Origin of the sequence: Brotonthovivens ammoniilytica, from assembly GCF_025566885.1 — a bacterium.
In the GTDB taxonomy this organism is placed as follows: Bacteria; Bacillota; Clostridia; order Lachnospirales; family Lachnospiraceae; genus Brotonthovivens; species Brotonthovivens ammoniilytica.
Genome location: NZ_JAOQJQ010000004.1, coordinates 140,680 through 256,022, shown reverse-complemented (window position 1 = coordinate 256,022; position 115,343 = coordinate 140,680). Strand labels below are relative to the sequence as shown.

107 protein-coding genes (2 of these 107 only partly in view) are annotated in these 115,343 nt (G+C 45.4%); 87 read left to right on the top strand and 20 right to left on the bottom strand.

What is annotated here, in order from left to right; genetic code table 11:
• From OCV88_RS16150 to OCV88_RS10960, 30 genes are all read left to right on the top strand, one after another.
• On the top strand, window positions 1–3,747 hold the 3' portion of the coding sequence (locus OCV88_RS16150; RefSeq protein WP_416795187.1) for an LPD11 domain-containing protein. 1,671 nt of this gene lie to the left of the window's left edge; only the last 3,747 of its 5,418 coding nucleotides appear in the window; its start codon lies off the left edge, out of view; its stop codon occupies window positions 3,745–3,747.
• 11 nt (window positions 3,748–3,758) lie between these two features.
• Window positions 3,759–4,094, top strand: a complete 336-nt coding sequence (locus OCV88_RS11100) for a DUF3848 domain-containing protein (RefSeq protein ID WP_015535525.1) — start codon at window positions 3,759–3,761, stop codon at window positions 4,092–4,094.
• Between the two features lie 83 nt (window positions 4,095–4,177).
• Window positions 4,178–4,510: a DUF6664 family protein gene (locus tag OCV88_RS11095; RefSeq protein ID WP_015535524.1), complete on the top strand. Its 333-nt coding sequence runs from the start codon at window positions 4,178–4,180 to the stop codon at window positions 4,508–4,510.
• A 335-nt stretch (window positions 4,511–4,845) separates the two neighbouring features.
• Window positions 4,846–5,817 (top strand): DUF3991 and TOPRIM domain-containing protein, encoded by a 972-nt coding sequence (locus OCV88_RS11090; protein WP_015535523.1) that lies wholly within the window; start codon window positions 4,846–4,848, stop codon window positions 5,815–5,817.
• Window positions 5,818–5,901: 84 nt separating this feature from the next.
• A complete protein-coding gene (locus OCV88_RS11085; RefSeq protein ID WP_015535522.1) occupies window positions 5,902–7,296 on the top strand; it encodes a helix-turn-helix domain-containing protein in 1,395 nt (464 codons plus the stop codon).
• 79 nt (window positions 7,297–7,375) lie between these two features.
• Window positions 7,376–7,567: a DpnD/PcfM family protein gene (locus OCV88_RS11080; protein WP_015535521.1), complete on the top strand. Its 192-nt coding sequence runs from the start codon at window positions 7,376–7,378 to the stop codon at window positions 7,565–7,567.
• Between the two features lie 141 nt (window positions 7,568–7,708).
• Window positions 7,709–7,822: a DUF3789 domain-containing protein gene (locus tag OCV88_RS11075; RefSeq protein WP_015535520.1), complete on the top strand. Its 114-nt coding sequence runs from the start codon at window positions 7,709–7,711 to the stop codon at window positions 7,820–7,822.
• A complete protein-coding gene (locus OCV88_RS11070) occupies window positions 7,819–8,250 on the top strand; it encodes a plasmid mobilization protein (RefSeq protein WP_015535519.1) in 432 nt (143 codons plus the stop codon). Before OCV88_RS11075 ends, OCV88_RS11070 begins: the two co-directional genes overlap by 4 nt.
• The gene (locus tag OCV88_RS11065; RefSeq protein ID WP_207741655.1) at window positions 8,210–9,688 is read left to right on the top strand and encodes a relaxase/mobilization nuclease domain-containing protein; all 1,479 of its coding nucleotides are present in this window, start codon (window positions 8,210–8,212) and stop codon (window positions 9,686–9,688) included. The genes OCV88_RS11070 and OCV88_RS11065 overlap by 41 nt, the downstream gene beginning before the upstream one ends.
• 6 nt (window positions 9,689–9,694) lie before the next feature.
• Entirely contained in the window at window positions 9,695–10,507 is an 813-nt protein-coding gene (locus tag OCV88_RS11060) for a PcfB family protein (protein ID WP_015535518.1), read from the top strand.
• Between the two features lie 6 nt (window positions 10,508–10,513).
• Complete coding sequence (locus OCV88_RS11055) at window positions 10,514–11,437, top strand: hypothetical protein (protein WP_015535517.1); 924 nt, start codon at window positions 10,514–10,516, stop codon at window positions 11,435–11,437.
• 15 nt (window positions 11,438–11,452) lie between these two features.
• The gene (locus OCV88_RS11050) at window positions 11,453–11,650 is read left to right on the top strand and encodes a hypothetical protein (protein WP_015535516.1); all 198 of its coding nucleotides are present in this window, start codon (window positions 11,453–11,455) and stop codon (window positions 11,648–11,650) included.
• Entirely contained in the window at window positions 11,637–13,460 is a 1,824-nt protein-coding gene (locus OCV88_RS11045) for a VirD4-like conjugal transfer protein, CD1115 family (protein ID WP_015535515.1), read from the top strand. Before OCV88_RS11050 ends, OCV88_RS11045 begins: the two co-directional genes overlap by 14 nt.
• Window positions 13,444–13,797, top strand: coding sequence for a hypothetical protein (locus OCV88_RS11040; protein ID WP_015535514.1), 354 nt, complete (start codon window positions 13,444–13,446; stop codon window positions 13,795–13,797). The genes OCV88_RS11045 and OCV88_RS11040 overlap by 17 nt, the downstream gene beginning before the upstream one ends.
• 73 nt (window positions 13,798–13,870) lie before the next feature.
• On the top strand, window positions 13,871–14,707 hold the full coding sequence (locus OCV88_RS11035; protein WP_015535513.1) for a VirB6/TrbL-like conjugal transfer protein, CD1112 family: 837 nt from the start codon (window positions 13,871–13,873) through the stop codon (window positions 14,705–14,707).
• 16 nt (window positions 14,708–14,723) lie between these two features.
• Entirely contained in the window at window positions 14,724–14,927 is a 204-nt protein-coding gene (locus OCV88_RS11030; RefSeq protein WP_055271107.1) for a hypothetical protein, read from the top strand.
• A 15-nt stretch (window positions 14,928–14,942) separates the two neighbouring features.
• On the top strand, window positions 14,943–15,356 hold the full coding sequence (locus OCV88_RS11025; RefSeq protein WP_055271109.1) for a PrgI family protein: 414 nt from the start codon (window positions 14,943–14,945) through the stop codon (window positions 15,354–15,356).
• Window positions 15,349–17,706 carry a VirB4-like conjugal transfer ATPase, CD1110 family gene (locus tag OCV88_RS11020; protein ID WP_081459203.1) on the top strand — a complete coding sequence of 786 codons (2,358 nt, stop codon included), beginning with the start codon at window positions 15,349–15,351 and terminating at the stop codon, window positions 17,704–17,706. Before OCV88_RS11025 ends, OCV88_RS11020 begins: the two co-directional genes overlap by 8 nt.
• On the top strand, window positions 17,703–18,107 hold the full coding sequence (locus OCV88_RS11015; protein WP_081459202.1) for a DUF6075 family protein: 405 nt from the start codon (window positions 17,703–17,705) through the stop codon (window positions 18,105–18,107). Before OCV88_RS11020 ends, OCV88_RS11015 begins: the two co-directional genes overlap by 4 nt.
• Before the next feature lie 26 nt (window positions 18,108–18,133).
• Window positions 18,134–18,886 (top strand): DUF6674 family protein, encoded by a 753-nt coding sequence (locus tag OCV88_RS11010; RefSeq protein WP_105205004.1) that lies wholly within the window; start codon window positions 18,134–18,136, stop codon window positions 18,884–18,886.
• Window positions 18,887–18,903: 17 nt separating this feature from the next.
• Window positions 18,904–19,692, top strand: a complete 789-nt coding sequence (gene srtB, locus OCV88_RS11005) for a class B sortase (protein ID WP_015535510.1) — start codon at window positions 18,904–18,906, stop codon at window positions 19,690–19,692.
• Window positions 19,693–19,725: 33 nt separating this feature from the next.
• Entirely contained in the window at window positions 19,726–21,537 is a 1,812-nt protein-coding gene (locus tag OCV88_RS11000) for a CHAP domain-containing protein (protein ID WP_164998203.1), read from the top strand.
• A gap of 202 nt (window positions 21,538–21,739) precedes the next feature.
• Entirely contained in the window at window positions 21,740–22,330 is a 591-nt protein-coding gene (locus OCV88_RS10995; RefSeq protein ID WP_015535507.1) for a TetR/AcrR family transcriptional regulator, read from the top strand.
• Window positions 22,331–22,397: 67 nt separating this feature from the next.
• A complete protein-coding gene (locus OCV88_RS10990; RefSeq protein WP_015535506.1) occupies window positions 22,398–24,155 on the top strand; it encodes an ABC transporter ATP-binding protein in 1,758 nt (585 codons plus the stop codon).
• A gap of 1 nt (window position 24,156) precedes the next feature.
• Window positions 24,157–25,881: an ABC transporter ATP-binding protein gene (locus OCV88_RS10985; RefSeq protein WP_015535505.1), complete on the top strand. Its 1,725-nt coding sequence runs from the start codon at window positions 24,157–24,159 to the stop codon at window positions 25,879–25,881.
• An 11-nt stretch (window positions 25,882–25,892) separates the two neighbouring features.
• Window positions 25,893–27,392, top strand: coding sequence for an ABC transporter ATP-binding protein (locus OCV88_RS10980; protein WP_044932501.1), 1,500 nt, complete (start codon window positions 25,893–25,895; stop codon window positions 27,390–27,392).
• Window positions 27,385–28,089 carry an energy-coupling factor transporter transmembrane component T family protein gene (locus tag OCV88_RS10975; RefSeq protein ID WP_044932499.1) on the top strand — a complete coding sequence of 235 codons (705 nt, stop codon included), beginning with the start codon at window positions 27,385–27,387 and terminating at the stop codon, window positions 28,087–28,089. The genes OCV88_RS10980 and OCV88_RS10975 overlap by 8 nt, the downstream gene beginning before the upstream one ends.
• 14 nt (window positions 28,090–28,103) lie before the next feature.
• Complete coding sequence (locus tag OCV88_RS10970; RefSeq protein ID WP_015535504.1) at window positions 28,104–28,691, top strand: MptD family putative ECF transporter S component; 588 nt, start codon at window positions 28,104–28,106, stop codon at window positions 28,689–28,691.
• Between the two features lie 38 nt (window positions 28,692–28,729).
• Complete coding sequence (locus OCV88_RS10965) at window positions 28,730–29,101, top strand: metal-dependent transcriptional regulator (protein WP_015535503.1); 372 nt, start codon at window positions 28,730–28,732, stop codon at window positions 29,099–29,101.
• A gap of 131 nt (window positions 29,102–29,232) precedes the next feature.
• On the top strand, window positions 29,233–29,400 hold the full coding sequence (locus OCV88_RS10960) for a cysteine-rich KTR domain-containing protein (RefSeq protein ID WP_158425547.1): 168 nt from the start codon (window positions 29,233–29,235) through the stop codon (window positions 29,398–29,400).
• 50 nt (window positions 29,401–29,450) lie between these two features.
• Here OCV88_RS10960 and OCV88_RS10955 read toward each other — a convergent pair whose 3' ends face one another.
• Complete coding sequence (locus tag OCV88_RS10955) at window positions 29,451–29,783, bottom strand: helix-turn-helix domain-containing protein (protein WP_049940538.1); 333 nt, start codon at window positions 29,781–29,783, stop codon at window positions 29,451–29,453.
• Between the two features lie 514 nt (window positions 29,784–30,297).
• Here OCV88_RS10955 and OCV88_RS10950 point away from each other — a divergent pair.
• The 10 genes from OCV88_RS10950 to OCV88_RS10905 all read left to right on the top strand — a co-directional run bounded on the left by OCV88_RS10950 (window position 30,298) and on the right by OCV88_RS10905 (window position 41,421).
• Entirely contained in the window at window positions 30,298–30,750 is a 453-nt protein-coding gene (locus OCV88_RS10950; RefSeq protein ID WP_044932497.1) for an RNA polymerase sigma factor, read from the top strand.
• A gap of 620 nt (window positions 30,751–31,370) precedes the next feature.
• A complete protein-coding gene (locus OCV88_RS10945; RefSeq protein ID WP_015535501.1) occupies window positions 31,371–31,901 on the top strand; it encodes a type II toxin-antitoxin system PemK/MazF family toxin in 531 nt (176 codons plus the stop codon).
• A 9-nt stretch (window positions 31,902–31,910) separates the two neighbouring features.
• Complete coding sequence (locus tag OCV88_RS10940; protein ID WP_044933357.1) at window positions 31,911–32,147, top strand: helix-turn-helix domain-containing protein; 237 nt, start codon at window positions 31,911–31,913, stop codon at window positions 32,145–32,147.
• 61 nt (window positions 32,148–32,208) lie between these two features.
• Complete coding sequence (locus OCV88_RS10935) at window positions 32,209–33,441, top strand: tyrosine-type recombinase/integrase (protein ID WP_015535500.1); 1,233 nt, start codon at window positions 32,209–32,211, stop codon at window positions 33,439–33,441.
• 143 nt (window positions 33,442–33,584) lie between these two features.
• Window positions 33,585–34,796, top strand: a complete 1,212-nt coding sequence (locus OCV88_RS10930; protein WP_015535499.1) for a tyrosine-type recombinase/integrase — start codon at window positions 33,585–33,587, stop codon at window positions 34,794–34,796.
• 328 nt (window positions 34,797–35,124) lie between these two features.
• Window positions 35,125–35,382 carry a YhdT family protein gene (locus tag OCV88_RS10925; RefSeq protein WP_158425546.1) on the top strand — a complete coding sequence of 86 codons (258 nt, stop codon included), beginning with the start codon at window positions 35,125–35,127 and terminating at the stop codon, window positions 35,380–35,382.
• Window positions 35,375–36,862, top strand: coding sequence for a sodium/pantothenate symporter (gene panF, locus OCV88_RS10920; RefSeq protein WP_158425545.1), 1,488 nt, complete (start codon window positions 35,375–35,377; stop codon window positions 36,860–36,862). The genes OCV88_RS10925 and panF overlap by 8 nt, the downstream gene beginning before the upstream one ends.
• Before the next feature lie 151 nt (window positions 36,863–37,013).
• A complete protein-coding gene (locus tag OCV88_RS10915) occupies window positions 37,014–37,775 on the top strand; it encodes a prolipoprotein diacylglyceryl transferase (RefSeq protein ID WP_158425544.1) in 762 nt (253 codons plus the stop codon).
• Window positions 37,776–37,937: 162 nt separating this feature from the next.
• Window positions 37,938–40,646, top strand: coding sequence for a translation factor GTPase family protein (locus OCV88_RS10910; RefSeq protein WP_158425543.1), 2,709 nt, complete (start codon window positions 37,938–37,940; stop codon window positions 40,644–40,646).
• Between the two features lie 97 nt (window positions 40,647–40,743).
• Window positions 40,744–41,421 carry an HD domain-containing protein gene (locus OCV88_RS10905; RefSeq protein WP_158425630.1) on the top strand — a complete coding sequence of 226 codons (678 nt, stop codon included), beginning with the start codon at window positions 40,744–40,746 and terminating at the stop codon, window positions 41,419–41,421.
• A gap of 90 nt (window positions 41,422–41,511) precedes the next feature.
• Here the strand turns inward: OCV88_RS10905 and OCV88_RS10900 are convergent, their stop codons facing one another.
• Window positions 41,512–43,362: a flavin reductase gene (locus tag OCV88_RS10900; protein ID WP_158425542.1), complete on the bottom strand. Its 1,851-nt coding sequence runs from the start codon at window positions 43,360–43,362 to the stop codon at window positions 41,512–41,514.
• Between the two features lie 279 nt (window positions 43,363–43,641).
• On the opposite strand from OCV88_RS10900, the gene OCV88_RS10895 reads away from it, so the two are divergent.
• The 6 genes from OCV88_RS10895 (at window position 43,642) to OCV88_RS10870 (ending at window position 50,579) form a co-directional block, all read left to right on the top strand.
• Window positions 43,642–43,800, top strand: coding sequence for a rubredoxin (locus OCV88_RS10895; RefSeq protein WP_158425541.1), 159 nt, complete (start codon window positions 43,642–43,644; stop codon window positions 43,798–43,800).
• Between the two features lie 289 nt (window positions 43,801–44,089).
• On the top strand, window positions 44,090–46,708 hold the full coding sequence (locus OCV88_RS10890; RefSeq protein WP_158425540.1) for a cation-translocating P-type ATPase: 2,619 nt from the start codon (window positions 44,090–44,092) through the stop codon (window positions 46,706–46,708).
• Between the two features lie 133 nt (window positions 46,709–46,841).
• The gene (locus tag OCV88_RS10885) at window positions 46,842–47,501 is read left to right on the top strand and encodes a response regulator transcription factor (protein ID WP_158425539.1); all 660 of its coding nucleotides are present in this window, start codon (window positions 46,842–46,844) and stop codon (window positions 47,499–47,501) included.
• 1 nt (window position 47,502) lies between these two features.
• A complete protein-coding gene (locus tag OCV88_RS10880) occupies window positions 47,503–48,906 on the top strand; it encodes a sensor histidine kinase (protein WP_262591205.1) in 1,404 nt (467 codons plus the stop codon).
• A complete protein-coding gene (locus OCV88_RS10875) occupies window positions 48,903–49,634 on the top strand; it encodes a hypothetical protein (protein WP_158425537.1) in 732 nt (243 codons plus the stop codon). The genes OCV88_RS10880 and OCV88_RS10875 overlap by 4 nt, the downstream gene beginning before the upstream one ends.
• 93 nt (window positions 49,635–49,727) lie before the next feature.
• A complete protein-coding gene (locus OCV88_RS10870) occupies window positions 49,728–50,579 on the top strand; it encodes a M15 family metallopeptidase (RefSeq protein ID WP_158425536.1) in 852 nt (283 codons plus the stop codon).
• A gap of 102 nt (window positions 50,580–50,681) precedes the next feature.
• On the opposite strand, the gene OCV88_RS10865 is transcribed toward OCV88_RS10870, so the two are convergent.
• Complete coding sequence (locus OCV88_RS10865) at window positions 50,682–53,108, bottom strand: transglycosylase domain-containing protein (RefSeq protein WP_158425535.1); 2,427 nt, start codon at window positions 53,106–53,108, stop codon at window positions 50,682–50,684.
• A 203-nt stretch (window positions 53,109–53,311) separates the two neighbouring features.
• Between OCV88_RS10865 and OCV88_RS10860 the strand changes: the two genes are divergently transcribed.
• From OCV88_RS10860 to OCV88_RS10835, 6 genes are all read left to right on the top strand, one after another.
• Window positions 53,312–54,697 (top strand): MATE family efflux transporter, encoded by a 1,386-nt coding sequence (locus tag OCV88_RS10860; RefSeq protein ID WP_158425534.1) that lies wholly within the window; start codon window positions 53,312–53,314, stop codon window positions 54,695–54,697.
• A gap of 121 nt (window positions 54,698–54,818) precedes the next feature.
• A complete protein-coding gene (locus OCV88_RS10855) occupies window positions 54,819–55,682 on the top strand; it encodes an undecaprenyl-diphosphate phosphatase (RefSeq protein WP_158425533.1) in 864 nt (287 codons plus the stop codon).
• Between the two features lie 103 nt (window positions 55,683–55,785).
• The gene (locus tag OCV88_RS10850; RefSeq protein WP_158425532.1) at window positions 55,786–56,640 is read left to right on the top strand and encodes a nitroreductase family protein; all 855 of its coding nucleotides are present in this window, start codon (window positions 55,786–55,788) and stop codon (window positions 56,638–56,640) included.
• A gap of 26 nt (window positions 56,641–56,666) precedes the next feature.
• Window positions 56,667–57,686: a UDP-glucose 4-epimerase GalE gene (galE, locus tag OCV88_RS10845; protein ID WP_158425531.1), complete on the top strand. Its 1,020-nt coding sequence runs from the start codon at window positions 56,667–56,669 to the stop codon at window positions 57,684–57,686.
• A 96-nt stretch (window positions 57,687–57,782) separates the two neighbouring features.
• Complete coding sequence (gene metA / locus OCV88_RS10840) at window positions 57,783–58,703, top strand: homoserine O-acetyltransferase MetA (protein ID WP_158425530.1); 921 nt, start codon at window positions 57,783–57,785, stop codon at window positions 58,701–58,703.
• 170 nt (window positions 58,704–58,873) lie between these two features.
• Window positions 58,874–59,758 (top strand): LysR family transcriptional regulator, encoded by an 885-nt coding sequence (locus OCV88_RS10835; RefSeq protein ID WP_158425529.1) that lies wholly within the window; start codon window positions 58,874–58,876, stop codon window positions 59,756–59,758.
• A gap of 91 nt (window positions 59,759–59,849) precedes the next feature.
• Here the strand turns inward: OCV88_RS10835 and OCV88_RS10830 are convergent, their stop codons facing one another.
• Entirely contained in the window at window positions 59,850–61,004 is a 1,155-nt protein-coding gene (locus OCV88_RS10830; protein WP_158425528.1) for a DUF4317 domain-containing protein, read from the bottom strand.
• Window positions 61,005–61,133: 129 nt separating this feature from the next.
• On the opposite strand from OCV88_RS10830, the gene OCV88_RS10825 reads away from it, so the two are divergent.
• Window positions 61,134–61,925 carry a ZIP family metal transporter gene (locus OCV88_RS10825; protein ID WP_158425527.1) on the top strand — a complete coding sequence of 264 codons (792 nt, stop codon included), beginning with the start codon at window positions 61,134–61,136 and terminating at the stop codon, window positions 61,923–61,925.
• A gap of 175 nt (window positions 61,926–62,100) precedes the next feature.
• Window positions 62,101–62,595: a phosphatase PAP2 family protein gene (locus OCV88_RS10820; protein ID WP_158425526.1), complete on the top strand. Its 495-nt coding sequence runs from the start codon at window positions 62,101–62,103 to the stop codon at window positions 62,593–62,595.
• Here the strand turns inward: OCV88_RS10820 and ymfI are convergent.
• Entirely contained in the window at window positions 62,592–63,323 is a 732-nt protein-coding gene (gene ymfI, locus OCV88_RS10815; protein ID WP_158425525.1) for an elongation factor P 5-aminopentanone reductase, read from the bottom strand. The genes OCV88_RS10820 and ymfI overlap by 4 nt on opposite strands.
• A gap of 233 nt (window positions 63,324–63,556) precedes the next feature.
• On the opposite strand from ymfI, the gene OCV88_RS10810 reads away from it, so the two are divergent.
• From OCV88_RS10810 to OCV88_RS10795, 4 genes are all read left to right on the top strand, one after another.
• Window positions 63,557–64,609 (top strand): D-alanine--D-alanine ligase family protein, encoded by a 1,053-nt coding sequence (locus OCV88_RS10810; RefSeq protein WP_158425524.1) that lies wholly within the window; start codon window positions 63,557–63,559, stop codon window positions 64,607–64,609.
• An 8-nt stretch (window positions 64,610–64,617) separates the two neighbouring features.
• Entirely contained in the window at window positions 64,618–66,051 is a 1,434-nt protein-coding gene (locus OCV88_RS10805) for a UDP-N-acetylmuramoyl-tripeptide--D-alanyl-D-alanine ligase (protein ID WP_158425523.1), read from the top strand.
• Between the two features lie 318 nt (window positions 66,052–66,369).
• Window positions 66,370–66,822: a hypothetical protein gene (locus OCV88_RS10800; RefSeq protein WP_158425522.1), complete on the top strand. Its 453-nt coding sequence runs from the start codon at window positions 66,370–66,372 to the stop codon at window positions 66,820–66,822.
• A 31-nt stretch (window positions 66,823–66,853) separates the two neighbouring features.
• Window positions 66,854–67,585 carry a GDSL-type esterase/lipase family protein gene (locus OCV88_RS10795; RefSeq protein ID WP_158425521.1) on the top strand — a complete coding sequence of 244 codons (732 nt, stop codon included), beginning with the start codon at window positions 66,854–66,856 and terminating at the stop codon, window positions 67,583–67,585.
• Between the two features lie 140 nt (window positions 67,586–67,725).
• Here OCV88_RS10795 and OCV88_RS10790 read toward each other — a convergent pair whose 3' ends face one another.
• The 3 genes from OCV88_RS10790 to OCV88_RS10780 are packed head-to-tail and all read right to left on the bottom strand — an operon-like array spanning window position 67,726 to window position 69,998.
• The gene (locus OCV88_RS10790) at window positions 67,726–68,238 is read right to left on the bottom strand and encodes a nitroreductase family protein (protein ID WP_158425520.1); all 513 of its coding nucleotides are present in this window, start codon (window positions 68,236–68,238) and stop codon (window positions 67,726–67,728) included.
• A 34-nt stretch (window positions 68,239–68,272) separates the two neighbouring features.
• Window positions 68,273–69,247: a Gfo/Idh/MocA family protein gene (locus OCV88_RS10785; RefSeq protein ID WP_158425519.1), complete on the bottom strand. Its 975-nt coding sequence runs from the start codon at window positions 69,245–69,247 to the stop codon at window positions 68,273–68,275.
• Between the two features lie 13 nt (window positions 69,248–69,260).
• A complete protein-coding gene (locus OCV88_RS10780) occupies window positions 69,261–69,998 on the bottom strand; it encodes a lysophospholipid acyltransferase family protein (RefSeq protein ID WP_158425518.1) in 738 nt (245 codons plus the stop codon).
• A gap of 109 nt (window positions 69,999–70,107) precedes the next feature.
• Here OCV88_RS10780 and OCV88_RS10775 point away from each other — a divergent pair, with 109 nt between their 5' ends.
• The 3 genes from OCV88_RS10775 (at window position 70,108) to OCV88_RS10765 (ending at window position 73,607) form a co-directional block, all read left to right on the top strand.
• Entirely contained in the window at window positions 70,108–70,533 is a 426-nt protein-coding gene (locus OCV88_RS10775; protein ID WP_158425517.1) for a protease complex subunit PrcB family protein, read from the top strand.
• Between the two features lie 26 nt (window positions 70,534–70,559).
• Window positions 70,560–72,116: a DUF3794 and LysM peptidoglycan-binding domain-containing protein gene (locus OCV88_RS10770; RefSeq protein WP_158425516.1), complete on the top strand. Its 1,557-nt coding sequence runs from the start codon at window positions 70,560–70,562 to the stop codon at window positions 72,114–72,116.
• A 318-nt stretch (window positions 72,117–72,434) separates the two neighbouring features.
• The gene (locus OCV88_RS10765; RefSeq protein WP_158425515.1) at window positions 72,435–73,607 is read left to right on the top strand and encodes a C40 family peptidase; all 1,173 of its coding nucleotides are present in this window, start codon (window positions 72,435–72,437) and stop codon (window positions 73,605–73,607) included.
• A 120-nt stretch (window positions 73,608–73,727) separates the two neighbouring features.
• On the opposite strand, the gene OCV88_RS10760 is transcribed toward OCV88_RS10765, so the two are convergent.
• Together OCV88_RS10760 and OCV88_RS10755 are read right to left on the bottom strand one after the other, a co-directional pair.
• On the bottom strand, window positions 73,728–74,162 hold the full coding sequence (locus OCV88_RS10760; RefSeq protein WP_158425514.1) for a GatB/YqeY domain-containing protein: 435 nt from the start codon (window positions 74,160–74,162) through the stop codon (window positions 73,728–73,730).
• A gap of 14 nt (window positions 74,163–74,176) precedes the next feature.
• Window positions 74,177–74,863, bottom strand: coding sequence for a GntR family transcriptional regulator (locus OCV88_RS10755; RefSeq protein ID WP_262591199.1), 687 nt, complete (start codon window positions 74,861–74,863; stop codon window positions 74,177–74,179).
• 183 nt (window positions 74,864–75,046) lie between these two features.
• Between OCV88_RS10755 and OCV88_RS10750 the strand changes: the two genes are divergently transcribed.
• The 6 genes from OCV88_RS10750 to OCV88_RS10725 all read left to right on the top strand — a co-directional run bounded on the left by OCV88_RS10750 (window position 75,047) and on the right by OCV88_RS10725 (window position 80,925).
• Window positions 75,047–75,241: a hypothetical protein gene (locus OCV88_RS10750; RefSeq protein WP_158425512.1), complete on the top strand. Its 195-nt coding sequence runs from the start codon at window positions 75,047–75,049 to the stop codon at window positions 75,239–75,241.
• 152 nt (window positions 75,242–75,393) lie between these two features.
• Window positions 75,394–76,173, top strand: a complete 780-nt coding sequence (locus OCV88_RS10745; protein WP_158425511.1) for an ABC transporter ATP-binding protein — start codon at window positions 75,394–75,396, stop codon at window positions 76,171–76,173.
• Window positions 76,164–76,913: an ABC transporter permease gene (locus tag OCV88_RS10740; protein WP_158425510.1), complete on the top strand. Its 750-nt coding sequence runs from the start codon at window positions 76,164–76,166 to the stop codon at window positions 76,911–76,913. Before OCV88_RS10745 ends, OCV88_RS10740 begins: the two co-directional genes overlap by 10 nt.
• A gap of 116 nt (window positions 76,914–77,029) precedes the next feature.
• Window positions 77,030–78,214, top strand: coding sequence for a pyridoxal phosphate-dependent aminotransferase (locus tag OCV88_RS10735; protein ID WP_158425509.1), 1,185 nt, complete (start codon window positions 77,030–77,032; stop codon window positions 78,212–78,214).
• A gap of 287 nt (window positions 78,215–78,501) precedes the next feature.
• Window positions 78,502–80,328, top strand: a complete 1,827-nt coding sequence (gene glmS, locus OCV88_RS10730; protein WP_158425508.1) for a glutamine--fructose-6-phosphate transaminase (isomerizing) — start codon at window positions 78,502–78,504, stop codon at window positions 80,326–80,328.
• Window positions 80,329–80,925, top strand: coding sequence for a 4'-phosphopantetheinyl transferase family protein (locus OCV88_RS10725; RefSeq protein WP_158425507.1), 597 nt, complete (start codon window positions 80,329–80,331; stop codon window positions 80,923–80,925).
• Window positions 80,926–81,082: 157 nt separating this feature from the next.
• On the opposite strand, the gene OCV88_RS10720 is transcribed toward OCV88_RS10725, so the two are convergent.
• The 4 genes from OCV88_RS10720 to OCV88_RS10705 form a co-directional block, all read right to left on the bottom strand.
• Window positions 81,083–82,522 (bottom strand): trimethylamine methyltransferase family protein, encoded by a 1,440-nt coding sequence (locus OCV88_RS10720; RefSeq protein WP_158425506.1) that lies wholly within the window; start codon window positions 82,520–82,522, stop codon window positions 81,083–81,085.
• A 265-nt stretch (window positions 82,523–82,787) separates the two neighbouring features.
• Window positions 82,788–83,402: a manganese catalase family protein gene (locus tag OCV88_RS10715; protein WP_158425505.1), complete on the bottom strand. Its 615-nt coding sequence runs from the start codon at window positions 83,400–83,402 to the stop codon at window positions 82,788–82,790.
• Complete coding sequence (locus tag OCV88_RS10710) at window positions 83,402–83,830, bottom strand: spore coat protein CotJB (RefSeq protein ID WP_158425504.1); 429 nt, start codon at window positions 83,828–83,830, stop codon at window positions 83,402–83,404. The genes OCV88_RS10715 and OCV88_RS10710 overlap by 1 nt, the downstream gene beginning before the upstream one ends.
• A gap of 211 nt (window positions 83,831–84,041) precedes the next feature.
• Entirely contained in the window at window positions 84,042–85,019 is a 978-nt protein-coding gene (locus OCV88_RS10705; RefSeq protein WP_158425503.1) for a sugar phosphate isomerase/epimerase family protein, read from the bottom strand.
• 196 nt (window positions 85,020–85,215) lie between these two features.
• Here OCV88_RS10705 and OCV88_RS10700 point away from each other — a divergent pair, with 196 nt between their 5' ends.
• From OCV88_RS10700 to OCV88_RS10670, 7 genes are all read left to right on the top strand, one after another.
• Entirely contained in the window at window positions 85,216–87,444 is a 2,229-nt protein-coding gene (locus OCV88_RS10700) for an extracellular solute-binding protein (protein ID WP_158425502.1), read from the top strand.
• 470 nt (window positions 87,445–87,914) lie between these two features.
• Entirely contained in the window at window positions 87,915–88,901 is a 987-nt protein-coding gene (locus OCV88_RS10695) for a sugar phosphate isomerase/epimerase family protein (RefSeq protein WP_158425501.1), read from the top strand.
• Window positions 88,902–88,912: 11 nt separating this feature from the next.
• Window positions 88,913–89,974: a zinc-dependent alcohol dehydrogenase gene (locus tag OCV88_RS10690; RefSeq protein WP_158425500.1), complete on the top strand. Its 1,062-nt coding sequence runs from the start codon at window positions 88,913–88,915 to the stop codon at window positions 89,972–89,974.
• A 29-nt stretch (window positions 89,975–90,003) separates the two neighbouring features.
• Window positions 90,004–91,008 carry a substrate-binding domain-containing protein gene (locus OCV88_RS10685; RefSeq protein ID WP_158425499.1) on the top strand — a complete coding sequence of 335 codons (1,005 nt, stop codon included), beginning with the start codon at window positions 90,004–90,006 and terminating at the stop codon, window positions 91,006–91,008.
• A 114-nt stretch (window positions 91,009–91,122) separates the two neighbouring features.
• On the top strand, window positions 91,123–92,646 hold the full coding sequence (locus tag OCV88_RS10680) for a sugar ABC transporter ATP-binding protein (protein ID WP_158425498.1): 1,524 nt from the start codon (window positions 91,123–91,125) through the stop codon (window positions 92,644–92,646).
• A gap of 2 nt (window positions 92,647–92,648) precedes the next feature.
• Window positions 92,649–93,629: an ABC transporter permease gene (locus OCV88_RS10675; RefSeq protein WP_158425497.1), complete on the top strand. Its 981-nt coding sequence runs from the start codon at window positions 92,649–92,651 to the stop codon at window positions 93,627–93,629.
• A 225-nt stretch (window positions 93,630–93,854) separates the two neighbouring features.
• The gene (locus OCV88_RS10670; protein ID WP_158425496.1) at window positions 93,855–95,093 is read left to right on the top strand and encodes an oxidoreductase; all 1,239 of its coding nucleotides are present in this window, start codon (window positions 93,855–93,857) and stop codon (window positions 95,091–95,093) included.
• A 117-nt stretch (window positions 95,094–95,210) separates the two neighbouring features.
• Here OCV88_RS10670 and OCV88_RS10665 read toward each other — a convergent pair whose 3' ends face one another.
• The 5 genes from OCV88_RS10665 to OCV88_RS10645 all read right to left on the bottom strand — a co-directional run bounded on the left by OCV88_RS10665 (window position 95,211) and on the right by OCV88_RS10645 (window position 100,393).
• Window positions 95,211–96,365: a Gfo/Idh/MocA family protein gene (locus tag OCV88_RS10665; RefSeq protein ID WP_158425495.1), complete on the bottom strand. Its 1,155-nt coding sequence runs from the start codon at window positions 96,363–96,365 to the stop codon at window positions 95,211–95,213.
• 21 nt (window positions 96,366–96,386) lie between these two features.
• A complete protein-coding gene (locus tag OCV88_RS10660; RefSeq protein ID WP_158425494.1) occupies window positions 96,387–97,856 on the bottom strand; it encodes a rhamnulokinase in 1,470 nt (489 codons plus the stop codon).
• A 38-nt stretch (window positions 97,857–97,894) separates the two neighbouring features.
• Complete coding sequence (locus OCV88_RS10655; RefSeq protein ID WP_262591195.1) at window positions 97,895–98,533, bottom strand: class II aldolase/adducin family protein; 639 nt, start codon at window positions 98,531–98,533, stop codon at window positions 97,895–97,897.
• Window positions 98,534–98,551: 18 nt separating this feature from the next.
• Window positions 98,552–99,490, bottom strand: coding sequence for a 1-phosphofructokinase family hexose kinase (locus OCV88_RS10650; protein ID WP_158425493.1), 939 nt, complete (start codon window positions 99,488–99,490; stop codon window positions 98,552–98,554).
• A 111-nt stretch (window positions 99,491–99,601) separates the two neighbouring features.
• Entirely contained in the window at window positions 99,602–100,393 is a 792-nt protein-coding gene (locus tag OCV88_RS10645; protein WP_158425492.1) for a DeoR/GlpR family DNA-binding transcription regulator, read from the bottom strand.
• A 264-nt stretch (window positions 100,394–100,657) separates the two neighbouring features.
• On the opposite strand from OCV88_RS10645, the gene deoC reads away from it, so the two are divergent.
• The 13 genes from deoC to OCV88_RS10580 all read left to right on the top strand — a co-directional run bounded on the left by deoC (window position 100,658) and on the right by OCV88_RS10580 (window position 114,406).
• Window positions 100,658–101,329 carry a deoxyribose-phosphate aldolase gene (deoC, locus tag OCV88_RS10640; protein WP_158425491.1) on the top strand — a complete coding sequence of 224 codons (672 nt, stop codon included), beginning with the start codon at window positions 100,658–100,660 and terminating at the stop codon, window positions 101,327–101,329.
• Window positions 101,330–101,358: 29 nt separating this feature from the next.
• Window positions 101,359–102,933, top strand: coding sequence for a xylulokinase (locus OCV88_RS10635; RefSeq protein WP_158425490.1), 1,575 nt, complete (start codon window positions 101,359–101,361; stop codon window positions 102,931–102,933).
• A gap of 104 nt (window positions 102,934–103,037) precedes the next feature.
• Window positions 103,038–103,988, top strand: coding sequence for a shikimate dehydrogenase family protein (locus OCV88_RS10630; protein WP_158425489.1), 951 nt, complete (start codon window positions 103,038–103,040; stop codon window positions 103,986–103,988).
• Window positions 103,989–104,004: 16 nt separating this feature from the next.
• Complete coding sequence (locus OCV88_RS10625; RefSeq protein WP_158425488.1) at window positions 104,005–104,583, top strand: glucose-6-phosphate isomerase family protein; 579 nt, start codon at window positions 104,005–104,007, stop codon at window positions 104,581–104,583.
• 2 nt (window positions 104,584–104,585) lie between these two features.
• Window positions 104,586–105,539: a phosphotriesterase family protein gene (locus OCV88_RS10620; RefSeq protein WP_158425487.1), complete on the top strand. Its 954-nt coding sequence runs from the start codon at window positions 104,586–104,588 to the stop codon at window positions 105,537–105,539.
• Between the two features lie 53 nt (window positions 105,540–105,592).
• Window positions 105,593–106,225: a bifunctional 4-hydroxy-2-oxoglutarate aldolase/2-dehydro-3-deoxy-phosphogluconate aldolase gene (locus tag OCV88_RS10615; RefSeq protein WP_158425486.1), complete on the top strand. Its 633-nt coding sequence runs from the start codon at window positions 105,593–105,595 to the stop codon at window positions 106,223–106,225.
• Between the two features lie 12 nt (window positions 106,226–106,237).
• On the top strand, window positions 106,238–107,191 hold the full coding sequence (locus tag OCV88_RS10610) for a phosphoglycerate dehydrogenase (protein WP_158425485.1): 954 nt from the start codon (window positions 106,238–106,240) through the stop codon (window positions 107,189–107,191).
• 155 nt (window positions 107,192–107,346) lie between these two features.
• Window positions 107,347–108,369 (top strand): Gfo/Idh/MocA family oxidoreductase, encoded by a 1,023-nt coding sequence (locus tag OCV88_RS10605; protein ID WP_158425484.1) that lies wholly within the window; start codon window positions 107,347–107,349, stop codon window positions 108,367–108,369.
• A 12-nt stretch (window positions 108,370–108,381) separates the two neighbouring features.
• Complete coding sequence (locus OCV88_RS10600; protein ID WP_158425483.1) at window positions 108,382–109,422, top strand: zinc-dependent dehydrogenase; 1,041 nt, start codon at window positions 108,382–108,384, stop codon at window positions 109,420–109,422.
• Between the two features lie 16 nt (window positions 109,423–109,438).
• Window positions 109,439–110,986: a xylulokinase gene (locus OCV88_RS10595; RefSeq protein WP_158425482.1), complete on the top strand. Its 1,548-nt coding sequence runs from the start codon at window positions 109,439–109,441 to the stop codon at window positions 110,984–110,986.
• Window positions 110,987–111,009: 23 nt separating this feature from the next.
• On the top strand, window positions 111,010–111,867 hold the full coding sequence (locus tag OCV88_RS10590; RefSeq protein WP_262591191.1) for a sugar phosphate isomerase/epimerase family protein: 858 nt from the start codon (window positions 111,010–111,012) through the stop codon (window positions 111,865–111,867).
• 17 nt (window positions 111,868–111,884) lie between these two features.
• A complete protein-coding gene (locus OCV88_RS10585) occupies window positions 111,885–113,057 on the top strand; it encodes a Gfo/Idh/MocA family protein (protein WP_158425480.1) in 1,173 nt (390 codons plus the stop codon).
• Window positions 113,058–113,068: 11 nt separating this feature from the next.
• Entirely contained in the window at window positions 113,069–114,406 is a 1,338-nt protein-coding gene (locus OCV88_RS10580; RefSeq protein WP_158425479.1) for a hypothetical protein, read from the top strand.
• 201 nt (window positions 114,407–114,607) lie between these two features.
• Here the strand turns inward: OCV88_RS10580 and OCV88_RS10575 are convergent, their stop codons facing one another.
• Window positions 114,608–115,343, bottom strand: the 3' portion of a protein-coding gene (locus OCV88_RS10575) for a DeoR/GlpR family DNA-binding transcription regulator (protein WP_158425478.1). Its footprint extends 53 nt past the window's final position; 736 of the gene's 789 nt are visible here — the last part of the coding sequence; the start codon falls outside the window, past its right edge; it ends in the stop codon at window positions 114,608–114,610.

The window sequence follows — 115,343 nt, the reverse complement described above, 5'->3', positions numbered from 1 at the left end:
GACGAGGAGGAAGATCGCTCCATCCCTGCCGACCCCACAGTGAAGAATTTCAGCTACACGATTGCAGATGGGCAAGTATACTACCGAGAAAACAGTCTCATGCACCCGGTGGAAGTCTCCGTCACGGCGGAAAACCGTATCCGTGGCATGATCGAGCTGCGGGAATGTACCCGCAGGCTTATTGAGTACCAGACCGAAGGCTACCCGGATGAGGATATTGCAGCCGAGCAGCAAAAGCTCAACGCCCTTTACGACAGCTTCACCGCCAAGTATGGGCTGCTGAACAGTCGCGGCAACAAGCTGGCCTTTTCGGAGGACTCCAGCTACTGCCTCTTGTGCTCTCTGGAGGTGCTGGATGAGCAGGGCAACCTAAAAAGAAAAGCCGATATGTTCACCCGGCGCACCATCCGGCCCCATGTGGCTGTCACCAGTGTGGATACAGCCAGTGAAGCGTTGGCGGTGTCCATTTCGGAAAAAGCCCGTGTGGATATGGACTATATGGCAGAGCTGTCGGGTAAATCCCCGGAGGAACTGGAAAAAGAGCTTGCCGGGGTGATCTACCGGGATATTCGCTGTGCGGAGAACCCGGAGGACATCCTGCCTTCTTTGGCGGATTTGAGCCGCTATCCTCTTGTCACGGCGGATGAGTACCTTTCCGGGAAAGTGCGCCAAAAGCTGCGGATGGCAAAAGCATTCCTGGAAGTGGCCCCTGACAATCAGAAGGAAACCGCCCGCAGAAATGTGGAGGCCCTGGAAGCCGTTCAGCCCCAGGATTTGGGCGCTGGAGAAATTGGCGTGCGCATTGGCGCGAACTGGGTGCCCATCGAGGTGTACCAGCAATTCATGGTGGAGCTGCTCACCCCCAATTACTATGTGCGGGATCGTATTAAAATCCTGCGCTCCGAAGCCACCGGCCAATGGAGCATCCGGGAGAAAAACGCCGACCGCAGCAATGTGAAAGCCATTACCACCTACGGCACCAAGCGGATGAGCGCCTACCACATCTTGGAGCAGACCCTAAATCAAAGGGATGTGCGGGTATTTGACTATATTGAGGACGAGAACGGCAAGAAAAAGCCTGTCCTCAACAAAAAAGAAACCGCGATTGCCCAGGACCGGCAGGAACTCATCAAGCAGAAGTTTGCCGAGTGGATCTGGAAAGACATCGACCGCCGGGAACTGCTGTGCCGTGTTTACAACGAAACCTTCAACGGCGTCCGCCCCCGTGAGTATGATGGGCGGCACATCCGGTTTGAGGGCATGAACCCGGAAATTTCCCTACGGCCTCATCAGATCAACGCGATTGCCCATATCCTTTACGGCGGGAATACCCTGCTGGCCCACGAGGTGGGGGCGGGCAAGACCTACGAGATGGTGGCCGCTGCCATGGAGATGAAGCGTTTGGGCCTTTGCACCAAGTCGCTGATCGTGGTGCCAAACCACATCACCGAGCAGTGGGCGGCGGAATGGCTCCAGCTCTATCCCAGCGCCAACATTTTAGTTGCCACGAAGAAAGATTTTGAAACCCAGAACCGCAAGAAGTTTTGCAGCCGCATTGCCACCGGGGACTACGACGCCATCATCATCGGCCACAGCCAGTTTGAAAAAATCCCCATGAGCCTGGAGCGCCAGCAGGCCATTTTGGAGCGCCAGATTGAAGAAATCCTGGAAGGAATCGAGCAGGCCAAGGCACAGAAGGCGGAACGCTACACGGTCAAGCAGATGGAGCGTACCCGGAAATCGCTGGAGACAAGGCTGGCCAAGCTCAACGACCAGAGCCGCAAGGATGACACCGTCACCTTTGAGCAGCTCGGCGTGGACAGGCTCTTTATTGATGAGAGCCATTATTTTAAGAACTTGTTTTTGGCGACAAAAATGCGAAACGTGGGCGGCATTGCCCAGACCGAAGCCCAGAAATCCAGCGACCTGTTCATGAAAACGCAGTATCTGGACGAGTTGACCGGCGGGCGCGGCGTGATTTTTGCCACCGGCACCCCTATCTCCAACTCCATGGTAGAGCTTTACACCATCCAGAGGTATTTGCAGTACAGGCTCCTGCAGGAGATGGGCCTTGTCCATTTCGATGACTGGGCGGGGAGCTTCGGAGAAACGGTTACAGCCATCGAGTTATCGCCGGAGGGCACCGGCTACCGAGCCAAAACCCGGTTTGCCAAGTTTTATAACCTGCCGGAGCTGATGGCTGCTTTCAAGGAGGTTGCCGACATCCAAACAGCGGATATGCTTTGTCTGCCTGTTCCCAAGGCAAACTTCCACACGGAAGTGATCCAGCCCTCGGAGCTTCAGAAAGAGATGATAAGGGGGCTGGCGGAACGGGCAGAGAAAATCCGTGCCGGTGGGGTTGACCCCCATGTGGACAATATGCTCCGCATTACCAATGACGGGCGGAAATTGGCGCTGGATATGCGGCTCATCAACCCTCTCGCTGCCGACGACCCCAATGGCAAGGTGGCTGTCTGCGCCCGGAATGTGTTCCGCATCTGGGAACAGACTAAAGAAAAACGCTCTGCCCAGCTTGTATTCTGCGACCTGTCCACACCTACTACCGATGGCTCTTTCAGTGTTTATGACGACCTAAAAAAGAAACTGATGGACGCCGGTATCCCGGAAGAAGAAATCGCCTTTATCCACACGGCAGACAGCGAAGCCAAAAAGAAGGAGCTGTTTTCCAAGGTGCGCGCCGGGCAGGTGCGGGTGCTGCTGGGTTCCACGGCCAAAATGGGCGCAGGCACTAACGTCCAGGATAAGCTCATTGCCCTGCATGACCTGGACTGCCCCTGGCGGCCTTCCGACCTTCAGCAGCGGCTGGGGCGTATCGTCCGCCAGGGCAATGAAAATGAGGAGGTGGAAATCTATCGGTATGTAACGGAAGGCACTTTTGACGCTTACCTCTACCAGCTTGTGGAGAACAAGCAGAAGTTCATCGCCCAGATCATGACCAGCAAGGCCCCCGTCCGTGTGGCGGATGATGTAGATGAAACTGCCCTCAGCTATTCGGAAATCAAGGCATTGGCCACCGGCAACCCACTTATTATCGAGAAGTGCAACCTGGATATGGAGGTGGCGCGGCTCAATATGCTGAAAGCCAGCCACTTGAACCAGGTGTACGCTCTGGAGGAACTGGTGTATCGGAAATACCCGGAGGAAATCACCCGGCTCACGGAACGGATCGCGGGCTATGAGCAGGATGTGGCGCTGGCGGCGGCCCACCCCAAGGCCCAGGAGGGCTTCTGCGGCATGGAGGTGGATGGCAGGCACTACACCGAAAAAGAGGGCGCCGGCAAGGCTATCATTGATGTTTGCACCCGTATGACAGGTTCCGACGCTGTTCTTTTGGGGCAGTACCGGGGCTTTTCCATGGTGCTGGCTTATGATGGCAGGAGCAACGAGTATCGGATCACGCTCAAAGGCACTCTTTCCCATACGGTGACGCTGGGGGCGGATGTGTTCGGCAATATCACCCGCCTGGACAACGCTCTGGAAAACCTTGCAGGCAGCCTGCAGGCCGAGCAGAACAGCCTGGAGGAAACCAAGGCCCAGCTTGAAAACGCCCGCACGGAATTGGCTACACCTTTTGCCCGCGAGGAGGAGCTGGCGGAGAAAACAGCCCGTTTGAAAGAGCTGAATATTCTGCTCAACATGGATGAGAAGGACAAAACATTGATGGACGATACCCCAGACGAGGGCGAGGATGTGCCTGCCCGGAGGGTTGCGGAGCTGGCACGGTAAAGGAGGATACGATGACCAACGAAGAATTAAATACCAGGCTCTATGAGAAAATGTTTGCGGAACAGGAGCAGTTCCGGGATTGGCTGCTCTCCCAACCGCCGGCTGAGATTTTGAACCATGCCTATGAGTACACGGTGCGGGAGGACATCCTGATGTCTCTTGAATACCACGATCTGGAGGATAGTCAGGCCAGGGCGCTGCTGAAATCTGACAAGCCCTTGAAGCAGATTTTTGAGAGGTGGGAGAACCAGGAAACCTCTTATATGGATACGGTATGGGATACTGTCCAGGAACAGGCCAGGGCCGCCGAAGCCAAACAGAAAGCCAAAGCGCAGAAAGAAAGGTGATTGCACATTTGCCATTGCGCTGCGGGGCAGGTATAGTATAATAAAAATCGTGATAAGGGGTGATGATAGATGGACGATGATAGATGGACGATAGCTACTGCCTGCTCCCGGAGCGCATTTCCGAGCAGTTTTCTGAAATCGACAGCGACATCGTGATGGATTTGGCGGCTGCCAGCCCGGAATATACCGAGTTGAAGGCCCAGATGGAGGAACTGAAACGCCAAAATCTTGTGATTGGCGCTCTGCTGGAGGGCAAGGGAGAACTTTCTTTTACCGCTGAGGAGCATGAAGCCTTGAAAGAATTTATCCGGCTGTATATGCGGGCCGATAATATGGAACGGGAACACATCTACTTCCGGGGCCATGCAGACGGATTTGCCTATCTGAAGAAAATCGGCGCTTTCAAAACTGAATAGTTTTTTGGGCGGCATGGAAAAATCCATGCCGCTTTTACATATCCAAATTCATTCGCACCCCCAAAAAGGTCTTGAACAAAACAAGTTTTTACGGATTAGGAGTAAAAACTATTGAAATTCTTGGAGTTTTTGGATATGGCTTAAAGCTGCCGCCCAAAACTGCACATTCCTCATTCATATCTGCATATAAATCGCAAAAGTATATGCAGAAAGTCGATTGGAGCAATCCAGTCGGCTTTTTCCATATCTGAAAAGAGTACAGCCCCTTTTACATAGTCAGCTACCCCACATGGGGCGGCTAATCTATGGCTATGTGAAGGGGGCTGTATTTTTTTATGCCTTTTTACGATTCAGAAGCCATCGAACGGGCAAGGCAGGTGGACCTGCTCACCTACCTGCAAACCTGCGAACCCCAGGAGCTGGTCCATGTGTCCGGCAACGTCTACTGTACCAAGACCCATGACAGCCTGCGGATTTCCAACGGCAAATGGTGCTGGTTTTCCCGCGGGATTGGCGGTTACAGTGCGCTGGACTATCTCATCAAGGTCAACGGCTATTCCTTTTTGGAGGCCATGGAAACTATCTCCGGAAGGGCTGCCATCCCGCCGCCTTCCTTTGTGCCAGCGCCGAAGGAGGAAAAGCCCAAGCACCTGCTTCTGCCCCAGGCCGCCCCGGATAATCGGGCGATGATGGCCTATCTCAAAGGCCGGGGCATTGACCAGGAGATTTTGGACTACTGCGTTCAGACCGGGCGGATTTATGAGAGCCGGAACAAGGGCCACAGCAACGTGGTTTTTGTGGGCTTCGACAAGGATGGCAAGGCGCGGTTCGGCTGCCTGCGGGGAATCAGTGAAGCCCGGTTCCACGGGGATTTAAGCGGCAGTGATAAGCACTTTTCCTTCGCCCTGCCCGCTTGCGTGGAAAATCCGGCAGTCCATCTGTGCGAGTGCGCCATTGATGTGATGTCCTATGCCACTCTCTGCAAGCTGGACGGGATTGACTGGCGGCGGCACAATCTGCTGTCCCTGGCCGGGGTGTACCAGCCGAAGAAAAAGATGGAGGAAAGCAAGCTGCCGGTGGCCCTCACCCGATTTTTGGATGACCACCCCCATGTGAAAACCGTCTATCTCCATTTGGACAATGACACGGCTGGCCGGCTGGCGGCCAAGGCAATCATGGCTGTCATGCCGGAGGGCTACCGTGTGGAGAACAAACCGCCGCCCCGTGGAAAGGATGTGAATGATTTTCTGTGCCACCGGCTGGGGATTCCCATTCGGGGCAGCCACAGCAAAGAGCCGGAGCGGTGAGTTGCCAGTTTTGCAGCTTCGACAGATTCTCCCTCTTGCAAATTGTTATCATATATGTTAACATTAAAGCAGTGAGGTGAGAGTATGGATGAACTGCGCAAACGGCAGAAAATCATATCCCAGCTTGTGGAGGCCCGTCTGGAGCAGGGCATTTCCCAGGCAGAACTGGCAAGGCGGCTGGGAATCCAGCGTTCCGGCATTAACCGCCTGGAAAGTGGGACACAGAACCCCACGCTTGATATGATCTTAAAAATCGCCTCGGCGCTGGGAAAGGATGTTTCACTGGAACTGAACGACAAGGAGGAGCCTATGAGTAATGTTTACAGTCTCCGCATTTATGATACGGAGCTAATGCGCTTTTCCATGGAAAAGCAGGGCTTGTCCGGCCTTGTGGCTGAAATCTTATACACCAACGAGGAGCAGGCCCATTTGCTGCCTTTGGATATGGAGCGCACCGGCGAGGGCGTCATTCATTGGCTGGAGCGGCGGGTTATCCCCAAAAACCGCGCCTTTGTGGACGAGATTTTGAAAACCCTTGGCCTCAGCCACAACGACACCAAGGGAATCATCGACGTGTGCAAGGGGCTGTCGCTCAACGACAGCTATTGGGTGGTGCCGGAAGGATTTGAGGGGGGATTCTCCCAATACAATCTTTACGAAAATCGCTTTTCCGAGATACTGGCGCTGGTGGCCTATACCGGCGCAGGCGGGAGCAGGCAGGCGTTTACCACATCCCCGGAGCTGACCACAGGCGGTATGCTGCCCAAGGCGTGGCGATATGTGGAGCACGATGGGATTTATCTCTACAAGGGCGGCACGACCGGCGCGTCCAATGCGGGCCGGGAGCCGTACTGCGAGTATTATGCTTCGCAGATTGCGGAAACCATGCGTCTGAACGCCGTGCATTATGACCTGGAGAATTGGAAAGGCATTACCGCCTCTAAGTGCGCCCTGTTTACCAACATCGACACAGCCTATATCCCCATCGGGCGCATTGTCCGAACCGGGGGCATTGCCGCCTGCCTTGCCTACTACGACAAGCTGGGGCCGGAGTTTTCCGAGCAAATCCGCAGTATGCTGGTGTTTGACGCTCTGATTTACAATGAGGACCGCCACTTTGGAAACTTTGGCGTCCTGCGGGATAACCACAGCGGCAACATTATTGCGCCCGCCCCCATTTTTGACAATGGGCTGTCCCTGTTCTGCTATGCCGGTAAGGAAGATTATGCGAATCTGGACGAGTATGCAAAAACCCGTTCTAACCCCTACAACATCTCCTATGAGGAAGTGTGTGCAGAGGTCATGGGGCCAAAGCAGAAAGAGCAGCTTCGCCGCATGATCGGGTTCCGGTTCAAGCGCCACGAAAGCCTGGGCCTGCCGGAAGAACATTTGCAGGCCATTGAGAAGCATTTGGAGAGCCGGGTGCGTAAGCTGCTGGCAATCCCCACCCGTCATCTGAAACAGGAGAAGGCGCGGTAAAAACGAATCTCTTTTTTGGAGAGCGTTCTGAAAATGGACGCTCTTTTTTGCTGCCCATTTTTAGAGAGGAGCGTGAGTGATGAACCATTATGATGTTACCATCCGGGAAACGCTGGAGGTGAAAATGAAGGTGGCGGCAAACAGCCGGGAGGAGGCCGAGCAGTTTGCCAGGGACCAATGGAAACGCGGCGAAGTCGTTCTGGACGCCAGCCATTTTACCGGCGTGGAGTTCCATGCCAAGCGGTATTTCCGTGACCGGGGCGAGCGATGAGTTCTTTTTTCGCCTGTCCCGGATTCCCCGCAGGGGAATGGAATGTAGCTGTACCAGCAAGCATCGCCTTTGTGATACCACAAAGGCCGCTTGTTAGGGGGAACGCCCCCTAATACCCCTTTTGAAAGGATGGAGGTTTTCATGGAAGGATTGTTTTTCGCCATTGGATTTCTGCTGGGCGGTGTGGTCGGCGTGCTGATTATGTGCCTGCTTCAAATCAACCGCATAGGCAGAAAGGAGGATTCGGAAGAATGAGAAAACGCAACGTACACGTACAGTTTTGGCTGGACAAAAAAGAGGCGGAAGCCTTCAACAAAAAAGTAAAGCGCAGCGGCCTTTCCCGTGAGGCGTACCTGCGCCATCTGGTGAACGGCCTGGTTCCCCAGGACGCGCCGCCGCCCGCCTACTACGACTTTATGCGGGAGCTTCACCGGATTGGCGGCAACCTCAACCAGATCGCCCAGAAAGCCCATGTGCTGGGCGTCATTGATGAGCGCCGCTATGATGAGGAAATGCGAAAATTCGACCAGCTCGTCCGGGACATCACCAAAGCGGTGATCCTTCCCCGCGCTATGGACACGAAGGGGTCCCCGCGAAGCCTGCTTCGTGGGGAGAAGGAGCACCCGCGAAGCGGTGAGCCTTTTGACGCTTGCGGCAAAAGCGGCAAGCGGAGCGCGGTGTGACGTGGCTACCACGTCTATCTGGCGGGTGAACGGCTGGCTGGGCAAGGTTCTCATCTATATCGAGAATCCAGATAAGACCGAAAATCCTGATTTCTTTGAAAAGCAGGATATGGATGGCAAGGAGGCCCAGGGCCTATCCGATGTGATCGAGTATGCCGTCCAGCAGCAAAAAACAGGCAAGACGGTGGAAAGCGAAGGCGAAACGGTCATGCGGCAGTTTGTTTCCGGGGTGAATTGCAGCCCCTCTACGGCCCGCGATGAGATGATAGCGGTAAAAAAGCGTTTCGGAAAGGAGGACGGGACTGTGGCCTACCACGGCTATCAGAGCTTTGCCCCCGGCGAGGCCACGCCGGAGCTGGCCCATGAGATCGGCCTTGCCCTGGCAAAAAAGCTGTGGGGTGAAAAATACCAGGTGCTGGTGGCTACCCATCTGGACAGGGAAAATCATCTGCACAATCATTTTGTAGTGAACACGGTTTCCTTCGTGGACGGCATCAAGTACCATCGTACCGAGCAGGATTATTTCGATATGCAGCGGGAATCCGACCGGCTGTGCCGCGAGTATGGGCTTTCTGTCATTGAGAACCCCCAGCGGGGAAAATCCAAGCACTACGGGGAATGGCGGGCCGAGCAGGAAGGCCGCCCCACCTATCTCTCCCTCATCAAAGCCGATGTGGATACTGCCATCCGCCAGTCTATGACGGAACGGCAGTTTTTTTATCATCTGCGGCAGATGGGCTATGACGTCAAGGTGGGCAAGGATATTACGGTCCGCCCGCCGAATTACCCCCGTGGACGCAAGCTCATGCGTAACTTTGGCGAGGACTACTCGATGGAGAACATCCGCAGGCGGATTTTAGCCCAGCGCCGCCCCCAGCGGGAACACAGGCCGGAGCCGTTTCGGTGCAGGCTACACGGGGATTTGAAACAGGCCAAAAAGGTGACGGGGTTCCGCGCCCTCTACTTCCACTACTGCTATCTGCTGGGGGTATTCCCCCAAAAGCAGAACCGCCCGCCCAGGCGGGTGCCTCATGCACTGCGGGAGGATTTGATCCGGGCGCAGGAGCTTACCGATGAAGCCTGCCTTCTTTCCCGCCACCGCATTGACACCCTGGAGCAGCTTAACGCCTATCGGTCCGATGTGAAATCTCAGTTTGCCGGCCTGACGGAACAGCGGAAAAGCCTGTACCGGAAACTTCGCACCAAGGCAGTGCTGGCCGACCCTGCCAGGCAGGAGTATATCCGGGCTGAGATCTCCAAACTATCTGCGCAGATCAAGGAGCTGCGCCGGGAGGTGAAGCTGTGCGGGGATATTGCCCTGCGCTCCACTTCCATCAAGGATAAGATACAGGCCGCCCGTGAGGAAGTCTCCGGCAGGGATGAGAAAGCCCGCCAGGAGCCGGAGCAGGGCCGGGCGGCTCCCCCAGGAAGGAGATGATTTTTGATGTATAACTCAGGCGACGCGGCGGAGCAAGTGGTACGGATGAGCCTGGAGGGCGCTGAATTTGCCCTCAAAATCACCGGTTCTGCTGCTAAAAATCTGGCCGCCGCCCTTTACACGGTTCTGAAAGACCAGAAAAAGACCAAGGGCAAAGCCCGCATTGAAGCCATGCTGCGGGAGAAGCGCCCCTTAAAGGTTTACACCATCAAGAAGGAGGATTGCCCGGAGTTTGCCAAGCAAGCCAAGGGGTACGGGATTCTTTATGCGCCCATCCCGGTGAAGAAAGGCGACGACACCATCGACATTCTGGTGTTCGAGGATGACGCTGCCAGAGCCAACCGGATCGTGGAGAAGTTCAAGCTCACCGTTGTGGATACGGCTTCGATCAAGGAGGATATTGAGAAATCCCGCGAACAGCGCGGCAGCGAACCCGCCGCGCCGGAGCAGGCCATGCCGGAAAAGAGTGTGGACGACCAGCTTTTGGATGAGCTGATGGAAAAGCCCACCCAGAAAGAAAAAGCCCAGCCGGAAAATCCGGCAGCGGAGAAGAACGCCCCTTTTGCCCCAGCGGCGGAAAAATCCCCTCCGTCCGAGCCTATCTCCGAGAGCAGCAGCAAGTCCGCAAGGGGTACTTCTGATGGAGCCGAGAAGCCTTCCGTCCGGCAGGAGCTGCGGGACATCCAGGCCCAGCGGAAGAAGGAGGCGGAGGCTGCCAGGGCCGAGGAGCCGGCTGCACCCCAGAAGAAGGCGGCTCAGAAAACAACCCGGCACCAGCCGCCCAAACCCAAAAAGAAGCCCAAATCGAAAGAGAGGTAATCTGTGATGAATAATTTTGACGATCTGTTTGAACAGCAGCCCCAGGCGGAGGCCGCGCCGCAAAAGCAGGAAAGCCAGAAAGAGCGCCCCAAGCGCCAGTGGTGGCAGATCCGGGAGGAAAAACAGCGAAAAGAAGCCTATGCCACCTTGGACCGGATTTTTGGAGAGTTCTCCGAGGGTACGGGCAGTATGGAGGCATATCTGGATGTGCAGAGCCGTTTTCCCTTCCACTCTGCTCGCAATGCACTTCTGATTGGGGATAAATGCCCCGACGCGGTGCGTGTAGGCGGCTACAAGGAGTGGCACGCCCAGGGGATCGAGATTTTGGAGGATGAGAAGCGTTTGCCCATCATCATTCTGGAGCCGGGCAAGGCATACCGGCGTGAGGATGGCAGCGTGGGCCAGAACTTTTACGCCAAGGAAGTCTATGATATTTCCCAGACTACGGCGCGGGATCAGGTTCAGCCCCAGGTGCGCTACGATGACCGTCTGCTCTTAAAGGGCCTGATTGCCAGTTCCCCGGTGCCCATCCGGGCCGTGGAGGAACTGCCACAGGGCCGTGGGGCCATGTTTTCTGCAGAGCAGAACGCCATCCTGGTGAAAAAGGGCATGGACGCGCCGGACATCTTCCGCTGTGTTTCTCTGGAGGTTGCCAACGTGCAGCTTGCCCAAAGCATGGACGGCTATTCCAGAGAGACAGATGGCTACAAAGCCTATGCTGTCAGCTATATGCTCTGCAAGCGGTATGGCGTGGACGCCAAAGAGTATGAGATTTCCAAACTGGACGGCGTGTTTCAGGGGCAGGTCCCCAGGGAGGATATTCCTGCTGCCCTCACCGATATGCGGGATACGTTCAAATCCCTCAATGGCCGTATGGCCAGGGCTATGGGCCTCACCCGCGACAGCAAGCAGAAGGAACAGGAACGGTAAAGGAGGAGTAGACCCATGGAAAAACAGGAAAAAGTCGTCCTCACCCTGGACAGCTATGAGCATGGGATCATGATTCGCGCCCTCAACGAACTGCGCAACGATATGCTGGAGGAACAGCGTGACCCCGGCCCGGTGGAGGACGTTCTGCTGAAAACCATTGACGCCCCAGCCCAAAAAGACAAGAAAGCGAAGCGCCGGGATGAAGCCAGATAATAAGGCGGGCGGCCCCTGGCTCTATGCCCTGGGGCTGGTCCCGGTGATCTGGTTCGCCCTGCTGATTGCGCCTGCCATTTCCGGGGGACTTTCGGAGATCGTCAGCGCCCTGCCTGCGGCAATGAACAATCCATTCAAAATCGTGTGGTGTGAGGACAGTGTAAAAACTGTCCTCATTTTTATTGCCGCCTATGGGCTGGGCATTGGCATTTATCTTTCTTCCCGGCGCAATTACAGACGAGGTGAAGAACACGGTTCCGCCAAATGGGGCGATCCGCGGGCCGTGAATAAGAAATACCGGGACAAGGATCCGTTCAAAAACCGCATTTTTACCCAGCACGTCCGCATGGGGCTGGATGGCCGGAAGCACCGCCGCAACCTCAACACTTTGGTGGTGGGCGGCAGTGGTGCGGGAAAAAGTCGGTTCTACGCCAAAGTGAACATCTGCCAATGCAATACGTCCCTTTTTATTTTGGACTGTAAGGGGGAACTGCTTCGTGACTGCGGCGGCCTGTTGGAACAGATGGGCTATGAGATCAAGGTGGTGGACCTTCTGAACATGGAGAAAAGCCATTGCTACAATCCCTTTGCCTATCTGAAATCCGACAACGATGTGCAGAAGATGGTGACGAACCTTTTCAAAGCCACCACTCCGAAAGGGAGCCAGTCCAACGACCCTTTCTGGGATACTGCGGCCAGTATGCTCCTCATGGCGCTGGTGTTTTATCTGTGGTACGAAGCGCCGGAGGATGAGAAGAATTTCCCCATGATTATGGAGATGCTCCGAGCCGGGGAGGTGCGGGAGGATGATGATTCCTACCAATCGCCGCTTGACGAACTGTTTGACCGGCTGGAAATGCGCTCCCCGGATCACATCGCTGTGAAGTATTACAAGGATTACCGTTCCGGCTCTGCCAAAACGCTGAAATCCATCCAAATCACCTTGGCGTCCCGCCTGGAAAAATTCAATCTTTCTTCGGTGGCGGCTCTTACCGCCACGGATGAACTGGACCTTTCCAGCCTGGGCGAGAAAAAAGTGGCACTCTTTGCCCTCATCCCGGACAACGACGCCAGCTTCAATTTCTTGGTAAGTTTGCTGTATGCCAGCACTTTCCAGGAACTTTTTTATTCTGCCGACCGGGTACACGGCGGTAGCCTGCCCGTACCGGTGCATTTTCTCATGGATGAGTTCGCCAACGTGAGCTTGCCGGATGATTTCGACAAGCTGCTGGCCACCATGCGCTCCCGGAATATCAGCGTTTCCATCATCATTCAGAACATTGCCCAGCTCAAGGCGCTGTTTGAAAAGCAATGGGAATCCATCATCGGCAACTGTGATGAATTTTTGTACCTGGGCGGCAATGAAACGTCCACTCACAAGCTGATCTCTGAGAACTACCTGGGGAAAAGCACCCTCTGGCTGGACACCTACGGCAAGAGCACCGGGCATTCCGGCAGCTACTCCACCAACAACCAGATCACGGGCCGGGAGCTGATGACGCCCGATGAGGTCCGTATGCTGGACAATAACCTGGCCCTGCTCTTTATCCGTGGCGAAGCGCCGCTGATGGATGAAAAGTATGACCTTTTGAAACATCCCAACATCAAGTACACCACCGATGGCGGCGCGCCTGTCTATTCCCACGGCGGCACTGAAAACGCCGTGGCGGATATGACCATTGGCCGCCTCACCCCCGGCGACCTTGCCAATATCCAGGAGCCGGAAACCCTTTACGAACTTCTGTCCGATGAGGACATGGAGAATATCTTTCAATTTAAGGAGGACACCAAAAATGAAACTGTTTCATAAGGAAAGCAAGCAGAAGAAAGAAACCCGCAGCCTGCCCATGGGAAAAAAGAGCCGGAGCGCCTTTGCTGTTTATGCAGCCCTGGTGCTCATGCTGTGCTGCTGCACCACTACGGCCTTTGCCGCCAGCGACCCGTTGACTGTTATCAACAACCTCAGTGATTTCATCTTCGGCCTGATCCGCGCCGTGGGTATGATCCTGCTGGGCTTCGGCGTCGTGCAGATCGGCCTTTCTCTGAAAAGCCATGACCCCAGCCAGAGGGCTAACGGCTTTCTCACCTTGGCCGGCGGTGTTGTGATTACGTTTGCGAAGGAGATTTTGACCCTGATTACCGGCTGATTCTAATAACGGCAGTGTGGGGGCAGGCCCATGGCGGCCTGCCCCTTACCGTTGCCGGAAAGGAGGTTGTTGAATGTCCGATAACTGGGTTGTTCAAAATTTGCAAAATGCCCTCGACACCTGGAACAAGTACCTGTCCGAGATCTGGCAGCTCATCACCCAAAGCCCGGAACAGTTTAAGGGTGGCTCCATCTGGGGCGTCATTGTCAACATCCACGACGCGGTGCGGGCCATTGGCCTTGCGCTTTTGGTGCTGTTCTTTGTAGTGGGCGTCATGCGTACCTGCGGCAGCTTTGCCGAGGTAAAGAAACCGGAGCACGCCTTAAAGCTGTTTATCCGGTTCGCCATTGCCAAAGGTGTCGTGACCTATGGGCTGGAGCTGATGATGGCCCTCTTTAATATCGTCCAGGGCCTCGTTTCAACAATAATGAACGCGGCGGGCTTTGGAACCGCGCAGCAGACGGTTCTCCCCCAGGAGATTGTCACGGCGGTGGAAAGCTGCGGCTTTTTCGAGAGTATCCCCCTCTGGGCGGTGACGCTCATTGGCGGGCTGTTTATCACGATATTGTCTTTCATTATGATAATGACCGTCTACGGGCGGTTTTTTAAGCTCTATTTATACACGGCCATCGCGCCGGTGCCCCTGTCCACCTTCGCCGGGGAACCGACCCAAAACGTGGGCAAGAGTTTTATCAAGAGCTATGCCGCCGTGTGTCTGGAAGGGGCCATCATTGTGCTGGCCTGTATCATCTTTTCCCTGTTCGCGGCGGCCCCGCCTGCTATTGACCCCAATGCGGCGGCAGTCACCCAGGTGTGGAGCTATATCGGGGAGCTGGTCTTTAATATGCTTGTCCTCGTGGGCGCGGTGAAAATGGCCGACCGCGTGGTGCGCGAGATGATGGGCCTGTAAAAAAGGAGGAAAATAAATGCGTTATCAAACCTATGTGCTGCACTTGATTGATGGAACCGCCATCCCAATGGTGGAGGATTACGACCTGCCCGCTGAAAAGGGAATTGTGGGCACTTCTCCAAAGCAGCCCCAGACGAGATTTTTACCGTGGGCGACCGGCTGCTGGGCTTTGCCTATATACCCAAGAGCAGCATTGTTTACCTGGAAACCGGCGATGTGATTGTGAGGTGATATTTTGGAAGTCAAGATCAACCGGGAAATCCGCAACTACACCGAATCCATGTTTTTCGGGCTGAGTATGCGGCAGTTCATCTTTTCTGTCCTCGCCTGCAGCGTGGCCGTGGGCCTTTACTTTATCCTGCGCCCCTACTTTGGGGTGGAAACCCTGTCCTGGATGTGCATTTTGGGGGCGGCCCCCTTTGCCATGCTGGGGTTCATCACCTATCACGGTATGACGGCGGAACAATTTATCTGGGCGTGGCTGCGCTCGGAAATGCTGGAGCCGAAGGAGTTTAAGTTCGAGGACAGCAACTACTACTATGCGGCCCTGAAAGATACCATCGAGGAGCTGCAAACCGGGCGGCCCGGCAAGAAGCGCCGGAAGGAGCCGAAACACTTTAGCAAACGGAAGGAGGCCAAGCATGATTAAGACCATCAAAACCATGTCCAAGCAGGAAAAGGAGCGTTACACCGTCCCCCGGAAGGTGCAGGATGTGATCCCCGTCCGCCGTATCTGGCCGGACGGCATCTTCCTTGTGGGGAACAAGTTCTCCAAAACCTATAAATTCAGCGACATCAACTATCTGGTGGCCAGCCGCGAGGACAAGGAATCCATGTTCCTCACCTATTCGGAGCTGCTCAATTCCCTGGATTCCGGTGCGGTGACGAAAATCACCATCAATAACCGCCGTATGAATCAGGCCAACTTTGAAACGTCCATCCTCATGCCCATGCAGGGGGATTTCCGGGATGAGTACCGGGGGGAATATAACCAAATGCTGCTGGATAAAGCCACCGGAGCCAACGGCATTATGCAGGAAAAGTATATCACCATCTCCGTGGTGAAGAAGGATATTGAGGAGGCCCGCGCCTATTTTTCTCGTGTGGGAGCCGACCTGATTTCCCACTTTGCGGCCCTTGGCTCCAAGTGCGTGGAGCTGGACGCCACCGAGCGCCTGCGTATCCTGCACGACTTCTACCGCCAAGGCGAGGAATCCGAGTTTGTTTTCAATGCCCGTGAGATGATGAAGCGGGGCCACAGCTTCAAGGACTATATCTGCCCGGACGGGATCGAAAAAAAGAGCGACTATCTGAAGCTGGGCGGCAAGTTCTGCCGGGTGCTGTTCCTCAAAGACTACGCCTCTTATATTAAGGATAACATGGTGACGGAGCTTACCGATTTCAACCGAAATCTGATGTTCTCCATCGACATTGTGCCGGTTCCCACGGATGAGGCCGTGCGGGAGGTGGAAAACCGCCTGCTGGGTGTGGAAACCAACATCACCAACTGGCAGCGCCGCCAGAACGCCAACAACAACTTCTCTGCTGTGGTCCCCTACGATATGGAATTGCAGCGCAAGGAAAGCAAGGAGTTTTTGGATGACCTCACCACCCGCGACCAGAGGATGATGTTCGCGGTGATGACCCTGGCCATCACCGCCGACACCAAGGAGCAGCTTGACAGCGATACCGAAGCGGTGCTTTCCGTGGCGCGAAAGCACATGTGCCAGCTTGCGGTGCTCAAGTTCCAGCAGCTTGATGGCCTGAACACCGCCCTGCCCATCGGGGTGCGGAAAATCAACGCCTTCCGTACCCTCACCACGGAATCCCTGGCCGTATTCATCCCCTTCAAGGTCCAGGAGATCCAGGATAAGGGCGGCATTTACTTTGGAGAGAACGCCATTTCCCACAACCTCATCATGTGCAACAAGGCGAACCTTTTGAACCAGTCGGCCTTCCTGCTGGGCGTCCCCGGCGCGGGCAAGTCCTTCAGCGCCAAGGAGCTGATCGCGTTTCTTATGCTCCACCCAGATTACGCAAATGACGACATCCTGATCTGTGACCCGGAGGGAGAATTTGGCGCACTCGTCAAAGCCCTGGGCCGGGAGAAAGCGACGGTGGCCCATCTGGTGGCAGGCGGCAAGGACCGCCTCAACGCCATGTATATGGTGGAGGGCTACGGTGAGCAAAACCCCATCGTGGAAAAGAGCCAGTTTGTCATGTCCCTCATCGAGCAGATCGACAAGCGCGGCGTGGGGCCGCAGCATAAATCCATCATCGACCGCTGCACCGCCCTGGTGTACCCGGAGGCGGAGAATGCCGGGAGGGTGGCTACCCTCTGCGACCTGCGTCAAAAACTGCTGGAGCAGCCGGAGGATAAGGCCAGGGAGATCGCCCTTTCCCTGGAGCTTTACACCACCGGTTCCCTGGACATCTTTGGCCGGGAAAGCACGGTGGATTTGAACAAGCCCTATGTGGTGTTCGACATCCACGGCCTGGGCGAGCAGCTAAAGCCTGCCGGTTCCCTGGTCATCACCGATACGATCCTCAACCGCGTCACCCTCAACTGGAAACGGGGCAAGCGCACCCATGTGTTCATCGACGAGTTCCATGTGATGTTTGAGAATGAGCAAAGCGGCATTTTCTTTAATTCCGCATGGAGGCAGTTTAGAAAGCGTGGGGCCTACCCGACTGCTATCACCCAGAACGTGGAGTACCTTTTGGATTCCGTCCAGGCCAGCACCATGCTCTCTAACTCGGAGTTTATCGTCATGCTGAACCAGGCGGCGTCCGACCGGGCAAAGCTGGCGAAGCTCCTCAATATCTCCAACGAGCAGATGAGCTATGTCACCAATGCGGACGCTGGCTGCGGCCTCATCCGGTATGGCAGCGCCCTGGTGCCGTTCATCAACCGATTCCCCCGTGACACCAAGCTCTATGCCCTGATGACGACCAAGCCCGGTGAAGGCGTATTCGGCGGCGAGGAGGTGCCGGTATGAGCAATCTTCGCTTTGCGTCCCCGGAACACCGGGATTTCTTTTTGGATATGATGAGCGAGGCTCGGAGGAACGACTGTTACCACCGGGCCTTTTTCTATGTGATGGGGATTGCCCCGGAAACGCGGTCAAACATCCGCCAGATGTTTGACTTCAAGCAGGACTGTATCGAGCCGGATGGTATGCACGGCGGCTGGCAGACCAGCGGCACCGTCCGGGTGTGCCGCCTTGCTTTTAATCTCTGGAACGGCTATACCGACCCGGAGCACAGCAACGCCTATTCCCCGGAGGATTTGTTCTGCTGCGAGTTCGCCCCCTACTTTATGGAAGGCGTGAAAATCCGTTACCCGAAATACTGCCGGGAGCTGCCCCCTGTAAGAAAGCAGGCGGAACCGGCGCGATGATACGTTTGAGAATGGAGGAATGAACAATGGCTGAACCGGCTCTTACGTTGCGGGACCACCCGCAGATCATAGACCTGATTTCCGTTCTGGAACAGAGCGGGCTTCAAAAGCAGAAGGAAGAAGTACAGGCCCTGGTGGGCTATATCGACGGTATGGAAGAAAAGCTGTCCCAGATGATGGACGAAATGAAGGAAATGCGCCTGGAGGTGGGCAAGCTCCACGACAAGGGAATCCGCGCACGGTGCTCCCAGCTTGCGGACACTGTGGAGGGTAAAGTCCGCCAGACCAAAGTGATGGTTTCCACGGCAAAGGAAAACCTCATTTCATCTGCAAAGCAGATGGTGCAGACCTTCCGGGAAAAAGGGCGCTCTGCCCTGTGCCATGCGGCCCAGGCCCTGCACATCCCCTCAGTTCTTTCCCGGATGGGACGGGGCTTTGCCCATTCGGAAAAAAGCATGGGGCAACTCGCTGTGAGACTGGACTCCATGCGGGAAGAATTGCACCAGGCGGGTGGCCACATCAAAAACGCCGGGCTTGCCCTTACGGGAAAGGAACCCCAGGAAAGCAAGGAATTATCTGCGGATAAGGGTGTGCTTGCCAAGCTGCGGAGCTTTGTGCTGTCTTGCGGCAAGGTGTTTTCGGAAATGGAACGCGACATGGCGCTCACGGTGGAGCGAATCAATGGCGGGCGCTCATCGGTGAAAACCGAACTGCAGGGGTTGAGATCGGCCCAGGCCGGGCAGCGCCGCCAAGCGGCCAGCAAGGAACAGGCACGATAAGTACAGGAGGGTGAAATATGAGTGACAAAGTGAAAAGCAGACTGATGATCGCTGGGGCGGCCTTTTGTGCCGCCCTGTTCCTTTTCTCCGGGGCTATGTTGGCCCGCGAATATCTGGACCAAAAGCAAAGCGCCGAAGCCTTTGACGAGGTGGCCGGGCTGGTCAAGGAAGATGTGGAGTTGCCCGCGCTGGAGCTGGCCGATGACCCGGCCCAGGAGCCGGAAGAACTCACGGCTTTTGAAAAGTATGCGGATGTGTACGCCAAGAACAGCGATTTGGTGGGCTGGATTTCTATTCCCGGCACCCGGATTGATTATCCCGTCATGCAGACCAAGGATAACCCCAACTTCTATCTGAAGCACGCTTTTGATAAGTCGTACAGCAGCTATGGGGTGCCCTATATGCAGGAAAACTGCGACGTCGGCATTTCCGACAATCTGATGCTGTACGGCCATCACATGAACAACGGCAGTATGTTCTCCGATCTGTGCAAGTACGAGAGTGAGGATTTCTACCAGGACCACAAGACCATTCATTTTGATACGCTGGACAGCTTTGGCGAGTATGAGGTAATCGCCGCATTTAAGACGGTGGCCTACTCAGAGCAAGGCTTCAAGTATTACCACTTCGTCCGGGCCGAACAGGAAGAAGATTTTGACGAGTTTATTGCCAAGTGCAAGGAACTGGCGCTCTATGACACGGGCGTGACTGCGGAATACGGCGACCAGCTCATTACCCTTTCCACCTGCGAGTATTCCCGAACCAACGGGCGGATGGTGGTTGTCGCCAAGCTGCTGGAGGAATAAGGGCGGCCCCGCCCGGGGAAGGAGGTGAAGCCCATGGGCAAGGGTATAAAAACAAGAGTTTCTGCGAAAAAAGGCATTAAAGCGATTGATAAAGCGGCGGTTGCTTCTGAACGGATGAAGGAGGCATATATCCGCACCAAGGATAAGGCCGACCACAGCCTGTATGCGGAGGAAAGCTCTCCTGGTGAATATGCGTCCGACCGCCTTTCCGCTGGGGTGGATAACGTCACCCATGAAGCGGTTCACCAGTTTGATAAACAGGGCCGCAGAGGGGTTCAGACGACTAAGGAGAATATCTCCCAGCTCAAGGAGAAAATCCAAAAGCGGAAAGCCGCAGCCGAACAGCCGAAAAAACAAGCGGAGAAACAGGCGGCTCAGCAGGCTGGGCAGCCCGCCACACGCTGGAGTGGCCGTCAGGCAGCCGATACGGTTTCCGAGCCGGCCAAGGCGGTCCGTCAGGAGCGCGGGGCCATCAAGACCCTGGACCGCGGCAAGAAAGGCATTAAGACAGTGGACAGGGGCCGAAAAAACATCAAGCAGGCTTCTTCCACGGCCAAGGGAACCATAAAAACCACCAGCAAATCCATTAAGACGGCGGAAAAGACTGCCAAGGCCAGTATCAAGACCAGCCAACAGGCGGCTAAAGCTGCCCAGCGGACTGCCCAGGCCACGGCGCGGGCGGCCAGGGCTGCAGCTCATGCCGCCCGCATAGCGGCTCGAACTGCGGTAGTTGCGGCAAAGGCAGCGGTCAAGGCTACGGTTGCGGCGGTGAAAGCCATCATTGCAGCCACCAAGGCGCTGATTGCCGCCATCGCTGCCGGGGGCTGGATCGCCGTGCTGGTAATTATTGTAATCTGCCTCATCGGTATGATTATCGGCTCCTGCTTTGGGATTTTCTTTTCCGGCGAGGATTCCGGCACCGGGCAGACCATGCAGACTGCTGTACAGGAGATCAATACAGATTACCAGGAGAACCTGGATGAGATCAAGACGTCCCACAGCTATGATGTGTTGGAGATGTCCGGTTCCCGCGCTGTGTGGAAAGAGGTATTGGCGGTTTACGCCGTCAAAACCACCACCGATTCGGACAACGCCCAGGAAGTGGCCACCATGGATGATGAGAAGCTAGAGCTGTTAAAGGACATCTTCTGGCAGATGAATGAGATCTCGTCCAGCACGTCCACCCAGACGGAAACAGTGATTGAAACATCCGATGACGGCAACGGCAATATCGTGGAAACGGAAACCACGGTCACGCAAACCTATCTGTATATCACTGTCAGCCACAAGACTGCGGAGGAAATGGCCAACCAGTTCGGCTTTAACGAGGACCAGCGGGAACAGATGGCGGAACTTTTAGCCGATGAGAACAATTCCCTTTGGTCCCAGGTGCTTTACGGCATTACCGGAGGGGATGGCGAAATCGTCACGGTGGCGCTCTCCCAGGTGGGCAATGTTGGCGGCGAACCGTACTGGAGCTGGTACGGCTTTGGCAGTCGTGTGGAATGGTGCGCCTGCTTTGTAAGCTGGTGCGCCAATGAGTGCGGTTATATCGAAGCCGGCGTGATCCCGAAGTTTGCGGCCTGCGCGTCCCAGGGTGTTCCCTGGTTCCAGGAGCGTGGGCTGTGGCAGGATAACAGCTATGAGCCGCGCCCCGGCGACATCATCTTTTTTGACTGGGATGATGGAGGCCAAGACGGTTCTTCCGACCATGTGGGGATTGTGGAGAAGGTGGAGAATGGCCGCGTCTACACCGTGGAGGGCAACTCTGGCGACTCCGTGCGACAGAACAGCTATCCCGTGGGATACTATGAGATTTACGGGTATGGCACACCTGCCTGTTAACAGCTCCAAAAAAGAAGAAGCCCAGCCGCACAGGCGGCTGGGTACATAATGATAATAACAAAAGCATCGTCCCCTTGACAGCAAGACAAAAATATGCTATTCTGATTTTGGTTTGATAATTAGATTATCTTAAATAAAGCGATTATCAGAGAAGGGAGAAAATATTTTGAGTTACTGTTCCGACTTGACAAGAGAGCGAATTATGGAATGTGCGAAAGTGGAATTCCTAAAAAAAGGCTTTCAGGCAACGCAGCTTAAAGATATTGTTACCGCTGCAAAGGTTACAACAGGTGCAATATATCGACATTTTAAGGATAAAGAAGCGTTGTTTTTTGCCTTAATCGAAGATGTTTACCATTATACATTAGATTTTCTGGATAATGCAGAACCTTACGATAAAGTTGGAATTAGAGAAGCTATTGAAAGGGATTCTGTTGAAGCGTCATATGTTCAGGCAATGACATATGTCAACTATATGTACGAGCATTTGGAGGAATTTCAACTCTTGCTGAAATGCAGCAAAGGTTCTCGCGTCGAAAACTTTATAGAAGAAATTACAATTCAATATACGAAACAGAATGCCCTATTTGTAAAGGCGGCATATGAAGCGGGATATGCGAAATGTCTGCCAAACGATATAGAAATACACATTTTGACGCATGGATATATTACTGCACTATGTGAGTGTGTTTTGCACGATGTTCCTTATAAAAAGGCGGAGGATTATGTAAAAAATATCATAAAATTCCAGCACTATGGCTGGTATGGTGTATTAGGGCTTCCACTAAAATAAGTGGCTTTTGCCATTTATTTTTTGCCAAATAGTTAGTTTTCGCTAACCTATTTAAGGAGGATTTTTCATGAAGAAAAAAACGAAACCTGGAGCAATTCAGCAATTGTTGAGTTATGCAGGAAATAATAAAAAGCAACTATATCTTTCAACCTTTCTTGCAACGCTGGGCGAACTATTCGGGATGGCCCCCTTTATTACAGTGTCATTATTAGTCGCGGAACTATTTAACAAAACAGCTACTATTCAAAATGTATGTATCTTGTTTGCAGTCGCTTTGGGCGGGCAAATATTAAAACTGTGGCTTACATATCAATCCTCTTTTATGTCGCATAAGGCTACATATAAAATATTGAAAAATATCCGTAGCAAAATCGCAGATAAAATGCTTCGGGTTCCAATGGGCGTCATGTTGGATACGCCGACCGGAAATTTCAAAAATTTGATGGCAGATACAGTTTCAAAATTAGAGGATTCGATGGCTCATTTTATGCCTGAAATAACCTCTAATGTAGTGGCTCCCCTATGCTGTATACTACTGGTATTTATTCTTGACTGGCGCATGGGATTAGCTGCATTGATTACAATTCCCCTCGGACTTTTGGGTTACATTGGAATGATGAACGATTATGTGAATAAAAGTACCACTTATATGAAATCACAAAATGCGATGAACAGTACGCTGGTTGAGTATGTAAATGGTATAGAGGTTATTAAGGCATTTAATCAAGGAAGTGCTTCTTATAGTAAATTTACAGGTGCAATTAACTTCTTCCATGACAGTACTCTGGCATGGTGGAAGCAGAGTTGGCTTTGGTCAGCAGTCATTCAGGCTGTAATGCCGACAACATTGTTGGGAACGCTTCCGATTGGCGCATGGCTTTATATGACTGGAACATTACCATTATCAGATTTTATCACTTGCATTATCCTTCCTATTGGATTTATTGCCCCGCTTATGCGAGTAGGAAAATATTCTGAACAATTTAATATGGTGAAAGCCTGCCTCGATCAAATACGGGATTTTATTGAAAAACCGGAACTGAAACGTCCAGAAAAAAATGTTGCACTGGATGAAACAGCCTATCGCTTTGAAAATGTTTCTTTCGCTTATAACGAGACGGAAGTTCTGAAGAATGTATCCTTTGAAATCAAACCAGGTACTGTTTCAGCAATTGTCGGCCCTTCCGGTTCCGGAAAATCAACGATTGCAAAACTCATGGCTGGTTTTTGGGACGCCACAAAAGGAAAAGTTATTTTTGGCGGAAAGAATATTAAAGAGATTCCTTTCGCACAGTTGATGGGTGAAGTCAGTTATGTTGCACAGGACAATTTTCTGTTCGATGAAAGTATCCGTGAAAACATCCGGCTCGGAAAACCGGATGCGACAGACGATGAGGTGGTAGCTGCTGCAAAAGCTGCCTGCTGTCATGAGTTTATTGTAAAGTTGGAAAACGGATATGATACAAATGCCGGAGACGCAGGAGGAAAACTTTCTGGCGGAGAACGTCAGCGAATTACTATCGCAAGGGCAATTCTAAAAAATGCAAGAGTAATTATTCTTGATGAGGCCACGGCCTATGCTGATCCAGAAAATGAGTATCTCATTCAAAACGCTATCAGTAAACTTGTAAAAGGAAAAACCCTCATCGTAGTAGCTCATCGTCTTGCGACCATCCAGAAGGCTGATCAAATCCTTGTGGTGGAAAATGGAAAGATTGTTGGCTGCGGCAGGCAGGAAGAGCTTTTATCAGAATGCCCACTTTATCAAAGATTATGGAGTGATTATGTGAGTTCAGCTGATCAAGTGGAAGGAGGGACATTTTAATATGTTTTCAATTATAAAAAGGATTTTACGGTTATCTGGGAAATATCGTCCCCGTGTAATTGCCGGACTGATCTTCAATGCTCTGAAATCCTGCTGCGCCGCCTTTGTATTTTTTGCTGTGCTATTGGTAATGTTGAATATCGAACACTTAACAGAGACTGTCATTTTACAGGCATTTGGAATTGTTGCACTTAGTGTTTTGGGCCGCTTTTTGTTTCAGTACCTAAGCGATGTGCTAATGAGTGCGTCTGGATATGAGATTTTCCGGGAAAAGCGTCTTGAGATTGGAAATCAGCTCAAAAGGGCACCAATGGGCTATTTTACAGAAAATAATCTCGGCACCGTACAAACAGTATTGACAACAACAATTTCCGATCTGGAAGGGAATTGTATGCTTGCACTAACATTTTTGGTAGGAGGTTTTGTACAGGCGCTTGCCATGACGCTAATGTTGGGTATATTTTGCTGGCAGATTGGGTTTTTGGCTTTAACAGGAATTTTAGCGGGAATTCTTGTACTGGGCCAGATAAAAAAGCGGGCCGGCGCGCATACGGAAGATATGCAAAATGCTCAGGAATTGTTGGTGGGAAGTGCATTAGAATACATAAAAGGCATTTCTGTTCTGCGCATATTCGGAAAAGGCAAAGAAGGAAAAGGAAAAGTGGATCAAGCCTTTGAAAATAAGTGTCGCAGCGATATAGCGGTTACAATTTCTACTGCCGGAATTATGAAGCTGTATGAAGCCGTATTTAAGATTACAAGTTGCCTGTTATTTTTATTGTCAGCTTTGCTCTATTTGTGGGGAGTTATCACATTGCCCTATTGCCTTTTATTTATCATCTGTGCATTTTTAATGTTCATGGAATTGGAATTGATGAATGACGGGGCCTTTTTGAGTAAAATGCTCGCTACGCAGTTGGATCGGCTGGATTTCATCTCAGATATACCGGTTTTAGATGGAGACGGAAAGGATATTGTCCTGAAATCATATGAGATTGAACTGAAAGATGTTATTTTCGCTTATGACAGCCGTCCGGTTTTAGATGGAATCACCTTGAAAATCCCACAGAACTCTACTTGTGCTATCGTTGGGCCGTCAGGTTCAGGGAAAACAACTTTGTGTAATATGATTGCAAGATTTTGGGACGTAAATTCTGGAAGTGTTAAAATTGGAGGACACGATGTAAAAGAATTTACTTGTGATAGCCTTTTATCATATGTAAGTATGGTATTCCAAAAGGTGTATCTGTTTAATGATACGATTGAAAATAACATCAAATTCGGAAAACCTAACGCGACCCATGCGGAGGTGGTAGAGGCCGCTAAAAGGGCCCGCTGCCATGATTTTATAGAGGCGCTCCCACAAGGCTATGAAACAATGATAGGAGAAGCAGGTTCCACTTTGTCTGGGGGAGAAAAACAGAGAATTTCAATAGCAAGGGCGATATTGAAAGACGCGCCCATCGTTATTTTGGATGAAGCGACATCCAGCGTAGACCCGGAAAATGAAAAAGCTCTTTTGGACGCAATTTTTGAATTGACGAAAAATAAAACACTAATTTCTATCGCTCACAGGTTGTCTACTGTTCGGACGGCAGATCAAATTATTGTCATTGATCAAGGCCATATTGTTCAAAAGGGAACCCATAAGGAATTAGCAGAAAAAGAAGGGATTTATCGTACTTTTTTGAAGTGCAGGGAGAAATCCATCAGTTGGAAGCTATGAGGTGTGTTGCCATGAAAAAACAATTTCCAATTATATCTTTTGAACATGCCTCTTTTCAGTATGAAGGACAGTCTCAGGAAAGTCTAAAGGATGTAAAGCTTATCATAAAATCGGGAGAATTTCTTGTTATTACTGGGCAGAGCGGATGTGGAAAGACCACATTAACCAGGTGTATCAATAATTTGATTCCCCGCTTTTTTGAAGGCAGATTATCCGGCGAAGTCATTGTATTGGGACGTTCCATAAAAGAATCGGACGCCGGTGAGGCTGGCAAAGAGATTGCTTCAATTTTTCAAGATCCCCGCAGTCAATTTTTTACTACAAACAGTTCCAGCGAAGTTGCATTTGCCTGCGAAAACTATGGAATTCCACATAAAGAAATCGTTAAACGTGTTAACAGCGCCTTTCAGTCACTGAATATGGAGAACCTAAAAGACAGAGATATTTTTGCCCTGTCCAGTGGAGAAAGGCAAAAAGTTGCTTTTCTCGCAGCGACTACTCTTAATCCACAAATTTATGTTCTGGATGAGCCTTCGGCTAATTTAGACATTCATACAATCTTACAGGTAAGAGAGATTCTTTCTGCTTTGAAAGCCGCTGGACACACGATTATTGTTTCAGAACACAGATTGTTTTACTTATACGGACTCGCAGATCGCTTTTTAATTATGGAGGATGGTCAAATCTGCGAAGAATTAACAGGTGAGGAAATGGCAGAATTATCTGCTGTCCAAATGCACAACAGAAGGCTTCGCCCGTTAAATTTGGATTTAATACAAATAGAAAGGAAAGAATCTATTTGCCGCTCGGAAGTATTTCTCCAAATTAGAAATTTGAGCTTTTCGCATAAAGCCATGCCGGAACTTCTTCACAACATTTCATTAGAAGCCTACAAAGGCGAAACGATTGCCTTGATTGGAGAAAATGGTTGCGGGAAAACAACATTGGGGAAAATCTTGTCTGGCTTGATTCGCTGCCGCCAAGGTGCGTTTTACATTGATGGAAAGAATGTGAAGCAACAAAAATTATCCGACTATGTGTACTTTGTTATGCAGGAGGCAGATCACCAGCTTTATACAGACAGTGTGACGGAGGAATTGAGGTTAGGAAACAAAAGGATTCCAAGCATAGATGAAAAAGTGTCTCAAATTTTGAAAATGCTCCATCTGGAAAACTTCAAAGACTGCCATCCGTATGCTTTATCAGGCGGTCAAAAACAGAGACTGACAATAGGAGCGGCAATGCTTTCGGAAAAACCAATCATCGTTTTGGATGAACCAACAAGCGGGTTAGACTGGGATAATATGTGCGCTGTTGCCAATGCTGTTAATTATATGCGTGAGGCTGGAAAGCTGGTCTTTATTATTACGCATGATCTGGAGTTTATCAGCCTGACCGCCTCGCGCGCTTTGCTTTTGAAGGAAGGGATTATTAAAGATGATTTACAAATGACGGAACAAAACAATTTCAAAATCGTAAAGAATTTTATGGTGGAGGAAGGTGGTGAATAAATTGAGAAAGCATGGAGTATATTACGATTCTCGCATAAAACTTCTGTTGATTCTATTGACATCAGCTTTGGCGTTTGCTTTGGGTGGAGGCTTAACAGGCTTGTTACTCTTTGGCGTCGTTTGCCTGTTTGCTTTGCTAAGTGGACTTTGGAAAACAAGTATCAAAGTTGCAATAGTTTATATAGTTCTGCTTATGTTGGCGCAAGTCCTTCCAATTCATTTATCTTCCGTGATAACATTCTTTTTACTAAGAATTTTGACTATTGCACTTGCTTTGAATATTCTATTTCAGACTACGGAAATATCGGAATTGATAGCAGCGCTTCAGGCAAGTCATATCCCTCAAGCAATTGTGATACCAGTGGCTATCATATTGAGATTTCTTCCATCTTTGAAACAAGATGTGCTTTATATAAAACAAGGGATGAAAACGAGGGGCGTGGGATTGTCTTTTTGGAGAATAGTAAGTCATCCGGCGCAGACATACGAAGGCTTTTTAGTCCCTATACTTATGCGCCTTCTGATGACGGCGACAGAATTATCCGCATCAGCGGAAACGCGAGGCATCAGCTATCCTTGTGAAAAAACTCACTATATATTAGTTGATTTCCGCTTAAGAGATAGTATTTTGTTGATAGGTATGCTTGCTCTTTTTGCGGTTATCATATGGACATCGTTCCAACCAATATCATTTTAAGGAGGATTTATTTCATGCAAACCGAAAACAAAAAAGGATTTCAAGTAAAGGATTTGATCGTCACAGCTCTTTTATCTTTGTGCGCACTTGTTATCTATATCATTTGTGCGTTCCTATCTTTTTCTCCCTACACGATGTTAGTGGTAAGTCCATTGTGGTCATTATTGGCAGCTATTACATATTTCCTTGTAGCAGCTAAGACTAAGAAACCGTGGGCACTGTTCATTTTTTGTGCGGTAACAGGCATTTATGGATTTTATCCGCCCATGATAATTTGCTGCATTATTGCTGGCATTATTTCTGCGTTGATCGCGTGGAAAACAGGTTGCACTAATGGAAAAACACTTACGTTCAGTTATATCATTTATATGGTTTTAGCAGCATTCAGTGGTACATATATTCCCTTCTTGTTTTTCTCAAATCAAACACTTGAGCAGTATGCGGGAATGTTTGGCGAAAGTTATTTGGGAATTTTGCAAACGTTAGTATCACCTGTAACAGCTATCATAATGCTTGTCGTTGTTGCAATTTGCGCCTTTGTTGGCGCGCTCATCGCTAAGAAACTGCTCAAGAAGCATTTCAAAAAAGCAGGTATGGTGTAAATGAAGTAATTATATGTGTCAGAAGGAGGTGTACCATTATGCCCTTAACATCATCTATGGAGGACTATTTAGAGGCAGTTTTAATAGTAGCTAAAAAACAAATTGAGGTGCGCTCTGTTGATATAGCTCGACAATTAAATGTTAGCAAACCAAGCGTCTGGCGGGCAATGACTGTCCTAAAAGATGGTGGTTTCCTTACAATGGATGATCACAGTTTTCTTTTACTCACAGATTTAGGACAAGAAACAGCCAAGAAAATCTATGAGCGTCACTGTTTTTTTACTGAACAGCTTATCGCCGCAGGTATTGACCCCAAGACTGCGGAGGCCGACGCCTGCCGGATTGAACACAACATCAGCGACGAAAGTTTCTCACGGCTGAAAGAGACAGCAACACAGAAACAAGATTAACCTGGATAAATTTTTAATGGCTAACTTATGGGAGGAAAAATGAAGATTAAATAGAAAAGACACGCCGACGGGCTTGCAGAGTAGCAAGTCCTCAGCCATGTCTTGGAAACAAGAGAATGGAGGTGGTTCCCATGCAGCAAACAGAATGGGTTTATTGTCCCGTCTGCGGAACCCGTGATCGAATCAGGGAGGATACGGTTTTAATCAATTATCCTCTCTACTGCCCGAAGTGCAAACGAAAGAGCTTGATTCAGGCGAAACAGCTACACATCGTTGTCATCAAAGAGCCAGACGCATAGACGCAGAGCCGATGAACCCGTGAGAATTTCCCACGGACATCGGCTCTTTTTCACTCTTTGGGCTGGCTATCCAAGGCCGCTCTAACTGTCGCCTTGATGATCTGCATAGAACGCTCATCGCAGTTATACAGCATACGGACAAGGCTTTCCATTTCAGAATCCTCAATCTTCTTTTCCGGGAAGAAAATCTGATCGGGTAAAATGGACAGCTCCCGAATCAGCTTGTACAGGATGTCGTAGCTGGGCTTTTTGCCTTCGTTCTCGATACGATATATAAATCTCTCGCCTACTCCGACCTTGGCTGCCAGATCTTCGACCGTAATATCTGCTTTCATGCGGGCATTCTTGATGATCTCGCCAAGCATTTCATGTTCATTCTGCACTTTCAGTTCACCTCTCCTTCTATTTTACGGATTTATGCCAGATTTATAATGGCATAGCAGTTCAAATTTTAGAGAACTGATAGTGCGGATAAAAGTGAACTGACCAGGATCGTATAACTGGCCCTGTCAATAAAAAAAACGAGGTTTTGGCAGGTTGGTTTGTCATGCCCATCCCTCCAGACCACGTTTTGGCCTGGAGGGATATTTCATGCGTTGGTCATCCTTCGCACCGCTGCTTATTAGAAGCAGCGAGTATGATTCTATGTCGTAGGCCGCCTGCTTGACGGTGTACGGTCAAAAAAACTTCCCGTTTTTCAGCGGGATACTATGCCCTTCGCACTGAACCATCATGCCATGATTTATACGAACTAAAAAGAAACGCACTTGCTGTTTGGGGGAATACCCCATTCTGCAGGTGCGTTTTTCAATATAGAGAAACCCCATTTTCACGTTGTAGGGGACCGCCGGCCAGTCTGAATTTCTCGCAATTCAGACTGATCGGAGGGAAAACAGCGTGGACGCTGATAAAAAAAGAATATGGATTCGCGGCCAATTTGTCGAGGTCACGGATGAAGTGTACCGGGCCTATATGCAGGGCGACCGGAAAATGCGCTATTTTGAGAACGATTTGAAAACCGAGCGGTTCGTTCTCGGAAAGGAGGGCCAAGTGGTGCAGATCATCCCCAGCCGCGAAGATTCTTTGGACCGGCTGGTGGATGAAAATGCCCGGCAATTCTCCGATGAGCAGGAAAGCGTGGAGAGCGTGGTGCTCCACAAGCTGGAAGTGGACAGGCTACATACCGCGCTTTCCCTGCTTACCCCAGAAGAACGTGCGCTGATCCAGGCATTATTCTTTGATGAGCGCAAGGAGAGCGAGCTGGCGGTGGAACTCGGCATTTCTCAGCCCGCCGTTTATAAGAGGAAAATGAAAATCCTCAAAAAGCTAAAAATTTTTCTGGAAAAATAAGTTTTAGCGGTTATAGAACCTCTCACCCAACGGCAAATAGGGTGAGAGGTTCTTTTTATGGCCTCATGGCACCTTGAAAACTGCATACCCATTCATCAGGCACATTCCCGCTGCTTTGGCGAAAGCCAAAGCCCAGGTAGCGGCTGCGCAGTGATCTGCCGGGAGAAAACAACGAGACACCACCGAAAAAAGAGATTGTAGGTCTTTGGTTTGTTCTTCCAGGCAAGGAGCGAGAAACAGCAGGCTGCCAGTACCGGGCGGCTCCCGGTACGGCCATAACCAGCAGCGGGGACAATGATACTCCCGTCCAGCCTAACGTCCGAGCGTTGAAGCGGTTTGCCGCCGTGATCCGTCGCAGGCAATGGGGGCGGTTGCGTGAGAACCACGCGAGGGGTGAGATTCCCCGTGGAGCTGGTGAGCCGCCAGCCGTTTGATGACTTCCCGCAGTGTTCCGGGGTGTCGAGGACAAATAGGAACACTTTGAAATACGGGCCGTACAGCAGGACGGGCCAATGAAAACAGGAGGATTGTTTTATCTCTCCCTGGCCTTCATTCTGTTCTGCTGTCCGGCTCTACATAGGCGGCACCTGCCGCCTGCATTTCAAAGGGAGGTCATAGACATGAATAAGACATATCTGCGCGGCGATATGTACTATGCCGATCTGGGCCGGGGAATCGGCTCCGAACAGGAAGGGTATCGCCCTGTCCTTATTATTCAGAACGATACTGGAAACAAGCACAGCCCCACGGTCATTGTGGCAGCCATATCCAGCAAAGTGGACGCCAAGGCCAAGCTGCCCACTCATTACCTTCTCAAAGCAGAGAACGGCCTGGAGCTGCCTTCTCTGGTGCTGATGGAGCAGCTCCGCACCATTGATAAAAGACGGCTGGAAACGTACATCGGACATCTGGAGGAACAGCATATCCGCCGGCTCAACCGCGCTCTGGCAGTCAGCGTGGGATTGATTGAAGAAACGTCGAAAAATTTAATCATGTGCCTTTGTCCGGCCTGTGCCAATAACTTCTACGGCACAGGCTCTTATTATTTGCGCCGGGTCCACCCTGGCCGGGTGGAAAAGGACATCTGCACCTACTGCGGCCAGCGGCCCGGTTTTGATTATGAAGTAGTAAAAAAGAAGGAAAGGAAGTGAAGATTGGATATGGAAAAGCTGATTACTCGTAAGGAGGCGGCAAAACTGTTGGGAATCAGCCTTGCCACCTTGGATGAAGCCAGAAACAGCGGTTTGATTTCCTATATTCAATATGTACCGAATGGGTGCGTATATTTCACTTCTGCCTACCTTCAGGAATATGTTGCTAAATGCACCTATCGGGCAAAACCTGTGGAAAAGAAAGCAACCTACCGAAATGTGCGAGGAAACAAATCGCACCTTTGAGCAAATCGTGCGGTTTTGGTAAAACAAAGATACAACACCGATTGCATTTGGAGGTAGAAAAATGGCAGCAAAAAGAAAACGAATTCCCAGGTACAGCAAAGTCCAGATAAATGGGCATGAGTATTACAAAACAGATATTGAGGACGCAGATGGCAAACGGGTGATTCTTTACGGAAAAACCCGCGAGGAAGTTTACGACAAGGAAATGGCGGCTCTTGAGCAAATCGACAACGCCACATTCCGGCGTAAATCCCCCACGGTCGCCGAGTATTGTGAAAAGTGGCTTCTGATGCAGTCCGTCCATATCCGTGCCACCACATTGATTGATTATACATCCAAGGTGCGGCGGCATATTATCAAGGAGCTGGGTGAGAAACGAATGGCCGATGTAACCCTGGATGACATCCAGGTTGCCCTTGTGCCAGTCTCTAAAAAGTCGGCTTCAGTATATAAGTCCGTGGTAATCCTCTACAAGTCTATTTTCCGGGCGGCCAAGGAGAGCCATGTGATTGATACAAACCCGACGATATACCTTGAGGCAAAAGGCGGAGGCGTTCCGCAGGAGGAGCGGCAGGCTTTGACGGATGAACAGGTAGAACGGCTTTTGGACGCCATTCGTGGGTTGCCGCCCTATGTATTTGTGATGATTGGCCTGTATGCCGGGCTGCGGCGGGAAGAAATCCTTGCACTGCAATGGGATTCGGTATATCTGGATACAGATGCGCCGTATTTGACGGTCCGGCGGGCGTGGCACACGGAACATAATAGGCCGGTCATTCTCACAGAGTTAAAAACGAAGGCTGCGGAGCGGAATATCCCTCTCCCGGATCGTTTGGCAGAGTGCTTGAAAGCGGCAAAGAAAAAATCGACATCAGACTATGTAATTGCCAACCAGGATGGAGAGCCGTTGTCTTATACGCAGTTTAAGCGGCTTTGGCAGTATATCGTGACACGGACAGCAAAACCGAGGATAGCTCGCAAACTTGTGGACGGGAAATATGTGAAGTATATGCTTTACCCGAAGCTGGGTGAAAAAGCACGGAACAATGGTCATGTGGTATATAGCTTGGATTTTGAGGTTACGCCACACATGCTTCGTCATACCTACATCACAAATTTGATTCATGCTTCGGTAGACCCGAAAACAGTTCAATACTTGGCTGGCCATGAGAGCAGTAAGATCACGATGGACATTTATGCGAAGGTAAAGTACAACAAGCCGGAGCAACTGGCAGGAGTTTTAAGCGGAGCCTTTGCAGAATGGGATGGCGGTGAATACGAAGCGGCACAATAATTTGACGGAAAACGTACAAAGGGCGGGGAGTGTTCCCCGCCCTTTGCGTTTCCCAGAATCGCACCTTTGATAGAGCCATGATTTTTCAGTATAAAGAAGGTATCGGCGCTGAAATACATATTAAATAGAAAGGAACTGAAATCATGGCGAAAAAACAAGAAAATGTTCCCCGGTATGGCACTGCCATGCGGAGGGGGATTCAATATTACAGGACTCGGATCACCGATGCCGATGGAAAAAGGGTGGACTTGTATGCTGAAACCTGCGAGGAACTCCAGTTAAAGGAGATGGAGGCTCGACGCCAGGTAGAGGAGGCGGTTTTCCGCAGAAAACATCCAACGGTGGCAGAGTATTGCGAGAAGTGGTTGCTCATGCAGTCGGCAAAGGTATCTTCCGGCACGTTGAGAGGATATACCCAGACCATGAACAACTATATTGTCAAACCTTTAGGCGATATGTATCTTGAGGATGTGACTGCAGACGATATTCGGCTTGCGATGATTCCATTGGCTTCAAAATCTGCTGGATTGTATAGTAAGGTAAATATGCTCCTGAAATGTGTCTTTTATTCGGCAGAGCGAAGCCAGTTACTTGAATATAATCCCTGTGAGGGACTCTCGGCCAAAGGGGGAAAACCGGGGAAAAAGATAAATGCCTTGACGGATGAGCAAGTGAAGCTACTTTTAGATACTGTCCGAGGGCTTCCGCCCTATACCTTTATAATGATCGCTTTATATTCCGGCCTGCGTCGTGAAGAAATTCTGGGACTGCAATGGGACTGCGTATTTCTGGATGTTCCTACGCCGTACATCTCTGTACGGAGGGCATGGCGCTCAGAACATAACAGGCCGGTGATTTCCACAACGCTGAAAACGAAGGCGGCTCGGAGAGATATTCCGATCCCAAAGTGTTTGACAGACTGCCTGCGGGAAGTGAAAGAGAAAACCGAATCGGAATATGTGGTTGCTGACAGAAATGGAAATCCTCTTTCATCTTCGCAGTTTCAGCGGGTATGGAAATATGTAACCGTTCGCTCTACGAAACCCCATAACTATTATAAGTATGTAAATGGCCAGTGCGTGAAGTGTACGGTAACGCCTACCCCTGGCAGTCATCAGAAAAATAACCCGAAGTTAGTGTATGCCATTGACTTTGATGTAACCCCACATCAACTTCGTCACACCTATATTACTAACCTGCTGTATGCAGGCATTGACCCAAAAACTGTTCAATATCTTGCCGGGCATGAAAACAGTAAGACGACTATGGACATTTACGCGCAGGTGAAGTATAATAAACCGGAGGAACTTCTGAGTGTTGTAAATGCTGCATTTGCTCCATCTGTTGGTGTCTAAAATGCCCCCATTTTTATGATTAAATACTGGGGCAACATTTGAGGGCAGAGGCCAAAAAGCCCATAAAATCAAGGAAAACCGGCGCTAAACTGTACGCCAGTACGGTCTCAAAGGAGCACGTCGTGCACCTCAGTTCTCTAAGAGATAATCAATCGTCGAGATACAGACAATTTTATACGATTTACAGCGTTGCAGGACGCTTCAATACCTCTCAGGACTTCTGGCTCTGGGAGGTTTTTTTCTGCAGAAAGCTGTGGTAAGATTTAGTAAACAGCAGCGGTGAGCGGTTTAGACTATAAAATTTAATTGGAAATGAGGAAAAAAGTCGATGAATAAGAAAAAGATTTTTGAACAGATTAAAAAAGAGGCAAAAGCTACCTTTTTTGTCCTTGTTCTGTTGATTGTAGTTTGGTGTGTTTTGGGCTTTGGAGTCAGCAGGCTGGACATTACCTTTTTTCATACGCCGTTGTGGGCAATTACAGGCTGTCTTGGAACCTGGATATTTTCTATCCTTGCTGTCTGGTGGCTGATAAAAAGAATTTATAAAAATTTTGATTTGACAGAGGAGGAAGAAAAAGATGAATAATCTGGTAATGCTTGGTCCTATCTTTCTATTCCTCTGTTTAATGCTGGGGGTCAGCCTTTTTATAAGATATCGGAGAAAGAAGCAGGCCTCGGAGGGTTTCGTAAAGGAATATTTTATCGGTTCTAGGAGTCTGGGCGGTTTTGTGCTGGCCATGACTACCGTTGCAACCTACAGTTCTGTCAGTTCATTTGTGGGCGGGCCCGGGCAGGCATGGAGTGTGGGATTTGGCTGGATTTATATGTCTGTAGTTCAGGTAACGGCTTTATTTCTAGTGCTGGGGATTCTGGGTAAAAAGGTTGCAGTTGTATCACGGAAAATTAACGGTGTTACAATTATGGATGTGATCCGCCACCGATATCAGTCGGATGCCCTTGCCAGTCTGTCTGCAGTTATTACCATTATTTTCTTCTGTGCTACTATGGTAGCTCAGTTTGTAGGCGGGGCCAAAATCTTTCAGGCTGTTACCGGTTACTCCTATATGACCGGTCTGGTGTTGTTTGGTCTTATTGTCGTTATTTATACTACAGTGGGAGGATTCCGTGGTGTGGCAGTTACGGACGCGCTGTGTGCCATTGCAATGCTTGCGGGCATGATAATTCTGCTGTTTGGTGTTTTAAATGCCGGGGGCGGGTATACGGCGATTATGGACCATATTTCTGAATTTAAGCCGGAGATGCTAGAACCATTATCCGGAGGGCAGATGCCCTATAGTCTGTATATTTCCCAGTGGCTGCTTGTGGGAGTCTTTACCATTGGATTACCCCAGTCCGTGGTGCGGTGCATGAGTTATAAGGATACAAAATCCCTTCATCGGGCAATCCTTATAGGAACCATTGTCATTGGGGCTATGAATATCGGCATGAATTTTATCGGGGTTTTATCCCAGGGAGTACTGACAGAGGATATCTCAGCCTACGGGAACAGTGTAGATAATATTATGCCTATGACAATCGCAGCGTCCTTAAAGCCGGTGCTGGCCGGACTTACCATTATCGGCCCCATTGCTGCATCTATTTCAACCGTGTCCTCACTGCTGCTTACAGCCACCTCGTCTTTAGTAAAGGATATCTATATGCGGCAGATGGAAAAACGGAATAAAGTTCTCTCAGAGAAAAAGACAGCTGCTTACAGCCAGATCTGCACCCTTGTAATTGGATTGATTATATTTGTGATTTCCATTTCACCGCCGGATGTAATCTGGAAAATTAATATGTTTGCCTTTGGCGGCCTGGAAAGCGCCTTTGTATGGATTTTTCTGCTGGGCATGTTCTGGAGAAAGGCAAACCGTACAGGCGCAATTTTATCTATGATCGGGGGGACAGTCAGTTATTGTGTAACCATGGCCCTTGGAGTAAAGGTGATGGAACTTCATCAGATTGTAATTGGGATTGTTGTATCTCTTATTTTGATGATACTGGGTTCCTGTCTTGGAAAACCAACCGATACAAAAGTATTAGAAAACTATTTCCCGGAACAATGAGGCCGGAAGAAACTGTGGGTTGTCAATCATAAAAAACTGGGGTAATATGAGAGAAGGATTTTAGTGGTACGAAACTGGTTTATACAGTTGTGCCAGTGGGAAAACGGCGGATTCGAAAAAGGAACCGTTTTGCTGACAGAAAGGGTTTTTTATGAAAAACGATTTATTTTCAATTGGAAATTTTACGATTCACGGATACGGTCTGATGATCGCCATTGGCATTATAGCTGCGTATGTTATGGCGGAATATCGGGCAAAAAAATACAAGCTGGAGAGCCAGTACATTTTTCCATTGTTGATCTGGGGCGTTGTAATTGGCTTTGTGGGCGCGAAGGTTCTGTATTATATTACTGTTTTAGATGAAATTATTGCAGATCCCGGCCGGCTGCTGGATGTATTTGACGGCTTTGTAGTATATGGAGGAATTATTGCGGGAATTGCTGCGGGATATGTGTTCTGCCGGGTAAAAAAGCTGGAGTTTTGGAAATACCTGGATCTGGTTGTGCCATCTATTGCCCTTGCCCAGGGCTTTGGGCGTATCGGTTGTTTTCTGGCCGGCTGCTGTTACGGAATAGAAACAAGCGGTCCTCTGGCTCTCACATTTAAAGATTCCGCGTTTGCACCAAACGGGGTAGCGCTGGTGCCCACCCAGGTGTATTCCAGCATTTTTGATTTTGCTAATTTTGCGGTACTTTGTCTTCTTGCAAGAAAGAACCGGGTGCCGGGAAAAATCAGCGCACTGTATCTGATTATATACAGTATCGGACGATTTACTATAGAATTTTTCAGAGGAGATCTGCTCCGTGGGGCAATTGGCCCGCTGTCGACGTCACAGTTTATATCTGTATTTGTGGCAGTCTTTGGAGTGATACTGCTCTTAAGAAGAAGTGCAGTATGCAATAAAAATAAATAGCAGGGCAAATCATATGCTTCCCTTGTATCAGATAAATACATCTGTCTGCAGAGGGAGGCATATTTGTTTTTACTCTGGAGAAAGGTTGGTTTATCGACTTATAGTTCTTTCTGTGTTATGATAAAAAGCAAATCAAAAATAAGTAGAAAGGGGTATTTTCATATGGAAAATACGTCTGAAAATAAATCAGAAAAACGCGCCTGTATGGGTATTCTGGCCCATGTAGATGCCGGGAAAACCACACTGGCGGAGGCAATGCTGTATTCGGCGGGGAACATCAGAAAAATCGGAAGAGTGGATCATAAAGATGCATTTCTGGATACGTATGATCTGGAGCGGCAAAGGGGAATTACTATTTTTTCCAAGGAGGCCCGGATGAAGCTGGGCTCGTGGAATATTACCCTTCTTGATACGCCGGGGCATGTGGACTTTTCTGCGGAGATGGAACGGACACTTGGGGTGCTTGATTACGGGATTCTTGTGATCAGCGGCGCCGACGGCGTACAGGGACATGTACAGACGCTGTGGAACCTCTTAAAACAGTATCAGATTCCGGTCTTTTTATTTGTGAATAAAATGGATCAGAAAGGCACAGATAAAGAGGCGTTATTAAAGGAATTAAAACAAAGACTGGATGAGAGATGCACTGATTTTGGACAGGAACAGAAGGAATCAGATTTTCTGGAAAATCTGGCTCTTTGTGATGAGGCGCTTTTGGAGGAGTATCTGGAACAGGGGACGGTTTCAGCGGCGGCAGTAAAAGAAATGATTCTGACCCGAAAGGTGTTTCCTTGCTTTTTTGGCTCTGCTCTGAAGTTAGAGGGGGTGGAGGCATTTCTGGATGGCCTTGTTCGCTATATGGAAGAGCCAAAATATCCGGATACATTTGGCGCAAGAGTGTATAAGATCTCCAGAGACAGCCAGCAAACCCGGCTGACCCATATGAAGATCACCGGTGGAAGCTTAAAGGTAAAGATGCCTTTGACCAACAGAAAAAAGGAGGAACCGGCCTTAGAAGCAGCCTGGGAGGAAAAAGCAGATCAGATCCGGATTTATTCCGGTGCTGATTATGAGGCTGTGCAGGAGGCAGGACCAGGAACTGTATGTGCGGTAACCGGGCTGACAAAGACCTTTGCAGGAGAGGGGCTGGGGATGGAAGAGAATGCATCTGCTCCGGTATTAGAGCCGGTACTGACGTATCAGATTCTGCTTCCGGCTCAGGCTGATCCTTTTTTGGTTTACTTAAAGCTTAAGCAGCTGGAGGAAGAGGATCCGCTGCTTCACATTGTGTGGAAAGAGCAGCTTGGAGAAATTCATGCGCAGGTAATGGGAGAGGTACAGATTGAAATCCTGAAAAATCTGATTTTAGAGAGGTTTGGAATCAATGTGGACTTTGGCGCCGGAAGTATTGTATACAAGGAAACCATTGCAGATACTGTAGAGGGGATCGGGCATTTTGAGCCTCTGCGTCATTATGCGGAAGTTCACCTTCTTCTGACACCTCTTCCCCCGGGAAGCGGTCTTGAGTTTACCGCAGACTGCAGTGAGGAGATACTGGACAAAAACTGGCAGCGGCTGATTTTGACGCATTTAAAGGAAAAGAAACATATTGGGGTGCTGACCGGTTCTGAGATCACTGATATGAAAATCACGCTGGCGGCGGGACGGGCTCATCAAAAGCATACAGAAGGCGGAGATTTCCGCCAGGCCACTTACCGGGCGCTGCGCCAGGGGTTAAGGAAGGCGGAGTCTGTTCTTCTAGAACCGGTATATGAATTTCGTCTGGAAGTGCCGGGACAGATGATTGGACGGGCCATGTCAGATATACAGAAAATGCATGGAAGCTTTCTGCCTGCAGAGAATAAAGGAGATGTTTCCGTTCTTACCGGAAAGGTTCCGGCAGCAGCTATGGAAGGGTATATGACGGAAGTGGCGGCTTACACAAAAGGATGCGGCCGTTTATTCTGCAGCTTGAAAGGATATGAACCATGCCATAATGCAGATGAGGTGATTGCAGGCGCCGGGTATGATGCTGACAGCGATCCGGATCATCCAACGGGCTCTGTATTCTGTGCTCATGGAGCCGGATATTATGTAAGCTGGGATCAGGTGGAGCAGCATATGCATGTGGACAGCGTGTGGAAGGAGAAGACAGTACAGGAATCAAAAGCAGCTGTTCCGGACTTTAAGAAGCGTCAGCAGGATTCCTGGGCCAGTGAAAAAGAGCTGGAGGAGATTTTTTCGCGTACTTACGGACCGGTTAAGAGGAGTCACAATGCCTTTAAGAAAAAAACTGCGTCGCTTCCGCCTGCAGTTTCTGGCGGCAGATCTCAAAGGAAAACAGGGGATAAGGAATATCTTCTTGTGGACGGATATAATATTATTTTTGCCTGGGATGAATTAAAGGAATTGGCCCAGGAGAACATTGAGGCTGCCAGAAATAAACTGATGGATATTTTATGCAATTACCAGGGCTATAAGCAGGTTACGCTGATTCTTGTCTTTGATGCGTATAAAGTGAAGGGAAATCCCGGTGAGATATTGAAGTATCACAACATTCATGTTGTTTATACCAGAGAGGCAGAAACGGCAGACCAGTATATTGAAAAAACTGTTCATGAGATTGGAAGAAAATATCAGGTGACGGTTGCTACTTCGGATGCATTAGAGCAGGTGATTATTCTGGGGCAGGGGGGCGCAAGAATGTCTGCCCTAGGACTTTACCAGGAAATAGAAGCCATGGCAAAAGAGCTTCAAAATCAGTATCTTGAACAGGAGAAGGCTGGCGGCAGCTTTTTATTTCAATCTCTGCCGGAAGAACTGAAAGGTTTTATGGAAGATGTAAGGCTTGGAAAAAAGGACTTTTTATAACCGGAGATTTTACGAAGGTTTTACCAAAACCGGGTGTCAGCCGGAAACAAAAGCCGCTATACTGGAAACTGGTGCTGTATGGCAGAAAGGAGTTGGAATGGAAGAAGATAAAAAAGGGATCACGTACAAACAGATTCGGAAAAATGAGGAAATTAATCTGCTGATTGAAAAGGGAAACGATGTGTTAGGCGTTTTGGGCTACACAGAACATTCCAGGAAACATGCGGCGAAAGTGGCTGAGACTGCAGGGGATATTTTAAAAAGTCTTGGATTTGACAAGCATCAGATTGAACTTAGCAGAATTGCAGGATATATGCATGATATTGGGAATGGAATTAACCGTCATGACCATGCCCACAGCGGAGGTCTGCTGGCATATCAAATTTTAAAGGAACTGGGAATGCCTCTTTGTGATGCAATTACTGTTGCGGCGGCTATTGGACACCATGATGAAGCTACCGGTACTGCCATTGACATAGTATCGGCAGCGTTGATTCTGGCGGATAAAACAGATGTGCGCAGAAACCGTGTGCGAAATAAAGTAATCACAGGTTTTGATGCTCATGACCGGGTAAATTACGCCGCGTTAAGTTCAAAACTGACGGTGAATGCAGAAAAGAAGGTGATTCAGATGGATTTGGAGCTGGATGATTCCATGTGCACCGTTATGGATTACTTTGAAATTTTTCTGCAGCGTATGCTGATGTCAAAAAGAGCGGCGGAAGTATTAAACTGCAGCTTTAAGCTGTATGCAAACGGAAGTAAATTATGCTGATAACTGGAGATAGTATGGAAGAAAGACTGCTGTGAATTCCTGGATTATGAGTTCACAGCAGTCTTTTTTAAGTTCTGAATTTATTTATTTTTACAATGGTTCAAAGTCTTCTGCTCCATGTTTGCAGAGGGGGCAGATGAAATCTGCGGGGAGCGTCTCACCTTCGTACACATAACCGCAGATTTTGCATACAAATCCTTTTTTATTCTCTTCTGCCGGCTGTGGTTTTGGTTTAATGTGTTCAAAGTAGTAAGCGTAAGTTACGGACGGTTCCTGGGACAGAATACAAGCCTCTGTGATTTCTGCCACAAATAATGTGTGCGTGCCGTAATCAAGGGCGTCAATTACCTTGCCGGATATAAAAGCATTTGTGTAATCCGGAAGATAAACAACACCATTGCGGCTTCTTACTGCCTTGATGCTGCCGTCAAATTTATCTGCTTCACGTCCGCTCTGGAATCCAAAGTGCTGGAAAACTTTAAAGGGGACATCTTCCGTTAATACGGATACATTAAACATACCTGTTTTTAAGATCATATCATGTGTAAGGTTCTGTTTATTTACTGCAATAGTCAGCCGTTTTGGGGTATCTGTCAGCTGTGTGACTGTGTTGATGATACATCCGTTATCTTTTTCGCCGTCTTTTGCAGACAATACAAATAATCCATAAGAAAGCTTAAACAAAGCATTGGGATCTACAGAAGCCTCTGTTTCTGCAGATGCAGCCTGTGCCGGTTTAAACTGGGGAATTGTATTGCTGAGAGCTTCTACAAGAGCGTTTACCTGATCATCCTGTGACGGTTTCAGGGAAGATTTCAAAGAAACGGTTTCTTCTAGAATATTCATGTCCTTGCAGGATGCAATAATCTCGCGCATCAGTTTTCCGCTGGTAGCGGCCCATGAGCCGTTTTCCACAAAAGCAACAGTACGTTTTTGAATATTGTGGGCTGCCAGATCCCGAAGCAGTTCTTCCATGCTGACAAAAATGCCTGCATTGTAAGTGGTGGAGGCAAATAATAAATGGCTCCACTGGAAAGCAGCAGCAATAATATTAGAAGCGGGAGTTACAGATACATCGTACATTACCGTTTTAATTCCCTTATCCCGCAGTCTAGAAGCGATAATTTCAGCTGTATTTTCTGTATTTCCATATACGGAAGCATATGCAATCATAACGCCGGTTTCTTCCGGTGTGTAGGTACTCCATTTTACATATTTGTCAATGTAATCACCAATATGGCTGCGCCATACGAAACCGTGCAGCGGGCAGATCATATTGATTTCCAGTGAGGAAGCCTTCTTTAAAAGTGCCTGTACCTGCGTACCGTATTTACCAACAATATTACAGTAATAGCGGCGGGCTTCATCCATATAGTCACGGTTAAAATCAACTTCATCTGCAAAAATAGCTCCATTTAATGCTCCAAAGGTTCCGAAAGCATCTGCAGAGAAAAGAATTTTATCAGTCATATCATAAGTAACCATAACTTCAGGCCAGTGTACCATGGGAGCCATAACAAAGGTCAGTGTATGATGCCCTGTTTCAAAGGTATCTCCTTCTTTTACAAGCAGCGTGCGGCTGTCCACTTCAAATTCGAAAAACTGCTTCATCATAACTGCAGTTTTGGCATTGGCAATGATTTTTACATCAGGATACCGAAGGATCAGCTCTGAGAGGGTGGCAGAATGATCCGGTTCCATATGCTGTATAATGACATAGTCGAGTGTCCGGCCATCTAAGGTGTGGGCAAGATTTTCAAAGAAAACGGTACTGACTGCCCGGTCTACTGTGTCGAATAAAACAGTTTTGTCATCAGTTAACAGGTAGGAGTTATAAGATACGCCGTCCGGAACGGAGTAAACTCCTTCAAACATGGCAAGTCTTCTGTCGTTGCCGCCGACCCATGTGAGATCATCTGTAATTTTTTTTGTACAATACATAGGTTCATCTCCTTCTATTAAAATTTTTTGGATATTTACTTATAGTATCCGCAATTGTGAAATAAAAAACAAAATTAATTGCATCATTATCATACTATATATTTCCAGAGAAGTCACTTAGGATTGTAAAAAAATAGAATGGATAAAGAAGTGATAATTGCAACAGAAATAAAATTCCATAATATGTATAATTCAAAGCAATTACAGGAATACTTGTAACAAACAAAGAAATACGCTAATATAATTAAAATACTGAAAATAAGAAGGAGGATTATAAAAATGAAAGTGTATGTATGCGATATCTGTGGATGGGAATATGATGAGGCAAAAGGTGATCCGGATCTTGGTATTGCACCGGGAACGAAATTTGAAGATCTGCCGGAGGATTTTGAATGTCCTTTATGCGGTGTGGGAAAAGATTCTTTTTCAGAAAAATAATAAGCAGCAGTAAAACAGTATCCGGTCAGATGCCGGATACTGTTTATAAAAAAGTTCTTGCAAATCTGATGCAAGTCGGCTATAGTTATGAATACAAAGAAAAAGCCAATATTTCATAAGTATATGGAAAGGGAGTAGTCTAAATACATTGTCGTCATCACGGTTAATCCCGGCAATGTATACCAGATTGGTGACAAGACTTTTCGTGTATGTATTTTTTGTATCTAAAAATATATACACGAAAAGTCTTTTTCTTTTGGAAAAATCATATCTGCACAGGAGGTTAGAGATGAAAGAAATTTATCAGATGAAAGGAATGGAAGTGCTAGAACAGTTTTCCTCCACACCGGAAGGGCTCAACGCTTTGCAGGTAGAACAGATCCGCCAGGAAAAAGGCGAAAATGTTCTGCGCGAAGGAAAAAAGAAGAGTCTGTTTCAGGTGTTTTTAGAACAGTTCTATGATCTTCTTGTAATTATACTGATTGTTGCAGCTGTTATTTCTATGATATCCGGAAATGTAGAAAGTACAGTTGTTATTGTGGTTGTAATTGTATTAAATGCAATTCTGGGAACTGTTCAATATGCAAATGCTCAAAAGTCTCTGGATTCATTAAAGGCTCTCTCATCACCCCATGCAAAATTGCTTCGGGATCACGAGACCGTACAGGTTCCATCTAAAGATGTTGTTCCGGGAGATATTTTGCTGCTGGAAGCCGGGGATATGGTAGTTGCCGACGGCAGAATTATAGAAAATTATGCACTGCAGGTAAATGAAAGCTCGCTTACCGGAGAATCTTTAAATGTAGACAAAACGGATGAGGTGCTGGCACAGGAAGCTGTACTTGCAGACAGACTGAATATGGTGTATTCTGGGAGCCTTGTTGCTTCCGGCCGCGCGGTTGTTGTTGTCACCGGCACCGGTATGGACACTGAGATTGGTAAAATTGCAGATTTGATGAATCTTACAAAGGAGAAAAAAACTCCCCTTCAGATCAGTCTTGATAATTTCAGCAAAAAGCTTGCAGCGTTGATTATGGTGATCTGTGCAGTAGTATTTTTACTGAGTATTTATCGTGATATGACGATTCTGGATTCACTTCTGTTTGCAGTAGCGCTGGCAGTAGCAGCTATTCCGGAGGCGCTTGGTTCTATTGTTACCATTGTGCAGGCAATGGGAACACAGAAAATGGCAAAAGAACATGCTATTATTAAAGAATTAAAAGCAGTGGAAAGTCTTGGCTGTGTTTCTGTTATCTGTTCAGATAAAACCGGAACCCTGACCCAGAATAAAATGACAGTTCAGGAATTATACAGGAATGACATATGTACCGGGCCGGCAGATATTGATTTAAAGCAGGATCTGGATCGCTATCTTATTTACAACATGGTTTTAAATAATGATTCCTCAATTTCAGAAGGAAAAGGCATCGGTGATCCGACAGAATTTTGTATGCTGGAAATGGCTGAGAAATATGGCATTCCATACCAGGATATCAGAAACGAAATGCAGCGGTTAGAAGAGATCGCTTTTGATTCAGATCGAAAGCTGATGAGTACCCGGTATCAGATGGACGGCAGGGACGTTATATTTACAAAGGGCGCAGTGGATGTTCTGCTGGAACGTATGACAGGTATCGCAGTTTCTGATAAAAACGGCGGATTTACAGTTAGAAAAGCAGAGGAAAGAGATCGGGAGGCAGTTCTGGCTCAGAATCAAAAGTTTTCTGAAAATGGTCTCAGAGTGCTTGCATTTGCCTACCGGGAAATTGAAGCGGGCATGGCACTGACGCTGGATGAGGAAAAAGATTATGTCTTCCTGGGCCTGGTATCTATGATTGATCCTCCGAGAGAAGAGTCAAAAGACGCTGTTGCGGATGCCAAACGGGCGGGAATCAAGCCGATTATGATAACTGGAGACCATAAGGTAACAGCCACGGCTATTGCAAAACAGATTGGAATTTTTGAGGATGGGGATATGGCTGTAACAGGGGCACAGCTGGACGCCATGACAGATGAGCAGCTGGATGAGGTTTTGGAGAAAATTTCAGTATATGCCAGAGTTTCCCCGGAGAATAAGATACGTATTGTAGATGCATGGCAGCGGAAAGGCCGCATTGCGGCCATGACCGGTGACGGAGTGAACGATGCTCCGGCGCTGAAAAAAGCTGATATCGGCGTTGCCATGGGAATTACCGGAACGGAAGTCTCAAAAGATGCGGCGTCTATGATTTTGACGGATGATAATTTTGCGACGATTATAAAAGCGGTGTCCAATGGACGGAATGTTTATAGAAATATTAAGAATGCCATTCAGTTCCTGCTTTCCGGAAATACGGCCGGAATTTTTGCAGTACTTTATACTTCCCTTCTGGGGCTTCCGGTGCCATTTGCACCGGTACAGCTGCTATTTATTAATCTGGTAACTGATTCACTGCCGGCGCTGGCCATTGGAATGGAGCCGCCGGAACGTGAGGTGCTTTCCCAGAAGCCAAGGGATCCGAAAACAGGAATTTTGACTAAAGACTTTTTGATAAAACTGGCATATCAGGGCGGACTGATTGCAGCCTGTACCATTGCCGCTTTTTATATCGGTCTTGGGACAAATGCGGTGACGGCTAGTTCCATGGCATTTGCGGTACTGACTATGGCGCGGCTGTTCCATGGATTTAACTGCAGAAGCAATCAGTCTATTTTCAAAATCGGAATGAAACGCAACTGGTGGAGCCTTTTAGCATTTGTACTTGGAATGATTCTGATTCACCTGGTTCTTTTGGTTCCGGGCCTGAAAGGGCTGTTTGAGGTATCTGCGATTACCGGCTTTCAGCTGATTATGATTTATGTACTGGCATTTATTCCGACCTTTGTGATTCAGCTCATAAGAGTAGTCCGGGAGTATATAAAAAAATAGTGTAAGTGAAGACTAAAATCTGATTTTGGGATCTTTTCGAAAAACTGGAAATAAGTTTTTCGGGAAGATCCCGTTTTTTAGATACAAGTATGATACAATAATGATGTAAATTTTACAGGCGGGAGGACAGAAAATGATTCATATTCTGATTGTAGAGGACGAAAAACCAATTTCGGATTTGCTGAAATTGAGTTTAAACAGAGCAGGATATTCCTGCCAGTGTGTATATGATGGAAATGCGGCAGCAGATCTGCTGGAGCTGTCAGAGCATAAATTTGATCTTATATTGCTGGACGTTATGCTTCCGGGAGTAGACGGGTTTGAGCTTATGGAATATATTTCCCCCCTTCAGATTCCGGTGATATTTATAACAGCGAAAAATTCTGTGTCAGACCGTGTGCGGGGACTTAAAATGGGCGCGGATGACTACCTGGTAAAGCCTTTTGAAATTATAGAACTTCTTGCGAGAGTGGAAGCTGTACTGCGCAGAAATCATAAGATTGATAATGTGATTGAGCTGGCGGACATACAGATAGATCTGCGGTCCAGACTGGTAAAAAAGCAGGAGGAGGAGATTCCTCTGACAAAAAAAGAGTTTGATATCCTTGTACTGTTTATGCAGAACCCGGGAGTTGCGTTATACAGGGAAACTATTTATGAAAGAGTCTGGGGCGGAGATTTTTCCGGAAACAGCCGGACGGTAGATCTGCATGTTCAGAGGCTTAGGAAAAAGACCGGATGGGAAGAACGGATTAAGGCCGTTCATAAAGTCGGCTACAGGCTTGAGGTATAAGATGAAGTTTAGAAATAAATTACTGATGGGCGTCATTTTGTTTTTTTCTATATCCTTTGGAATTGGGGGAAGTATTCTGATTTCCGCATCCTTCAGAGGAAACTTAAGCAGAGAAAAGCAGGCGGCGGTAAATTCTTATCAGATGGTGTTAAATATGCTGCGGGTTGTCAACTCTGTCAGTTCCCAGTCGTATTATATGGATATTGTAAATACGTTAAAACAGCTGGAGGATAAAGGGGGAGGCAGCTGGATTGGTCTGCGCCTGTCAGATGAGGAACGGGCGATCTATGAAAGCAGCAAGGAAACGTCTCATCTAAAGAATTGGACAAAGGAAATGGAAGAGGACCATTTTCTGCTTCAGGTGTTTTCAGAAAGCGGTCTTTATTATTTGCAGATTTCCGGTCAGCTTGAGGCCGGAGAGAAAAAGATGTATCTGGACGGACTGTATAATATTACCGGTATTTATGATGCCAGGGCCCAGCAGATGATTATTTACAGAAATGTATTTCTGGCAGTTCTTGCAGGGGCTGTGCTGATTTTCTGGATTTTGACTGTACTGCTTACGAAACCCTTACAGGAACTCTCAAAAACTGCCAGAGAAATCAGCAAAGGAAACCTTTCCAGAAGAGCCAGTATTTATAGTACGGATGAAATCGGCCTGCTGGCGGAAGACTTTAATCAGATGGCGGCGAGGCTGGAAGATCATATCCAGCAGCTAGAGACGGCCATGGAGCGCCAGGAAGAGTTTATGGGGAGCTTTGCACATGAGCTCAAGACCCCTATGACATCCATTATTGGATACGCGGATTTGCTGCGAAGCCAGGAACTTAGCGGGGAGCAGAGGCGTGAGGCAGCCAATTATATATTCTCCCAGGGCAGAAGACTAGAGACACTGTCACTAAAGCTTTTGGAGCTTTTGGTTTTAAAGAAACAGGATCTGGAGTTTGTAATGAGCAGCCCGGCAAGGCTGGTGAAAGAGTCTGCAGATCTGATGAAACCGGGGCTGACAGAGGCGGGAATTTGCGTGGAGACCATTTGTGAGCCGGGAGAGTGCATGATGGAGCCGGATTTGATTGTTTCCCTTTTAGTAAATCTTATAGATAATGCAAAAAAGGCCATGGAGCAGGGAGGGCATCTGCTTATTCGTGTAGAAATGTCAGAAGAAGGATGCTGCATCATTGTGGAAGATGAAGGCACCGGCATACCGGAGGGGGAGTTAGCAAAGATTACAGAGGCATTTTACCGGGTAGATAAATCCAGGTCAAGGGCCCAGGGGGGAGCAGGACTGGGGCTTGCCTTGTGCAGGGAGATCGTATCTCTTCATGGGGGAAGTCTTGTATTTGAGAACCGTGAGGATAAAGGAACCAGAGTTAAGGTGGAGCTGAAAGGTGGTGCCGGGAATTGAAATTAAAGCATAAAATTATTGTATTTGGTATTCTGGGAGCCGGAGTGTTTGCTGGAGGCGGTTTTCCCACATTTCTGGCGGGGATACAGGATTACCAGATTGAAAAAAGAGAGGAGCAGCTGACTTCTGATACCGTAAGGCTTAATATGGAGTCTGAGCTTAGCATTAGCGATAAATTGATGGGTATTAATAACTATGGATCCTTTGTTCAGCTGGATTCGGCCCAGACTATGACCTATGAGACTGCCAAAAATAAAGTCAATTCAGATCTGGAAGAAATATCTCAGATTTTTGATCTGGTTCCAGGCGGAGGTGAGCTTGAGATACAGGAACATGCTATACTTTTGTATATGCTGGAAGGAGAGCATTCGGGCTCTATGATTGTCTGGAAGTTTACATTAAAGGACGATTCAGGAAGAAGCATGGAAGTCTATATGGACGATGAAAGCGGCTGCATCATTAAAATTGCCGGAATGCCGGACTATGAAGAAAATATGCCAAGCGACCGGTATCTGAAAAATGAAAGCAGTGTTGTGACAGGGATTTATAATGATCCTTATCTTGGCATGGGAAAATTTGAAGAGTATATAGGGCAGTATTATGACTGCCAGGTCATTGAAAGATATCCGGAGGATACGGACAGTTTTTCCGTGCAGCTTTTGGATACGGACGGTTATTTTGCGGAGATCAGGATTGTTGCTTATGGGACATATTTTTCCTTGAATTAATTTGCTTTTTTGAAGGGAACAGGAAACAATTATGATGCTTATTAAGTATATGATGGAACCTGTCAGAAAGACAAAAGAGAGGTAAATGTGAAAATGGACGAAAGATATAGGAAAAAGCATCATAATTATAAAAGGAGAAGGAAAAAAAAGCCCGTTCTGCCGCTGATACTGCTGGGGCTTGATCTGGCACTGGTGTGCGCGGCCGGGAAATGTATGTATCATTTTTTCCATACTCCAAAAGAGACTGTGCAAAAGGAGCAGGTGACAGTATTGAGTAATGCAGAGCAGAAAAAGCAAAGCGTTGCAAAAGATGAAGAACAGATGAACCGCTTAAGAAAAAAGGCCCTGGAAATCTATGAGAGAAATCAGGAGTATCTGGTTCTTGTTAATAAGGAACAGGCGCTTCCTGCTGATTACAGCGTGACATTACAGGAGCTGAATAATGGGAAAGGACGTGTAGATGTCCGGATTTACAATGCACTTACACGGATGCTTGCAGATGGTTTTCAGGCGGGATATTCATACAGTCTGGTTTCTGCTTACCGGGATTCAGACTATCAGACAAAACTGATTCAAAATGATATCAGCCGTTATATGTCCCAGGGATGTACGATGGATGAGGCACTTGAAAAGACTTATGAACAGGTGATGCCGGCAGGATACAGTGAGCATGAAACGGGATTAGCGCTTGATATTACCGCCGCCGGCTATACAAATCTGGACGCCACCCAGGCGGAACAGGAGGAAAACCGTTGGATGAGGGGAGAATGCTGGAAATACGGATTTATCGTCCGCTATCCAGAGGATAAGGAGGCGGTTACAAAAATTCTCTATGAGCCCTGGCATTTTAGATATGTGGGAGAAGAAGCAGCGGAGTTTTTAACAGAGGAGAATCTGACCCTGGAAGAGTTTTACGATCTGATTGAAGAATATAAGGAGGAGTAGAAAAGAGCTGCACATTAGGTGTTGATGTAAAATAAAGATAATAGAGGAAAACGAAAGCCCCCCTGTCATACTTGTTTTGATCTGTATGACAGGGGGGTTAGTTTAGTTCTTTGAATTTTGATTGGTCTGGCTGCCGGAGGAGCTGCTACCCTGACCGGATCCATCCGGCTTTTGCTGGGAGTCCTGGCCCTGGTCTCCTTCGGAGTCTGAGCCGCCATCTCCGCCATCCGGCGGGGTATCGGGATCTGTGGACGGCGTATCTGTGCTGCCGCCGTCATCCGGATCGGGTTTAATATCCCCCTGGATATCATCCGGGTTGTCATCCTGATTATCATCTGGTGTATCAGGTGTTGTCTGCGGTGTATCTGCAGGATTCTGCTGTGTGTTATCCTGAGTGTCTGTATTGGTATTATCCGTGCTGTCTGTATTGTCTGTCTCTGTTTCTTCTTCATCAGGGACAACGGTATTTGAGGAACCGCTGACAGATAAATCAAAAGAAGCTGCGGGTTTATCTTTAATCATGTACAGCATTGCTTCTTTCCAAATACGGGCAGGGTAGGTGCTGCCGCTTAATCCGGGATAAGGACTGTTGTCATCGTTGCCAACCCAGACAGCAATTGTATAATAGGGAGTAAAACCGCAGAACCAGCCGTCCCGGTTATCATTGGTTGTACCTGTCTTTCCGGCGGCCTCTGTCTGGGTAGAGCTGCTCCAGTTAAGGCTGCTGGCAGTACCGGGACTTTTAAATACCCCCCGCATGATATCAATGATTTCGTCAGAAGCTGTAGAAGAGTAAACTTCCTTTGAAGCCGGAGCTTCGTATATTTCTTTTCCTGTATTATCCTTTATGGAGGTCAGGCAGTCTGCTTTTGTGTAAGTGCCGGAGTTATAAAGGGTATAATAGGCGTTGGCCATTTCCCACGGGGAGGTTCCGTAACTGAAACCGCCCAGTGCGGCGCTTAAATTATTATCATTTGGATGCAGATTGGAAAATCCCATCTCCTCTAGGAAAGATAAACCGTATTTGGGAGTAATATCATTTAACAGCCAGTAAGCACATCCGTTTTTACTGCGGACCACTGCTTCACGAAGAGAATATTTCGTGCCGGTCATGGAGCTGACTTTCTGTGTTGACTTTTTCGCCACATCCACATTAATATCCGGAATTGCCGATGTGGGGGTGTAGCCTTTCATCAGTGCCGGAGTATATACAACCAGTGGTTTAATACTGCTGCCCGGCTGGTTGGAGCCCTGGAAGGAATGGTTATAGGACAGTGCCTGAGTGATACCTTCCTGTTCACGCCCTCCCACAGATGCAACCACTTTGCCGGTATTGTTGTCGATAACAGTCATACCACTCTGCAGGTTATAGGTTTCACTACCCTTTTTTAAGCGCTGGTCAAATGAAAGCTGATTATTTACAACTTCTTGAAGTCCCTGCTGAGCCTCAAGATCTAGTGAGGTCTGAATCTCATAACCTCCGGTGTATAAGCGGTGTTTGGCCTGCTGATATACTTCGTTGTATTTTTGATGATATTCGGCGTATTCGCTGTCTGTATCAAATTGATACTGGAAATTGAAATCGTACAGATAGCCCATTAAATATTCGGTTGCACATTTGATGGCAAAGGAAGTTTCATAGTTGTAAAATTCATCGTTATCTTCTTGTTTGGCGATGGTAATTTCTTCGGAAACAGCGTCGTTCATTTCCTGCTGGGTAATATAACCACATTCATACATGTCCTCTAAAATCTTGTCCCGGCGGGTGATGGCGTTGCTGCTGTCTTTAAATGGATTATAATATTCCGGCCGGTTTGGTATTGCGCAAAGGTAAGCTGCCTCTGACAAAGTCAGCTGGGATGCCGGTTTGTTAAAATAGGTCTGGCTGGCATCTTCAATACCGAAAATTCCGTTGGCAAAGCAGACGTTATTGCAGTAATATTCCATGATCTCTTCTTTACTGTATTTTTTATTCAGATTCATGGCAATAAAAATTTCTTTTACCTTTCGTACCAGTGACTTTTCGTTGGTGAGGAAAATATCTCTGGAAAGCTGCTGGGTAATGGTGCTGGCACCCTGAGCTACATCACCTTTTGTTTTTAAAAAGTTCAGACTGACACGTACAATACCCTTAACGTCGATTCCGGAATTTTTCCAGAAAGTACGGTCTTCTACGGCCACGAAAGCGTTGATGACATTTTTGGGGATATTGTCAAAATCCAGGTAAGTGCTTTCGGTATCCTCATACAGCTTTGCAATTTCTTTGCCATCTGAGCTGTAAACGGTAGAAGCCTGATTGGGGCGGAAGGTGTCAGCGGTACTTTCTGCCACTGCCTCTTTTCCAAATTTTGCACAGCTGAAAATAGTTTCTCCATATTTGTAATGAAAAAACAAATTTCCAAGAAGAAAAAGAGCGGCAAAGGCAATTACAATCCCCAGAATAATATTTCTGATAATACGTCCAGGGCGGCGTTTTTTGCGGCCTTTCTTTTTCTTATTCTTATTGTTAGTGTTATCTTCGTTCTTCATGTTTATCAACCTCAATATTCTTCAGATTTCACAGTTTATTAGTAAAACGGTGATAAGTGACAATGTTTGGTGTATTTGATATACTAAGTCATTATACAATAAATCTTCTGATTATGATATATAGTATATTATAAAATGATTATGATGAATTTCTTAAATTATTGGAAAAAATTTTTATGTTTTAACAGGAGTATAGACAGAATATGAGTAAATTATTGACAAAAGACAAACAGTTTTACCGGACTTTTTTTTCCTTGATGGGACTTCTTGTGGTGCAGAATCTGATTTCCTACAGTGTCAATCTGGCGGATAATGTCATGCTTGGAAGCTATGGGCAAAATGAACTTTCCGGTGCCGCAGCAGTAAATCAGATACAATTTGTCTGGCAGCAGGTTGTAGTAGGCCTGGGAGAAGGGCTGGTAGTATTATCTGCACAGTATTGGGGAAAAGGGGAAACCGGTCCTATTAAAAAGCTTGCGGGTATTGCCCTTAGAATTGCTATAGTAGGAGGATTGATTCTGACGGCAGCTGCCTCGCTGTTTCCGGAGCAGATTCTGGAAATATTTACAAAGGATCCTGCAATTATAGCCTGTGGAACAGAGTATTTATCTCTGATGCGTTTTACCTATCTGCTATTTGCCATTACAAATGTTCTGCTGGCTATGCTGCGCAGTGTGGAAACGGTCAGAATCGCTTTTTTTGTTTCACTGTCCACATTGATCATAAATGTGGGGATCAATTATATGCTGATCTTTGGTAACTTTGGGGCGCCTGAAATGGGAATCCGGGGAGCCGCTGTGGGAACACTGGCTGCAAGAGCTGTAGAGCTTTTCATTGTTGCCTGCTATGTTGCATTTGGTGACAAAAAGCTGCATGTAAAATGGAAAGAATTTCTCAGGAGGGATCACCAGATGCTTGGCAGCTTTTTAAGAATCAGTCTTCCGGTAGTGGTGATTCAGGGACTTTTCGGGGTCTCCCAGGCAATGCAGACGGCTATTTTAGGACATTTAGATACCAATGCCATAGCGGCCAACAGCGCAGCGGCGACACTGTTTCAGTTTTTGAAAATTATCGCCATCGGTTCTGCTTCCGCTACATCAGTAGTAATAGGAAAGACTATTGGTATGGGGAAACTGGATAAGGTAAAAGAATACAGCCGGACACTGCAGGTAGTCTTCCTTGTAGTGGGACTGACGATCTGCCTTGGGCTGAATATTTTAAGAGTGCCGATTTTAAGCTTCTATTCACTGAATGAGGAGTCATTGAAGCTGGCCAGTCAGATTATTATTATGCTGAGCTTTATTGCAATTGGTACCTCGTATCAGATGCCGACCATTGGAGGAATCATCCGGGGCGGCGGAGATACCACCTTTTATCTGAAGCTGGATTTAATCAGCATTTGGTGTATTATGTATCCGCTGTCGTTTATGGCGGCATTCTGGTGGAAGCTGCCTACGATTGTGGTTGTGCTGTTTATTAATTCCGATCAGATTTTTAAATGTCTTCCTGCGTTTATAAAAGTGAACAGATACAACTGGATACGCAGGCTGACGGGGGGAGAGAAAAGAACAGAAGGGGAAACAGATTAGCGGAAACAAAAGTGTTTTCGACAGACACTTTCTTTTTTCTTTCTTATGATTTGGTAAAAATGGTTTACAAAAGAAAAATTTGGAATAGAATTAGAGGTAAAAAAGAAACAGGAGTTTATATATGGAATTAATGGAAATTTTAAAAGCCGTATTGTTTGGTATTGTAGAAGGAATTACAGAATGGCTTCCTATTAGCAGCACCGGACATATGATACTGTTAAATGAGTTCGTGAAGCTGGATGTATCAGAAGCCTTTTTTCGTATGTTTGAAGTTGTCATTCAGCTTGGTGCCATTCTGGCTGTTGTGGTTGTATTCTGGCATAAGATCTGGCCTTTTGGAAGGAAAAATAATCAGGCTCCCCTGGCCGGGAGGGGGCCTTTGTCTTTTGTTAAAATGGATATTATCCACCTCTGGATTAAAATTATAATTGCCTGTATTCCGGCAGCTGTCATCGGACTGGCGTTTAATGATACATTTGAAGCAATGTTTTATAATTATGAAACCGTTGCCATCGCCCTTATTGTGTTTGGTATAGCATTTATTATTATTGAAAATAAACACAAGGGAAGAAGAAGCCGGGTGCAGTCAGTGGCTCAGATTTCCTACCAGATGTGTTTGATGATTGGAATTTTTCAGCTGATTGCGGCAATTTTTCCGGGAACCTCCAGATCCGGAGCTACCATTGTGGGAGCGCTTTTAATTGGGGTTTCCAGGGTGGCAGCAGCAGAATTTACATTTTATCTGGCGATCCCTGTTATGTTTGGCGCCAGTCTGTTAAAGATACTTCAGTTTGGATTTGATTTTACTGCCACAGAAGCAGTGATTCTGCTGACCGGTATGGCAGTAGCCTTTGTGGTATCTATTATTGTCATCAAATTTTTGATGAATTATATTAAGAAACATGATTTCAAAGTTTTCGGATGGTATCGGATTGTGCTGGGTATACTGGTGCTTGTATTTTTTGCCGCAAAAGCAATGTTTTGATAAATAGCTAAAAACCAAAGATATTTGATTTTACTGGACGAACAGTGAAATATCAAATAAAATAGAAGCTATAACCGATAAAATTTTGAAAGAAGGTTTAAAAATGAACAATCTTGCAGATTTTAAAGTAGACAAAGAGATGTGCATTGGATGCGGTCTGTGTGTCAGAGCCTGTCCGGCTATGCTGATAGAGCTGGGGCAGGATCGGAAAGCTCAGATAAAAGAAGTCAAAACTCTGGATTGGTATGGATGCTGGGGATGCCAGCATTGTCTTGCAGTCTGTCCTCAAGGGGCGGTATCGGTACTGGGAAAAGTTCCCGAAAATAGTCTGCCTATGGCCGGGGACGGAGCAGCCAAGATGATAGATTCTCTGATTGCAGGGAGAAGATCCTGTCGTCATTTTCAGGATAGAAATGTAGATAAAAAAGAGCTGGAAGAAATGTTTAAGGTGCTGGAGAATGCACCTACAGGAGGAAATAAGCAGAAAGCGGAGTATACATTAATAGACGACAGAGAAGAGATGAAGAAATTTCAGAAAATGGTGCATGATGAGATGGAACGTCAAGCCGGTGAGGGGATATATGCCCGTTCTTTTGATGAAGAATCCTACCAGATTATGAAGGACAGAGAGCAGCAGGCCATGAATGGAGATATGCTGTTTTGTTCAGCACCTCATTTACTAATTGTACATATGCCGAAGAAATTTGGTTCCTGCGGGGAAGATACCACCATTATCAGTACGTATTTTGAACTGATGTGCGCAGCGCGGCAGATGGGAGCGGTTATATTGAAATATCCGTTAAATGTTTTAAATAATATGCCTGAGATAAAAGCGAAGCTTAAGATTCCGGAGGACCACCATGTGGGAGCGGCTATCGGTTTTGGCTATCCGGAGTTTTCTTATGCAAGAGGTGTACAAAAAGAAGGCAAGGCAAAAATTCACAGACTGACATTTTAGATTACCATTGAGAAAGGAATTATAATATGAAGATATTAGTAACAGGAGGAGCAGGGTATATTGGAAGCCACACCTGCGTGGAATTATTACAGAAGGGTTATGAGGTTGTGATCGTTGATAATCTTTCTAATTCCAGTAAAAAAGCAGTGGATCGTGTGGAGGAAATCACAGGAAAGACAGTGGCATTTTACGAAAATGATATTTTAGATAAAGATTCCCTGGACCGGATTTTTGATGCCCATGATGATATTGAGGCAGTGATTCATTTTGCAGGTCTTAAGGCTGTGGGAGAATCGGTGGCTAAACCCATGGAGTATTATCATAACAATATTACAGGAACACTGATTCTTTGTGATGTTATGAGAAATCATAATGTAAAGAATATTATTTTCAGCTCCAGCGCAACTGTTTACGGAGATCCGGTAATGATTCCCATTACCGAGGAATGCCCGAAAGGACAGCCTACAAATCCCTATGGCTGGACTAAAAGTATGTTAGAACAGGTTCTTACAGATATTCATACGGCAGATCCTGAGTGGAATGTAGTACTGCTCCGTTACTTTAATCCAATTGGAGCTCATAAAAGCGGTATGATTGGAGAGGATCCCAAAGGGATTCCCAATAATCTGCTTCCGTATATTGCTCAGGTGGCAATCGGAAAGCTGGAATGTCTGGGAGTATTTGGTGATGATTATGATACTCCGGATGGAACCGGTGTGCGGGATTATATTCATGTAGTAGATCTGGCGGCAGGTCATGTAAAGGCAGTTGAGAAGCTCAAAGAAAATGCTGGGGTTTGTATTTATAACCTTGGAACGGGAAAGGGATACAGTGTGTTACAGGTTCTGCACGCTTTTGAAAAAGCATGCGGCCATGATATTGCATACCAGATTAAGCCCCGCCGTCCCGGGGACATTGCTACCTGCTATTGTGCCCCCAAAAAAGCGAAAGAGGAGCTTGGGTGGAGTGCGCAGTATGGAATTGAAGAAATGTGTGCGGATTCCTGGAACTGGCAGAGTAAAAACCCAAATGGATATGAAGAATAAGAAAAAACCGGCATTTCACTTGATTTATTAGAGAATTGCAGATAAAATGGTAGCAATATTCTTAAAATAATCACCAGGAAGTTAGGAGAGATGGCAATGCCGATTAAAATACCGGATTCCCTTCCGGCCACTGCAGTGCTGGAAAGTGAAAATATATTTGTAATGACAGAGTTTCGGGCGATGCATCAGGATATACGTCCTTTAAATGTTCTGATTTTGAATCTGATGCCTACAAAGATTGTGACGGAGACACAGCTGCTGCGCAAGCTGTCTAATACACCGCTTCAGGTGAAGGTAGAGTTTCTGCAGACGGCAAGCTATACGCCTCAGCATGTGGATTCCAATCATATGGAGACGTTTTACACGACTTTTGACCAGGTAAAAGACCGGTGGTTTGACGGTATGATCATAACCGGAGCGCCTCTTGATAATGTGGCATATGAGGATGTGGATTACTGGGAAGAGCTCTGTACAATTATGGAGTGGAGTAAGGAGCATGTCCACTGTACCATGCATGTCTGCTGGGGGGCCTATGCGGGACTTTATTATCATTATGGGATTCAGAAGTGCGACCTTGATAAGAAGTTATCCGGGGTATATGAAAATCAGGTGAAAAAAGCCAGTTCTCCGTTATTTCGTGGATTTGATGATGTGTTTTTTGCACCTCATTCTAGAGCTATGGGCGTATCGGAGGAAGATGTGCTTGCAGTACCGCAGCTAGAGCTGATTGCATCCTCTGAGGAAGCGGGGGTTACCATTGTAAAATCGAGAGATTCCAGTCACTTTTTTGTGACCTGTCATTTGGAATATGACCGGAACACACTGGCTCTTGAATATGAAAGAGATGTACAGCGGGGGCTGAATCCGGAAGTGCCCGTAAATTACTTTCCTGATGATGACCCGTCAAAGACACCTGTTGTAAACTGGCGTTCTGCCGGACAGCTGATGTTTTCTAACTGGCTGAATTATTATGTTTATCAGACGACACCTTATGATTTAAAGGGAACTGTGTTATAAAAAGTACAAAAAAACGGACTCTTGCGAGTCCGCTTTTTCTTTGTGTTGAGAGTTGTAAAAAGGTAATTTTTTAATTCTTTGCTTTACAAAAAGATAATACCACACTACAATATATCTGTAAAATTGAAATAATTGATATGTTTTATTAAAAAAAATGATAAGGGAAAATAATGGAAATTAGAAATATCAGAACGTTTATAAAAGTATCGGAGATTGGAAATTTTTCCAGGGCGGCTGCAGCGCTTGGTTATGCCCAGTCCACAGTAACCACACAGATTCAGACCTTAGAGCAGGAACTGCAGGTGGAATTGTTTGAGAGAAATGGGAAGAGAGTATGCTTATCGGCGGCTGGAGTAGAATTTCAGCGGTATGCGTATGAAATTTTAAAGTGTGAGGAGATGGCGGTGGAGCATTTTACAAATGACAAAGAGCCAAGAGGACAGATCCGGATTGGTGTCATGGAGAGTATCTGCGCTTCAAGATATATGGGTATTTTTAAGGCTTTTATGAAAAGATTTCCTGAGGTTTGTCTTACTATTGTAGTGGCCACCACATTAGAGTGTATGGATATGCTGGAAAAAGGTACGCTGGATGTGATTTTAACTCTGGATAAAAAGGTAGTCCGCCCATATTGGGAGACAGCTCATGTGCTGGAGACTAAAATTTCTTTTTTCTGTTCCTCCGGGCATCCCTTTGCCTCAAAGAAAGAGGTAACCATTGATGAACTAACCAAAGAGTCCTTTATACAGGTGGAGGAAGGGTGTAATTACAGAAAAGCATTTCAGCAGTTTTTGTCCGGCCGGGGAATTGTGGTACGCAATGTTCAGGAGGTAGGGTATACCCAGATGATTATAGACAGTGTTGTGGACAATATCGGAATTTCACTGCTTCCTGAATTTACACTGGAAGATGCGCTGAGAAAAGAAAAGATTGCGCTGCTTAAGGTGAAGGATTACAGTTTATCCATGTGGATTCAGGTAATTTACAGTAAAAATAAATGGGCAACGCCGGCGCTGCGGGCATTTTTACAGATGTCAAAAGAATATCTTGTGTAAATAACGTGGCGGGAACAGGTATAAAAAATAACAAAAGCAGGCCTCAGAAGGACTGATTTTTCAATCCTTCTAAGACCTGTCTGGTTTAGATCTAGAATGGAATATCAAGATTCTCGGAATCGTCTTCCGGGAAAACATGAATGCCATTGACTTCCACCTGATCGTTAATCTCAATTACAAGGCACCTTTTGCCGTTGATGACGCGGGTATCCACAAGATCGGTGCGGTCAGGGTTTACGTTCACGGTAATATCGGGAGTTTTGATTTCAAATTTCCTGGTATTAGTGATGTTAGAAGCCATTACTGTTGCCTTTTCTCCTACAAATGTATCGTACTGTTCTTCAAAATGCTCCAGATTTTCCTCTGTGGCGCCGCTGTGGTAAAGGAGCGTCTTTACATCAGCCTTGTCAAGGATAACCGGATCGGGACTATCTGCAGCCTCTTCTATCATTTCATTCAGGTTATCATGAACCATGCGGATAGTTTCCAGGGTGCAGTCTGTGCCGAAGGTATCTTCTATAATAGAGTCGAAGGATTCTTTTTGAGCATCTGCAGGGAGGGGCTCTGTGCAGCCTAAAATCTGCTCTACAATTTCACTGTTAAATTCCTTGGAATTTTTAGAATAATAAAGCAGGCTGTGGACATCGCTGTTTCTGTCGTTAAAGGCAGGGAATAAAAATCCCAGTTCCGGCATCTCCACAATCCAGTCACGGATGCGGTCTTCGATATTGTTGGTTTCTGCATTGTAACACAACCCCGCCTTGGACAGATTTACAGGACAGATACTGCACAGGATAAAATTGTAGATATAATCTGAGGCATCATCCATTTCTAGTCCGTCAGAAGTCCGCTGAGGGATATCATATGAACCATGAATCAGGATAATAAAGTAGTTTTCCGGATGATAGTAGGTTTCAATAATTTTATCATAAAATTCATCCAGAAGTTCCTGATCCTTCAACTCGCTGTCCCGCAGTTTCAGCAGAAACTTCTGAGTGCCGTCTCCCATTTCCTGTTCTAGGGGAAAAGGCATGTTCAAAAGATTTTTTCCGATGGTACCGGACAGGGTTTTGCGGAAAATATCAAAATATTTGAACATTTCTTCCTCCGGAAGAGAGAGAAATGCTTCTTTTAATTCCAGTCTTTTTTCTTTTTCTGTGTCTATGTAGCAGCCACAGATGCGGTTGATGGCACAGCGCTCTTTGGTAAATAAACGTTTAATTTCTGAAACTTCTTTTTTATTCATTTTCATCACTCCTTCATGAATCTGTTCAGGCAGTTGCTATTATATCAGAAAAATAACTTAAGGGACAGGCGCAGATAAAAGAAATCTGAATAAAATAAAAACAGATTAGTTTATTCAGGTGGACAAAAAATGCAGATGATTGTTTGGGCGGCCCAGGGTACGGGATTTACTTTTTTGATGACAACAGCCGGGGCTGCAATGGTATTTATATTCCGGAAACAGATGAATGAAGGAATACAGAGAATATTTCTTGGATTTGCGGCGGGCGTTATGATTGCTGCGTCTATCTGGAGCCTTCTGCTTCCGGCTATTGAGAAAGCGTCGGCTAATGGGGGGATTGGCTGGATTCCTGCCGCCGGAGGATTTGTGCTGGGGGCGGTGTTTTTGATTGTATTAGATGCTCTGCTTCCTACACTGTATCCAAAGCTTCAGCAGCAAGGGGAGGGAATCGTATCCAGAAAGAGTTCGGCGCTGCTTGTATGGGCGGTTACTCTTCATAATATTCCGGAAGGAATGGCAGTAGGGCTTTCTTTTGCCATGGCTGCTGGGCAGGCAGGAAATGATGCGGCCTTTTCTGCGGCGATTGCTCTGGCAGCTGGAATCGGTATTCAGAATTTCCCGGAGGGGGCTGCAGTGTCGCTGCCGCTGCTTCAAAGCGGTCATTCCCCTTTGAGAGCCTTTCTCTATGGGAGTATGTCGGGAATTGTGGAGCCGGTGTTTGGCGTTTTGGTAGTTCTGGCTGCCGGAGCAGTTGAACCTCTGATGCCCTGGCTTTTATCCTTCGCTGCCGGAGCTATGATGTACGTGGTAATTGAAGAGCTGATACCCCAGGTCCATCGGGAGGTGAGAGTAAACCCCGGAATGCTTGGGGCGCTGGGGGGATTTCTGATTATGATGATTTTGGATGTGGCGCTGGGCTGAACTGCTGAAAGTTCTTGAACATTTTTGCAGAAGTAGGTTATAGTAATAGGCAGATTCACAAAAAATGCAGATTATGCAGAAATAGATAAATGAAATACAGGCAGGTACAAATACAGAAAAATACAAATACAAAAAGATATAAATATAAAAAATATGTAAATACAGGAGAAGACAGATGACAAAGGAACTGTATGAAAAGATTTCAGAGCCCTTTAAAAAGACGCCCCGGGCTCTGAGAGTGATTGAAAAGGGAAATAAGATACTGACAGCTGTGACCTACATAGCATATATTGGACTGCTGCTATGGGAAGTGAGCCGCCGGGATGAAAATTTCTGGAGAGTGTTTCTAATTCCGGCTATTGCTTTTGCTGCAGTTACCTGCTTTCGAAAAGTATATAATGCTAAAAGACCGTATGAGGTTTTGGATATTCATCCGTTATTGAAACGAAGAAAAAAGGGGCAGTCCTTCCCAAGCCGCCATGCCTTTTCTATTTTTATGATAGCTATGGCGGTTGGAACTGTCTGGAGCCTGGCGGGAATATTGTTTCTGGCTCTTGGAGTGCTGCTTGCGGCGGTACGTGTTATTGGAGGCGTACATTTTCCCAGAGATGTTATAGCCGGAGCAGCAGTGGGGATTGCAACGGGGATTTTTGGGTTTTATGTATTTTAGCACCAGCCGCCGTCCAGGGAGATAATCTGACCGGTCAGATAATCGTGTCCTGTGGCAAGGTCATAAATAAGCTGTGCCGTTTCCTGAGGGCTGCCAAAGCGCCCGGCAGGAATTTCTTCCATAAGTTCCCTCCGCTCATCTTCTGAAAAACAACGGTTCATTCTGGTGTCTATAACGCCGCAGGCGATGGCATTTACCTGAATATTGCTGGGGGCCAGCTCCTTTGCAAGGGCTTTAGTGAATGCATTAACGCCTCCTTTAGAGGCCGAGTAGGCTACTTCGCAGGAAGCGCCCACATTTCCCCAGACAGATGAAATGTTAATGATCTTTCCAGATTTTTCGTGGAGCATATGGGGAATCGCCCGTTTGCAGCAGGAAAACAAGGAAGTCAGATTGGTGTTTATTACCCGGTTCCAGTCGTCGATATTCATGGCATCAAGAAGACCGATATAGGAAATGCCGGCATTATTTACCAGCACATCAGGGCCTTTTGAGATGGCATGAATTTCTGCGAACATATCCTCCGCCTGGGCATCGTCAGATATATCGTAGATCAGCGGGGTACAGGCCGTTTTATATGTCCGGGATAAATCTTCAGAGAATGCTATCATATCCTTTGCAGAGGTTTTGCAGTTTAAGAAAACATTCCAGTGTCTGCTGGCAAAAAGCCTGGCAGCTTCTTTTCCGATTCCGTGGGAGGCACCTGTAATTAATACGGTTTTTATCATAAAAATAAATTCCTTTCTTTTTCTATATAATATAATGTGTGCTATTGTATAAAAATTAAGATTGAGCTTATTTTAGCATATTGTATTCTAATTAGAAATGGTTTAGTATAAACGAAGCAAAATGTGTGCAACTGTTTGCCGGCTGTATAGCCGAACAGTTATAAATGCCGGCGTTAATAAATGTTAAAAGGAAATAATATAATCAGTAAACAAATAATAAGGAGACTCTTAAAATGGATATAATAGTTTTGGCAGGCGGTTTGAGCACCGAGCGTGACGTTTCTTTTATTACAGGTACACAGGTCAGCCAGGCTTTACGTAAATGCGGCCACAGGGTTATTTTATTAGATGTATTTATGGGATACAGTGATAAAGAGGAAGATGTAAGCAATATATTTGAGCGCTGGGAAGAGGTCAGTGTAAAGACCGGACAGATTACTTCAGAAGCGCCGGATATTGCTAAGATCAAGTCTATGAGAGCAGATCAGTCGGACTGTTTTTTTGGTCCCAATGTTATTCGTATGTGTCAGGGGGCGGATATCGTCTTTATGGCACTTCATGGTGAAAATGGTGAAAATGGAAAGATTCAGGCGGCTTTTGATCTGTTTGGTATAAAATATACAGGAACCGGTTATTTAAGCAGTGCTCTGGCTATGGACAAAGGTATGAGCAAGCAGCTGTTTGAGGCTAACGGGATTCCAACACCAAAAGGAATTTCCATGAAAAGGGCGAAGCGCACGGATTCCTTTGCCCAAACGGGGCTTTTATTTCCCTGTGTGGTAAAGCCGTGCTGCGGCGGATCCAGTATTGGAGTATCTATTGTAGAAACGGAAGTCCAGTATCAGGCTGCATTGGATGAAGCGTTTAAATATGAAGATGAGATTGTAATTGAATCCTATGTAAAGGGCCGGGAATTTTCAGTAGGCGTGATAGATTGCCAGGCTCTTCCTGTAATCGAAATCGCTCCGGTGGAAGGATTTTATGATTATAAGAATAAATATAAAGCAGGGAGTGCAGTGGAAACCTGCCCGGCAGATATTCCGGATGAGATTGCAAAGCAGATGCAGCATTATGCGGAAAAAATTGCAGTGGTGCTGGGGCTGAATACTTATTCGCGTTCAGATTTTCTGCTGAATGAAAAGAATGAAATATACTGTCTGGAAGCGAATACATTGCCGGGGATGACTCCAACCAGTCTGCTGCCCCAGGAAGCACAGGCAGTGGGCATGAGTTTTGAAGAGCTGTGCCAGGAGTTGATTCGGATTTCCTTAAAAAAATATCAGTAGGTGATGCTATGAAACATATGACATTAGAAAAGATTGCAGCGGCCTGTAAAGGAAGATACTGTGGTCCGGAAGAAAAAAAACAGACAGAAATTGCTGGGGCGGTGATTGACAGCCGTCAGGTACAGCCGGGATATCTGTTCATCCCCATCCGGGGAGAGAAGGTGGACGGACATAAATTTATTCCGTCTGTATTTGAGAATGGGGCAGCGGCAGTGCTGTCTGAGATTAAATTACAGGATCCTGACGGACCGTATATTCTGGTGGAATCTACACCTCAGGCATTAAAAGACATTGCGGAATATTACCGTTCGGTGCTGACTATACCTGTGGTGGGGATTGCAGGCAGTGTTGGGAAAACCAGTACGAAAGAAATGATTGCGTCTGTTTTGTCCCAGAAATTTGAAGTATTAAAAACAGAAGGAAATTTTAATAATGAAATTGGACTTCCATTGACCCTTTTAAGAATCCGGGACTGCCATCAGGCGGCAGTTGTGGAAATGGGTATTTCTGATTTTGGTGAAATGCACCGTCTGGCTAAAATGGCGAAGCCGGATATCTGCGTTATGACCAATATCGGACTTTGTCATCTGGAAAATTTAAAATCCAGAGACGGAATCCTAAAAGCAAAGTCAGAAATGTTTGATTTCCTGAAAAAGGACGGAACCATTATTTTAAATGGGAATGATGATAAATTGTCAAAGATCGGAAAGGTTCATGGAGTTACACCTATCCGGTATTTTACAGAAGATGGCACGGCCAAAAAGGCGCAGGATGATTATCTGGTGACCGGCAGGGATATTCAAAATCTGGGATTAAAAGGAATGCGGGTTTCTATGGAGTTTGAAGATGAAACAAGAACTGTAAACATTCCGATTCCAGGTGCGCATAATGTATACAATGCATTGGCAGGAGCCTGTGTTGGGCTGACACTGGGGCTGACAAAAGACGAGATCATTTCCGGAATTGAACATGCCAAAACCATTCAGGGACGGACAAATCTGCTGGATGTGAAAGGCATGACAATTATTGATGACTGTTATAATGCAAATCCGGTTTCTATGCGGGCTTCCCTGGATGTGTTAAGCTTGGGAAATGGAAGAAAAATTGCAGTTCTTGGCGATATGGGAGAGCTTGGGACGGAAGCGCGAAAGCTTCACGGACAGGTAGGGGCATACGCCGCCCAAAAAGGGATTGATGTGCTGTTTTGCAGCGGCATTTTGTCTGAAGAAATGACCAAAGAGGCGAAAAAGGGAGGACTGGAGGTCCACTATTTTAAAACAAGACAGGAATTGACGGAAGCTTTGCTGGCTTATGTAAAAGCGGGAGATCAGATTCTTGTAAAGGCTTCTCATTTTATGGAATATCCGAAAGTCGTGGAAGCGCTGGTTTCTCAGGCTGAGGGTGAGAAGGTAAATGATAAAGATCGCAAGAGCGAGACTTGAATTTTGCTTATAAATAATAGAGTCGTTACTGGATAATATTTTCAGGGCGGCTCTTTTATTTATGATATTTTTTGTTTATTACAAATTTTACTTTCGGTAATAGAATCTTTAAAATATTGTTAAAAATAGATATATTGCATTTCTAAATAAATAGTGGTATTTTAAGGTTAAGAAAATACTATTATTATGAATGTAAAAATGAAATATCGGATATTCAATGGAATGAATGCAGGTGCTGGTAATGGTGTCTCAACAGGGCAGCTGAAAATAATGCTTATTTAGAGTGGTATTCAGCTGCAGAGGAAAGGAGCAAATTTTATGATAAGTAAAAAAAAGCTGTTTTGTTTACTGTTTCTTATTCTGGCTCTTATTATCGTGCTTATTTTATGTATAAAAATTGGAAAGCCGCTGCATTGGGCGAAAACTGTTAAGTCAGAAGAGATTGCTAAGATTGAAGTGACTGTACATCCGGCTGTAGAGGGCGAGGGGTATAAGGAGTTTGGCCTTAATGAATTTGATGAAGTTGCGGATAAGATCAATCAATGTACCGGAAGATTCACATTAAACCCCAAAGTTCCGGTGGGAGGCGGCTTTACCTATTATGTTACAATGAAAAATGGAGAGGTTCATACAATAGGAAATAATGGCATGGAGTTTATCATAGATGGGGTTTTTTATACAGGCGATCGTGATTGGCTGGAACCATGGATTGAGTCTGTAATGGAAGAAGCAGATAGTCCTGTACCAGAGTCTCGCAGGAGCGAGACTTAATGCTATTGGAAACTGAAAGGAATATTAAGCCATGAAGAATATGACGGCCAGATATGGAATTTTAATAGGATTGGCTGTGGCAGTGCTGGCAGTAATATGGATTCTGACAGCAGTTAAGAGCGGAGGATGGGGAATTTTTTCCGGCTCTGCAGATAGATATAAAAAAATTGTCTGCGCAGGGGACAGTATCACATTTGGAACCGGGATAGCGGATCCCCACAAAGATAGTTATCCGGCGCAGCTTACGTGGATGCTGGGAGAGCATTTTCTTGTAAAAAATTATGGTGTAAGCGGAAAAACCGTTTCGGACTTAAGCAGTGATTCCTACCGGATGACAGATGCATATAAGAAAAGTCTGCTAGAGCAGCCGGATGTTGTTGTACTTATGCTTGGAACTAATGATGCGAAACCGGAAAACTGGAAAGGAAAAGATGTGTTTAAAGAGCAGTATAAGGAGCTGCTTTTAGCTTATCTGTCACTGGATTCCTCTCCGGATGTCTATATCTGTACACCTGCAAGCGCATATAAGTCCCCGGACTGGCCAGAGGAGGGATATTTGTATGGAATCACAGAAGCCCGTCTTGAGGCAATCAGGGATGTGGTAAATGAAATTGCAAAAGAGGCAGGTATTTATCTCATAGACATTTGTCAGGCAACAGCAGGACACCCGGAATGGTATACGGATGACGGCATTCATCCAAATGAGAGAGGAGCGCAGGCTATTGCCGAAACAGTAAAAAATGCTTTGTTAAATGGACTGTAGTTATCCGGGCGACAGCATTTTTTTCAATTGCAAAACTTTTATATATAACAGAAAAAAATGGCTGTGAGATTTCTGAAAAAAGTAATCTCACAGCCGTTTTTAACGAAATCCGCCTTCTAACTGAAAATTATCAGACTAAATTACAGCCAGGTGACGGTTTCTGTCAGGTCTTTTCGCTGATTGTGTGTAGCAGTTGGAAGGGTTCCCTCTGCCGCGTATCCAAGATCCAGCAGCATCAGTACTTCCTCATTTTCAGGCAGTCCAAGTACTTTTGCCATTTCTTCCGGGTCAAAGAAATTAATCCAGCAGCTGTCCACGCCTTCATTGGCGGCTGCCAGAAGCATATGAGTTGCTGCAATGGTGGCGTCTTCCACACCGGAGTCCCGTTTGCCGCCTGGATATGTAAATACATTACTGGTGTCAAATGCCACTACTAGGCAGGTGGCTGCACCATAGCGGCAGGGAGTAACCTGGTCCAGCTTTTTTAATGTTTCTTCTGACTGTACTACATAGATGTGCTGTTCCTGAAAGTTTTTGGCAGTAGGCGCTAGACGGCTGGCCTGTAAAATCGCATCAAGCTGCGCGGCGTCTACTTTTCTTCCGTCAAATTTTTTGCAGGAATAACGATTTTTAATAACTTCCCTAAATTCCATTGCTTTGTTCCTCCTTTTTCTGATTAAAACTTGTCTATTCTTCCTCCGGGTAAACGATACCCCAGTCTTTTCTGAGCTTTGTCATAATGTCCATGACATCTGTTGTGTAGTCCAGATGCATAAGGTTTTCACCGCCGGATACGGCAGTTTCCATATCCTGGATTTCATAAATCAATGAGTCTTCGCTATTGCCAAGATCAATAATTTCCTGATGACCGTCTTCTGTGTAAGTGATAACCGCCTGGCAGGCCCTGGGATAATTATAGATTTCAAGATATCCCTTATCAAAAGCGGCCATGCCGCGCTTAGGCTGTTTTGCATGAAGGGTCATGGAGACAGAAGCCATTTCTCCGGCGGGATTTGTCAGCAGGATACCGGCCTGCTCATCTACGCCGGTGGGGGCCAGTTTTACCTGGGATGTAATCTGATCTGGTGCGGCGGATAAAAACCAGCGGATAAAGGATAATGCGTATACACCAATATCAAGCAGTGCGCCTCCGGCCAGTTCTCTGCAGAAAAAGCGGTTGGTCATATCGTATACTTTATAACTTCCAAAATTCATCTGAATAAAACGCAGGGAGCCCAGTGTCTGTTCCTGGAGCAGCTGGTGAAGTTTTTTGTAGAGGGGCAGATGATAGAGTGTCATTGCCTCGGCCAGGATTACATTTCGTTCTTGTGAGAGCATAACAGCTTCCTTTAATTCTGATGAATTTAAGGTGATTGCCTTTTCGCACAAAACATGTCTGCCGGCGTTTAATGCTTTTATCAAAAAGGGGTAATGCAGGTTATGGGGCGTGGCTATGTAGATAATATCTATAGAGGTATCTTCTATCAGTTCCCGGACATTTTTGTATACATGGGGAATCTGATATTCCTTCGCAAATGCTTCGGCTTTTTCAAACGTCCGATTCCAGACGCCATAAAAGCTTCTGCCCAGTTTATTCATGGATTCTGCCATTTCTTTTGCAATGACGCCACAGCCGATGACGGCCCAGCGGTATTCCTTCATATGGGGTTCCTCCTTAAATTAGAGTTTCATTTTTAATAAGCATTTCCTGAATTACCTGCTGCGTAATGCTGCCAAGTTTTTTTCGTTCTTCCTTTGGAAGCTCTTTTGGGTAAATAGGCTGGCCATATTCAATGATAATATGGCATGGGGTAACTTTAGGCGGATGATCTGCAATAACAGCCGCTGAATTGCTGATTGCCATGGGGATGACGGGGCATCCGGTCTTTTCTGCAATTTTAAAGCTGCCTTCCTTAAAGGGAAGAAGTTCCGTTTCTTTTCCCTTATTCCGGGTGCCTTCCGGGAAGATACAGATAGATACACCCTGTTTCACATATTCAGCGCCTTTGAGAATGGTTTTCAGACTCTGCTTCATATCGTCTCTGTTCATAAACAGGCAGTAAAGCCGTTTCATCCAGATATTAAGAAGAGGTACTTTTTCCAGAGTATCTTTGGCAATGTATCCGGTAAGGTCCGGACAGAGGGAGTAGGACAGAATAATATCAAAATAGCTTCTGTGATTTCCTATATATAATACCGGCTGGTCCTTTGGAAGATTTTCCTGACCCAGGACAGTCAGCTTGATGCCGCAGATTTTTGCAATGACCCGGAAGGCCCACTGCACCAACCGAAGACTGCTGATATCCATAGCATGTTTGTTGATTTTTCCGATGATCCATTCAATAAACAGAACGGGGATCCCGATAATGAGATAAACTACAGCGAATAATACGCCGAAAATGGTTCTTATCATAGGTAGAAACCTCTCTTTCAATTTTGCATCATCTTATTATAACGATTGAAATGTAGAAATACAATAATAAAATGGAATGCAGGCGAATAGACTATAAGGAAAGAATTGCGTGGTATGGAACATGTATCGAAAAATTATAGTATTGATTGTAAGTCTGTTACTGTTGAGCACAATGATTACAGCCTGCGGTATGGAAAAAAAGGACAGTAAAAAAATCAGAGATTTAGATTATACCGTGCTGGAGCCAGAGGAAGTGCCGGACCCGTTAATGGAGGAGATCGAGGAGAAAAAGGAAGGTGATTTTAAAGTATCGTATACATATGAAGGATATCTGTACATCGCAAGAGGATTTGGAATGCAGGAAACCGGAGGATACAGCATACAAATGAGGGAGTTATATCTTTCATCCAATGCGGTATATTTTGGTGCGGATCTTGTGGGACCGAAAAAAGATGAAAAAACAAAAGAGGCAGTCAGCTATCCGTATATTGTAATTAAAACAGAGGCGGTAGATGAAAATGTGGTATTTGAGTAAAGATAAGGTGAGAGGCAGGAGGAATTATGGAATTAAATACATTTTCATTACATAGGGAAATTATAAAAGGAAGGGCCAGAACCCAGGTTACCTTTGATGAAGATTATAATCTTCCGGATTATAAACCGGACTTTTCAGCGCTGATTATGAGCCAGGGGCGGATCAGAATTGAGGAGACCAAGGTAACCAAAGGACATGTATCCATAAAGGGGAACCTGAAGTTCGAGATTTTATACCGGGCAGAGCAGGTGGAGCTGGGAGTCAGCAGTCTTGAGGGAGTGGTTTCTTTTCAGGAGACACTGGCGGTGGATGAAGCCCAGGAATTTGATTCTGCTCAGGTTTCCTGTGAGCTTGAGGATCTGAGTATTAATGTAACAAATTCCAGAAAGCTGGGGGTACGGGCGCTGCTGGATTTATCGGCTGTAGTATCGGAATTTGCAACAGAAGAATTTCCGGAGGAAATGGAGGGAGGCCAGAACATGGAGGTCTTAAACCGGTCTGTAAACTGTCTCCACTTAAAGGCGGAAGGAAAAGATCAGTGCCGGATCCATGAAGAGATAGATCTTCCTGCAAATAAACCCAATATAAATGAAATTCTCTGGAAACAGGTACAGATTCAGGGAATACAGGCCAGACCGGCAAACGGAAAGATTCAGGTTCAGGGAGAGGTTTCGGTGTCTATGCTGTATATTGGGGAGCCGGAGGCAAGGCTTGAGTGGCATGAGACCTCTATACCGGTATCCTTAAGCCTTGAAGTTCCGGAATCAGATCAGGATTATATCTGTTATGTAAAAGCTGATGTGCAGGAATGGAATGTACAGAGCCAGGAAGATTTAGAAGGGGAACCCAGAGTAATTTCCCTGGATGGGATTCTGAAAGTAGAGTATCGTTTATATGAAGAGCAGAAAAGGCAGATGCTTGGGGATCTCTATGCTTTGGATAAAACTCTGATTCCTCAGAGGGAAGCCGTAACAGTAGAACATCTGCTGATGAAAAATGAGTCCAGGTGCAAGGTGAATGATACCCTGACTTTGGAACAGGGACAAAAAGAGATTCTTCAGATCTGCAGCTGTTTTGGGAATGTGCAGCTGGATCATACGGAAATTCAGGAAGACGGAATTTTAGCGGAAGGGGCCGTACATGTCCAGATTCTTTATTTTACAAAAGAAGACCAGGCGCCTCTTGACGCGGTAGAAGGAATGCTTCCTTTCAGTTATAAAATCGAAGTCCCTCAGATTACACCAGACTGCAGGTTTGAACTGAATACCGGAATAGAGCTTCTTTCTGTTATGATGAAAAGCGGCAGTATGATGGAAATTCAGTCAGTAGCAGACTTTAATGTCATTGTATTTAAACCGGAAGAAATTGAAAGGATTAAAACAGTGGAAGAGACGCCGGCAGATATGGAAGAAATACAGCGGATGCCGGGTATGACAGGACTTCGGATAAAATCCGGGGATACACTCTGGAAAATTGCAAAAGAGAACCATACAACGATTGCAGAAATTAAAAGGACCAATCAGCTTCCGGATGAACCGCTTCCGGAAGGGACAACGATTCTGCTTTTAAAACAGGTAAGATAATAGCTGGCATAATAAACGTCTTCCGGGAGTTTTGACATTCCGGAGACGTTTATTTGCTGTGGGGCCATAAGGCATTGCAGGAGTGTTAAAGCATGGAGCGACCGGCTTTTTTGTTTGGAAATTTTTCATTGGCACACTTGCCTGCTTTACCGGAATTTTCACTAAAGTTTCAGGCAGGTTTCATAAAATACTGGAGTTTCATCATACATATATTACAGAAATATTACAAATCTTAATTGTTTATTGCTGGAAAATGTCTTTTTAGGTTGAAAAAGTACAATGAGAGTGATATAATTGCAAAAGATAAAGGAGGCTGCAATGAAAAGAAAAGTATTAACCCTTGTTTTGGCATTATCAATGATTGTCGGCAGTTGTCAGATTGTAGGAGCTGCTCCGTCATCAGATGCAAAAAGCGGATTAAATTCAGCAAATGCACAGATCAGCAGCATTGAAAGTAAGCAGAGCGCATTACAAAAAGAGATTGATTCTCTGGATTCTGAGCTTGTTAATCTGTTAGTTGATATAGATGTTATTAATGATGAAATTACAGAAAAGAAAGCAGAACTTCAGAAAGCCCAGGCTGATTTGAAGGTGGCACAGGAAGAAGAAGAAAAACAGTATGAGGCCATGAAGAAACGTATTAAATTTATGTACGAAAATGGCGATAACTCCATCCTGACTGCTCTGTTATCATCCAACAGTATTACAGATGTTATTAATAAAGTAAGCTATTTTAATGATATTTATGAATATGACAGAAATCTGCTGACAGAGTATCAGTCAACAAAGGCAGAAGTAGAAAGCCTTGTAAAACAGGTAAAAGAAGATGAGTCTCAGCTAGAAGAGAATAAAGAATCTCTAAAAGAACAGCAGAACTCTCTGAATAAGACAATTTCCAGCAAAAAAACACAGCTGTCAGATTTTGACAGCCAGTTAAGCCAGGCAAAACAGCTGGCGGCTGAGTATAAAGCTACAATTGATGAGCAGAACGCGGTGCTTTCCCAGCAGTCTAACAGCGGGACAAAAACAAGCGCGGGGGCTTCAAATATTTCATCCGGAAATAAAGGATCTTCCTCAAGCTCTTCAAAGAAAGATAACGGAAGTTCTTCTTCTAGTTCTTCATCCAGTTCTTCAACATCCGGTTCCAAATCCGGGCAGGCAGTTGTAAATTATGCCAGCCAGTTTGTTGGTAATCCATATGTATGGGGAGGAACAAGTTTGACAAACGGCGCTGACTGTTCAGGATTTGTTATGAGTGTTTACAAACATTTCGGTGTTTCCTTACCGCATTCATCCAGTGCATTAAGAGGCGTGGGAAGAGGCGTATCCGTAACAGATATGCAGCCGGGAGATATTATCTGCTACAGCGGCCATGTTGCCATCTATGCCGGCAATAATACTGTCGTACATGCATCTAATAAAAAGGATGGTATTAAATATACTTCACCAGCCAACTATAAGAGAATTTTAGCAGTTAGAAGAATTTTCTAGTTTGTCTTCTAATTGAATAAGTGATAAATAAAAGCGTTTGAAGGGAAATGATTTTATCATTCCGCCTTCAAACGCTTTTATTATAAGATTCTTTGTCAGGAGCTGAGGTGAAATAGTTTTTTATAACAGCTCCCCTACTACCTGATTGATTACTTTTCCGTCTGCTTTTCCCTTTAATTCTCCCATGACGGCTTTCATGATCTGGCCTTTGTTTTTGGAAGCAAGAACATCTGCAAATTTTTCTGTAATAATTGCCTTTACTTCTTCGGCAGATAACAGTCTGGGTGCGTATTCGGAAATAACCTGGAAGCGGTTTTCATATTCTGCTTTTAATTCCGTCCGGTCTGCCGGGCAGGAATCAACCTGTTCCTTTACGCTTTTTAATTCCTTTAAAATAACACAGTCAACAAGTTCCGGCTGAATATTATCTCTGCATCCTTCGTCGATGGCTGTTTTCTTCACAGCGGAAATCAGAGAAGAAATGGCGTCCTTGCGGGCCTTGTCCCTTGCTTTCATAGCAGAGATCATATCTTTTTGTAATGTCTGCATATCCATAATGAATCCTCCTTTTAAATGTGTATTCGGTGAATAAGTTTGTTGATATAGTATTGTTTAATATTCTGGTAATGAAGCCGAAGGGCTTCTTCTGCTAATGGCACATTCCGGTCTTCAATTGCCTTTAAAATTGACATGTGTTCCTGGTAGGAACGCTCAGCCAGGGCCAGGTCATCTAGAATGGTGGCAATAAAACGCATATGCTGACAGTTCATCTGGGCATAAATATTCTGAAGTCTTGTATTAGACGAGTAGTCTACGATCAGTTCGTGGAACTTCTGATCCCAGCGTGTACACTGATAAATATCTTCTTCTTTTAAAGATTTATGCATTTTGTCAAGGACAAGGTGCAGAGATTCCAGCGTAACATCGGTACATTTGCTGATGCAGGATTTTACAGCGTATACCTGCAGAATTTCAATCAGATCATATACTTCTAAGATATCTTCAGTTGTAAATTCAGGTACCACAACTCCCTTGCCTGGGATAAATGCCAGCAGGCCTTCATGGGTCAGCTGCTGCAGAGCATTGCGGATGGGAGAGCGGCTCATATTGTAAATATCGCAGAGTTTCCGTTCTACCATAACGGTTCCCTCTTTATAAGTATTATTCAAAATATCTTCTTTTATCTGCTGATAGGCCAGGGTTTGTTTGCTTTCTGACGGTTCTTTCAGCTGTGTATATTTCTCGGATGTATTCACAGTGTTCCCCCCTTTTTGGTATGAAATATTAGAAAAATTATAGCAAAAGTAAATTCGAAAGTAAAGGTTCATACTGCTGTGGAAATTTGCTCTGCAGGCATACAAAACATCCTTGCAAGGAGAGCGGCGAAGTGTTATGATTTTATTAGTAAATGTTGTACGCGGAAAGGAAGGGACTGTATTATGCTGAGGAAATGCTTAAAAACACTGGTGGTACTGGCGGTTATCGGAATTGTTGTATATAAGGCTTATGAGTATTTTACAAAGGACGACAAATATGAAGAGCTGGAGGATGACTTTGAAGATGCCGATGATGCGGCAGAGGAGTCACTGGCAGATAAAATCAAGTCAGCTGCAAAAAAAGTCGTTGCCAAATAACATGCTAATAAATATAAATGGTATACAGTAGTCAGCGTGAGACCAGCAGGTTTTGCGCTGATTTTGTGTATCGGAATTTTCCTTAAATACAAAAGTATAAAAGGGGAGCTTTTTTGTTCATATTATATATCTGAATCAGGAGGAGTCTGAATATGTATCATTTGCAGCATGTGGATGCTGTCCACTGTACAGAGAGCAGTAAGAAAATAAAAGTGCTCTCGGATTTGACCCTTGATATCTGTCAGGGAGACCGGATCACTATTGTGGGCCCTCTGGGCAGCGGAAAAAGCACTTTATTACACCTTCTTGCAGGACTGCACCCTGCGGAGAATGGCGTTCTTTTATACAAAGGGGAAGTGTTAAAAAAGACACCGGAAGATGTGGCAGTAGTTTTGCAGGACCATGGACTGCTGGAATGGAAAACTGTGTACAGAAATGCTGTTTTGGGTCTGGAATTAAATGGGAATCTGACCCCGGATACGGAACGGCTGGCTATAGAGGTTCTCACACAGTTAAATCTGCTTGTGTTTAAGGACTGTTATCCCAGGGAATTGACTGTCGGCCAGCGTCAGCTGGCTGCGCTGGCCAGGGCGCTGGTGATGCATCCAAAAACACTTCTTCTGGATGAGCCTTTGTCTGAATTGGATATCAGTCTTCAGGAAAGCGCGGAAAATCTGCTGCTGGAATTTTTAAAGCAGAGAGATTTTACAATGGTTTGTATTACCCATAGTATAGAGGAGGCAGTATTTTTGGGACAGAAAATATGGCTGATGGAATATCCTGGGATTGTAGGTGAAATTGTGGAGAATCCACATCCGGAGAACAGCGGATTTCGGGAAAGTCATCAGTTCTTTGAAATGTGCAGGAGGCTGAAACAAAAAGTGATCAGCAGAGAGGGGAGCGGAGAACAGAAGGAGCGGATATGGAAGTAAAGCCGATAAGAAAAGTAATAGGACCACTGATTTTTTTGTTTGCCGTGTGGCAGATTTTAAGTATTCTGCTAAAAAAAGAGTGTTTTCCGGGCCCGCTGCAGAGTTTTCTTGGATTGATTTCGGGGATTGCTCATGAGGGACTTTTACAGGATACCGGGCTTAGTGCTGTGCGTCTGGCCGCCGGGCTGGCTGTTGGCAGCTTTCTGGGAATACCATCAGGGCTGCTGTTAGGGCGCAGAAGACAGGTAGAAGGATTTTTGGGGCCGTTACTGTACGTGCTTTATCCGGTGCCAAAGATTATTCTGCTTCCGGTATTGGTTGTAGTCTGTGGTGTTGGCAGCCTGCCGGCCATGGTTCTCATTGCTGTGGCTATATACTTTCAGGTTACTGCCGCAGTGCGCAAAAGTGCGGTGCAGATACCGGCGAACAGTGTTCTTATGATGCGCTCCCTTGGGGCAACAAAGGTGCAGATGTGCAGACATCTGTATCTGCCCAGCTGTCTGCCGGCATTTTTTTCCTCGCTGCAGGTCTGCTTTGGGGGTGTGGTTACCATCTTGTTTTTTGCAGAAAGCTTCGCGTCAAAAGGTGGTCTTGGCAGCTTTATCTTTCATTTTATGAGAGCTCAGGATTACCGGATGATGTACGGAGGAATCTTGATGCTGGGAATTTTGGGCTTTGTCTGTTATGTAATGCTGATAATTTTGTACGGAAGTTTTTGTGGAAACTATCGGGCAGATTAATTGACTTTTTTGAGGAATGTGCTATCATGTACAAGGACATTAACGCTTTAACACATTAAACCTGTGAAAAATACAGGACTCAGATAAAGGATTTAATTACAACCTGGAGGCAGAATATGATATCAAAACGATTAAGAGCATCTCTGGATTCTTCTATTTGTATCAGAGATATCTTTGAAGAAGGTAAAAAACTGGCGGCTGTTTACGGCCCGGAAAATATTTATAATTTCAGCATAGGCAATCCAAGTGTGGAACCACCGGCAATTGTAAATGAAGCAATGAAAGAAATTCTGGATACAGAACCGGCTCTGGCTCTCCATGGCTACCCTGCCAATGTAGGACATCCGGAGGTACGCCAGCATATTGCAGACTATCTAAATGAAAAATACGGATGCACTTATACCTGTGACGGGATTGTTATGACCAGCGGAGCTGCTTCGGCGCTGGCGATGCTGTCAAATACGATTCTGGATAAAGAGGATGAAGTAATTACATTTGCCCCATATTTCTGGGAATATAAAAGTTATGTGGAGACCTTTTACGGAAAACTTGTGCCAGCTCTCTGCAATATGGAGACGCTGCAGCCGGACCCGGAGACTTTCAGAGCTGCATTTTCTGAACGGACCAGATTCGTACTGATTAATACACCTAACAATCCTACCGGAGCAGTATATACGCCGGAATCATTGAAGATGGTAGCTTCTATTTTGGAAGAAAAAGAAAAAGAATACGGACATCCCATTTATCTTGTGTCGGATGAACCGTACCGCAAGCTGGCATATGGCATAGAGGTGCCGTATCTGACAGATTACTATAAAAATACAATTGTTGTATACTCTTACAGTAAGGCGCTGTCCATTCCGGGAGAACGAATCGGTTATATTGCCATGGAGCCAGAGGTAGAAGACTTTGAGGATCTGATTGCGGGATTGACAGCTTCCATGCGTTATCTTGGATATGTGAATGCACCTTCCCTTCAGCAGAAAATGCTGATGAAGTGTGTGGACGCATCGGTGGATATCAGCATTTATGAAGAGACCAGAGACATTTTATATCAGGGACTTACTGAAATGGGATATACATGCATTCATCCTGACGGTGCATTTTATTTGTTTGTAAAGGCCCTGGAAGAAGACGATGCCCATTTTTGTGAGATGGCTAAAAAAGAGAAAATTCTTATGGCGCCGGGAACTGCATTTTACGGACCAGGGTGGGTGAGAATTTCATACTGTGTGCCGGCGAAGGTAGCAAAAGAAAGTCTGCCGGGGTTTCAGAAGCTGATGGAGATGTATCAAAAGTAAAGGTAATCAGATTTTTGATTTTAGAGCGTAAAGATAGGGATGATATGGAAGTATCATTCCTTTTTTACTCTATAAGAAATACCGTGTTGTGATAAAGCTGAAAAGTACCGATTCCTATAGAGCAAAAAACGCTCCGTTGTGGATCGCACTGCGGCGGAGTGGAATCATGTTGTTTATGCAGCCCGCCGCAGGCGGAGAATCCTGCCGTGGCAGGATTCTTTTTATAGCTCTTTTCATATAATTATGGTAAGATAAAAATCTGATAAGAAAACAGGAGGAATGACAGTATGTGCGGGATTGTAGGATATATTGGAGAGAAGCAGGCGGCTCCTATTCTGCTGGACGGACTTTCCAAACTGGAGTACCGGGGATATGATTCAGCGGGAATTGCGGTGAATAATCAGGGAGAGATCCAGATCAGAAAGTCCACCGGAAGGTTAAAAGTGCTCAGTGAACTGACCCATGACGGAGCTGAGATGCCGGGAACTATGGGGATTGGCCATACCCGGTGGGCTACTCACGGGGCGCCTACAGATTTGAATGCCCATCCTCATCAGAACACGGATGGATCCATTGTAGTTGTTCATAACGGAATTATTGAAAATTATATTAAATTAAAACAGAAACTGCTCACAAAGGGCTATCAGTTCGCCTCGGATACGGATACAGAAGTAGTTGCCCATCTGCTGGATTATTACTACAGCGGCGATCCTATGGAAGCGATTACAAAAGTAATGGACCGGGTGGATGGTTCCTATGCGCTGGGAATTATGTTTCGGGATTTTCCGGAACGTTTTTTTGCCATGCGAAAAGACAGCCCGCTGATTGTGGGAAAAGGAAAGGACGGAAATCTTATTGCGTCGGATGTACCTGCTATTCTGAAATATACAAGAGATGTATTTTATATTCAGAACGAAGAAATTGCGGTGCTCAAAAAAGACAAAATAACTTTTTTCAACATAGATCAGGAAGAAATTGAAAAAGAGATGCATACGGTGGAATGGGATGTAAATGCTGCGGAAAAGGGCGGCTATGAGCATTTTATGTTAAAAGAAATGTATGAACAGCCCAAAGCTGTGAGAGATACGTTAGAACCGCGTCTTTCCAACGGAAAAGTTGTGATTGAAGAGCTGGGCATGACAGACGAAGAAATCCGCAGCATTAACAATATTCATATTGTAGCGTGCGGTTCTGCAAGCTATACAGGAATGTGTGCGAAATATATTTTTGAAGAGATGGCCCGGATACCGGCTTTTGTGGATGTGGCAAGTGAGTTTCGCTACAGAAATCCGATTCTGCGCAAAGGAGATCTGGTAATTATTATCAGTCAGTCCGGAGAGACGGCAGATTCACTGGCTGCCCTTCGGGAAGCAAAGGAAAAAGGCGCCATGACGCTTGCTATTGTAAATGTAGTGGGAAGCTCCATTGCCCGGGAAGCGGATAAGGTTATTTATACCTGGGCGGGACCGGAAATCGCGGTAGCTACTACAAAGGCATTCAGCACCCAGCTGATGGCAGAGTATCTTCTGGCAATTAAATTTGCTGAAGTCCGGGGAACTGTGTCAGAAGAAGAGGTTGATGATATGATTCAGGACTTAAAACGGCTTCCGGATCAGATTCAAATGCTGCTTGCCAATCGAAATCATATTCAGAAATTCGCCAATCGGTATATTGCGGCCAGAGATGTCTTTTTCATAGGAAGAGGACTGGATTATGCGCTTTCTATGGAGGGGGCATTGAAGCTGAAAGAAATCTCATACATTCATGCGGAGGCCTACGCAGCCGGAGAACTAAAACACGGGACAATTTCTCTTGTTGAGGACGGAACCCTTGTGGTGGCGGTACTCACTCAGGAGGCGCTGTTTAAAAAGACTATCAGCAATATTCAGGAAGTAAAGTCCAGAGGGGCGTTTGCTATGGCCGTGACGGTGGAAGGAAATACTGAGATTGAAAAGACGGCGGATTATGTCATTTATATTCCTGAGACAAATAAGTATTTTACAAGTTCTCTGGCGTTAATTCCCCTGCAGCTGTTTGCATATTATGTGGCGGTTGCCAGAGGATGCGATGTGGATAAGCCGAAAAATCTTGCAAAATCAGTGACTGTTGAATAGATGGATATTACAATTTATTATACTATGTGGGACGGGAAGAACGGTTCTCATAAGCTTCTGACGACCGCTGCAGGGCAGTGGCTTTCTTCCTGCGGCCGGTCTGTGCCGGAGGAGTTTCAGATTATTGCCAAAGGACCTTATGTGAAACCTTACATCGGCAATATAAGAGAGCTGGAATTTTCCATTTCCCACAGTGGAACTTTATGGATGTGCGCATTCGCCCAAAAAGCGGTGGGTCTGGATGTTCAGAAAACCCAGAACTGCAGGAAAGACCGGGTATCCGGACGTTTTTTTCACCCGAAAGAGGATGCCTGGCTTGCGGCAAAGGATTATGAACCGTTTTTTCAGGTCTGGGCAGCCAAGGAAAGTTATCTGAAATATACCGGTGCCGGATTGACCCAGGGAATGGATTCGTTTTCTGTTATATCAGAAGAAGGATTGTCGGAAAGTACGAAAGAAGTGCAGCAGAGGCATTTCCTTTTGGATGGTGAAACGCTGCTTTCAGGACAGAAGCTGCTTTGCGGGCCGCTGGCAGTCTGCATTACCGCAGAAGAGATTGGAGAAGTAAACTGGGTTTTACTGACTGAAACTGAATAAAATAAAAACCGAAATCCGTATGTTAAGACTGCTGTTAAAGGTCAGAGCCGGGAACTCAAGATCAGAAGAAGCAGTATTGGGATTTCGGTTTTTTATTTATGTGGCCATATGCGTCCGGGGGACGATGAAAAGTATCGGGCTTAGCACATTCCCTTCTTTAGGAGAGGGAAAGCTTTTTGGCTGCGTTTACGGCAATCTCATGGACGGCCTGCAAAGAAGCGCTGTCCAGCATATGGTTTTGTGGAAGGGACATAATATGGTGATAAGTTTCTTCTGCCCGGTCAAGCATGGATTTTTCCTCTTCGTGACCGTCTCTTACAAAGCCTTTGTAAAAAAGCGGCGGGCGGTGCATTTCCTGGAAATGGTCCAGTGTGTGTTCACTCATAAGATATCCGTCATCATCATCACCTTGAAGAAGCTCTTCAAAATCCAGTGTTTCGTCGTTGACGGCCAGTCCCTGCCGCAGGCGTCTGGCAATAGAAAAGATTTCATTATCAATAATCAGCTGAAGGGGGCTGATAGTTTTTGCAGTCTCAAGCTGGCCCGCGCCTCCTAGGACACTGGCGTCGGACATGGCCATCATATGAATCAGGGAAGTGCGTTCAATCATATTCTGTGGATCCAGCAGCATACTGTCGGTTCCGGTTCCGTAGGAATGGCATGGAATATGATACCCCTGTTCAAATGCCTGCATACAGATCAGCCGCCCCAGTGTGATTTCTGTATTGGACTGCAGAGTGTAAGTGGTCTGCATATCCATGGAAAACAGCAGTGGAGTGGCGATTACCGGCAGACCGGGGCATAAAAGCTGCAGCATAACAATCTGGGCTAAAACATCTGCGCAGGCGGCCAGAGCAGTTCCCTGGGCTGTCACTGGTGTATTGGCTCCGGCAGCCGGCAGGGCGCAGGGCTGTACCGGAATACCGGCTTTTGCGCACTGATAAATAATTTCTGCATCCATATATTTAAATTTCAGAATAGGAACACTGCAGGAAATAAAGCTGACAAAGGGCTTTTGACGAAGGTTATCAGCTCCTTTGGCGGCGGCTGCACACATATCAATTAAATATTTTGTGTTGGCGGCTTCATAGGGCTGTATCCAAATATGTTTTTCAGATATCTGAAGGGCCTGCTCTAACGTATAAATATCAATGGCCTGGCCGGGGATACCAGGATCACAGGTGGAAGGGAGAGCTGCAAAATCCACCTGTTCCATGTGGTTTACCAGATGGAACCATTCCGCAGTATCATTCAGGGTGATATAGTGTTTTTTACCGGAAACCGGCAGATAATTGGGAGCGCCTGTGCAGGTTCTTGTATAAAAGCTTTTCCGGGGATGCGGGTATACCATATCGTATTTTCCGGAAGGCGAGTATAAAGTAAAGTGCTGGGGGATACTTGAGAGTGCTTTTTGAATTACTGCTTTTGGAAAATATACATGGTTTTCTTTTACTGTGCAGCCAAAAGCGGCAAGCTCTGTCTTCAACGGCTCATGATCAAGGGTGATACCCCTTTGTTCTAATAGTGTTTCTATACGGTTTTTAAATAAGTCCAGTTCAGGCTGGGTTAAAACATCAAATTTTATTCTGCCCTTCATATAAAAATCCTCCTGGGGAATACTTGTAATAGATATACAGGTGACAAGACACCTGATGCTTAATCAATTATATCAGACAAGCTTGAGATTGCAAGGCTTGCTGCAAAAAAATGAGCATGCTATACTTGAACAGGAGGCAGGATTGAAATATGTAGTGCCATTCTGAGGGAAGACATATGTCTTTCCCCAGAATGCTGCTGATTTTGTTTCAATTCAGATGAAAACCATTTGAGACTCTCATGAAAGATTTTTTGAGAACTTCTTTTTAGATAGTCCGGTACATGGCTTTGTCGTATTCCGGATTGAAATAGTAGAAGTTTTTGGCATCCAGAGTGTCTTTGGTTTTTTCCAGGGCTTCTCCAAAACGCTGGAAATGAACAATTTCCCGAGCCCGCAGGAATTTCAGCGGTTCGCGCACTTCCGGATCTGGAATGGCCCGAAGAAGATTTTCGTATACGGTACGCGCTTTCTGTTCTGCTGCAAGGTCTTCGGTTAAGTCTGTGACAGCGTCACCTTTTGACTGAAATTCAATAGCGGAAAATGGAAGCCCTGCGGCAGCCTGAGGCCAGAGCGCAGTAGTATGATCAATATAGTAAGCGTCGAAGCCGCTTTCTTTGATTTCTTTCATTGGAAGATCCTTTGTCAGCTGGTAGACCATTGCACATATGATTTCCATATGAGCAAGTTCTTCGGTACCAATATCTGTCAGAAGACCGCCCACAGATTTCACCGGCATAGTATAACGCTGGGCCAGATACCGCATAGATGCGCTTAATTCACCGTCCGGACCACCATACTGGCTGATAATCAGTTTTGCGGTTTTTGGACATGTTTTTGTAATTTTAACGGGGAACTGCAGTCGTTTTTCATAAACCCACATTATTCACACACTCCTTCCCATGGCGCCGGGCCGTCAGCCCAGGCAAATGTTTTGTTGGATTCTTCAGCCTGCGGTACACAGTTTTTCGTCAGTGTAAAGTGCGACTTTGAAAATTCAGTTACAAGCTGTTCCTTCTTTTTCAGATACTCATTCATTAAGGAAAGGGCTTCTTTATCATCCGGATGAGTATCCAGATACAATGTCAGATCATCCAAAAAGAAACCTGTTTCCATAATGTCCTTTAATGGACCGGTGCAGGAGGCGCCAGCTTCCATTTTATCTGTTTCCGTTATAAAAAACGGAAGGTTTAATTCTGGGAAAATTGTTCCTGAATGCAGCGCTTCCTTTTCGGAATAAATATTTGTAAAATCTGCCTTTTGGACAGGTACATAAGCAATCCCAAGAGATTGTGCGTTACAGTCACTCATAATGAAATCTCCTTTCTACATTAAGTGGTACACTTTAGTATCTGCATGAAAGGTGAATTCATGGGTGGAAAGTTTATGAATAAATTGAAGTGTGAAAATATGGTAAAATAAAAAATGAAAGCAGCTTACCTTATTTGAAAGGTACAAAAAAGGTGCTGCTTTCAGAAAAATACTTAAAAAATTTAAAATTTTAATTTCAGGATTATAGATTTTAATCTTTGTTAAACAGCTTGTCAGTGCGCCCTTCATAAGGCGCTTCAATCAGCAGTGGTTTCAAAAATGGAGCTACTTTTTTGACCCCGTCCATACGGCTCATGGTCACATCTTCATGCTCATAGCTGAGGGGACCATTATAACCTACCATTGAGAGTTCCGTAATTACGCTTTTCCAGTCCACCTGGCCCCAGCCGGGAATACGAAAGCGGTACGTGTGGTCTAAAGCCCGCATATCGCCGTGCATAAGGGTTCCGCCTTTTGCGAGATTATGCTTTGCAAGCTCGGCGTCCTTTGCATGGACATGGTAAATTCTGTCTTTTAAAGTATCAATCAGGGTAGCGGGATCTATCATAAGATACATAGTGTTTGCCGGATCAAAATTATAACCAAGAGCCGGATGGTAATTTACTAGTTCCAGCGCCCGGAGGGCAGTGTGGATATCGTATACAAAACTGTTTGGATGAATTTCAATGGCAAAGCGCACGCCGTATTCCTGAAATTTATCCAGAATTGGTGTAAAGCGTTCTACAAACTGCTCCTCATATTCGCTCCAGCCTTCTCCATATGGAAAGAAAAAAAAGCGTCCCCAGTTCTCAACCCCCGGATAACCTACTACAGTAGGAACTTCCAGCGCATTTGCTGCCTGGGCGGTGCGGATCAGGCTTTCTGTTCCGTGTTTAATCTTCTCTTCCGGAGTTCCTTTGTATATGAAATCAGTATCCTTACCGGTTGGCCCCATAATTAAAAAGGAATCTGAGTGGTTGCTTAGGGCGTCAATGGTCATTCCGTATCCGGCGGCCATTTTTTTTAGTTCTGCCGCCCGGTTTCCCTTTAAGATATCAGCTGTTTCCAGCTGGCCGTTTCCTTCATATGCGGGAATTTCTAATGATTCATAACCAAAGGGGGCAATCAGTTTTATAACTTCTTGAAGAGGTTTTTCTGTAAAATTTGCGGTAAAAAATCCTAGTTTCATAAAATAGCTCCTTTCAAAATAACCGAATATGACCGAATGAGTCTGTATTTAAGCATATAATAACATTATATACATAAAAAAGCAAGAAAAGCTAAAAAACAGTCAGAAAAGGAAAAACCAAAAGTCTAAAATACTGACAGTTTGTATTGAGTTGTGTTAAGATATATACAAAATAGTTTGTGAGGTGAAGCAGAAGATGGTAACAATGAAGGATGTAGCTAAACTGGCAGGGGTATCCCATGGGACGGTTTCTAATGTTGTGAACGGAGTAAAAAATGTCAGTGTTGATAAAATAAAAAAAGTGGAAGAGGCAATGGCTGCTTTAGGATATAAGCCAAATTCAGCAGCCCGCAATTTGAAAATGGAATATACCAACCAGATTGATCTGGTGGTGCCAAATATGTCTTCTGCTGAGTTTCCGGAACTTTATGAAGCTGTAAGAAATGAAGCTGAGAAAAGTAATTATACACTGAACCTAAAAGTTTCAGATGGAATTGCGGATAAAGAGTGTAAAATACTAAATGAATCTATTATGAATAATGTGGACGGTGTAATTCTTGTTTCCTGTCAGCCTTCAAACCTTGCGTTTTTTTCTGATATTATAAAAAAAGGACTGAAAATCGTGTTTTGCATTGCAGATCTTTCCGGCAGCGACTGTAATTTTATCGGCTTTGATATCTCAGATACAATGGAAAATCTGATTGGATATTACAGAGAACAGGGAAAACGGATTGCTCTTGTTACGGAGGACGCCCAAAGCTCATATCACGATCAGTTGATTAATACATATTGCAAGGGAATGCTTCAGGACAGTCAGACTGATCATCAGAAATATATGGAGATTATTCAGGTGAGCACGGAATATGAGGCAAAAGGAGCTGCAAGGTTATTTCAGCTGTCGCCCCGGCCGGATGCAGTGATCGTATCCAACGAAGCTGTCGCCAGAGAGATTCACCGCTTTCAGTATATTCTGGAAGGGGAGGATGGGCATAATATGAAGGTAATTATTTTTAATCAGGGAAAGAAAACGCCTTTTTTTGAAGACGAGATTATTCCTCTGCCTTTTAAGTCGGTGGGACGGCATGCCTTTGAAACGATAGTAAAGGTGATAGAGCAGGAGACCGGCTATGGGAACTACAGGATGCTGGTGCGGCCTATGCCCGGAGAAGTAAGGGAATCATCATTTAGGAAGACTTTGGAAAGCAGGAAGCTGAGGGTCCTTTTAAATGAAAGTCCCAGCAGTGATGCGGTGAGGGCTCTTCTCCCTAATTTTACAAGAAGGACCGGCATAGAGGTAGAAATTGTAACAAAAAAAATTTCAGGGATGTTTCATACGATTATGGAGGATCAAAAAAAACAGGAATTTGATATTTACAGCATTGATGTGCCGTGGATGGATGAGCTTGCGCGCCAGAATGTGATTTCATGCCTGGATGATTTTGTGCAGCACAACAGCAGGTGTACGGAAAAATATTCAGAACGTGTGCTGGATGCCTTTTCAAGAGTGAATGGTCATATATACGGCGTACCTTATGTTTTTTCTGTGCAGCTTTTGTTTTACCGGAAAGATCTCTTTGATAAAATTAAAAACCAGAGATTGTACTATGAGTGGTATAAGGAGGAGCTGAGAGTTCCAAGGACCTGGGAGGAGTTTAATAAAGTTGCACGTCTGTTTACAAGAAAGTACAATCCGGATTCCGAGACAAAGTATGGAATTACTCTTGGCGGAAGCGCCTATTCAGGTGCGGTCTGCGAGTATCTTCCCCGGCTGTGGAGTATGGGCGGGGCCATATTTGAGGACGGTAAAATCATAAAAAATGAAGAGGCTGCAAGGCGGGCTCTGGAAAATTATATGGAAGGATTTTTGTACGCCAATGAGAAGTCCGTGGACTGGTGGTGGGATGAGCAGGTAAATGAATTTATCAGGGGCAAGGCCGCTATGATGATGATGTTCTCTGAACATGCCAGCGCTCTTGCTGAGAAAAAGCACTCCAAAATTGCGGGAAAATATCAGGTTGCGGTTCTGCCGGGAAAAACCAGTGTCCAGGGAGGCTGGTCTTTGGCGGTGCGAAACACCAGCAAGAGCAGAGCAGAGGCTTATGAGTTTTTGAAGTGGATCAGTAACGGAGGGCTTCTGGAAGAAAATGCCGTTTTAGGACGGGTAAGTCCGGATTTTGATGAGGAGTCCAGGGAAATTCTGGAGGGTGTATACCGATGGTTCGGCACAGCTGTAGAAGGGTTTGATACTGTGAAAGCCAGATGTATCCCTGAAAATATTCAAAGATATCATTTGTCTGAGATTAAGGTGGAAACCCTGATTGGGAACCGGGTTCACAATGCTGTGATCGGACAGGAGGATGCTGAGATGGCAATTCAAAATCTGAGAATAGATCTAAAAAACGATATTTTGAACGATACAAAATAGAAAAAACAGATAATAAAGAGCAATATCGGTCATTTTTGGCCCCTGTTGCTCTTTTTTTATTTCTCAAAAATTTGTAGATCAAAATATCCTCTAAAATGCTGAAATCTATAAATGATGATAAAGAAAAAATAAAAATATAAAATGATAAATATAAGACTTATAAAATTAAAAAAATGTGATATAAAAGAAAAAACAAAATAGTAAATAATAAAAGTGTGACAATATTGCAGAAGTGATGGAAATTTGCTGAGTAACATGCGGATTTTGTCTGTGTGTTATGTAAATTAAACAAAAGAAAGTAAAAAAATCACACATTAAATATTGACACGTACCAATAAATGTAATACTATAATTGTGAAAAGGGTATAGAGAATCTTTGGATGGATGAAAAAAGTTGTCTAATGTTGACAAGAATAAGCCGGACGAAGAACAGGAGCAGGTAGTAAAGTATAAGCGAAAGGAGTTTATTCATGAAGCTTGGGTTTTTTACAGCAAACTATGCGCACCTTTCCATTGAGGAGGTGGCACAGATTGCAAGTTCAGGAGGCTATGAAATGCTGGAAATTCCGGCATATGTTGACAATGGCCAGCTGGACTGTGAGGAGCTGCTGAAGGGAGATCATGCAGTTAAGCTCAGAAAAATGATTAAGAGCTATGGACTTGGAATTTCCGCATTGTCTAATCATGCAGATTCGTTGTTAATTCTGGGGCCTCATACAGAAGATACCGATGGAATTTTTAAAGGGACACCGGAGGAAAAGATAAAATATGGAACGGAAAGTCTTTTAAAAACTGCCCAGGCGGCAAATGCACTGGAAGTTCCCGTTGTTAATGGTTTTACAGGCGTTACAAACTGGGGCAGGTATTTTCCGTTTCCAAGTGCAAATGGCTGGAGTGATATGGAAAAACTGTTTGTAGAGAGATTCCTTCCAATTCTGGATAAGTTCAAAGAATATGGGGTTAAATTTGCAATGGAACCTCATCCAAACAACATTATATATGATTTGAATACGGCAAAACGAGCCCTTGAGTTATTGGATTATCATCCTAACTTTGGTTTCAATCTGGATCCGGCCAATATTATGGCTACCGGTGGAATGCTGGTGGAGAACTTTATAGATGAGCTGGGAGATAGGATTTTCCATGTACATGCTAAAGATGCGGAAGTAGTAAGGCATAATATTCAGCGGGGAGGTATCCTGATGCAGGGAGACTGGCAGCGTCTGGATAAAGCATTCCGTTTCAGAATCCCCGGCTGGGGTGATGTTGAATGGAAGAAAGTTATTACGGAGCTGTCAATGGTTGGTTATGACTATGTATTAAGCTATGAGCATGAGGATGTAACCATGAGTGTCGGAGATGGGGTGGAAAAGGTTGCGGCTTATTTAAAACCGTTAATTATTAAAGCGCCATATGAAGGAAGACGGGATAAGATTTTTAATCAGCCATGCGATTAGGAGGAACAGATATGCCGGAAATGATGAAAGCGCAGATTGTAAAAGCTCCGTATCAAATGGAGTATATGGAAGTGCCGGTGCCGGAGATTAATGATGACGAAGTATTAATTAAAGTTAAAGTATGCGGCATCTGCGGTTCCGATACAAGCATTTATACAGGAAAATATGCAAAAGATAAACTGCCGTTGATTACAGGGCATGAGTTCTGGGGTGTTGTAGAGAAGGCCGGAAAAAATGCCAGAGGAGTAAAGCCGGGAGACCGTGTGGCAGTAGATATCTGTCTCACCTGCGGAACCTGCTATTTCTGCAGGCATGGAGATGGTCTCTTATGCGAATCATTCACACAGCTTGGAACACATACCAATGGAGGCTTCGCGGAATACGTAAAAGCGCCCTGGAAAAACTGCTATCAGCTGCCGGATGATATGGATGATTTTACAGCAGCCTTTGTAGAACCGTTGACGGCAGTGGTACATGCAGCGCAGAGAATGAATGCGCCTATTGCTTCTAGTGTGGCGGTAATTGGATGCGGACTGGGTCTTCTCCATGCGCAGGCAGCCAAAGCAAGAGGCTGCGCACCTGTTATTGTAATTGGTACAGATGCAGATGAGAAGCGTTTTGAAATTGCTAAGGAGATGGGCGCAGATTTTGTGATTAATGCAAGTCAGACGGATCCTGTAGAGGAGATTATGAAAATCACAGAAGGTGTGGGCGTCGATAATGTAATAGAAGCTGTGGGAAATCCAAGAACCTATGAACAGGCATTTAAAATGCTTCGAAGAGGCGGGAAACTGGAGGCTTTTGGAATCTGTGCAGAAGATGCATCAGCAAATCTTGAACCATATGAATTTGTTCTGGGAGAAAAGAAAGTCAGCGGTTCCTGCGCAGGTATCGGGAATAACTGGGCTGAGGCAATTACGCTGCTGCGTTACGGAGTTATAAAACCACAGAAAATGTTTTCTATGGCAGTTCCTTTAGCTGAACTTCAGCAGGCGTTAGAAGAACTGAAGACAAATAAAGATCTGATAAAGGTATTTGTTTGTCCGGAATTAACAGAGCGTAAGTATTTTTAAATACGTATTAATAAAAAGGAGGAAGTAACATGAAAAAAGTATTGGCAGTTTTACTGGCAGGCATTCTGTGTGTTGGGGTTTTTGCAGGATGTGGAAAATCAGACGATGGAGGTAAGGCATCTGCCGGCTCCCAAGCAGCGCAGGAGGAAAAGAAAGAAGGCGCTATGGTTGGTATTTCTGTACCGAAGGCATCTACCGGATGGACAGCTGCAGTTACCTACTATGCAGAAAAGTATTGTAAAGACAATAACCTGAATTATAAATTGGTTCAGGCTGAAAGCACCAATGACCAGGCGAACCAGATTGACGATCTGATCTCTATGAAACCGGATGTTATCGTTCTGCTTCCGATTAATGATGAGCTTGCCACTGCAGCACAGACTGTGAAAGATGCGGGTATTACATTGGTGAACTTTGATCGTACATTAGGAGCTACAGAGCCTGATTATTATCTTGCAGGAGATAACCCGGGATGTGGTTCTGCAGGAGCTGACTGGATGGTAGAGACACTGGGCAAAGAGTTTGATGTTGCAGTCTGCTCTGTAACAAGCTGGGGTAATATTGCAGAAGAGCGTAAAGCAGCTTTTGAAGAAAGATTAAAAGAAATTGCACCGGAAGCTAACATCGTAAATGAATATGCTTCTGAGAGCGCTTCTCAGGAAGACGGACTGAAACTGATGAGTGATGTCCTCCAGTCTAATCCTGAACTGGATGCTGTATTCTGCGTGGATGATGAGCAGGGAGTAGGTATCCTTCAGGCAATTAACGAAGCAAACCGTAAAGACATTAAAGCTGTTTATGCAGCAGGCGGCGGTGCAAGTGTATATCTTGACAAAATCAAAGACAGTGCATTCCCAATCGCAACAGTAAGTTATTATCCAAGTATGATCTGTGATGCAATCCAGATTGCTGTTGATGTTGCAGAAGGTAAAACACATGATGCGAAAACAATTGAAGAGGCAGTTGTAATTTCTGCTGATAATATGGACGAGTGGAAAGAATCTATTGGATTTGATCCGGATGCACCATACTAAAAAATATATGCCAAAGCGTTAAGATTGGTAAGTATAGCAGATACCCAAGGGGGCGCTTCCCTTGGGTATCTATTCAAATAGGGTAATGTTTTTACAAAAATTGAGGGTAAAAAGATGGCAGAATTAGCGATAAAAATGAGTAATATCGTGAAAAGCTTCGGCGGTGCGGCCCCAGTGCTTAAAAATGTGACACTGGAAGTTAAAACCGGCGAAATTCATGGTCTTTTAGGAGAAAATGGAGCCGGAAAATCAACATTGATGAATATACTTGGCGGTGTCATTCCTATGGATTCCGGAAACATTGAGCTTTTTGGAAAAGAAGCGGCCATTTCCAGTACAAAAGAATCCCAGGAATACGGAGTTGCTTTTATCCATCAGGAACTAAATGTCGTAAATGATATGCCGGTATATGAAAATATGTTTCTTGGATATGAGCTGAGAAATAAATGGGGATTTCTTTTAAAGGATGAAATGTGCAGGCAGTCACAGGAAGTGTTTGACCGGATGAATGTATCTTTGAATCCTGCAGATATGGTGGGGGATCTGACGGCATCCTCAAAGCAGATTCTAGAGATCGCCAAGTCATTGCTTCGAAAAGCCAGGATTATCATAATGGATGAACCTACAACATCTCTTTCAGTGCCGGAGATTGAAAATGTATTCCGGATTATGAGGACGCTGACAGCCGACGGCGTAACGATTATATTTATTTCCCACAAACTGGGAGAGGTTGTAGAATTTTGTGATCAATATACGGTTTTGCGAAACGGGGAAAAGATTTCCTCAGGAAGTATTGAAAAAGAAGATGGAACAAAGATTACTCCAGAAGAAATTGCAAAAATGATGGTGGGCAGAGAGGTGCAGGGCCTGGAAATTTATAAACCCCGGAAAACAGGGGAAGTAGTAATGAAAGTGGAAAATCTTTCAGCCGGAAAATATTTTCAGAATATATCCTTTGAAGTACATAAGGGAGAAATTCTTGGTTTTACCGGACTTTTAGGAGATGGAAAAGAGGAGCTGGTTCGATGTCTGTTTGGTGATATTCGCTCAGAGGAAGGTAAGGTGTTTCTGAGAGGAGAAGAGGTAAAGATCAGGTCTCCGAAACAGGCAGCAAAAAAGAAAATAGGATTTTTACCGTCAAATCGAAAAGAAAATGCAATTATCAAGGATTTGAGTATAACCGAGAATATGACGATTGTAGCGCTTGATAAATGTATCCGCGGTATCTACTTAAATCATAAGAAAGAAAATGAGGTTGCATCTCAATATAAAGATGTGCTGCATATCAAACTTGGTAAATTCACAGATTTAATTACCAGCTTGTCCGGCGGCAATCAGCAGAAAGTAATTCTGGCGAAATGGATGTATGCTATGCCGGATGTTATGATTTTGTGTAATCCTACCCAGGGGGTAGATATCGGAGCCAAAAATGAGATTTATAATGAGATTTTTGAGATTGCGAAGGCCGGTACGGCTGTAATTGTAACTTCCGGGGAAGCCCAGGAGATTATGAAACTGTGTGACAGAGTGAAAGTTATGTATCATGGAAAACTGAACGGAACCCTGGAGCGGGAGCAGCTGAGTGAAGAAGAGCTTATGATTCTTTCAACCGGGGCGAATTTGAACAAAGGAGACTGAAAATGGGAAATAAAACTCAGGTAAATCCGGCTGTAAATGCCGGTGTTGTAGGAAGTTTCAGGAAGTTTTTCTCCGGATATAGTGTAATTGTTGTAACAATTATTATTTTTATCGTGGCGTCAATTTTTCAGGGAAGTAATTTTCTTTCTGCAGCAAATATAATTAACGTGTTAAGGAATAATGCTGTACTTGGCATTCTTGCTCTTGGTATGGCCTTTGTGATAATTGTAGGAGAAATTGATTTGTCTGTAGGTTCCCAGCTGGTTGCTGTGGGGGCAATCTGTCTGGGGGTTTTGAACAGGACAAATAATGTGGTTTTGGCTGTAATTGTGGCTATTGGATGCGCTGTAGGGTTTTCGGCCTGTATGGGGCTTATTGTGGCCAAGGGAAATGTTCCGTCCTTTGTAGTAACGCTGGGATTTATGTATATTTACCGGTCGGTATGCCAGTACTTTATGGATGGCGGTGGATTTTATGGCAAAGTTGGTGCTTTTTCTAAAATTTCCAATTCCAGTCTGGGGCCCATTCCTATGCCGATTATCTATCTCTTTATCGTTTTTATCGTATATTTTTACATATCAAGATATACAAAAACCGGACGCCACATTTATTCTGTAGGTTCCAATGCCAGAGCCTCTAAGCTTTCAGGTATCAGTGTAAGCAAAGTAAAGGTCTGTGCATTTATCATTATGGGGGCGTCTGTGGGCATTGCAGCTGTTATAGAAGCTTCCCGTATGAATTCTATTAACGCATCCTCCTCCGGAAACTCTTATGAGATGTATGCCATTGCCATGGCTGTTATCGGCGGCGTCTCCATGAAGGGCGGCCGGGGAAAAATGGTCTGCGTTCTGTTTGGTATTTTTATTCTGGCAATTGTAAATAATTTCCTGAATCTTATGGGGGTAAGTGCATTTCTTGTTAATGCTATTAAGGGTGCAATTATTATTGTTGCCGTACTGCTTCAGAAAAAGGACGAAATTTAGGAGGGAGAGCGGCGCCGGGCAAGTGTGTTTCGGCGCTGTTTTTGGTGATGGACAATGTAGAGATTAAGTTGTGTATGAATATATCAGATGTGAACTGAATAACCACACAAACAGATAAAAACAGTCATAAATAAGCAAATAAAGGTTGTGAAAAACTGAAAAAAGTGGTAAAATAACCACATAAACAAAAATAAATAGAAATATAGATGCAACAGGAGGAATGACATGGCATACGAAAAATTACTTGAACCTGTAAAGATAGGGCCCAGAGTAGCTCAGAACCGTTTTTTTGTACAGGCAATGGAGTGTAACTCAGAAGATGCGTCAGGGAATCCGTCTGAGGAGACTACGCAGCGGTATTGTGACCTGGCTGCAGGAGAGGCGGGACTGATTACACTAGAGGCTATTACCGTTACCAGAGAAAGCAGAGCCAGAGATAATCAGCTGACTATTATGCCTCAGAATGAAAAGCCTCTTACAAAGTTTATGGACCGCGTTCATGAAGCCAATCCTAAGTCTCTGATCGTGTTCCAGCTGACACATTCCGGGGAGCTTTCAAATCCTTCATTTTCAAGAAGGGTAACCCCTAATTCACTGCCCGGATACGGTGGAGAGCTTTTGACAGAAGAGGATGTAGAACGCATCATGGATGATTTTGTTACAGCCTCTAAGATTGCATACAATGCAGGGGCTGACGGAATTGATTTAAAGCTCTGTCATGGATATTTCGGCTCTCAGATGATACGGCCATATAATAATCGTGACTGGAAATATGGAGGAAGCTGGGAAAACAGAACTAGGTTTCCGTATGAATTGATGGAACGGATTCGTAAGGAAATACCAGATAAAAACTTTCTGGTAGGATCTAAGATTTCAGCATGGGAAGGTTTCCCCGGCGGTTTTGGAACAGAAGGACCTGATTCTCCAATTATGGATCTGACGGAACCACTTGAGCTGATTAAAGGACTGGAAGAGCGGGGAGCAAGCTATATTGTACAATCAGCCGGAAGTCCTTCCATTACTGTTAGTTTGACGCAGGCTGACCGTCATGTGCCTTATTTTGCATATCTGCATCAGTACTGGGCAAAAGAGTTTAAGAAAGTATTAAAACCGGAAACTGTAGTAATCGGATCCAATTTTTCACCGTTTAGAAGCGGAAAAAATGGCCTTTGCGCAGTAACGGAAGAAGACAGTAATCTGTTAAACTATGGAACCTGGTGTGTGGAGAATGATATTTGCGATATGATCGGACTTGGAAGACAGTCTTTTGCAGATCCGTTTCTGCCGAAAAAAGTGCGGGAGGGAAAGACAGATGATATTAACTATTGTCTCCTGTGCGACCGCTGTCTGGAACTGCTGATACAGCAGAGCAAAGTAGGATGTGTTGTCTACGATAAGAGTGCTCATGAAGAGCTGGTGCGCACCAGAAAAGAAAAAGGTAACTTAAAAATTCATCATACTTAAATTGTGCTTAATACATGTAGATACCTCCCTCTGGTATCAAACAGATAAAGCTCCCGGTTTTAAGAATCGGGAGCTTTATCTGTTGGGAAGGACCTGTTTTGCAGATGCAGTGTTTAATTATGAATTGGAACCTTTTTCAATGGAAATCCACTGCTGCTTTTCATTGCTTTCAAAGATTTTTTCACAGAGTATCATTTCATGCAGCCCATCTTTAAAATCAGCGTAATTCCAGGTTTTGTCTTTCTGTTCAATACTTTCATACACTTCTTTGAAGCATTGTTTAAATGCATCCGGAAAGCCTTCTGCGTGCCCGATGGGATAAGCCACCAGGGGAAGTGTGGCAGGATGTACAGTGGCGGTTCCTTTTTCGATTTTTGTACAGCCCCTATCCCGCTGCCCTAAAACAAGACTGTTGACATCTGCACTGTTCCATTGGGCAGATTGTTTATAGCCTCCGATTTGGAGATCAATGGCTACTGATTTTCCGGCAATTACCTGTGAAAAAAATGCGATTCCTTTTGCACCATTTTCAAAGCGGAACATAACACTGGCGTTATCTTCCGTATGAACAGGAATTTCGGTATAATCGCTTTCACTGAATGTTTCAGATGAAAAGGCCAGAACGGTTTTATTGGGTTTTTTGCGGAACGGATGTATTGTAGAAAAGTCAGCACATACTTCTGTAATCTTCTGGCCGCTGACAAATTCCGCAAGATCCATCCAGTGGGAACCAATATCTGCAATGACACGTGTAGCGCCTGATTCTTCTGTATTCAGGCGCCAGCTGTAGTCAGTATCATACAGCAGCCAGTCCTGACAGTAGCTTCCTGAAATGGAAAATATACTGCCAAGTTCACCGTCGCGGATGATATGCATCAGATGGTTTGTCATAGGATAAAAACGGTTATGAAAATTTATGGCGGCTACAAGTCCGGTTTCTTCGGCTTTTTTTACAAGTATCCGGGCTTCTTCCACCGTGGTAGTCATTGGTTTTTCGCAGATAACATTAACCCCATGAGACAAAGCGTACATTGCAATTTCAAAATGTGTATTGTTAGGGGTACAGATGTGGACCATATCAAGCTGCATAGTATCAATCATTTCTTTATAATCTTCAAACCAGGCGGGAACATTCATAGCCTGAGCTCTTTCCTGCGCCTGAAATTTGTCTGTTAATGCAACAACCTGTACATTTCCAAGACGGCGGACTGTTTCTATATGCACCTGTCCGATAAATCCGGTGCCAACCACACCGGTTCTGTAAGTTTTCATGGATAGGAACCTCCTTTAAGTTTAAAAGTGAAATTTAAGAATAAAATCCTGGTACAGTTTTTCCCAATGTGAAGAAACATCCGGCTTATAGTGTTTTACGGGAAAACTGTTTTTGATAAGTCTGCGGCCTTCTGAAACAGAGGAAATTGTTCCGGAAGCAATCATCTGGACAAGAATATTGCCAAGAGCGCTGGCATCTGCAGGACCGGCTGCTACTGGCCGCCGGCAGATATTCGAAGTAAGCTGGCACATCAGTGAACTTTGAGAACCTCCGCCTACGATATTAATGACCGGGAGGGGGGTTTGTGTAATTTGCTCCAGCTTTTCAATAGCCAGCCGATATTTAAAAGCAAGACTGGCATAAACACAAAATATTAGTTCTCCAGTGGTGCGGGGAGCTGTCTGATAGTGCTCCATACAGAAGCTGTGAATCTTTTCTATCATATTCTCTGGCTGATAGAAGATCTCAGCATCTGCATCAATAAAACAGTCTAGTGTTGTGCAGTTTCCTGCTTCACTATCAAGTCTGCTGTAGGTATAAGCTTCTTCGCTGTGGTTTAACTGATGCAGGATTTCCTGTATGATCCAGGTGCCCATAACATTACGAAGAAGACGGTGATGCCCAGCATAACCGCCTTCATTTGCGATATTGGAAAGGAAGCCTTCTTCTGTGATAATTGGATAAGCGGTTTCCGTACCTACAAGGCTCCAGGTTCCGCAGCTGATAATGGCGCAGTGTCTGGGGCAGACAGAACTCAGAAATGCGCAGGCAGTGTCATGATGGCAGACACTTGAAACAAAAAAGCCTTTGGTTTTTAAGTCCTTATTGAAAGAATCAGAGGTTCTGCCAATGACAGTACCAGGAAAAACAAGTGGTGCGAACAGAGACTTTCTTATTTTATAATTTTTTAGAATCGTTTCCGACCAGTCATTTTTGATAAAATCAAACATCTGAGTGACCGATGCGGTTGTATATTCTGTGACCGCCTTTCCTGTGAGCCAGAAAATCAAAAGGTCTGATAAAAATAAGGCCTTGTAACAGTTGTCTAACAGCCATCCCTGCCCTTCTGTTTCCATAGCGTCTAGCTGCAGCAGCGTATTAAACAGAGCACTTTGATTTCCGTTGATTTTATATAACTCCTCTCTGGACATAATGCTGTAGGTGTGTTCCTGACACCTGGCGGTTCTGGAATCTCTGTAACAGCGCACCGGTGTCAGCAGATTTCCTGTCTCATCTATCAGGGCAAAATCGTTACAGAAGCTGTCAAACCCAATAGAATCAATGGTATCCTCTGTTTGGGCAACCGCCTTGCGGATACCTGATATAAGTTCCTGATAGATATGTATAAAATCCCAATACAGCCCGTTTCCCATAGAAACGGGCCTGTTCTTAAATTGATGAACGGGAGTAAGCGTCAGTCTGTTGTTTTTTAATTCTGATAAAAATAATTTGCCGCTGCTGCCTCCCAGATCAAATGCTAGATAATTCATAGAATACCTGTCTCCTGGTGAAATAAAAGGTTGATCAGTTATTTTAAAGTTGGAATGCAGACATCTTCCGTGCTCATAACAGCCCCTTTGGAAAGATTACAGAAAGCATCGCATTCCATGCGCTCTAGCATGCTGTATGCTTTAAAAATGGTGTCTCCTGTGCAGACAATGCCATGATACTGCATAATAGCACCAATGGGTTTTTTTACCGCTAGTTCTCGGTGCTGCTCAAAGTATTCATAAACGTTGCGGGAGAGATCTTCGGTAAAGGCCTGGGTCCATGGGATGACTCCAACCTTCCCCCTGCCCATGGTGGCTTCCGTTACATTGGGGATTTCTTTTCCAAAAGCGACATAGGGCATACAGTAAAAGGGATGTGCATGGATGACAGCGCCGATTTCTTTAAAGTTCTTTAAGATCAGAACATGCATCAGTGTTTCCCGTGACAATCTGCCGCTTCCCTCAATAATATTTTCATCATAGTCTATCAACAGAAAATCTTCTGGTTTCATATCGCAGTGCCGCTCTTCTGACATCATGGAAGGCGAGAGAAGAATACGGTTTTCGTCTACCCGAACGGAAAAGTTTCCTCCGGCGGCGTTGGTAAGCCGCCGTTCAAACATAAGTCTGGCTACCCGGCACATTTCTATACGCATATCATAGTAAGATAAATTCATAACGGTTCTTCCTTTCTTTTAATCAATTCTTTCAATGAAAACATTCTTTTTTAATTCATCCGCCCGTCCGGCGTCATATCCAACAGAGAGTTTCGACTCTGCGGTAGCTGCGGAAACTGCAGTAGCAAGACGCAGAGTATCTTCTGTAGAAAGACCCTGGTAAACGCCGAAAATCAGGCCGGATAAAAAACTGTCACCGCATCCAATGGTATTGCATACCTGGACTTTGGGCGGTTTTATGCGGAAAGTTCCGTATCTTGAACGTACCATAGATCCAGAGCCTCCTAAAGAAACAGCAATGATGGGGATTTCATAAACATCCAAAGACTGCAGGGCCTGCAGAATATCTTTTTCTGTTTTTAATTCTTTACCGCAGAGGTAAGACAATTCATCCTGATTGGGTTTGATTAAAAAGGGTTTTTCGAGAATACATTGCTTCAGGGTTTCGCCGCTGGCATCTAAAAAGATTTTTAGATTGCTGTCCCGAAATGCCTTCATGATTGTGTTGTACACAAAGGCATTGGGACAATTTGAGGCGTCACCTGACAGAATCAGGTAGTCCCCATCATCAATGTGCTGTTTCATATAGATAATAAAATCAGAAATGTTTTCTTCTGATAAAGAAACGCCTTGGGAAGAAAGGCAGGTGCAGATACCGCCATCCTCGATTAAAAGATAATTTGTTCTGGATTCATGATCCGAAAAGTGCTGAAAGTGCACCTGTATACCATTATTTTCCAGCATCCGGATAATTTCTGAGCCGGTGTTTCCGTGGACAATACCGAATGCGGTATTATCAAGGCCAAGCTGCTTTAGGTTTATGGATACATGGGTGCCCTTGCCGCCGAGTCCCCGGACTGTTCCGGTGAGGCGGTTGGTAACCTCTGAATGAAAATGATTCAGATACAGAATTTGATCCACTGCAGGATTGAGAGTTACCGTATGTATCTGTGTCATATGCTTTTCCTCCTTTAAAGCCACATAAACAAACAATAAATGTGGCATTATGTCTGCGTTTGACTGGATTGTACCATGGAGAAAAAGAAAAATCAACACATTCGGGAAAAATCAGTTAAGATCGGAAATGATTTTTATATTTGTGTCCTTCAAAAATACGCAGGAATCAGGAATTACCTCAGAATCCGTAATAATGTAATCTATGCTGTCAAAATCAGTTAAAAAAAACTGGCCGTTAATTTCAAATTTTGTGTGATCGGCTAAAAGAAACACCTCTTTGGAAGCATCAATCATATATTTTTTAGTGCTGACTTCATGAATACTTGTGTCGGTCAGCATACGCTCTGAGCTGATTCCGGCACAGGATATAAAACATTTGTCAGGATAATAATCGCTGCCGGCCATGGAAGCGTTGTCATAAGTGGACAAATTTTTAGGATTATAAAGCCCGCCCAGGCAGATAAACAGTTTGTTTGTGCAGTCACAGCGGGAAGCCTCTGCCAGGAATTTTATGGAATTAGTAATAAAGGTAACATGAAGCTTTGGGGGAAGAAACTGTGCCAGATACATAGTAGTGGAGCTGTTGTCCACAAAAACGGTATCGCCGTCCTGGATAAAAGAAACCGCTTTTTTGCAGATTTCCTGTTTTTGCATGTAATTTTGAATACCCCTGACCTCCAGAGGATATTCATGAATGGGGGAATCTGACTGTGTATCCTGCAATTTAATAGAGACAGCGCCTCCGTGCGTCCTGGTAAGTGCGCCCTGTGCTTCTAGATCTTTTAAATCTCTTCGGATGGTTTCTCTGGAGGTGTGAAACTGATCTGCCAGTATGTTTACCTCAATTTTTCCATCCTGCTCTAGAAACTTAAGAATTTCTGCTTTTCGTTCGATGCTGTACATTCTATGGACCCTTTCTGTGTGTTTTTTTATTTCATTATAGTTAGGCGCAGCATCAGTGTCAATTTGGATCATTTTTTATAGCAGATCAGATAGATTCTGTATCTATAATACCACAATTGTCAGAAATTTGAACGAACAAATTATAAAATGGTAAAACAAATATTGATTTTATAGAAAAGTGATCATATAATTATAATTGGAACGAATCAAAAAACAAATTACCCTTTTCAAAACAATAAAACAGGAAAGACTGAGGTGACAGTTATGACGTCAAAAGAAGCTGCCAGAATGATTGATATTAGTGCGGTTCGTACACATCATTCCCAGGCGGATATAGAGGAAGTGGTAAAAATTGCAAAGAAGTATAGCTTTATAAATGTACATTCACTTCCGTGCTGGACCAAAACAGTGAGCGGGCTGCTTAAGGATGAACCGGATATTTATGTAGGAGCTCCTGTAGGTTTTCCAGGGGGAGCTCATAAAACAAGTGTAAAATTGCTGGAAGCCCAGGAACTGATCAAAGATGGCGTACAGGAAATGGACATTGTGATGAATGTGGGGAAATTTAAAAATAAAGAATATGATTATGTATTAAATGAGTTGAAACAGCTCATTGATCTGGCGCCTGAACATGTGCTGACAAAAGTAATTATTGAGTTAAATTGTCTGACGGATGAGGAAATGGAAGACGCCTGCAGTCTGGTGCTCCAGACGGGAGCTGATTTTTTAAAAACCGGCACCGGATGGGTGCCGGGTGATGCTAATCTGTCCAGAATATCCAGAATCAAACAGCTTACAGATGGTCAAATTAAAGTAAAAGCTGCAGGCGGCATCCGTACCAGGGCAGAATTTGATGCACTGTGTGCTATGGGTGTGGAACGGTTTGGAATCAATACCAGATCTGCTTTGGAGATTGTATCCAGTTTTGATGCCTGAATGAAGGCGGCAGGCAGAGAGGAATGGTTATGGAAAAAAAAGATAAAATTATTGCATATGATCTAGGGACAGGCGGAATAAAAAGCTCCTTATTTGATGTGGAAGGAACTTCCCTGGTTCATACGTTTCAGGCATATGAAACCCGTTATGACGGCAGTGATATCCATGAACAGAAACCAGAAGACTGGTGGAACGGGATTGTAGAAACCACAAGATTGTTAATGAAAAAGACAAACACTTCGCCCAAAGAGGTAAAGGGGCTGGCTATTTCGGGACATTCTCTGGGGGTTGTACCTGTGGCGGCAGACGGAACGTTATTGAGAAGCTATACGCCTATCTGGTCAGATAAGCGGGCTGGCAGACAGGCGGCAGAATTTTTTAAGAAGACGGATTATGACCGCTGGTATATGTGTACCGGAAATGGATTTCCGGCGGAATGCTATTCTGTTTTTAAAATTATGTGGTATCGGGATGCAGAACCTGAATTGTATCAAAAAACATATAAAATACTGGGTTCTAAGGATTACTGTAACTTTGTGATGACAGGAAAGGCATATACTGATTATTCCTATGCTTCCGGCAGTGGTGTATACAGCTTAAAGGAGAGAGCTTATGTAGATGAATATATACAGACAGCCGGGATTGATAAAAAGCTTCTGCCGGAAATTATACCGTCTCATGGAGTGGTGGGTAATCTTCTGGAAGGGCCTGCCAGAGAACTGGGACTGACAACGGAAACAAAAGTAATCTGCGGCGGTGTGGATAATTCCTGTATGGCTCTCGGGGCAAAGGGGACTAAACATGGAAGAACCTATACGTCTCTTGGCTCATCCAGCTGGATTGCGGTTATCGCAAAAGAGCCCATATTAGACAGACAATATCTTCCTTTTGTGTTTGAACATTGCGTGGAGGGACTTTATACATCAGCTACAAGTATTTTCTCGGCAGGAAACAGCTTTCGCTGGGTAAGGGATTGTATTTGTCCGGACCTGGTGGAAAAGGAAAAAACAGAGGAAATAGATGACGCTTATGACGAAATGAACAAAATGGTTACGGAGTCGCCCATTGGCGCTAATAAACTGATTTTCAATCCGAGTTTTGCCGGAGGAGCCATGATTGAAGAAAGCCCGGATATCTGCGGCGGGTATATCGGGCTGAAGCTGGGCCATAACAGGAATGATATGGTGCGTTCTGCTATGGAGGGCATTACTTATAATTTGTATTATGCAATGCTGGTTCTGAAAAAATATCAGCCGGATATTCATGAAATGCTGCTGGTGGGCGGAGGCAGCAAAAGCCGGGTATGGAGACAGATGTTTGCCGATGTGTTTGGAATGCGCATGATAAAAACAGTGGTGGATCAGGATGCGGCATCCCTGGGAGCTGCTGCGCTGGCTGCCTATGGACTGGGATACTGGAAGTCATATGACCGGCTGGATGAAATTCATGTAGTGGAAAGTATTCAGGAGCCGGATTCTGAGAAGACCTGTGAATACCGGACATATTATGAGCTGCATCGAAAATTTGCGCATTATATGGCGATTATGGGGGATTGTTTAAAAAATACAAATAAAATAGCTGAAAAAGAACAAAAAACAATATAAAAACAACATAAAAAACAAAAAATAATATTGTATAACAATAAAATAAATGATAAAATAACAATAAATAATAATAAAAGATATAAAACAAGAAAGGAAAAGGACTTATGAACAGTTATGTGACGGCAGTACAGCCAACCATCTATTTCATTGGTGTAACAACTACTCAGTCATCTATTATGCGGGTTTTTCCGGAATGGGCAAAAGCGCTGGGACTGAAAGATGCGGTGATTAAAGGGATTGATTTTAAGCCGCATTCCTCACCGGAAGAGTACCGCGAGGCGGTGGAATTTATTAAAAATGATCCGCTGTCTTTAGGCGCACTGGTTACAACACATAAAATAGATTTGTATCATGCCTGCAAGGACCAGTTTGAATATCTGGATTCGTATGCTGTGTCATTAGGGGAAATATCATCTATTTCTAAAAAAGACGGAAAACTGTGCGGACATGCGAAAGATCCTATTTCCAGCGGACTTGCTTTGGAAAACTTTGTTCCTGCTGATTATTGGAAAACCTATGACGGGGATGTGCTCCTGCTGGGAGCGGGGGGAAGTTCTCTGGCAATGTCCATGTATCTGACCCAGGAAAAATTCGGTGATAATGTTCCAGGCAGAATTATTATAGCAAACCGCAGTGTGCCAAGACTTGAATCCGCAAAAGAATTGCTGAAAGATCTGAATCCTGCCACAAAAATGGAATATATCCATAATCCTTCTCCGGCTGACAATGATAAAACCCTTGCATCTTTAAAACCCCATTCTCTGATTGTGAATGCCACCGGACTTGGAAAGGATGCTCCGGGTTCACCGCTGACAGATGACTGCCAGTTTCCCAAAGACAGCCTTGTGTGGGAAATCAACTATAGGGGAAATCTTGTATTTAAAGATCAGGCAGATGCACAGAAAAGAGATAAAAGGCTTCATGTAGAGGACGGCTGGATTTACTTTATCCACGGGTGGACTCAGGTAATATCAGAGGTTTTCCATCTGCCGATAGAAGGTGAAATTTTAAATGAATTAAGCGAAATTGCTAAAAAAGTTCAGTCACAGAAATAAGACGGAGGAAGATAACATGAATCAGTTCAATTGGGACAGCAGTTTTCTGGTAGATTTTGATCTGAAGACAGGAAAATCCGAAACAGCGGAGTCAAGCAAAAGAACATTGTCACAGATGAAGGATATGTATCATGATGTACAGGCAGCAGAGGAAATTTTAAAGAATGAAGATCCTGTTATTTACGAATGGCATGAACTGGGCTGCCCGGAGAGGGCCGGAGACCTTGCCTTTGGAACAACTATTTTGTATCCGGGAAAAGTCGGCAGTGAGTATTTTATGACGAAAGGCCACTTTCATACTATTTTGGAAACAGCAGAAGTATACTATATGCTGGACGGAGAGGGATTTATGGTAATGGAAAATCCGGAGGGAGATACCATTGAAATGCCGTTGAAAAAAGGGGAAGTAGTTTATGTGCCAAGGCGCTATGCCCATCGGACCGTTAATACCGGGGATAAACCTTTAAGAACCTTTTATGTATTCGGCGCTGATGCAGGTCATGATTATGGAACTATTGAAACAAAGGGCTATCATAAAATGATCGTGGATGAGGACGGAAAACCTGCAGTAGTTGACAATCCAAACTGGAAATAGCAATGAGAGAAATGATATCGGTAACAGGAAAAATAGAGCCATCTGATATCCGGTTCTGCCAGTTTCATGAACATCTGCTGATTCGGAAAGGAAAATCTTATCAGGTTCATCCGGCGCTTTGGATGGAGGATGTAGATGCCTCTGCCCGTGAAGCGGCAGGTTACAAACGAGCCGGAGGGACAACACTGATTGATGCCCAGCCCGGAGGATGCGGCCGTATGGCGGAAGGGCTGGCGGAAATAGCAAAAGCGTCAGGAGTTCATATTATCTGTTCTACCGGATTTCATAAAATGCAGTTTTATCCTGAGGAACACTGGATATTCCGTACAGGTGAAAAAGAACTGGAAGAATTTTTTGTCAGAGAACTGACGGAAGGTGTAGACAGACATTGTGAGACCGTGATATCCGGGGAAACGGGAGAACAGAAGGCCGGAATTATAAAATGTGCATTGGATACGGAAAATCTGTCTTTGCAGTATAAAAGACTGTTTCGCTCCTGCGCCAGAGCCTCCATAAATACCGGACGGAGCATGATGGTACATATAGAAAAGGGTTCGGATCCAGTACTGCTTCTTGAGTATCTGCTGAACCTTGGGATGAATCCAAAGCATCTGGTTTTCTGCCATATGGACCGGGCCATAGAAGATCTTAATATTCACCGAAAGATTCTGAAGGCTGGAGTTTATCTGGAATTTGATACTATTGGAAGATATAAATACCACAGCGATGAACAGGAGGCTTCTATTTTTCGGACGCTGATAGATGACGGCTATGAAGATCAGCTGCTGTTTTCGCTGGACACTACCCGTGAACGGTTGAAATCTTATAATCCCAAAGGAGTTGGACTTGATTATATCCTGAACACATTTATTGAAACAATGAAACGCTCTGGAATTACAAAAACGCAGATAGAAAAAATTTCAAGGCAAAATTGTATCAGAGTGCTCACCTATTGATAAAACGCAAGGAGAAAGGGGGAGGGGACTGCTTGAACAGTCCCTGTACATAAATGAATCAGACAAAATTATTACCTGTATTAGAAGCAGGAAAATTGGTTCCCGTTGTAAAGCTGGACAGAGTGGAGGATGCAAAGCCGCTGGGGGAAGCGCTGTGCAGAGGAGGACTTCCGGTAGCAGAAGTAACATTCCGTACAGATGCGGCAGAGGAATCTATCCGTATTATGAAGAAAGAATTTCCTGAAATGCTTGTTGGTGCAGGAACTGTTGTAAATGCAAAGCAGGCGGAACGTGCAAAAGAAGCTGGTGCAGAATTTATTGTTTCACCGGGTATCAATAAAGAAGTTATTGAATATGCCATAGAACATGAGATTCCAGTTTTTCCGGGAGCATGTACGCCTTCGGAAGTAATGACTGCGCTGGGATACGGTCTGGAAGTTGTTAAATTTTTCCCGGCAAAACAGTATGGAGGCCTTGCGACTATTAAAGCTCTTGCGGCTCCGTTTCCTTCCATCCGATTTATGCCTACCGGTGGAATCAACCAAGAAAATATTCAGGAATTTCTTGCTTTTGATAAAATCATCGCCTGCGGAGGCAGCTGGATGGTGAAAGATTCCCTGATAAAGGAAGGCCGGTTCGATGAAATTGAAAGACTCACAGCACAGGCTGTGGCATTTATAAAGTAAGGAAGGATTGCCATGAAAATATTAGTAACGCCAACATCTTTGCAGCCCGGTAAAAAGTCCCGGGAGCTGGAAACACTGAAACAGTTTTCTGAGGATCTGGTTTTTAATCCTGCCGGGCGTCCGTTAACAGAAGATGAACTGATTCCTTTACTTCAGGATTGTGACGGTTATGTGGCAGGGCTGGACTTTATCACAGAAAAAGTAATTGCATCCTGTCCGAAACTGAAAGTTATTTCAAGATATGGAGTCGGATATGACAGGGTTGATGTTGCGGCGGCCACAAGGCATGGAGTAGTTGTAACAAATACACCGGGGGTAAATTCAGAAGCTGTTGGAGAGCTGGCTTTTGCTCTGATACTGGCGGTTGCAAGAAAAATTCCGTACTTAAATCAGGATACCAGAAATGGCGGGTGGATGCGGTCAACGGGATTTGAGTGTCTTGGGAAAAAAATCTGTATTCTGGGCCTTGGGTCTATTGGAAAGGTTGTGGCAAGATGCGCCCGGGGGTTTGGCATGGAGGTCTGCGCCTATGATCCTTATATAGATGAAGGATACTGCTTGGAACATAACATAGCGGCAGTTTCCCTGGAGGAAGGAATTGCACAGGCTGATGTCATCAGTCTGCACCTTCCGCTGATGGACAGCACGAGACACTTAATCAATAAAGAAACTCTGTCTGCTATGAAAGACGGAGTCGTATTGATTAATACCTCAAGAGGCGGGATTATTGATGAATCAGCCGCATATGAAGCGTTGAAATCCGGAAAGATGGGAGGACTGGGACTGGATGCTTTCGAAGAGGAACCGCCAAAAGATTCTTTGCTGTTTGAGTTTGACAATGTTGTGGCAACACCGCACACAGGAGCCCATACAAAAGAAGCAACCCAGAACATGGCTAAGGCTGCCATAAAGAACCTGATTGATGTGTTAAATAATGATGAGTGTGCTTTTATTATAAATAAATAATGTGCTCCTACTATGAACGGCTGCTGTGTGACACAAATAAACTGTGGCATGCGGCGGCTGTCTGCACATTAAAGAAGAGAAATCTGCAAAAGGATAACGGAAGGACCGTTTTCTGCTGCTGAAAATAAACTATGGAATAAAAAAGGAGGTATTTTATGATTGACGGAAAAATTGGTGTATGCGTAGTTGGAGCCGGACGGGCCGGTATGATCCATGCAGTGAATTTTCTGAAAAATGTTCCGGGGGCAGCTCTTGCGGCGGTTGCAGATCCGGTGGAAGAGACGGCCAGAGCATCTGCCAGGGAGCTTGGAATTGAAACTTATTATCTGTCCCATAAGCAGGCTCTTGAGAATTCGGATATTGATGCTTATGTAGTTGTCTCTCCTACGAAGTTTCATGTGGATATTGTAAAAGAAATTGCGGCGGAGAAGAAACATATTCTCTGCGAGAAACCAATGGCTATGAATGTGGATGAATGTGAAGAGATGATTCAGGCGGCCGAAGAGAATCATATTAAACTTCAGATTGGTTTTATGAGACGTTTTGATGAAAGCTTCTGCCATGCGAAATCTGTAATTGAAGCTGGTGAAATCGGAGATGTGGTTATGGTCCGGTCAAATACAAGAGGTCCAAGTATTCCAAGACCGTGGATGTACGATATTAAAAAAAGTAATGGTCCCCTGGCAGAAGTAAACAGTCATGATATTGACACAATGCGCTGGTTTACAGGAAGTGAATTCAAATCGCTGTATGCTATCGGGGGCAATTACAGATGTCCGGATGCAAAAGCGGAATTTCCGGATTTTTACGACAATGTAGTCATGACAGCATCCTTTGAAAGCGGGGCTCAGGGAATGCTGGACGGGGCTCAGGGCGTGGGGTACGCTTATGATGCCAAAGTAGAAATTCTGGGAACAAAGGGATGCATTTATCTTGGAAATTTAAAAGGCGATAATACGCTGATCTGTCATTCCGATACAAGAACGGGCACTTATCCACTGGTGGAAAGCTGGAGAGGGTTATTTAAAGATGCTTACCGCAGAGAGGATCAGGCGTTTATAGAGTGCATTCTTAATGACACAGAGCCTAAGGTAACCGGTCTGGATGGGAAAATGGCTGTAAAAGTGGTAAATGCAGGAAACATCTCTATTATGGAGAAACGTATTGTAGAATTATAGGAGAAGGAAGCTATGAAGTGTGCAAGGTTATATGGGAAAATGGATCTTCGGCTGGAAGAAGTGCCAGTACCTGAGATCGGGCCGGATGAAGTGCTTGTAAAATTAAAAAGCGCTGCCATCTGCGGAACCGATGTCAGAATGTTAAAAAACGGGGCGGCTGGAATCGACGAGAATCATCCTCTGATCATTGGCCATGAAATGGCCGGTGTCATTGAAGAGGTTGGAAAAGAAGTAACGGCATATCAAAAGGGAATGCGTGTAGCGGTGGCGCCTAATATGGGATGCGGAATCTGCCCGGACTGCATCAGCGGAAACGGGCACATGTGCAGAGATTATCAGGCTCTTGGAATTAATCTGGACGGAGGCTTTGCAGAATTTGTTAAGATTCCTGCAAAAGCGGTAAGAGCAGGAAATATGATTCCTCTAGAGGAGCATGTATCCTTTGCCGAAGCGGCTATTACAGAAGCCTTGTCCTGTGTTTATAACGGAATCAGCCAGTGTCATATAAAACCGGGTGAATATGCGGTGGTAATTGGAGCCGGCCCCATTGGCATTATGCATGCTATGATGGCTAAAATGTCCGGAGCGGCCAAAGTATTTGTAAATGATATTGCTAAAAACCGTCTTAAGACCTGCGTGGAAATAGATTCATCTTTTATTCCTGTTGAAAAAGATGTAGTACAGGAAGTTATGAAGCAGACTAACGGGCATGGGGCAGATGTAGTTATTACAGCGTGTCCGGTTCCGGCAGCACAGCAGAATGCCCTTAAGATGGCTGCCAATTATGGAAGAATCTGCTTTTTTGGAGGTCTTCCGGCAGACCGGCAGGAAGTACCTTTAAATTCAAATCTGATTCACTATAAACAGCTGATGGTAACCGGAAGCACCCGGGCCAGCTTAAAGCAGTTTCAGGATTCCCTTGGTTTTGTGACCTCCGGAATTCTGGATGTTAAAAAGCTTATCACCAGAAGATTTAAGCTTGATGATATACAACAAGGCTTTGAATATGCTCAGGCAGCAGAGGGGCTGAAAAATATTATCGACATGGAATAAGAATACGGGGGATTTCATGAATGACAAAGTAACATTTATGGCGGTAGATCTGGGAACAAGTTTTATAAAAGCCGGGGTATACGATACAAAAGGAAATTGTCTGGCTTCCGCCAGGGAAAAGGTGGAGGATGAGAGGCCAAAGCCCGGTGTTGTAATTCAAAAAGGTGAGAAGTTATTTGCTTCTGTAGTTAAATGTATGAAGCGGACAACAGAAGCGGCAGGAAAAGCGGCAGACTGCATTGAGGCGGTTTCTTTTACCGGTCAGATGGCCGGGTTTATGGGGGTGGATCGGGAATGGAACGATGTAACTACATGGTCCTGCTTTATAGACGGAAGATTTGTGCCGTATGCAAACCGGCAGATGCAGCAGTACGGCCGGAAATTTCTTGAAATTTCCGGAACGAATTCACCGTTGATGGCGCCTAAAATAGAGTGGTTTTCTGCTGAGTTTCCTGAGGAAAGCAAAAGAATAGAAAAATATCTGATGATCAGCGGCTATATAATTGGAAAGCTTTCCGATATGTCTGTTGAAGATGCGGTTATGGATCATTCCTTTTTGTCCTGGACCGGCCTTGGAGATATTGCATCCCAGACCTGGTCAGAGGAACTATGTGAAATAGCGGGGACAGACAGAAAACATCTGCCTAGAATCACAGCGTCCAATGAGATATGCGGCCGTCTGTCTGAGGGAATGGCAAAAGAAATCGGATTAAAGAGCGGAATTCCGCTGGTGTCGGGAGCCGGAGATAAGGTGGCCGGATGTGTGGGAGCAGGGGTGCTCTCCCCGGGAGACACGATATTTGAGGCGGCATCTTACGGAGCAGTCAGCTGTATGGTAGATGATTACCGGCCAAATTATGAAGCAAATTACTATGACGCCATTCCGGCTGCCATCCAGGGGTATTATGCACACAAATATATTCCGGGTTCCGGAATCACTCTGGACTGGTTTATGGATACCTTTATGGACGGGAAAGATAAAAAGCTGGCATTTGAAGAAATGGAGCAAAAGACAGCTTCTGTAAGTCCCGGATGTGACGGTCTCATGGCCATCGGACTTCTGGGAGGAAATGCCATGCCTTTTGACGGAGAGATACGGGGGATGTGGCTGGGTCATACCTGGAATCATAAAAAAGAGCATTTTTACCGGGCGCTTTTAGAAAGCTTTGCTTTTGACCTTGCATTAACAACGGACAGTATCAGTCAGATGTATCCGGAGTATTCAAATCCTGTTATTAAAGTGATTGGCGGAGGAGCAGGCTCTAAAACGTGGCTTAGAATTCTTGCGGATGTAACGGAAAGGACATTTCAGCGGCTGGACAGAGAGGATGCGGCGCTGTGGGGGGCAGTGATTCTGGCAGGAAACGCCGTTGGGGTATTTCCTGATATGAAAAAAACAGCCCGGGAGCATGTGTCTGTAAGGGAAGTTGTGAGTCCGGATCCTGAACACAGAGAGATATATCAAAAAAGAAAGCAGATATATAAAGAATATGCGGCGCAGATGCATAAGTTCTGTGTACCGCGCTTAAGGAGTAATATGCGGGAATGGTCCCGTTGCAAATAAGCATAAATAAGGAGGAACATATAATGAAAATTGGTATTGACAGTTATTGTTATCACAGATTATTTGGAGAAGTTTATGACATGCAGGAAAAGCCGGAGCGTTTAAAAACGGTAGATGAGTTTTTGGATCTGGCAAAAAGGCTTGATGTTGACGGCGTTTCGCTGGAAACATGCTTTCTTCCAAGTCTGGAGGACGATTATTTAAAGGATCTCGGTGCAAAGTTAAAAGACTATGGATTTGATACTGTTTTTGCATGGGGACATCCAAATGGTCTGGAGCGCGGACTGAATCCGGATGCTTTTGAAGAGATGAAGCAGCTCATTCCGAAAACAAAGTTAATCGGGACAGATGTTATGCGTATCACAGGCTCTGCTTTTGACTGGCGTCATGAAAATCACCGGGATCATATTCAAAGACTTGTGCCGATGTATAAAGAGGCAGTGAAAATCGCTGAGGACTGCGGTGTAAAAATTGCGGTTGAGAACCATATAGATTATACATCTGATGAAATTCTGGAAATGGTTCAGGCGGTGGATTCCCCGAATTTTGGTGTTAACTTTGATACAGGAAATTTCCTGCGGCTTTTAGATGATCCTATTAAAGCTATGGAAAAACTGGCGCCGTATGTATTTTCTACCCACATTAAAGATCTTGTCTTACATCCAACAGCAAGACCGGACGACTGGTATTTCTTCTGCGGAGTACCTGTTGGTATGGGCATGGTAGATAATATGAAGCTGGCAGAAATCTTAAGTAAACATAATTATCAGGGATTTCTTGCAGTAGAAATTGATGCGCCTGCTCCGCAGTGGCTGAATATGGAAGATGAGGCCATTGCAGTCAGCGTCCACAATCTGAAGAAAATAGGCAGTGCATTTTAACAGTCGGAGGGATTGCTTTGAAAAAAACATTGAATATTGCTATTATCGGCATGGGATTTATGGGAAGGGCTCACAGCAATGGCTGGAGCCAGCTGAATAAATTTTTTGACACAGATTTTAATATCTGCCTGAAAGCAGTGGCAGGAAACAGTGAAACCCGGCTGAAGGCTTTTGCAGAGAAATGGGGATATGAAGAATATACTACAGACTGGAGGACACTCATTGACAGGGATGATATTGATGTCATTGATATTCTGACGCCTACTTATCTGCATAAGGAGATGGCTTTGGCGGCTATGAAGGCAGGTAAGCATGTGATTTGTGAGAAACCATGTGCACTGACCTGGCAGGACTGCCGGGAAATGGCGCAGATGGCAAAGGAGATGGGAGTTGTGACTTATCTGAATCACAATTACCGCAGAGTTCCTGCCGTTATGCTGGCAAAACAGATGATTGAAGAAGGAAAACTGGGAACCATTTATCATTACAGGGGAACTTATCTGCAGGAGTGGATTATGGATGAAGAATTTCCGGTTACCTGGCAGCTGAAGAAAGAAACGGCAGGCGGAGGTCCTCTGTACGATCTGACTTCTCATAATGCAGATCTGGCAAGATATTTAGTAGGAGAACCGGTATCTGTCAGCGCAGTGCTGAAAACAATTGTAAAAGAGCGCCCGGAGCCGGGTGAGAATTCCGCTGTTTTTTCTGCAGGAGATACCTCTTCTTCTACGAAAAAGCTTCCGGTTACAGTAGATGATGCTGCGTTTATGATTCTGGAATTTGAAAATGGAGCCATTGGAAATATTGATTCTTCAAGATTTGCTGCAGGAAGAAAGAATTATAACTGCTTTGAAATCTACGGAAGTAAAGGGGCTCTTTGTTTTGATCTGGAGAGAATGAATGAACTGCAGTATTATGATGCCACAGTGGATGCAGATCATCAGGGTTATCGGACAATTATGGTGACAGAAGGGACTCATCCGTATGTGGGAGCATGGTGGCCTCAGGGACATATTATCGGATATGAGCATACCTTTGTTCACGCATTTAAGGATTTTACGGATGCAATTTCGAAGAATACTGAAATGATACCGAATTTTGAAGACGGAGAAAAGATTATTAAAATTTTACAGGCTGCTCAGATTTCCAGCAAAGAAGGTCGAAAAGTGCAGCTTGCGGACATGAAATAAGGGGGATCCGTATGAAAGCAGTATTGGCGCCTGTCTATTTTCGGGCGATAAATGAAAGAGAGCAGGATGAATTTCGTCAGCAGCTTGATAATTTAAAGGAAATGTACGGGGATGTAGCGGAATTTTCAGAACCCGTGGCTGTGGGAGAGGCGCTCCCTGACAACGCGGATGCCATTGTATTTCCACAGATGATTTTTGAAGCCTTTCGGGTTGCCAAGCAGCTGGCAGAATATCAAATGCCCATGATTGTACTTACCTCCCGGTTTGGAACCGTGGAAATGTGGGACTGGGAAATTGTTACTTATCTGCGGGAAAAGGGAATGAATGTGTTTTCACCTTACAATACAGAACTTGCCAGGGTGGTAATCCGTGCTCTGTCTGTGAAATCCGTACTGGCAAAAGGTGCAAAATTTCTGATGTTTCAGGATTCTCCCGGTGAAGGAAAGCAGGCATATATTTTTAAACGATTCTACTGGTATGAAAATGAATGTACAAAGCGGATGGCAGATACCTTTGGAATTCAGCTTATTTACAGAAGCTGGAGCGAGGTTGCGGCTGCGGCAAAGGAAATACCGGATGAGGATGCCAGAGCTGTTTATGACAGCTGGGATGTATGTCAGGAAGGAGTCTGTGAAAAATCATACCTTTCAGCAGCAAAGCTGTATCTTGCTGTAAAGGCAGTGATAGACGAGATTGGAGATGTAAAAGGTGTGGGCTGCAACTGTCTGAATGAGTCCATGTACTGTGATTCCACACCGTGCCTGGCATGGAATATGATCTTTGAAAAGGATGATATTATCTGGGCATGTGAGGGAGATACTCTGACCCTTCTGAGTACATTTATCCTTTACCGTTCCCTGAAAGCTCCTGTTATGATGACCAACCTGTATCCCTTTCTGGTGGGAATGGCAGCGCTGGCTCATGAGAAAATTGACAAGTTTCCGGATATAGATGATCCTGATAACCACTGCCTGGGCGTACACTGCGGCTATTTTGGATTTGCTCCCCGGCAGTTCTGTTCCAAATGGACCATGCGGCCCAAGGTGCTGGAGATTGTGGATGAGAATGCCATTGTAATTGATGCAGAGTTTCCAAAAGGTGATGTGACGCTGGCAAAGATTTATCCAGATTTTAAGCGGCTGAGCATTATTGAAGCTGAAATTGAGGATTATGTGGGATATCCCGGTTCAGACTGTCTCAATGGAGCACTGATCCGGTATAAAAACGGAAACGGAGAGAAAGTAATGGAAAATCTCTGTTCTCATCACTCTTTAATACTGGTGGGAAATCAGAAAGTAAAGATGCAGCAGCTTGCAAAAGTATTTGGCTGGGAAACCATTGAAATGTAGGCACAGCCGGATGATTAAAAAGAAACGATGTAAGTGGATTTAAACGAAAAATAAGAAAAGACATCATTGCAGAACCAATTATTTCTGATGGTGTCTTTTCTTATCTATATGGATACCCTGATGCGGCAGATAAAAAACAGTGGAACAAAAATGGTTATATGGCTGATAAGGCTTTTTGTCGGTTATTGCTTTATAAAAAAGTTAGTTTTCAGCAGAAACCAGTTCAACTTTTACATCTGCCTGTTCAAACTTCTGAATATCTTCCTGGCGGGCGTTGAAATCCGTGATGAAGTAGTCTATGTCTGAGATATCGGCAAATTTTACGAATGATACAGCTCCCAGCTTGCGGCTGTCAGAAAGCAGTACAACCTTGCGGGCATTTTCAATGATAACCTTTTTAATGTTGGCAGTATCTATTTTGGGGGTTGTAAGTCCCTTATCCGTGCTGATGCCGTTTGCCGCCATAAAAGCAGTATCAACATGAAGGTCTTTTATGGTATTAATGGCAAGGTTTCCTGTAATATAGTGAAAGCCCTTCCGCACCGGACCGCCTGCAAGAATAATCGTTACATTGGTATTCTGGTCAAGCCAGGTGGCAATATTCAGATCAAAGGTGACAACAGTAAGAGTTTTGAAAACGCCAAGCTTTGTGGCCAGCTCAAAGGTGGTAGAACCGGCATCCAGAGCAATAGAGTCGCCTTCGTGGATATAATTCAGAGCAGCGCTGGCAATACTTTTTTTCTCATTCATCTGCTGGATTTGTTTTTCTGTAACTTTAGGCTCAAAATTTACGCTTATGTTGGCAATAGCTCCGCCGTGTACTCTTGAAAGCAGGCCTGCCGCTGAAAGATCTTTCAGGTCATTTCTAATGGTGGCAGGTGATACATTAAAATAGTCACATAGTTCCATAACGGTTGCTTTTGAGTATTTGTTTACA

Excerpts from the sequence above, each read along its gene's own strand:
- OCV88_RS11100 (WP_015535525.1), top strand. The coding sequence starts at position 3,759 with ATGACCAACGAAGAATTAAATACCAGGCTCTATGAGAAAATGTTTGCG.
- OCV88_RS11095 (WP_015535524.1), top strand. The coding sequence starts at position 4,178 with ATGGACGATAGCTACTGCCTGCTCCCGGAGCGCATTTCCGAGCAGTTT.
- OCV88_RS11090 (WP_015535523.1), top strand. The coding sequence starts at position 4,846 with ATGCCTTTTTACGATTCAGAAGCCATCGAACGGGCAAGGCAGGTGGAC.
- OCV88_RS11085 (WP_015535522.1), top strand. The coding sequence starts at position 5,902 with ATGGATGAACTGCGCAAACGGCAGAAAATCATATCCCAGCTTGTGGAG.
- OCV88_RS11080 (WP_015535521.1), top strand. The coding sequence starts at position 7,376 with ATGAACCATTATGATGTTACCATCCGGGAAACGCTGGAGGTGAAAATG.
- OCV88_RS11075 (WP_015535520.1), top strand. The coding sequence starts at position 7,709 with ATGGAAGGATTGTTTTTCGCCATTGGATTTCTGCTGGGCGGTGTGGTC.
- OCV88_RS11070 (WP_015535519.1), top strand. The coding sequence starts at position 7,819 with ATGAGAAAACGCAACGTACACGTACAGTTTTGGCTGGACAAAAAAGAG.
- OCV88_RS11060 (WP_015535518.1), top strand. The coding sequence starts at position 9,695 with ATGTATAACTCAGGCGACGCGGCGGAGCAAGTGGTACGGATGAGCCTG.
- OCV88_RS11055 (WP_015535517.1), top strand. The coding sequence starts at position 10,514 with ATGAATAATTTTGACGATCTGTTTGAACAGCAGCCCCAGGCGGAGGCC.
- OCV88_RS11050 (WP_015535516.1), top strand. The coding sequence starts at position 11,453 with ATGGAAAAACAGGAAAAAGTCGTCCTCACCCTGGACAGCTATGAGCAT.
- OCV88_RS11045 (WP_015535515.1), top strand. The coding sequence starts at position 11,637 with ATGAAGCCAGATAATAAGGCGGGCGGCCCCTGGCTCTATGCCCTGGGG.
- OCV88_RS11040 (WP_015535514.1), top strand. The coding sequence starts at position 13,444 with ATGAAACTGTTTCATAAGGAAAGCAAGCAGAAGAAAGAAACCCGCAGC.
- OCV88_RS11035 (WP_015535513.1), top strand. The coding sequence starts at position 13,871 with ATGTCCGATAACTGGGTTGTTCAAAATTTGCAAAATGCCCTCGACACC.
- OCV88_RS11030 (WP_055271107.1), top strand. The coding sequence starts at position 14,724 with ATGCGTTATCAAACCTATGTGCTGCACTTGATTGATGGAACCGCCATC.
- OCV88_RS11020 (WP_081459203.1), top strand. The coding sequence starts at position 15,349 with ATGATTAAGACCATCAAAACCATGTCCAAGCAGGAAAAGGAGCGTTAC.
- OCV88_RS11015 (WP_081459202.1), top strand. The coding sequence starts at position 17,703 with ATGAGCAATCTTCGCTTTGCGTCCCCGGAACACCGGGATTTCTTTTTG.
- OCV88_RS11010 (WP_105205004.1), top strand. The coding sequence starts at position 18,134 with ATGGCTGAACCGGCTCTTACGTTGCGGGACCACCCGCAGATCATAGAC.
- srtB (WP_015535510.1), top strand. The coding sequence starts at position 18,904 with ATGAGTGACAAAGTGAAAAGCAGACTGATGATCGCTGGGGCGGCCTTT.
- OCV88_RS11000 (WP_164998203.1), top strand. The coding sequence starts at position 19,726 with ATGGGCAAGGGTATAAAAACAAGAGTTTCTGCGAAAAAAGGCATTAAA.
- OCV88_RS10995 (WP_015535507.1), top strand. The coding sequence starts at position 21,740 with ATGGAATGTGCGAAAGTGGAATTCCTAAAAAAAGGCTTTCAGGCAACG.
- OCV88_RS10990 (WP_015535506.1), top strand. The coding sequence starts at position 22,398 with ATGAAGAAAAAAACGAAACCTGGAGCAATTCAGCAATTGTTGAGTTAT.
- OCV88_RS10985 (WP_015535505.1), top strand. The coding sequence starts at position 24,157 with ATGTTTTCAATTATAAAAAGGATTTTACGGTTATCTGGGAAATATCGT.
- OCV88_RS10980 (WP_044932501.1), top strand. The coding sequence starts at position 25,893 with ATGAAAAAACAATTTCCAATTATATCTTTTGAACATGCCTCTTTTCAG.
- OCV88_RS10970 (WP_015535504.1), top strand. The coding sequence starts at position 28,104 with ATGCAAACCGAAAACAAAAAAGGATTTCAAGTAAAGGATTTGATCGTC.
- OCV88_RS10965 (WP_015535503.1), top strand. The coding sequence starts at position 28,730 with ATGCCCTTAACATCATCTATGGAGGACTATTTAGAGGCAGTTTTAATA.
- OCV88_RS10960 (WP_158425547.1), top strand. The coding sequence starts at position 29,233 with ATGCAGCAAACAGAATGGGTTTATTGTCCCGTCTGCGGAACCCGTGAT.
- OCV88_RS10945 (WP_015535501.1), top strand. The coding sequence starts at position 31,371 with ATGAATAAGACATATCTGCGCGGCGATATGTACTATGCCGATCTGGGC.
- OCV88_RS10940 (WP_044933357.1), top strand. The coding sequence starts at position 31,911 with ATGGAAAAGCTGATTACTCGTAAGGAGGCGGCAAAACTGTTGGGAATC.
- OCV88_RS10935 (WP_015535500.1), top strand. The coding sequence starts at position 32,209 with ATGGCAGCAAAAAGAAAACGAATTCCCAGGTACAGCAAAGTCCAGATA.
- OCV88_RS10930 (WP_015535499.1), top strand. The coding sequence starts at position 33,585 with ATGGCGAAAAAACAAGAAAATGTTCCCCGGTATGGCACTGCCATGCGG.
- OCV88_RS10925 (WP_158425546.1), top strand. The coding sequence starts at position 35,125 with ATGAATAAGAAAAAGATTTTTGAACAGATTAAAAAAGAGGCAAAAGCT.
- panF (WP_158425545.1), top strand. The coding sequence starts at position 35,375 with ATGAATAATCTGGTAATGCTTGGTCCTATCTTTCTATTCCTCTGTTTA.
- OCV88_RS10915 (WP_158425544.1), top strand. The coding sequence starts at position 37,014 with ATGAAAAACGATTTATTTTCAATTGGAAATTTTACGATTCACGGATAC.
- OCV88_RS10910 (WP_158425543.1), top strand. The coding sequence starts at position 37,938 with ATGGAAAATACGTCTGAAAATAAATCAGAAAAACGCGCCTGTATGGGT.
- OCV88_RS10905 (WP_158425630.1), top strand. The coding sequence starts at position 40,744 with ATGGAAGAAGATAAAAAAGGGATCACGTACAAACAGATTCGGAAAAAT.
- OCV88_RS10900 (WP_158425542.1), bottom strand. The coding sequence starts at position 43,362 with ATGTATTGTACAAAAAAAATTACAGATGATCTCACATGGGTCGGCGGC.
- OCV88_RS10895 (WP_158425541.1), top strand. The coding sequence starts at position 43,642 with ATGAAAGTGTATGTATGCGATATCTGTGGATGGGAATATGATGAGGCA.
- OCV88_RS10890 (WP_158425540.1), top strand. The coding sequence starts at position 44,090 with ATGAAAGAAATTTATCAGATGAAAGGAATGGAAGTGCTAGAACAGTTT.
- OCV88_RS10885 (WP_158425539.1), top strand. The coding sequence starts at position 46,842 with ATGATTCATATTCTGATTGTAGAGGACGAAAAACCAATTTCGGATTTG.
- OCV88_RS10880 (WP_262591205.1), top strand. The coding sequence starts at position 47,503 with ATGAAGTTTAGAAATAAATTACTGATGGGCGTCATTTTGTTTTTTTCT.
- OCV88_RS10870 (WP_158425536.1), top strand. The coding sequence starts at position 49,728 with ATGGACGAAAGATATAGGAAAAAGCATCATAATTATAAAAGGAGAAGG.
- OCV88_RS10865 (WP_158425535.1), bottom strand. The coding sequence starts at position 53,108 with ATGAAGAACGAAGATAACACTAACAATAAGAATAAGAAAAAGAAAGGC.
- OCV88_RS10860 (WP_158425534.1), top strand. The coding sequence starts at position 53,312 with ATGAGTAAATTATTGACAAAAGACAAACAGTTTTACCGGACTTTTTTT.
- OCV88_RS10855 (WP_158425533.1), top strand. The coding sequence starts at position 54,819 with ATGGAATTAATGGAAATTTTAAAAGCCGTATTGTTTGGTATTGTAGAA.
- OCV88_RS10850 (WP_158425532.1), top strand. The coding sequence starts at position 55,786 with ATGAACAATCTTGCAGATTTTAAAGTAGACAAAGAGATGTGCATTGGA.
- galE (WP_158425531.1), top strand. The coding sequence starts at position 56,667 with ATGAAGATATTAGTAACAGGAGGAGCAGGGTATATTGGAAGCCACACC.
- metA (WP_158425530.1), top strand. The coding sequence starts at position 57,783 with ATGCCGATTAAAATACCGGATTCCCTTCCGGCCACTGCAGTGCTGGAA.
- OCV88_RS10835 (WP_158425529.1), top strand. The coding sequence starts at position 58,874 with ATGGAAATTAGAAATATCAGAACGTTTATAAAAGTATCGGAGATTGGA.
- OCV88_RS10830 (WP_158425528.1), bottom strand. The coding sequence starts at position 61,004 with ATGAATAAAAAAGAAGTTTCAGAAATTAAACGTTTATTTACCAAAGAG.
- OCV88_RS10825 (WP_158425527.1), top strand. The coding sequence starts at position 61,134 with ATGCAGATGATTGTTTGGGCGGCCCAGGGTACGGGATTTACTTTTTTG.
- OCV88_RS10820 (WP_158425526.1), top strand. The coding sequence starts at position 62,101 with ATGACAAAGGAACTGTATGAAAAGATTTCAGAGCCCTTTAAAAAGACG.
- ymfI (WP_158425525.1), bottom strand. The coding sequence starts at position 63,323 with ATGATAAAAACCGTATTAATTACAGGTGCCTCCCACGGAATCGGAAAA.
- OCV88_RS10810 (WP_158425524.1), top strand. The coding sequence starts at position 63,557 with ATGGATATAATAGTTTTGGCAGGCGGTTTGAGCACCGAGCGTGACGTT.
- OCV88_RS10805 (WP_158425523.1), top strand. The coding sequence starts at position 64,618 with ATGAAACATATGACATTAGAAAAGATTGCAGCGGCCTGTAAAGGAAGA.
- OCV88_RS10800 (WP_158425522.1), top strand. The coding sequence starts at position 66,370 with ATGATAAGTAAAAAAAAGCTGTTTTGTTTACTGTTTCTTATTCTGGCT.
- OCV88_RS10795 (WP_158425521.1), top strand. The coding sequence starts at position 66,854 with ATGAAGAATATGACGGCCAGATATGGAATTTTAATAGGATTGGCTGTG.
- OCV88_RS10790 (WP_158425520.1), bottom strand. The coding sequence starts at position 68,238 with ATGGAATTTAGGGAAGTTATTAAAAATCGTTATTCCTGCAAAAAATTT.
- OCV88_RS10785 (WP_158425519.1), bottom strand. The coding sequence starts at position 69,247 with ATGAAGGAATACCGCTGGGCCGTCATCGGCTGTGGCGTCATTGCAAAA.
- OCV88_RS10780 (WP_158425518.1), bottom strand. The coding sequence starts at position 69,998 with ATGATAAGAACCATTTTCGGCGTATTATTCGCTGTAGTTTATCTCATT.
- OCV88_RS10770 (WP_158425516.1), top strand. The coding sequence starts at position 70,560 with ATGGAATTAAATACATTTTCATTACATAGGGAAATTATAAAAGGAAGG.
- OCV88_RS10765 (WP_158425515.1), top strand. The coding sequence starts at position 72,435 with ATGAAAAGAAAAGTATTAACCCTTGTTTTGGCATTATCAATGATTGTC.
- OCV88_RS10760 (WP_158425514.1), bottom strand. The coding sequence starts at position 74,162 with ATGGATATGCAGACATTACAAAAAGATATGATCTCTGCTATGAAAGCA.
- OCV88_RS10750 (WP_158425512.1), top strand. The coding sequence starts at position 75,047 with ATGCTGAGGAAATGCTTAAAAACACTGGTGGTACTGGCGGTTATCGGA.
- OCV88_RS10745 (WP_158425511.1), top strand. The coding sequence starts at position 75,394 with ATGTATCATTTGCAGCATGTGGATGCTGTCCACTGTACAGAGAGCAGT.
- OCV88_RS10740 (WP_158425510.1), top strand. The coding sequence starts at position 76,164 with ATGGAAGTAAAGCCGATAAGAAAAGTAATAGGACCACTGATTTTTTTG.
- OCV88_RS10735 (WP_158425509.1), top strand. The coding sequence starts at position 77,030 with ATGATATCAAAACGATTAAGAGCATCTCTGGATTCTTCTATTTGTATC.
- glmS (WP_158425508.1), top strand. The coding sequence starts at position 78,502 with ATGTGCGGGATTGTAGGATATATTGGAGAGAAGCAGGCGGCTCCTATT.
- OCV88_RS10725 (WP_158425507.1), top strand. The coding sequence starts at position 80,329 with ATGGATATTACAATTTATTATACTATGTGGGACGGGAAGAACGGTTCT.
- OCV88_RS10720 (WP_158425506.1), bottom strand. The coding sequence starts at position 82,522 with ATGAAGGGCAGAATAAAATTTGATGTTTTAACCCAGCCTGAACTGGAC.
- OCV88_RS10715 (WP_158425505.1), bottom strand. The coding sequence starts at position 83,402 with ATGTGGGTTTATGAAAAACGACTGCAGTTCCCCGTTAAAATTACAAAA.
- OCV88_RS10710 (WP_158425504.1), bottom strand. The coding sequence starts at position 83,830 with ATGAGTGACTGTAACGCACAATCTCTTGGGATTGCTTATGTACCTGTC.
- OCV88_RS10705 (WP_158425503.1), bottom strand. The coding sequence starts at position 85,019 with ATGAAACTAGGATTTTTTACCGCAAATTTTACAGAAAAACCTCTTCAA.
- OCV88_RS10700 (WP_158425502.1), top strand. The coding sequence starts at position 85,216 with ATGGTAACAATGAAGGATGTAGCTAAACTGGCAGGGGTATCCCATGGG.
- OCV88_RS10695 (WP_158425501.1), top strand. The coding sequence starts at position 87,915 with ATGAAGCTTGGGTTTTTTACAGCAAACTATGCGCACCTTTCCATTGAG.
- OCV88_RS10690 (WP_158425500.1), top strand. The coding sequence starts at position 88,913 with ATGCCGGAAATGATGAAAGCGCAGATTGTAAAAGCTCCGTATCAAATG.
- OCV88_RS10685 (WP_158425499.1), top strand. The coding sequence starts at position 90,004 with ATGAAAAAAGTATTGGCAGTTTTACTGGCAGGCATTCTGTGTGTTGGG.
- OCV88_RS10680 (WP_158425498.1), top strand. The coding sequence starts at position 91,123 with ATGGCAGAATTAGCGATAAAAATGAGTAATATCGTGAAAAGCTTCGGC.
- OCV88_RS10675 (WP_158425497.1), top strand. The coding sequence starts at position 92,649 with ATGGGAAATAAAACTCAGGTAAATCCGGCTGTAAATGCCGGTGTTGTA.
- OCV88_RS10670 (WP_158425496.1), top strand. The coding sequence starts at position 93,855 with ATGGCATACGAAAAATTACTTGAACCTGTAAAGATAGGGCCCAGAGTA.
- OCV88_RS10665 (WP_158425495.1), bottom strand. The coding sequence starts at position 96,365 with ATGAAAACTTACAGAACCGGTGTGGTTGGCACCGGATTTATCGGACAG.
- OCV88_RS10660 (WP_158425494.1), bottom strand. The coding sequence starts at position 97,856 with ATGAATTATCTAGCATTTGATCTGGGAGGCAGCAGCGGCAAATTATTT.
- OCV88_RS10655 (WP_262591195.1), bottom strand. The coding sequence starts at position 98,533 with ATGAATTTATCTTACTATGATATGCGTATAGAAATGTGCCGGGTAGCC.
- OCV88_RS10650 (WP_158425493.1), bottom strand. The coding sequence starts at position 99,490 with ATGACACAGATACATACGGTAACTCTCAATCCTGCAGTGGATCAAATT.
- OCV88_RS10645 (WP_158425492.1), bottom strand. The coding sequence starts at position 100,393 with ATGTACAGCATCGAACGAAAAGCAGAAATTCTTAAGTTTCTAGAGCAG.
- deoC (WP_158425491.1), top strand. The coding sequence starts at position 100,658 with ATGACGTCAAAAGAAGCTGCCAGAATGATTGATATTAGTGCGGTTCGT.
- OCV88_RS10635 (WP_158425490.1), top strand. The coding sequence starts at position 101,359 with ATGGAAAAAAAAGATAAAATTATTGCATATGATCTAGGGACAGGCGGA.
- OCV88_RS10630 (WP_158425489.1), top strand. The coding sequence starts at position 103,038 with ATGAACAGTTATGTGACGGCAGTACAGCCAACCATCTATTTCATTGGT.
- OCV88_RS10625 (WP_158425488.1), top strand. The coding sequence starts at position 104,005 with ATGAATCAGTTCAATTGGGACAGCAGTTTTCTGGTAGATTTTGATCTG.
- OCV88_RS10620 (WP_158425487.1), top strand. The coding sequence starts at position 104,586 with ATGAGAGAAATGATATCGGTAACAGGAAAAATAGAGCCATCTGATATC.
- OCV88_RS10615 (WP_158425486.1), top strand. The coding sequence starts at position 105,593 with ATGAATCAGACAAAATTATTACCTGTATTAGAAGCAGGAAAATTGGTT.
- OCV88_RS10610 (WP_158425485.1), top strand. The coding sequence starts at position 106,238 with ATGAAAATATTAGTAACGCCAACATCTTTGCAGCCCGGTAAAAAGTCC.
- OCV88_RS10605 (WP_158425484.1), top strand. The coding sequence starts at position 107,347 with ATGATTGACGGAAAAATTGGTGTATGCGTAGTTGGAGCCGGACGGGCC.
- OCV88_RS10600 (WP_158425483.1), top strand. The coding sequence starts at position 108,382 with ATGAAGTGTGCAAGGTTATATGGGAAAATGGATCTTCGGCTGGAAGAA.
- OCV88_RS10595 (WP_158425482.1), top strand. The coding sequence starts at position 109,439 with ATGAATGACAAAGTAACATTTATGGCGGTAGATCTGGGAACAAGTTTT.
- OCV88_RS10590 (WP_262591191.1), top strand. The coding sequence starts at position 111,010 with ATGAAAATTGGTATTGACAGTTATTGTTATCACAGATTATTTGGAGAA.
- OCV88_RS10580 (WP_158425479.1), top strand. The coding sequence starts at position 113,069 with ATGAAAGCAGTATTGGCGCCTGTCTATTTTCGGGCGATAAATGAAAGA.